The organism is Terrabacter sp. C0L_2 (assembly GCF_036352015.1).
GTDB lineage: Bacteria > Actinomycetota > Actinomycetes > Actinomycetales > Dermatophilaceae > Terrabacter > Terrabacter tumescens.
Genome location: NZ_CP143557.1, coordinates 4,260,681 through 4,375,732, shown reverse-complemented (window position 1 = coordinate 4,375,732; position 115,052 = coordinate 4,260,681). Strand labels below are relative to the sequence as shown.

104 protein-coding genes and 1 tRNA gene (2 of these 105 cut by a window edge) are annotated in these 115,052 nt (G+C 72.1%); 76 read left to right on the top strand and 29 right to left on the bottom strand.

Features of this window, described 5'->3' with window-relative positions; translation table 11 throughout:
- Nucleotides 1-399, bottom strand: partial view of a biotin transporter BioY gene (locus tag U5C87_RS20340; RefSeq protein WP_330474254.1) — the 5' portion only. It extends 309 nt beyond the left edge of the window; only the first 399 of its 708 coding nucleotides appear in the window; its start codon is at nt 397-399; its stop codon lies off the left edge, out of view.
- 52 nt (nt 400-451) lie between these two features.
- Here U5C87_RS20340 and U5C87_RS20335 point away from each other — a divergent pair, with 52 nt between their 5' ends.
- Complete coding sequence (locus U5C87_RS20335; RefSeq protein WP_330474253.1) at nt 452-1,423, top strand: zinc-binding dehydrogenase; 972 nt, start codon at nt 452-454, stop codon at nt 1,421-1,423.
- Nucleotides 1,424-1,473: 50 nt separating this feature from the next.
- On the opposite strand, the gene U5C87_RS20330 is transcribed toward U5C87_RS20335, so the two are convergent.
- Nucleotides 1,474-2,532, bottom strand: a complete 1,059-nt coding sequence (locus U5C87_RS20330) for a coenzyme F420-0:L-glutamate ligase (RefSeq protein ID WP_330474252.1) — start codon at nt 2,530-2,532, stop codon at nt 1,474-1,476.
- Entirely contained in the window at nt 2,529-3,524 is a 996-nt protein-coding gene (gene cofD, locus U5C87_RS20325) for a 2-phospho-L-lactate transferase (RefSeq protein WP_330474251.1), read from the bottom strand. The genes U5C87_RS20330 and cofD overlap by 4 nt, the downstream gene beginning before the upstream one ends.
- Before the next feature lie 245 nt (nt 3,525-3,769).
- Here cofD and U5C87_RS20320 point away from each other — a divergent pair, with 245 nt between their 5' ends.
- From U5C87_RS20320 to U5C87_RS20310, 3 genes are all read left to right on the top strand, one after another.
- On the top strand, nt 3,770-4,036 hold the full coding sequence (locus U5C87_RS20320) for a WhiB family transcriptional regulator (RefSeq protein WP_020143018.1): 267 nt from the start codon (nt 3,770-3,772) through the stop codon (nt 4,034-4,036).
- Nucleotides 4,037-4,151: 115 nt separating this feature from the next.
- Nucleotides 4,152-7,340, top strand: a complete 3,189-nt coding sequence (locus U5C87_RS20315; protein WP_330474250.1) for a glycosyltransferase family 2 protein — start codon at nt 4,152-4,154, stop codon at nt 7,338-7,340.
- Entirely contained in the window at nt 7,337-8,803 is a 1,467-nt protein-coding gene (locus U5C87_RS20310) for a DUF5719 family protein (RefSeq protein WP_330474249.1), read from the top strand. Before U5C87_RS20315 ends, U5C87_RS20310 begins: the two co-directional genes overlap by 4 nt.
- A gap of 16 nt (nt 8,804-8,819) precedes the next feature.
- On the opposite strand, the gene map is transcribed toward U5C87_RS20310, so the two are convergent.
- A complete protein-coding gene (gene map / locus U5C87_RS20305) occupies nt 8,820-9,602 on the bottom strand; it encodes a type I methionyl aminopeptidase (RefSeq protein WP_330474248.1) in 783 nt (260 codons plus the stop codon).
- Between the two features lie 63 nt (nt 9,603-9,665).
- Between map and U5C87_RS20300 the strand changes: the two genes are divergently transcribed.
- Nucleotides 9,666-9,968 (top strand): helix-turn-helix domain-containing protein, encoded by a 303-nt coding sequence (locus tag U5C87_RS20300; RefSeq protein WP_330474247.1) that lies wholly within the window; start codon nt 9,666-9,668, stop codon nt 9,966-9,968.
- Between the two features lie 63 nt (nt 9,969-10,031).
- On the opposite strand, the gene U5C87_RS20295 is transcribed toward U5C87_RS20300, so the two are convergent.
- The gene (locus tag U5C87_RS20295; protein ID WP_330474246.1) at nt 10,032-10,466 is read right to left on the bottom strand and encodes a metallopeptidase family protein; all 435 of its coding nucleotides are present in this window, start codon (nt 10,464-10,466) and stop codon (nt 10,032-10,034) included.
- A 127-nt stretch (nt 10,467-10,593) separates the two neighbouring features.
- Here U5C87_RS20295 and U5C87_RS20290 point away from each other — a divergent pair, with 127 nt between their 5' ends.
- The 8 genes from U5C87_RS20290 (at nt 10,594) to ahcY (ending at nt 19,176) form a co-directional block, all read left to right on the top strand.
- Entirely contained in the window at nt 10,594-10,986 is a 393-nt protein-coding gene (locus tag U5C87_RS20290; RefSeq protein WP_030194741.1) for a DUF3499 domain-containing protein, read from the top strand.
- An 8-nt stretch (nt 10,987-10,994) separates the two neighbouring features.
- Nucleotides 10,995-12,494 carry a phosphomannomutase/phosphoglucomutase gene (locus U5C87_RS20285; protein ID WP_330474245.1) on the top strand — a complete coding sequence of 500 codons (1,500 nt, stop codon included), beginning with the start codon at nt 10,995-10,997 and terminating at the stop codon, nt 12,492-12,494.
- A complete protein-coding gene (locus U5C87_RS20280) occupies nt 12,491-12,697 on the top strand; it encodes a Trm112 family protein (protein WP_188960116.1) in 207 nt (68 codons plus the stop codon). Before U5C87_RS20285 ends, U5C87_RS20280 begins: the two co-directional genes overlap by 4 nt.
- 5 nt (nt 12,698-12,702) lie before the next feature.
- Nucleotides 12,703-13,851, top strand: coding sequence for an SIS domain-containing protein (locus U5C87_RS20275; protein WP_330474244.1), 1,149 nt, complete (start codon nt 12,703-12,705; stop codon nt 13,849-13,851).
- 117 nt (nt 13,852-13,968) lie between these two features.
- Nucleotides 13,969-15,360, top strand: a complete 1,392-nt coding sequence (locus U5C87_RS20270; RefSeq protein ID WP_330474243.1) for a mycothione reductase — start codon at nt 13,969-13,971, stop codon at nt 15,358-15,360.
- Between the two features lie 42 nt (nt 15,361-15,402).
- Nucleotides 15,403-16,344 carry a DUF808 domain-containing protein gene (locus U5C87_RS20265; RefSeq protein WP_330474242.1) on the top strand — a complete coding sequence of 314 codons (942 nt, stop codon included), beginning with the start codon at nt 15,403-15,405 and terminating at the stop codon, nt 16,342-16,344.
- A gap of 189 nt (nt 16,345-16,533) precedes the next feature.
- Nucleotides 16,534-17,499, top strand: a complete 966-nt coding sequence (locus U5C87_RS20260) for a hypothetical protein (protein WP_330474241.1) — start codon at nt 16,534-16,536, stop codon at nt 17,497-17,499.
- 240 nt (nt 17,500-17,739) lie between these two features.
- A complete protein-coding gene (gene ahcY, locus U5C87_RS20255) occupies nt 17,740-19,176 on the top strand; it encodes an adenosylhomocysteinase (protein ID WP_330474240.1) in 1,437 nt (478 codons plus the stop codon).
- Nucleotides 19,177-19,301: 125 nt separating this feature from the next.
- On the opposite strand, the gene U5C87_RS20250 is transcribed toward ahcY, so the two are convergent.
- Nucleotides 19,302-20,768, bottom strand: a complete 1,467-nt coding sequence (locus tag U5C87_RS20250) for a hypothetical protein (protein ID WP_330474239.1) — start codon at nt 20,766-20,768, stop codon at nt 19,302-19,304.
- Nucleotides 20,769-20,937: 169 nt separating this feature from the next.
- On the opposite strand from U5C87_RS20250, the gene U5C87_RS20245 reads away from it, so the two are divergent.
- From U5C87_RS20245 to secA, 9 genes are all read left to right on the top strand, one after another.
- A complete protein-coding gene (locus U5C87_RS20245) occupies nt 20,938-21,486 on the top strand; it encodes a hypothetical protein (protein WP_330474238.1) in 549 nt (182 codons plus the stop codon).
- 261 nt (nt 21,487-21,747) lie between these two features.
- Entirely contained in the window at nt 21,748-22,425 is a 678-nt protein-coding gene (gene mtrA, locus U5C87_RS20240) for an MtrAB system response regulator MtrA (protein ID WP_330474237.1), read from the top strand.
- A gap of 1 nt (nt 22,426) precedes the next feature.
- Nucleotides 22,427-24,172, top strand: a complete 1,746-nt coding sequence (gene mtrB / locus U5C87_RS20235; protein WP_330474236.1) for an MtrAB system histidine kinase MtrB — start codon at nt 22,427-22,429, stop codon at nt 24,170-24,172.
- Nucleotides 24,169-25,962, top strand: a complete 1,794-nt coding sequence (locus tag U5C87_RS20230) for a GerMN domain-containing protein (RefSeq protein WP_330474235.1) — start codon at nt 24,169-24,171, stop codon at nt 25,960-25,962. Before mtrB ends, U5C87_RS20230 begins: the two co-directional genes overlap by 4 nt.
- Nucleotides 25,963-26,143: 181 nt before the next feature.
- Complete coding sequence (locus U5C87_RS20225; RefSeq protein ID WP_330474234.1) at nt 26,144-26,989, top strand: ComF family protein; 846 nt, start codon at nt 26,144-26,146, stop codon at nt 26,987-26,989.
- A gap of 282 nt (nt 26,990-27,271) precedes the next feature.
- Entirely contained in the window at nt 27,272-27,925 is a 654-nt protein-coding gene (gene hpf / locus U5C87_RS20220; RefSeq protein ID WP_330474233.1) for a ribosome hibernation-promoting factor, HPF/YfiA family, read from the top strand.
- A gap of 182 nt (nt 27,926-28,107) precedes the next feature.
- The gene (locus tag U5C87_RS20215; RefSeq protein ID WP_330474232.1) at nt 28,108-28,797 is read left to right on the top strand and encodes a response regulator transcription factor; all 690 of its coding nucleotides are present in this window, start codon (nt 28,108-28,110) and stop codon (nt 28,795-28,797) included.
- Nucleotides 28,794-30,035: a winged helix-turn-helix domain-containing protein gene (locus tag U5C87_RS20210; protein ID WP_330474231.1), complete on the top strand. Its 1,242-nt coding sequence runs from the start codon at nt 28,794-28,796 to the stop codon at nt 30,033-30,035. Before U5C87_RS20215 ends, U5C87_RS20210 begins: the two co-directional genes overlap by 4 nt.
- A gap of 201 nt (nt 30,036-30,236) precedes the next feature.
- A complete protein-coding gene (gene secA, locus U5C87_RS20205) occupies nt 30,237-33,068 on the top strand; it encodes a preprotein translocase subunit SecA (RefSeq protein WP_330474230.1) in 2,832 nt (943 codons plus the stop codon).
- 166 nt (nt 33,069-33,234) lie between these two features.
- On the opposite strand, the gene U5C87_RS20200 is transcribed toward secA, so the two are convergent.
- Both U5C87_RS20200 and U5C87_RS20195 read right to left on the bottom strand, forming a co-directional pair.
- Nucleotides 33,235-33,816: an Rv3235 family protein gene (locus U5C87_RS20200; protein WP_330474229.1), complete on the bottom strand. Its 582-nt coding sequence runs from the start codon at nt 33,814-33,816 to the stop codon at nt 33,235-33,237.
- Nucleotides 33,816-34,763, bottom strand: coding sequence for a LysM peptidoglycan-binding domain-containing protein (locus U5C87_RS20195; protein WP_330474228.1), 948 nt, complete (start codon nt 34,761-34,763; stop codon nt 33,816-33,818). The genes U5C87_RS20200 and U5C87_RS20195 overlap by 1 nt, the downstream gene beginning before the upstream one ends.
- 283 nt (nt 34,764-35,046) lie before the next feature.
- Here U5C87_RS20195 and U5C87_RS20190 point away from each other — a divergent pair, with 283 nt between their 5' ends.
- A complete protein-coding gene (locus tag U5C87_RS20190) occupies nt 35,047-35,598 on the top strand; it encodes a hypothetical protein (protein WP_330474227.1) in 552 nt (183 codons plus the stop codon).
- Between the two features lie 114 nt (nt 35,599-35,712).
- Here U5C87_RS20190 and U5C87_RS20185 read toward each other — a convergent pair whose 3' ends face one another.
- Nucleotides 35,713-35,940 carry a helix-turn-helix domain-containing protein gene (locus tag U5C87_RS20185; RefSeq protein WP_330474226.1) on the bottom strand — a complete coding sequence of 76 codons (228 nt, stop codon included), beginning with the start codon at nt 35,938-35,940 and terminating at the stop codon, nt 35,713-35,715.
- Between the two features lie 285 nt (nt 35,941-36,225).
- On the opposite strand from U5C87_RS20185, the gene U5C87_RS20180 reads away from it, so the two are divergent.
- Complete coding sequence (locus tag U5C87_RS20180; RefSeq protein WP_330474225.1) at nt 36,226-36,888, top strand: hypothetical protein; 663 nt, start codon at nt 36,226-36,228, stop codon at nt 36,886-36,888.
- Nucleotides 36,885-38,405 carry an AAA family ATPase gene (locus U5C87_RS20175; RefSeq protein ID WP_330474224.1) on the top strand — a complete coding sequence of 507 codons (1,521 nt, stop codon included), beginning with the start codon at nt 36,885-36,887 and terminating at the stop codon, nt 38,403-38,405. Before U5C87_RS20180 ends, U5C87_RS20175 begins: the two co-directional genes overlap by 4 nt.
- Nucleotides 38,406-38,477: 72 nt before the next feature.
- On the opposite strand, the gene U5C87_RS20170 is transcribed toward U5C87_RS20175, so the two are convergent.
- Together U5C87_RS20170 and U5C87_RS20165 are read right to left on the bottom strand one after the other, a co-directional pair.
- Complete coding sequence (locus tag U5C87_RS20170) at nt 38,478-39,815, bottom strand: hypothetical protein (RefSeq protein ID WP_330474223.1); 1,338 nt, start codon at nt 39,813-39,815, stop codon at nt 38,478-38,480.
- A 23-nt stretch (nt 39,816-39,838) separates the two neighbouring features.
- Nucleotides 39,839-40,225, bottom strand: a complete 387-nt coding sequence (locus U5C87_RS20165) for a hypothetical protein (RefSeq protein ID WP_330474222.1) — start codon at nt 40,223-40,225, stop codon at nt 39,839-39,841.
- 40 nt (nt 40,226-40,265) lie between these two features.
- Between U5C87_RS20165 and U5C87_RS20160 the strand changes: the two genes are divergently transcribed.
- From U5C87_RS20160 to pruA, 8 genes are all read left to right on the top strand, one after another.
- Nucleotides 40,266-41,687, top strand: a complete 1,422-nt coding sequence (locus U5C87_RS20160) for a WS/DGAT/MGAT family O-acyltransferase (RefSeq protein ID WP_330474221.1) — start codon at nt 40,266-40,268, stop codon at nt 41,685-41,687.
- Nucleotides 41,687-42,130, top strand: coding sequence for a DUF6912 family protein (locus U5C87_RS20155; protein ID WP_330474220.1), 444 nt, complete (start codon nt 41,687-41,689; stop codon nt 42,128-42,130). The genes U5C87_RS20160 and U5C87_RS20155 overlap by 1 nt, the downstream gene beginning before the upstream one ends.
- A gap of 11 nt (nt 42,131-42,141) precedes the next feature.
- Entirely contained in the window at nt 42,142-42,657 is a 516-nt protein-coding gene (locus U5C87_RS20150) for an NUDIX hydrolase (RefSeq protein WP_330474219.1), read from the top strand.
- A gap of 70 nt (nt 42,658-42,727) precedes the next feature.
- On the top strand, nt 42,728-43,330 hold the full coding sequence (locus U5C87_RS20145; protein WP_330474218.1) for a TetR/AcrR family transcriptional regulator: 603 nt from the start codon (nt 42,728-42,730) through the stop codon (nt 43,328-43,330).
- Nucleotides 43,331-43,545: 215 nt separating this feature from the next.
- A complete protein-coding gene (locus U5C87_RS20140; RefSeq protein WP_330474217.1) occupies nt 43,546-44,397 on the top strand; it encodes an alpha/beta fold hydrolase in 852 nt (283 codons plus the stop codon).
- A gap of 60 nt (nt 44,398-44,457) precedes the next feature.
- On the top strand, nt 44,458-45,171 hold the full coding sequence (locus U5C87_RS20135) for an SGNH/GDSL hydrolase family protein (RefSeq protein ID WP_330474216.1): 714 nt from the start codon (nt 44,458-44,460) through the stop codon (nt 45,169-45,171).
- Nucleotides 45,172-45,328: 157 nt separating this feature from the next.
- Complete coding sequence (locus tag U5C87_RS20130) at nt 45,329-45,730, top strand: DUF4870 domain-containing protein (RefSeq protein ID WP_030194823.1); 402 nt, start codon at nt 45,329-45,331, stop codon at nt 45,728-45,730.
- A 105-nt stretch (nt 45,731-45,835) separates the two neighbouring features.
- Nucleotides 45,836-47,464, top strand: a complete 1,629-nt coding sequence (pruA, locus tag U5C87_RS20125) for an L-glutamate gamma-semialdehyde dehydrogenase (RefSeq protein ID WP_330474215.1) — start codon at nt 45,836-45,838, stop codon at nt 47,462-47,464.
- Nucleotides 47,465-47,557: 93 nt separating this feature from the next.
- On the opposite strand, the gene U5C87_RS20120 is transcribed toward pruA, so the two are convergent.
- From U5C87_RS20120 to U5C87_RS20110, 3 genes are all read right to left on the bottom strand, one after another.
- Nucleotides 47,558-48,055, bottom strand: coding sequence for a DUF2505 domain-containing protein (locus U5C87_RS20120; protein WP_330474214.1), 498 nt, complete (start codon nt 48,053-48,055; stop codon nt 47,558-47,560).
- 111 nt (nt 48,056-48,166) lie between these two features.
- On the bottom strand, nt 48,167-48,658 hold the full coding sequence (locus U5C87_RS20115; protein ID WP_330474213.1) for a hypothetical protein: 492 nt from the start codon (nt 48,656-48,658) through the stop codon (nt 48,167-48,169).
- Nucleotides 48,655-48,966: a hypothetical protein gene (locus U5C87_RS20110; RefSeq protein ID WP_330474212.1), complete on the bottom strand. Its 312-nt coding sequence runs from the start codon at nt 48,964-48,966 to the stop codon at nt 48,655-48,657. Before U5C87_RS20110 ends, U5C87_RS20115 begins: the two co-directional genes overlap by 4 nt.
- Before the next feature lie 198 nt (nt 48,967-49,164).
- On the opposite strand from U5C87_RS20110, the gene U5C87_RS20105 reads away from it, so the two are divergent.
- Together U5C87_RS20105 and U5C87_RS20100 are read left to right on the top strand one after the other, a co-directional pair.
- Nucleotides 49,165-54,318: an NAD-glutamate dehydrogenase gene (locus U5C87_RS20105; RefSeq protein ID WP_330474211.1), complete on the top strand. Its 5,154-nt coding sequence runs from the start codon at nt 49,165-49,167 to the stop codon at nt 54,316-54,318.
- A gap of 116 nt (nt 54,319-54,434) precedes the next feature.
- The gene (locus tag U5C87_RS20100; protein WP_330474210.1) at nt 54,435-55,922 is read left to right on the top strand and encodes a sensor histidine kinase; all 1,488 of its coding nucleotides are present in this window, start codon (nt 54,435-54,437) and stop codon (nt 55,920-55,922) included.
- A gap of 208 nt (nt 55,923-56,130) precedes the next feature.
- Here the strand turns inward: U5C87_RS20100 and U5C87_RS20095 are convergent, their stop codons facing one another.
- Nucleotides 56,131-56,379 carry a WhiB family transcriptional regulator gene (locus tag U5C87_RS20095; protein ID WP_030194844.1) on the bottom strand — a complete coding sequence of 83 codons (249 nt, stop codon included), beginning with the start codon at nt 56,377-56,379 and terminating at the stop codon, nt 56,131-56,133.
- A 359-nt stretch (nt 56,380-56,738) separates the two neighbouring features.
- Here U5C87_RS20095 and U5C87_RS20090 point away from each other — a divergent pair, with 359 nt between their 5' ends.
- Complete coding sequence (locus U5C87_RS20090) at nt 56,739-57,182, top strand: hypothetical protein (RefSeq protein ID WP_330474209.1); 444 nt, start codon at nt 56,739-56,741, stop codon at nt 57,180-57,182.
- On the opposite strand, the gene U5C87_RS20085 is transcribed toward U5C87_RS20090, so the two are convergent.
- The 5 genes from U5C87_RS20085 to U5C87_RS20065 form a co-directional block, all read right to left on the bottom strand.
- On the bottom strand, nt 57,175-58,026 hold the full coding sequence (locus U5C87_RS20085; protein WP_330474208.1) for a GDSL-type esterase/lipase family protein: 852 nt from the start codon (nt 58,024-58,026) through the stop codon (nt 57,175-57,177). The two genes, U5C87_RS20090 and U5C87_RS20085, sit on opposite strands and share 8 nt — an antisense overlap.
- Before the next feature lie 4 nt (nt 58,027-58,030).
- Nucleotides 58,031-58,207 (bottom strand): DUF6104 family protein, encoded by a 177-nt coding sequence (locus U5C87_RS20080; protein ID WP_142184561.1) that lies wholly within the window; start codon nt 58,205-58,207, stop codon nt 58,031-58,033.
- Nucleotides 58,208-58,390: 183 nt separating this feature from the next.
- Nucleotides 58,391-62,287 carry a multifunctional oxoglutarate decarboxylase/oxoglutarate dehydrogenase thiamine pyrophosphate-binding subunit/dihydrolipoyllysine-residue succinyltransferase subunit gene (locus U5C87_RS20075; RefSeq protein ID WP_330474207.1) on the bottom strand — a complete coding sequence of 1,299 codons (3,897 nt, stop codon included), beginning with the start codon at nt 62,285-62,287 and terminating at the stop codon, nt 58,391-58,393.
- 157 nt (nt 62,288-62,444) lie between these two features.
- Nucleotides 62,445-63,248, bottom strand: coding sequence for an ABC transporter permease (locus U5C87_RS20070; RefSeq protein WP_330474206.1), 804 nt, complete (start codon nt 63,246-63,248; stop codon nt 62,445-62,447).
- Nucleotides 63,245-64,327 carry an ABC transporter ATP-binding protein gene (locus U5C87_RS20065; RefSeq protein WP_330474205.1) on the bottom strand — a complete coding sequence of 361 codons (1,083 nt, stop codon included), beginning with the start codon at nt 64,325-64,327 and terminating at the stop codon, nt 63,245-63,247. Before U5C87_RS20065 ends, U5C87_RS20070 begins: the two co-directional genes overlap by 4 nt.
- Before the next feature lie 195 nt (nt 64,328-64,522).
- Here U5C87_RS20065 and U5C87_RS20060 point away from each other — a divergent pair, with 195 nt between their 5' ends.
- A complete protein-coding gene (locus tag U5C87_RS20060) occupies nt 64,523-65,917 on the top strand; it encodes a hemolysin family protein (RefSeq protein WP_330474204.1) in 1,395 nt (464 codons plus the stop codon).
- On the top strand, nt 65,914-66,951 hold the full coding sequence (locus tag U5C87_RS20055) for a hemolysin family protein (protein ID WP_330474203.1): 1,038 nt from the start codon (nt 65,914-65,916) through the stop codon (nt 66,949-66,951). The genes U5C87_RS20060 and U5C87_RS20055 overlap by 4 nt, the downstream gene beginning before the upstream one ends.
- Before the next feature lie 38 nt (nt 66,952-66,989).
- Here the strand turns inward: U5C87_RS20055 and U5C87_RS20050 are convergent, their stop codons facing one another.
- On the bottom strand, nt 66,990-67,604 hold the full coding sequence (locus U5C87_RS20050) for an ASCH domain-containing protein (RefSeq protein ID WP_330474202.1): 615 nt from the start codon (nt 67,602-67,604) through the stop codon (nt 66,990-66,992).
- A gap of 210 nt (nt 67,605-67,814) precedes the next feature.
- A tRNA-Arg gene (locus U5C87_RS20045) sits at nt 67,815-67,886 on the bottom strand.
- Nucleotides 67,887-68,034: 148 nt separating this feature from the next.
- Between U5C87_RS20045 and U5C87_RS20040 the strand changes: the two genes are divergently transcribed.
- From U5C87_RS20040 to U5C87_RS19910, 27 genes are all read left to right on the top strand, one after another.
- Nucleotides 68,035-68,829, top strand: coding sequence for a DALR anticodon-binding domain-containing protein (locus U5C87_RS20040; RefSeq protein ID WP_330474201.1), 795 nt, complete (start codon nt 68,035-68,037; stop codon nt 68,827-68,829).
- 2 nt (nt 68,830-68,831) lie between these two features.
- A complete protein-coding gene (lysA, locus tag U5C87_RS20035; protein WP_330474200.1) occupies nt 68,832-70,250 on the top strand; it encodes a diaminopimelate decarboxylase in 1,419 nt (472 codons plus the stop codon).
- Nucleotides 70,251-70,344: 94 nt separating this feature from the next.
- Entirely contained in the window at nt 70,345-71,661 is a 1,317-nt protein-coding gene (locus tag U5C87_RS20030) for a homoserine dehydrogenase (protein WP_030194878.1), read from the top strand.
- Nucleotides 71,661-72,755 carry a threonine synthase gene (thrC, locus tag U5C87_RS20025; protein WP_330474199.1) on the top strand — a complete coding sequence of 365 codons (1,095 nt, stop codon included), beginning with the start codon at nt 71,661-71,663 and terminating at the stop codon, nt 72,753-72,755. The genes U5C87_RS20030 and thrC overlap by 1 nt, the downstream gene beginning before the upstream one ends.
- 4 nt (nt 72,756-72,759) lie before the next feature.
- Complete coding sequence (thrB, locus tag U5C87_RS20020) at nt 72,760-73,737, top strand: homoserine kinase (RefSeq protein WP_330474198.1); 978 nt, start codon at nt 72,760-72,762, stop codon at nt 73,735-73,737.
- A gap of 272 nt (nt 73,738-74,009) precedes the next feature.
- Nucleotides 74,010-76,220 (top strand): transcription termination factor Rho, encoded by a 2,211-nt coding sequence (gene rho / locus U5C87_RS20015; RefSeq protein WP_443082145.1) that lies wholly within the window; start codon nt 74,010-74,012, stop codon nt 76,218-76,220.
- A 140-nt stretch (nt 76,221-76,360) separates the two neighbouring features.
- Nucleotides 76,361-76,762 (top strand): response regulator transcription factor, encoded by a 402-nt coding sequence (locus U5C87_RS20010; protein WP_052358347.1) that lies wholly within the window; start codon nt 76,361-76,363, stop codon nt 76,760-76,762.
- 16 nt (nt 76,763-76,778) lie between these two features.
- On the top strand, nt 76,779-77,834 hold the full coding sequence (locus tag U5C87_RS20005) for a HEAT repeat domain-containing protein (RefSeq protein WP_330474196.1): 1,056 nt from the start codon (nt 76,779-76,781) through the stop codon (nt 77,832-77,834).
- Complete coding sequence (locus U5C87_RS20000; protein WP_330474195.1) at nt 77,831-79,279, top strand: glycosyltransferase family 2 protein; 1,449 nt, start codon at nt 77,831-77,833, stop codon at nt 79,277-79,279. Before U5C87_RS20005 ends, U5C87_RS20000 begins: the two co-directional genes overlap by 4 nt.
- A complete protein-coding gene (locus U5C87_RS19995) occupies nt 79,276-81,357 on the top strand; it encodes a sensor histidine kinase (protein ID WP_330474194.1) in 2,082 nt (693 codons plus the stop codon). Before U5C87_RS20000 ends, U5C87_RS19995 begins: the two co-directional genes overlap by 4 nt.
- Before the next feature lie 147 nt (nt 81,358-81,504).
- Nucleotides 81,505-81,720 carry a 50S ribosomal protein L31 gene (gene rpmE, locus U5C87_RS19990; protein WP_330476724.1) on the top strand — a complete coding sequence of 72 codons (216 nt, stop codon included), beginning with the start codon at nt 81,505-81,507 and terminating at the stop codon, nt 81,718-81,720.
- A gap of 122 nt (nt 81,721-81,842) precedes the next feature.
- Nucleotides 81,843-82,928, top strand: coding sequence for a peptide chain release factor 1 (prfA, locus tag U5C87_RS19985; RefSeq protein ID WP_330474193.1), 1,086 nt, complete (start codon nt 81,843-81,845; stop codon nt 82,926-82,928).
- Entirely contained in the window at nt 82,928-83,812 is an 885-nt protein-coding gene (prmC, locus tag U5C87_RS19980; protein WP_330474192.1) for a peptide chain release factor N(5)-glutamine methyltransferase, read from the top strand. Before prfA ends, prmC begins: the two co-directional genes overlap by 1 nt.
- A gap of 161 nt (nt 83,813-83,973) precedes the next feature.
- Nucleotides 83,974-84,759, top strand: coding sequence for an L-threonylcarbamoyladenylate synthase (locus U5C87_RS19975; protein ID WP_330474191.1), 786 nt, complete (start codon nt 83,974-83,976; stop codon nt 84,757-84,759).
- Between the two features lie 48 nt (nt 84,760-84,807).
- Nucleotides 84,808-86,085: a serine hydroxymethyltransferase gene (gene glyA / locus U5C87_RS19970; RefSeq protein WP_330474190.1), complete on the top strand. Its 1,278-nt coding sequence runs from the start codon at nt 84,808-84,810 to the stop codon at nt 86,083-86,085.
- Between the two features lie 44 nt (nt 86,086-86,129).
- A complete protein-coding gene (locus U5C87_RS19965) occupies nt 86,130-87,227 on the top strand; it encodes a glycosyltransferase family 4 protein (RefSeq protein ID WP_030194923.1) in 1,098 nt (365 codons plus the stop codon).
- A 144-nt stretch (nt 87,228-87,371) separates the two neighbouring features.
- Entirely contained in the window at nt 87,372-87,845 is a 474-nt protein-coding gene (locus U5C87_RS19960; RefSeq protein ID WP_330474189.1) for a hypothetical protein, read from the top strand.
- A gap of 14 nt (nt 87,846-87,859) precedes the next feature.
- Nucleotides 87,860-88,126 (top strand): AtpZ/AtpI family protein, encoded by a 267-nt coding sequence (locus U5C87_RS19955; RefSeq protein WP_229674903.1) that lies wholly within the window; start codon nt 87,860-87,862, stop codon nt 88,124-88,126.
- A 160-nt stretch (nt 88,127-88,286) separates the two neighbouring features.
- Nucleotides 88,287-89,066 carry a F0F1 ATP synthase subunit A gene (atpB, locus tag U5C87_RS19950; protein WP_030194930.1) on the top strand — a complete coding sequence of 260 codons (780 nt, stop codon included), beginning with the start codon at nt 88,287-88,289 and terminating at the stop codon, nt 89,064-89,066.
- 148 nt (nt 89,067-89,214) lie between these two features.
- A complete protein-coding gene (gene atpE, locus U5C87_RS19945; RefSeq protein ID WP_020142944.1) occupies nt 89,215-89,424 on the top strand; it encodes an ATP synthase F0 subunit C in 210 nt (69 codons plus the stop codon).
- Nucleotides 89,425-89,480: 56 nt separating this feature from the next.
- Nucleotides 89,481-90,080 (top strand): F0F1 ATP synthase subunit B, encoded by a 600-nt coding sequence (locus U5C87_RS19940; RefSeq protein ID WP_330474188.1) that lies wholly within the window; start codon nt 89,481-89,483, stop codon nt 90,078-90,080.
- Entirely contained in the window at nt 90,080-90,892 is an 813-nt protein-coding gene (locus tag U5C87_RS19935; protein WP_330474187.1) for a F0F1 ATP synthase subunit delta, read from the top strand. The genes U5C87_RS19940 and U5C87_RS19935 overlap by 1 nt, the downstream gene beginning before the upstream one ends.
- Before the next feature lie 69 nt (nt 90,893-90,961).
- A complete protein-coding gene (gene atpA / locus U5C87_RS19930; protein WP_030194937.1) occupies nt 90,962-92,593 on the top strand; it encodes a F0F1 ATP synthase subunit alpha in 1,632 nt (543 codons plus the stop codon).
- A 105-nt stretch (nt 92,594-92,698) separates the two neighbouring features.
- Nucleotides 92,699-93,637: a F0F1 ATP synthase subunit gamma gene (locus tag U5C87_RS19925; protein WP_330474186.1), complete on the top strand. Its 939-nt coding sequence runs from the start codon at nt 92,699-92,701 to the stop codon at nt 93,635-93,637.
- Between the two features lie 27 nt (nt 93,638-93,664).
- Nucleotides 93,665-95,125, top strand: a complete 1,461-nt coding sequence (gene atpD, locus U5C87_RS19920; RefSeq protein ID WP_330474185.1) for a F0F1 ATP synthase subunit beta — start codon at nt 93,665-93,667, stop codon at nt 95,123-95,125.
- Between the two features lie 102 nt (nt 95,126-95,227).
- The gene (locus U5C87_RS19915; RefSeq protein ID WP_330474184.1) at nt 95,228-96,913 is read left to right on the top strand and encodes a hypothetical protein; all 1,686 of its coding nucleotides are present in this window, start codon (nt 95,228-95,230) and stop codon (nt 96,911-96,913) included.
- Between the two features lie 148 nt (nt 96,914-97,061).
- Nucleotides 97,062-98,561, top strand: coding sequence for an NAD(P)/FAD-dependent oxidoreductase (locus tag U5C87_RS19910; RefSeq protein WP_330474183.1), 1,500 nt, complete (start codon nt 97,062-97,064; stop codon nt 98,559-98,561).
- Between the two features lie 89 nt (nt 98,562-98,650).
- Here the strand turns inward: U5C87_RS19910 and U5C87_RS19905 are convergent, their stop codons facing one another.
- Nucleotides 98,651-99,088: a DUF6918 family protein gene (locus tag U5C87_RS19905; protein ID WP_030194944.1), complete on the bottom strand. Its 438-nt coding sequence runs from the start codon at nt 99,086-99,088 to the stop codon at nt 98,651-98,653.
- A gap of 118 nt (nt 99,089-99,206) precedes the next feature.
- Between U5C87_RS19905 and U5C87_RS19900 the strand changes: the two genes are divergently transcribed.
- A complete protein-coding gene (locus tag U5C87_RS19900) occupies nt 99,207-99,482 on the top strand; it encodes a F0F1 ATP synthase subunit epsilon (RefSeq protein WP_030194945.1) in 276 nt (91 codons plus the stop codon).
- Nucleotides 99,483-99,490: 8 nt separating this feature from the next.
- Nucleotides 99,491-99,928 (top strand): DUF2550 domain-containing protein, encoded by a 438-nt coding sequence (locus tag U5C87_RS19895; RefSeq protein ID WP_330474182.1) that lies wholly within the window; start codon nt 99,491-99,493, stop codon nt 99,926-99,928.
- A 100-nt stretch (nt 99,929-100,028) separates the two neighbouring features.
- On the opposite strand, the gene U5C87_RS19890 is transcribed toward U5C87_RS19895, so the two are convergent.
- Nucleotides 100,029-101,054, bottom strand: coding sequence for a hypothetical protein (locus U5C87_RS19890; protein ID WP_330474181.1), 1,026 nt, complete (start codon nt 101,052-101,054; stop codon nt 100,029-100,031).
- A gap of 250 nt (nt 101,055-101,304) precedes the next feature.
- Nucleotides 101,305-101,946, bottom strand: a complete 642-nt coding sequence (locus U5C87_RS19885; RefSeq protein ID WP_330474180.1) for a cob(I)yrinic acid a,c-diamide adenosyltransferase — start codon at nt 101,944-101,946, stop codon at nt 101,305-101,307.
- Nucleotides 101,947-102,012: 66 nt separating this feature from the next.
- Here U5C87_RS19885 and murA point away from each other — a divergent pair, with 66 nt between their 5' ends.
- The 5 genes from murA to U5C87_RS19860 all read left to right on the top strand — a co-directional run bounded on the left by murA (nt 102,013) and on the right by U5C87_RS19860 (nt 107,045).
- Entirely contained in the window at nt 102,013-103,299 is a 1,287-nt protein-coding gene (gene murA, locus U5C87_RS19880; protein WP_330474179.1) for a UDP-N-acetylglucosamine 1-carboxyvinyltransferase, read from the top strand.
- A 186-nt stretch (nt 103,300-103,485) separates the two neighbouring features.
- Nucleotides 103,486-103,866, top strand: coding sequence for an STAS domain-containing protein (locus tag U5C87_RS19875; protein WP_330474178.1), 381 nt, complete (start codon nt 103,486-103,488; stop codon nt 103,864-103,866).
- Nucleotides 103,867-103,969: 103 nt separating this feature from the next.
- Nucleotides 103,970-105,988 (top strand): protein meaA, encoded by a 2,019-nt coding sequence (locus U5C87_RS19870; RefSeq protein WP_330476723.1) that lies wholly within the window; start codon nt 103,970-103,972, stop codon nt 105,986-105,988.
- Nucleotides 105,989-106,008: 20 nt separating this feature from the next.
- Nucleotides 106,009-106,356, top strand: a complete 348-nt coding sequence (locus tag U5C87_RS19865; protein WP_330474177.1) for a hypothetical protein — start codon at nt 106,009-106,011, stop codon at nt 106,354-106,356.
- Between the two features lie 26 nt (nt 106,357-106,382).
- Nucleotides 106,383-107,045: a DNA alkylation repair protein gene (locus U5C87_RS19860; RefSeq protein WP_330474176.1), complete on the top strand. Its 663-nt coding sequence runs from the start codon at nt 106,383-106,385 to the stop codon at nt 107,043-107,045.
- Nucleotides 107,046-107,108: 63 nt separating this feature from the next.
- Here the strand turns inward: U5C87_RS19860 and nucS are convergent, their stop codons facing one another.
- Nucleotides 107,109-107,804, bottom strand: a complete 696-nt coding sequence (gene nucS, locus U5C87_RS19855; RefSeq protein WP_330474175.1) for an endonuclease NucS — start codon at nt 107,802-107,804, stop codon at nt 107,109-107,111.
- Nucleotides 107,805-107,889: 85 nt separating this feature from the next.
- Between nucS and U5C87_RS19850 the strand changes: the two genes are divergently transcribed.
- Together U5C87_RS19850 and U5C87_RS19845 are read left to right on the top strand one after the other, a co-directional pair.
- Nucleotides 107,890-109,668: a 3-hydroxyacyl-CoA dehydrogenase family protein gene (locus U5C87_RS19850; RefSeq protein WP_330474174.1), complete on the top strand. Its 1,779-nt coding sequence runs from the start codon at nt 107,890-107,892 to the stop codon at nt 109,666-109,668.
- 16 nt (nt 109,669-109,684) lie between these two features.
- Complete coding sequence (locus tag U5C87_RS19845) at nt 109,685-109,993, top strand: hypothetical protein (RefSeq protein WP_330474173.1); 309 nt, start codon at nt 109,685-109,687, stop codon at nt 109,991-109,993.
- Nucleotides 109,994-110,035: 42 nt separating this feature from the next.
- Here U5C87_RS19845 and U5C87_RS19840 read toward each other — a convergent pair whose 3' ends face one another.
- Nucleotides 110,036-110,614, bottom strand: coding sequence for a TetR/AcrR family transcriptional regulator (locus tag U5C87_RS19840; protein WP_330474172.1), 579 nt, complete (start codon nt 110,612-110,614; stop codon nt 110,036-110,038).
- 103 nt (nt 110,615-110,717) lie between these two features.
- On the opposite strand from U5C87_RS19840, the gene U5C87_RS19835 reads away from it, so the two are divergent.
- On the top strand, nt 110,718-111,665 hold the full coding sequence (locus tag U5C87_RS19835) for an NAD(P)-dependent oxidoreductase (RefSeq protein WP_330474171.1): 948 nt from the start codon (nt 110,718-110,720) through the stop codon (nt 111,663-111,665).
- Between the two features lie 9 nt (nt 111,666-111,674).
- Here the strand turns inward: U5C87_RS19835 and U5C87_RS19830 are convergent, their stop codons facing one another.
- Complete coding sequence (locus tag U5C87_RS19830; RefSeq protein ID WP_330474170.1) at nt 111,675-113,108, bottom strand: AI-2E family transporter; 1,434 nt, start codon at nt 113,106-113,108, stop codon at nt 111,675-111,677.
- 222 nt (nt 113,109-113,330) lie between these two features.
- Here U5C87_RS19830 and U5C87_RS19825 point away from each other — a divergent pair, with 222 nt between their 5' ends.
- Nucleotides 113,331-113,762, top strand: coding sequence for an SRPBCC family protein (locus tag U5C87_RS19825; protein WP_330474169.1), 432 nt, complete (start codon nt 113,331-113,333; stop codon nt 113,760-113,762).
- Between the two features lie 105 nt (nt 113,763-113,867).
- Here U5C87_RS19825 and ccrA read toward each other — a convergent pair whose 3' ends face one another.
- On the bottom strand, nt 113,868-115,052 hold the 3' portion of the coding sequence (ccrA, locus tag U5C87_RS19820; protein ID WP_330474168.1) for a crotonyl-CoA carboxylase/reductase. The gene runs 156 nt beyond the window's last position; only the last 1,185 of its 1,341 coding nucleotides appear in the window; the start codon falls outside the window, past its right edge; its stop codon occupies nt 113,868-113,870.

Genomic DNA, 115,052 nt, shown 5'->3' with positions numbered 1-115,052 from the left:
GGCCGTCGGGCCGCTCAGCACCTGCAGCCCGGACTGCCCGCGGCTGAAGACGGGCAGCCCGACGAAGCCCAGCAGCAGGTAGAGCAGGACGGCGAGGCCACCGCGGACCGGACCGAGCACCAGACCCGTGAGCATGACGGCGAGGGTCTGCAGCGTGATCGGCACACCGAGGCCACCGACCGGGATGCCGGGCACGACGGCGGCCGCCACGAGGAGGGCCGTGAAGACGGCCACGAGGGCGACGGACTGCGCGTCGACACCGCGGGGAGCCGTGCGGCCGGGATGACCGCCGTGGCTCGGCGAGGATTCGCGACGGGTGTCGGAGCCGGTCGCAAAGGTCTTCAGGGACGCCGACGGCGCCGGCTGGGGCGCGCTGCGCACGGGCGTGTTGTCGGTCACGGGCAGGACCCTACCGGGGCGCAGGACCCCGGCTGGTCACTAAGGTGCTGGGATGCTCGCTGCCTACGCCGTCAGTCAGTCCGCGTCCGACCCGCTCTCCGGCCTCGTCGTCGGTGAGCGCCCGGATCCCGAGGCCAGGCCGGGTTGGACCGTGGTCGACCTGCGGGCCGCCGCGCTCAACCACCACGACGTGTGGTCGCTCCGCGGCGTGGGGCTGTCGCCGGACCGCCTGCCCATGGTCCTCGGGTGCGACGGCGCCGGCGTCGACGCGGACGGCAACGAGGTCATCGTCCACGCCGTCGTCCCCTCCGACGGCTGGCGTGGGGACGAGACCCTCGACCCGCGGCGCACCCTCCTGTCGGAGCTGCACGACGGCACGCTCGCCGAGAAGGTGCTCGTGCCCAACGGCAACGTCGTGCCCAAGCCCGAGTCGATGTCGTGGCAGACCGCGGCGTGCCTCTCGACGGCGTGGCTCACGGCCTACCGCATGCTCTTCACCAACTCCGGCGTGCAGCCCGGGGGCACCGTGCTCGTCCAGGGCGCCGGGGGCGGCGTGGCCACGGCCCTCATCCAGCTCGGCTCGGCCGCGGGCTACCGGATGTGGGCCACCTCGCGCGACGAGGCGCGGGGACAGCGTGCGCTCGAGATCGGCGCCGACCGCGTCTTCGGCTCGGGGGAGCGGCTCCCGGACCGCGTCGACGCCGTGATGGAGACCGTCGGCGCCGCCACGTGGTCGCACTCGGTCAACTCCTTGCGCCCCGGCGGCACCATCGTCATCTCCGGCGCGACGTCGGGCGATGCCCCGGCCAAGGCGGAGCTGACGAAGATCTTCTTCAAGCAGCTGCGCGTCGTCGGCTCGACGATGGGCACCCGTGAGGAGCTGGCACACCTCGCTCGCCTCGTCGAGCAGCGCGGCATCGAGCCGGTCGTCGACTCGGTGATGCCGCTGGCCGACGCCCTGGACGGCTTCGCCCGGATGGTCGACGGCGACGTCTTCGGCAAGGTCGTCTTCACCGTCGGCTGACGAGCGGCAGTGCCATCGGTGCGCCCCGTCGGTGCACCGGCGGGGCGCCGTCAGGTCGTGGGGGCTCCGGTCACGTGGACGACCGCCGAGAGGCCGTCCGCCGACGGGGGACCCGCGTCGCCGACGAGCCACTCGCACCACAGCGCGGTCGTCAGGCGCGAGACCAGGCGGCCCAGCTCGTAGGGGGTGTCGGCGCCGAGGGTCACCGAGAGGCGGCCCACGTCGGCGGTGCCGGACCCGACCCCGTGCAGCGCGGCGCGCACGGCGCGCGAGACCGCGTCGAGGCGCGTGTCGCCGGCCACCGGGGCGACGCCGACGGCGGCGGCCTCCGGGCTGCCGGGCTCGATGCCGAGCGCCGCTCGGACCGCCTCCACGCGCCCGTGGCCGAACCAGTCGCCAGGCCCGGTGCGCACGAGGTCGCGTCCGCGGGGGTGTGCCTCGAGCGGCTCGTCCACGAGGATGCCGGGCAGTCCGCGGAGCACGGCAGCGGGGACGGCGGCGACCTTGCCCTTGACGAGGTCGGCCGCCGCCGCGATCTCGTCGGCGACGGCGCGGGTGGTCACCTCGAGAGGCTTGCCGTCCGCGTCGGTGCCCCCACGCAGGTCGTCGAGGACGCGGAGCCCGTGGGCGCCGAGCGCGAAGTCGACCTGGCCCACGCGCCAGGCGCGACCGGCGGTGTCGCTGAGCACGACCCCCACCCGCACGCCGTGCCGCGCCACGAGGGCGTCGTGGACCTGCTCGCAGACGCCGTCGGGGTCGTGGGGCAGCAGCAGCCAGCCGCCGCGCTCGCCGGTGTTGGAGCCGTCGACGCCCGCCGCCGCCATGACCGGCCCCGCCTTGGCGCGCACGATGCGCGTGACGCGGTCACCGACGGCGCGCTCGGCGACGACGTGCTCGGTCTCGCCGCGCACGACGCGGTCCTTGTCGGGGTCGTGCGTGACGAGGCCGAGCGCCTTGCTCGCGACCTTGCTCGAGATGACGACGACGTCCCCGTCGGCCAGCCGCACGCCCGCGTGGTCGAGGCCGACCTGGACGACGTCGGCGAGGTCGTCGCCCTCGCACACCTCGGGTATGCCGGTGAGCGGCGTAACCGTGACGGGCGCGGTCACGCCGGGGCTCGCTCCGCGCGCAGCCGCAGACCGAGGTGGAGGGCCGCGCCCGCCATCTCGGCCGCCGCGTCCACCGAGCTCATGAGCAGCGGGCGTCGCTGGACCTCGAGGCCGCGGCGGTCGGGCATCGGGTCCTCCTCGTCGACGAGCCAGCCGTCGAGGAAGTCGGAGTAGAGGCCCGCCACGCCGGCGCTGGACTCCTCCACACCGATCGTGCGCAGGCAGACGTCGGCGTGCCCGCGCACCGGCCGGCCGCCGACGAGTGGGGAGACCCCGACGACGGGGGCCCGGGTGCCGCGCAGCGCGTCCCGCACGCCCGGCACCCCCAGGATGATGCCGATCGAGACGACCGGGTTGCTCGGGGGGAGGAGGACGACGTCGGCCTCGCGGATCGCGTCGAGCACGCCCGGCGCCGGGGTCGCCTTGTCGAGTCCGGCGACGACGAACCGCTCGGCGGGCAGCTCGGCACGGTGGCGCACCCACCACTCCTGGAAGTGGATGGCGCGCTGCTGCCCGTCCTCCTCGACGACGACGTGGGTCTCGACCGGGGTGTCGGTCATGGGCAGCAGCCGGACCCCGAGCTCGCCCAGCCCCCAGCGGGCGGAGAGGCGGTCGACGACCGCGCTGAGCGGCATACCTTGTCCGAGCAGCTGCGAGCGGTAGACGTGGGTGCCGAAGTCCTTGTCGCCCAGGGTGAACCACTGCGGCTCGGCGCCGAGGGCGGCAAGCTCGCCGGCGACGCTGTGCGTCTCGTCCGCGCGTCCCCAGCCCTGCCCCTCGTGGATGCCGCCGCCCAGCGTGTACAGCAGCGTGTCGATGTCGGGACACACCCGCAGCCCGAAGAGCGTGATGTCGTCACCAGTGTTGCCGATGACGGTCAGCTCGAGTGGATCGGAATCCGGTGTCAGGGGGTAGGTGTGTCGGGCGTGGTGGAGCAGGCCCCGGAGGAACCGGGCGCCGCCGACTCCTCCGGCCAGAGCGGTGATGCGCATGCGCCGATCCTCTCAGCAGGCCGTCCCCGGCCGGTCGTGCGGGGTGGGCCCCGGCATCTGGATCCTGCGAATATCACCAACGGGCTTGACGTGGGGCGTATGACACGCATGTAATTTCATTGTTGTATTCGGTCGGGGCCGTGCTTCTGGAACGAATGGACCTTTTTGTCCAGAACCTCCGGAGAACGAACTCGCTCGGTGCGACAGTGCATCCACACAGTGCACGTCAGGGTCGAGGAGGGGTCATGCACGAGTTGATGGTGGTTTGGTCGGACACGGGTGAGCAGGAGGGTGAGCTCTCCTGGCAGGAGCGCTCGCTCTGCGCCCAGACCGACCCGGAGGCGTTCTTCCCGGAGAAGGGCGGCTCCACGCGCGAGGCCAAGAAGGTCTGCGTGGGTTGCGAGGTGCGTTCCGAGTGCCTCGAGTACGCCCTGTCCAATGACGAGAGGTTCGGCATCTGGGGCGGACTGTCCGAGCGAGAGCGCCGCAAGCTGAAGAAGCGCGCGGTCTGATCGTGAGGTCCGAACCCGGTACCCCGCAGGTGTCCGGGTGAAGGTCGCCGCTGTGCCCGAAGAGCTCGCCGAAGTCCCAGGTGCCCCCGCAGCCGCGGGGGGTTCGTCCGCGTCGTTGTCTGCCCCTCCCTCCACCGGGCAACGACCGGACGTCACCGTCGAGGCGATCGTCGTCGTGCACAACGGAGCCACGTGGCTGGCGGAGTGTCTCGACGGCCTGGCCGCCCAGACGCTGCCGCCGGCCCGGCTCGTCATCGTCGACATCGCGAGCAGCGACACGTCGGTCGCCATCGCGCACGCCCACTCCCGGGTGCGCCGGGCGATCGGGTCCGTCGAGGTCGTACGCCTCGACGCTCGCGTCCCGATCGGGCGTGCCGTCGAGCGTGGCATCGAGGCGCTCCCCGTCCCGGCCGACCCCGCGTCGAGCTGGGTCTGGGTGCTGCACGACGACTCCGTTCCACGGGCCAACGCCCTGGCCCAGCTGCTCCAGGCCGGCCTGCGCTCGAAGTCCGTCGGGGTCGCCGGGCCCAAGCTCGTCAGCTGGGACGACCCGCGACGCCTCGTCGAGATGGGCATCCAGATCACCCGCACGGGACGCCGCCTCGGTTCACCGGTGCGCGGCGAGGCCGACCAGGGCCAGTACGACCACCGCGCCGACGTCCTCGCGGTGAGCACGAGCGGCATGCTCGTGCGGCGCTCCGTCCACGACGACCTCGGCGGTTTCGACCCCGCGTTCCTCGACCACGGAGCCGACCTCGACTTCGGCTGGCGGGCCCAACTCGCCGGGCACCGCGTCATCGTCGTGCCGGCAGCGGTCGTCCGCGACGCCTCGGCGAGCCTCGACGGCGCCCGCCCCGGCGGTCCCACCCCGCGCGAGCTCGAACGCCGCGGCCGACGCGCCGCGCGCCAGGTCACGCTCGCCCGCTGCTCGCCCTTCGCCGCCCCGTTCCTCGCCATCTGGATGGCGCTCTCCGCGGTGCTCGCCTCGCTCACCCTGCTCGTGGCCAAGCGCCCGAGGCAGGCCTGGCGTGAGCTGACGGACGTCACCGCGCTGATGCACCCGTTCGCGACGCTCGGCGCCCGCTGGCGCGGGCGCCGCACCAAGCGCCTGCGCCGCGACCACCTCGGCACCCTCTTCGTGGCCCCGGCCGTCGCCGCCCGCACCACCGTCGACCACATCCAGGACGCCATCACGCCCGAGCGCGCCCGCGCCCGGCGCGAGGCGGCCGCGACGACCGAGACCGGCCCCGTGGCCGACGACTCCGAGTCGCTCGACCACCTCCCCGCGTCGCTGCCCCGCAGGGTCGTGACCCACCCCGGCTTCCTCGCCGTCGTCGCCGTGCTCGTCGCCACGGTCGCGGCCTGGCGCGACACGATCCGCGCCGGCGCGCTGTCCGCGACGAACGCCGGCGTCGCCGGCGGCGAGCTGCGTCCCGTGACCACCGACTCCTCGGGCCTCTGGCACGCCTTCCGCGACGCCTGGCACGGCGCCGGACTGGGCACCGGGGCCGAGTCCGGACCTCACCTCGCCGTCCTCTCCGCGCTGACCTGGCTGGCCGAGCGCGTGCCCGGTGTCGCCGAGAGCCGTTCGAGCGCGGGCGTCACCATCGCCTGGCTGCTGTTCCTGACCCCGGTCCTCGCCGCGTGGTCCACCTACCTCGCAGCGCGCGTCGTCACCTCCTCGCGCGTCGCCCGCGCCCTGGCCGCCCTGGCGTGGGGCACGGCCGGCGTCGCCGCGACCGGGCTCGCCCAGGGCCGCGTCGGGGTGGCCGTCGTGCACGTGCTGCTGCCCTTCGTGCTCGCCGGCTTCTGCCTGGCCGCCCGGCGCGACGGCACCTTCACCGCCACCTTCGCCACCGCGCTGGCGACCGCGGTCCTCGGCGCGTTCGCGCCGCCGCTGCTCGCTGTCGCCGCGCTCGCGGCTCTCCTGCTCCTCGTCCTGGGGCCGGGGCTGCGGCGGGCCCGGGCGCTCGTGCTCCTCGTCGTCCCGGCCGCCCTCCTCGGCCCGTGGACGGCTCGTTTCGTCGAGGACCCGCGCCTGCTCCTGTCGGGGCCCGGCCTCGTCGCGACGTCGTCCGACCGCAGCACATGGGGCGTGCTCACGCACGTCCTCGGCGGGACGAGCGCGACCACGTGGGTCGCCTGGCTCGCGGCCCCGCTCGTCGTGCTCGGCGTCGTCGGGCTCGCCACGCGCGGCCGCACCCGTGCCGAGTCCGTCGGCCTCGTCGTCGGCGCCGTGCTGGCCGTGCTCGGGCTCGCCGTCGCGCTCGGCTCGGAGCACGTCGTCCTCGGCTCGGCCGAGACCGGCGTCGGCCGGTCGGCCCCGGCCCACCTCTGGGCGGGGCTCGGGGTCCAGCTCTGGTGGGCGGGCCTGCTCGTCGGGGTGCTGGCCGGCAGCCGCCCGGTGCTCGCCTCGCTCGGTCGACCGGGTCGACGCTGGGGCTTCGTCGCCGCCGTCGGCGCCGCGGCCCTCGCGGTCGTGCCCGTCCTCGCCGCCGCCACTGTCTGGGGCGTGCAGGGCGTCGGCCGCACGCTGTCCGTCGGCCAGGCCACACTGCCCGCCATCGCGACCGAGCAGGGCGGCGGCCCCCTCGGCAACCGGCTGCTGCTGCTCCGCCCGTCCGACGACGTCGTGGACTTCGTCCTCGCCGGCCAGGAGCCGGGTGAGCTGCTGCGCGACCTCGACCGCGCCCCCGACGCCGACGACGCCGCCCTCGTCGACGCCGTCGCCAACATCGTCGGCGGCCGCGGCGCCGACTCGCTCGACTCCAGGGCGCTCGCCCGTCTCGGCATCGGTTTCGTCCAGGTGCGGGCGACGGCCGACTCCGGCCTCGCCCGGCGACTGGACTCCTCGCAAGGCCTGAGCCGCCTCGGTTCGAGCGAGCGAGGCATCCTCTGGAAGGTGCAGCCGCTCCCGGCCGCCGCCGGCGCCGAGGCCGGCACGGCACCGTCCCGCGCACGGCTCGTCGACGCGGACGGTGCGGTGCTGCAGGTCGTGCCCACCGTCGGCCCGCACGCAGCGGTCGACACGACCCTGCCGGCCGGCACCGGCTCACGCTTCGTCGTGCTCGCCGAGCCCACCGAGTGGTCGCGCCAGGCGGTCGTCACCTTCGACGGCGCGCAGCTGCAGCCCGTCGCGGGTGCTGCACAGCCGACGTATGCCGTGCCACCCACCGCGGGCACGCTCGAGGTCGACCTCGCCGCCGCCCAGCCGTGGTGGCGCCTCGGCCAGGCCGTGCTCCTCGCCTTCGTCGTCTTCATGGCCGTGCCCTTCGGCAACCGTCGCTCGAGGAGGCGCTCATGAGGAACGTGTCCGGGATCGTCCGGGCGGGAGCGGTGGCGCTCGTCGCGGCCGGTCTCGCCGTGGGGGCGACCCGTGTCAGCGGCTCCGTGCAGCTCGCCACCGCAGGCGAGCGCGTGGGGCTGCCCGAGTCGTCCAGCGTGCTCGTCGACGCCGCGTCGCTCGTCTGCCCCGGCCAGCAGCGTCTCGGCGCCACCGGACTGCGCGACGTGGCGGGCACCGTCACAGTTGCCGCAGCATCGCCCGACGCCGGTGTCGTGACGGGAGCACCGACCGGGGGCACCGGAGGAGTCCAGCTGCTCGGCGGGACGGCCTCGACCGGTCTGGCCCGGACCGGCGACCGCGGCGCGGTCGCCTCGGCCGGAGTCCGGGGCCCCGACGTGGTCGTCGCCACGGCGAACGGCGCGCTCGCTCCGGGGCTCGTGGCCACGCAGGTCTGGCGCCACACCGGCGACGACGACCGCGGTCTCGCCGTGACGCCGTGCCAGCCGCCGTCGTCAGACGTGTGGCTCGTCGGTGGCGGCGCCGGCCCGTCGCGGACCGAACGCGTCATCGTCAGCAACCCCGGAGCCAATGCCGTCTCGGTGTCGTTCGAGGTCCTCGGGACCTCGGGACGCATCGACGCGGCGGCCGACCGCAGCGTCTCGATCCCGCCGCTCTCGCGTGAGGTCGTCTCGCTCGACGCCATCGCGCCCGCCGAGACGGCCCCCGTCGTCCACGTCACCGCCACGGGCGGCGTCATCTCGGCGGTGCTCGACGACCAGTGGATCCTCGGCGCCACCGGCCGCGGCATCGACGACGCGACCCGCGCCGCCTCGCCGGGCACCGACCTCGTCGTCCCCGGCGTCGAGACCGGCGGCGCCACGTCGTTGCGGCTCGCGAACCCCGGCGACTCCGAGGCCCTGGCCCAGGTGCGGCTCCTCACCGACAAGGGCCCGGTGCAGCCCGACGACCTCCGGGCCGTCCGGGTCCCCGCCGACTCGACGCTCGACGTCCCGCTGCCGGCCAACGCTGCAGCGCTGGGACTCGGCATCCGCTCCGACCAGCCCCTCGTCGCTGCGGCCTGGGCCGAGCGACGCGCGACCACCGCGGACCAGATGGGCGACTTCGCGTGGACGCCCGCGACGCCTGCGCTGCGGGGTGTGGCCGGTGTGCTCCTGCCGGGCCTCGACGGCACGACGAAACGCCTTCTCCTGACGGCTGGTCCGGCTGCTGCCACCGTCGAGGCCCGCCTCGGCACCGGCGACGGTGCCAAGGTCTCGACCGTCGACGTGCCGGCGGAGTCGACCGTGGCCGTGGCCGTGGGTGACGCCGACAGCGTGTGGGTCGTCCCGACGACCGGGGCGGTGCGCGCCGCGGTCTCGGTCGCCGGTGTCGACGGGGGCGTGCCGTTCTTCTCGGTGGCCTCGCTCACCGACGCGCCGGTCCGGGCCCTGTCGGTCCCGGTGCGTCAGGTGCGCAACTGACGGCGGCCTGACGCCGTCAGCGGGCCGCCTCGGTCGGCAGGGTCATGATCTCGGCACCGTCGTCGGTGATGGCGACGGTGTGCTCGCTGTGCGCAGTCCGGCAGCCGGTCGCGCTGCGCAGCGTCCACCCGTCCGCGTCCGTGACGAGCTCTGCGGTGTCCGCCATGACCCAGGGCTCGAGGGCGAGCAGCAGGCCCGGTCGCAGCCGGTAGCCGCGGCCGGGACGGCCCGTGTTGGACACGTGCGGGTCCTGGTGCATGGTCGAGCCGACTCCGTGACCGCCGAACTCGGTGTTGATGGCGTAGCCGGCCGCGGAGAGGACCTCACCGATCGCGTGCGAGACGTCCCCGAGGTGGGCGCCCGGCCCGGCGGCGGCGATCCCGGCCGCGAGCGCCCGCTCCGTCGCGTCGATCAGCTCGGTGCTCCCCGGAGGGCGCGACTCGCCGACGACGAAGCTGATGGCGGAGTCCGCGACGACGCCGCCGTGCGAGACCGCGAGGTCGAGCGAGAGCAGGTCGCCGTCGGCCAGGGCGTAGTCACGGGGGAGGCCGTGGAGCACGGCGTCGTTGACGGACGTGCAGACGTAGTGGCCGAACGGCCCACGGCCGAAGGAGGGCGCGTAGTCGACGTAGCAGGACTGGGCCCCGGCGTCCTCGATCATCTCCCTGGCCCACCGGTCGATCTCGAGCAGGCTCGTCCCGACCGTGCTGCGGCTGCGCAGCGTCTGCAGGGTGTCCGCGACGACGGCGCCGGCCCGGCGGGCCCGGTCCAGCTCGGCCCGGGTCAGGATCTCGATCATGCGTGCCTCTCTCGTCCAATAACTATCCCGGCAATGTTATCCCGGTCGGCTAGGATTCGGTGCATGGTCAGGCTTCCGCTCACCCCTGCCGAGCTCGCGCGCGGACAGCGTCTCGGCGCCCTGCTGCGCCGTGCCCGGGGGGAGCGCTCGATGCTCGAGACGGCCCTCGACGCGCGTGTCTCGCCCGAGACCCTCCGCAAGATCGAGTCGGGCCGCGTCGCCACGCCGGCGTTCCCGACCATCGCGGCGATCGCCGACGTCCTCGGCCTGTCCCTCGACGCCGTCTGGGCCGAGGTCAACCAGCCGGCCACGGGCGCCGGGGCCGACGGCCCGGGCGTGTCGCGCGTCAGCGACCTCGCCTCGTAGGTCGGTCCGGCGGCTCGTCCGACCGGCCGGTCAGCCGTGCTCAGGCGCGGCCGGCCGCTCGCGTCACTCCCCGAAACCGGGGTCCAGCTCCTCGGGGGCGACGCCGAGCAGTCCCGCCACCTGCTCCGTCACGATGTCGGCGACGAGCGCGGCGACGTCACGACGGTCGCTGACGCGCGTCTCGACGGGACGCCGGTAGACGACGATCCGCGCCGGACGGGCGCTCGTGGCGGGGAAGAGGCGTCCGAGCGGCACCTCCCGGTGGTCCCAGGGGGCGGGTCCGCGAGGCACGTCCTCGACCGCGAACTCCACTGCGGGAAAAGCCCGGCCGCACGTCGCCTCGAGACGGGCAGCCGCGTCGAGGACGAAGTCGTCGAACTCGTCGCGGCGCGAGACCATCGCCGGCACCGGAGGCCAGGCCAGGGGGCCGCGACGTCCGCGACCACGCCGGTCGCGTCGTCGGCGGCGCCCGGGAGTGCGGGGCGAGGCGGTGTCCACGACCCCACTCTAGATCGACGGCCACCGCTCACGGCGACGCGCCGGACGGCATACGACCGCAGTGATCTCGCGCCGCGACGGCGTGGTGATTCGTCCTGCCCGGGAGGTCGGGCTAGAGTCCCGGTTCGTGGGTCTGACACGTGGTTGCTCGAAGACGGGATGTGCCCGTCCTGCTGTGGCGACGCTGACCTACGCGTATGCCGACCGTGCCGTCGTCGTCGGTCCGCTCGCGACCTACGCCGAGCCGCACACCTACGACCTGTGCCTCGAGCACGCCGAGCGCATGACGGCCCCCCGTGGCTGGGAGGTCGTGCGCGTGGGCGGCGAGTTCCCCGAGCCCGCGCTGGCCGCCGACGACCTGCTCGCCCTCGCCGACGCCGTCCGTGAGGCCGGCCGTCCGCGCACGAGCCGCCCGGCCGAGCCGCGCACGACCTCGCGCGGGCAGGCCAACGCCGAGGCCGACTCGGGCGCCGTCGAGTCCGGCCGGCGCGGACACCTGCGCATCCTCAAGGACTCCTGACCACTAGGGTGTTCGGCGTGCCCCACCTCGCAGACTTCGTCAAGGCCTACGACGTGCGCGGACTCGTGCCGGAGCAGCTCTCGCCCGAGGTGGCCCACGCCATCGGCGCGGCGTTCGCCGAGGTCGTCGCCGTCCCCGACGGGTCCGAGGGCGTCGTCATCGGCCACGACATGCGACCCAGCTCGCCCGAGCTCTCCGCAGCCTTCGCTGCGGGGGTGACGTCGCGCGGCGTCGACGTCACCATGATCGGGCTCTGCTCGACCGACGGGCTCTACTACGCCAGCGGCGCGCTCGACCTGCCCGGCGCGATGTTCACCGCGAGCCACAACCCGGCCCGCTACAACGGGATCAAGCTGTGCCGCTCCGCCGCGCGTCCCGTCGGCCAGGACTCCGGTCTCGCAGAGATCCGGGACCTCGCGCAGTGGATGCTCGGCGGCGGCACGGGCCTCGCCCTCCCGGCCGGAGGACCTGGGTCGGTGACCACCCGCGACCTCCTCGGTGACTACGCCGCCTTCCTGCGCGGACTCGTCGACCTCTCCGGCTCGCGCCCGCTCAAGGTCGTCGTCGACGCAGGCAACGGCATGGGCGGCCACACGGTCCCCGCGGTGCTCGGGACCGCGGCCGGTCTGCCGGAGCTGCCCCTCGAGATCGTCCCGCTCTACTTCGAGCTCGACGGCACCTTCCCCAACCACGAGGCCAACCCGCTCGACCCGGCCAACCTCGTCGACCTGCAGGCCGCCGTCCGCGAGCACGGGGCCGACCTCGGCCTTGCCTTCGACGGCGACGCCGACCGCTGCTTCGTCGTCGACGCCGACGGCGAGCCGGTCTCGCCGAGCGCGGTCACCGGTCTCGTCGCGGTCCGGGAGATCGAGCGGGCCCGCGCCGGCGGCGACACGTCGGTGTCGATCGTGCACAACGTCATCACGAGCGCCGCGGTCCGCGAGATCGTGCTCGAGGCCGGCGCGACGCCGGTGCGCACCCGGGTCGGGCACTCGTTCATCAAGGCCGAGATGGCCCGTGCCGGAGCGGTGTTCGGCGGCGAGCACTCGGCGCACTACTACTTCCGCGACTTCTGGTTCGCCGACACCGGCATGCTCGCGGCCATGCACGTGCTCGCCGCGCTCGGCGAGCAGGACGCGCCGCTGTCCGAGCTCTGCGCCGAGTACGAACGCTACGTCGCCTCGGGCGAGATCAACTCGACCGTGAGCGACCAGGCCGCCGTCGTCGACCAGGTCAGGGCCTGGGCGCAGGTGCGCGGAGCCACGACCGACGTGCTGGACGGGCTCACCGTCAGCAGCCCCGAGGGCCAGACGCCGATGTGGTGGTTCAACGTGCGGGCCTCCAACACCGAGCCGCTGCTGCGGCTCAACGTCGAGGCGGCCGACCGTGAGACGATGCAGGACGTGCGTGACGAGCTGCTGAGCCTCATCCGGTCGGGCGCCGACGCAGCACACGCACCCGACGAGGGCGGGTCGACCCCCGCCCAGGACGCAGGAGACGCTTCGTGAACCAGAGCCAGCAGACCATCGAGCCGTGGCTGCGCGGGATCATCCGCTGCCCGCAGTGCAAGGGTGAGGTCGTCGACAGCGTCGACCCGACCGGCGGCGCTGACGTGACCGAGCTGCGCTGCGACACCTGCCACCTCGCCTACCCCGTCGAGGGCGGCGTCCCCGTCCTCCTCGTCGACCTCGCCCGCCGCACCGACGGCTGACCCCCGTGGGCGCCGTGTTCGACGAAGCCCGCCTCGACGACGAGGGCGCCTTGGCGTCCCTCGACTCCAGCGACTCGCTGCGCGCCCTCGCCGGAGCCGGCGCCCAGGTGCGGCGCACCATGGCGGCCGCCGGGGAGGCCGGTCTCGACCGGCTGCGTGACGTCGAGCCGCGTGGCGTCGTCGTCGCGGCCGCCGGCGGCTCGGTCGCGGTGGCCGACCTCTTCGAGGCCGTGAGCCGCGGCGCGGCCGCCCTTCCGGTCCAGAGCTGCACGTCGGGCTCCCTGCCGGGCTGGGTGGGCGCGCTCGACGTCGTCCTCGCCGTGTCGCAGTCCGGACGGGCGGCTGGCACGCTCGCCCTCGCCGCCGAGGCCGCCCGCCGCGGGGCCTTCCTCGTCACCGTGGGTGCCGCGGACTCCCCGCTGGCCGACGTGTGCGCCCGCGCCCACGGGGTGCACGTGCCGATCGCCGTCGGCGGCTCGTCGTCGCGCACGTCGGTGTGGGCGCAGGCCACCCCGGCCCTGCTCGCAGCCGATGCCCTGGGCATCGCCTCCGTCAGCCACGAGACGCTCGGCGAGCTCGCCGACCTGCTCGACCGCACCGCCACGGATGCGCGCCCGTCGTCCGAGTCGTTCGTCAACCCGGCCAAGATCCTCGCGACCGAGCTCGCCGAGTCGACGCCGATCGTCCTGGGGGAGGGGCCGTTCGGGGACGTCACCGCTCGCCGGGCCGCGGCGATGTTCGGTCGTACCGGACGCGTCCCCGTGGCCCACGGCTGCCTGCCCGATGCCGCGAGCCAGATCGTCGCGTGCTTCGACGGACCGCTCGCCCCGGGCCAGTCCGGTGGCGGCGGCAGCGACGACATCTTCGCCGACCCGTTCCTCGACGGTCCGAGCCGGGCGCCGCTGCGCCTCATCATGATGCGTGACACCTCCGCCGGCGACGGGCACGGCCTGGCCGACACCGTCGTCTCCGTCGCCGAGGACGCCGGCGTGCGGGTCTCGCTCGTCGACGCCCCCGCCGCCGACCCGCTGCTGCGCCTCGCCCACCACGTCTCTCTCACCGACTTCGCCGCGACCTACCTCGCGCTCGGCTTCGGCTTCGACCCGGCCACGTCGCCGCACGTCCGCCTGCTGCGGGGCTCCCGCGAGGTGTGATCCCCGGGTGGTCCCGCGGCCCTCCCGTGGGCGGACCGATGGCGTATGCCGTCAGCGGCCTCACGTCAGGAGCGGCCCGTCCCGGGTCGGCCGGGTTGCTCCACGTAGGCTGCGACAGTGACCCAGCACTTCGACCTGGCCATCATCGGCAGCGGCTCGGGCAACTCGCTCGTGACGCCCGACTTCGACGACAAGCGCGTTGCGATCATCGAGGGCGGGACGTTCGGCGGCACGTGCCTCAACGTCGGCTGCATCCCGACGAAGATGTTCGTCTACGCCGCCGACCGGGCCCGCGAGGTGCGCGAGGCCGGGCGCTACGGCGTCGACGCCACGCTCGACGGCGTGCGCTGGAGCGACGTGCGCGACCGCGTCTTCGGGCGCATCGACCCCATCTCGGACGGCGGCCGGCGCTACCGCGTCGACGGGCCCAACACGACGGCCTTCCTCGGTCACGCCCGTTTCACCGGCGAGCGCACCCTCACGGTCGACCTCCACGACGGCGGCACCGAGACCCTGACCGCCGACCAGGTGGTCGTCGCCGCGGGGGCCCACCCCGTCGTGCCCGACGTCGTCACCGAGTCCGGCGTGCCGTTCCACACCTCCGACACGGTGATGCGGATCGACGCCCTGCCCGAGCGGCTCGCGATCATCGGCGGTGGGTTCATCGCCTGCGAGATGGCTCACGTCTTCGCCTCGTTCGGCGTGCACGTGACCGTCGTGGCCCGGTCCTCGATGCTGCTGCGCCACCTCGACACCGACATCGCGCAGCGCTTCACCGACCTGGCCCGGGAGCAGTGGGACGTGCGCACCGGCGCCAACGTCGTCCGTGTCGAGATCGGCGCCGGGGGCGAGGGCGTGCGGCTGCACCTCGACAGCACGGCCGTCGTCGACGCCGACCTGCTGCTCGTGGCGACCGGCCGAGAGCCCAACACGGCCCACCTCGGCGCCGACGTCGGCGGCCTGCGCTTGCTCGACGACGGTCGCATCGAGGTCGACGAGCACGGTCGCACCAGCGCGCCCGGGGTCTGGGCCCTCGGTGACGTCAGCGCCCCCTACCAGCTCAAGCACGTCGCCAACGCCGAGGCGCGCACCATCGCGCACAACCTCGTGCACCCGGACGACCTGCGCCGGCTGCCCCTCGAGCACGTGCCCTCCGGCGTCTTCAGCCACCCGCAGATCGCGACCGTCGGGCTCACCGAGCAGGAGTGCGTCGAGCAGGGACGCGCCCACGTGAGCTACGTCCAGGCGTTCGGCGACACGGCATACGGCTGGGCGATGGAGGACACGACGAGCGTCTGCAAGCTCATCGCGGACCCGGCGACGGGCCTCCTGCTCGGCGCCCACCTCATGGGACCCCAGGCGACCTCGCTCATCCAGCCGCTGATCCAGGGGATGGCGTTCGGCACGACGGTCCACGCCATGGCGCGCGGGCAGTACTGGATCCACCCGGCGCTCGCCGAGGTCGTCGAGAACGCCTTGCTCGGGCTCCAGCTCGACGCACCCGCCTGAGCGCGTTCCCAGCCGACTCCCAGACCACCCTAGGATGACGCCATGGCAGGCGGACTCGTAGCGCTCCTCGACGACATCGCGGCACTCGTGAAGCTCGCGGCGGCGTCCGTCGACGACGTGGGCGCGGCCGCGGCCAAGGCGAGCGTCAAGGCGACCGGTGTCGTCGTCGACGACACCGCCGTCACGCCGCGCTACGTCGAGGGCCTGGCCCCCGAGCGCGAGCTGCCGATCATCAAGAGGATCGCGCTCGGCTCCCTGCGCAACAAGCTGCTCATCATCCTGCCGGTCATCATGGTGCTCAGCCAGTTCGTCCCGTGGGCGCTGACGCCGATCCTCATGGTCGGTGGCGCCTACCTCGCCTACGAGGGGGCCGAGAAGGTCTGGGAGATCCTCTCGGGCCACCGTGAGGAGAAGGCCGAGGCCGGCGAGGTCGACGAGGACGCCGTCGTGTCCGGCGCCATCCGCACCGACTTCATCCTCTCGGCCGAGATCATGGTCATCGCCCTCAACGAGGTCGACACCGAGCCCTTCCTCTCGCGCCTCATCATCCTCGTCATCGTCGCGCTGCTCATCACGGCGCTCGTCTACGGCGTCGTCGGGCTCATCGTCAAGATGGACGACGTCGGCCTCCACCTCGCCAAGCGCGAATCCGGCACCTCGCAGCGCGTCGGCCGAGGCCTCGTCAAGGGCATGCCGAAGCTGCTGTCGGTGCTCTCGACCGTCGGCATCGCTGCCATGCTCTGGGTCGGTGGCCACATCCTGCTCGTCGGCGTCGACGAGCTCGGCTGGCACGCGCTCTACGACCTCGTCCACCACCTCGAGGAGGGCGTGGCCGGGGTCGCGGGCATCGGGGGCCTGCTCGCGTGGGTCGTCAACACGCTCGCGTCGGCGCTCATCGGCCTCGTCGTCGGTGGGGTCATCGTCGCCGTGCTCCACGTCATCCCGCGCCGCACCAAGCACGACGAGGCCGCGACCTCGCACTGACGGGCGTGGCCGAGCTGCACACTTCGGGGCCGACCACACCGCGTATGCCGTGTGCTGACCTCCCAGAGGTGTGTCCCGGGGTCATGGGGCGGGACACCGCTGTCCACACCCGGTGCGGGGCACCTGCCACCGTCCACAGCGGGCTCAGGGCCGCCAGCCCGGCAAGCTCGGAGCGGGCACCCTGACGGCATGAACCTCGTGTCGGACCTCGTGCCCCACTGCGACGACCACGTCGTCGATGCCAGCCGCCTGCACGACGTCGGCCTGACGTCGCACGACATCGAGCGGCTCTGCCGAGATGGGCGCCTGCACCGTCTCGTCCGAGGCTGGTTCGCCACCCGTGCGCCCGAGGACGCCGTCGACCGGCACCTGCTCAGCCTGCGGGCGTTGTTGCGCCACTTCGAGGGCCGGGTCGCGGCCAGCCACCACACGCGCCTGCTCCAGGCTGGGATCCCCGTGTGGCGCGCAGACCTCTCCGAAGTGCACCTCACACGGGTGCGCGACCGCGGGTCGAGGTCGCGCCAGGGCTACCGGGTGCATCCAGGCCTCCCGGGGGTGCGGGTCCGCGAGACGAGCACGGGACCCGCGCTGCCGATCGCCGTCGCGGTGGTGCAGAGCGGCATCCTCAACGGCCCGATGGACGCACTCATCGCCGCAGACGCAGCGCTGCACGCCGAGCTCATCACGAAGGAGGGCGTCGACGCAGCGCTCCGGGTCTTCGCAGGCCGGAACGGGGTCGCGCCGGTCCGAGCTGCACTCGCCCACGCGGACGGCCGGCACGAGTCACCGGGCGAGACCCGGCTCGCTGCGGTGCTGCGCGAGCTGGAGATCCGCGCGACGCCGCAGGTGTGGATCCGGACGAGGCAGGGAGCCAAGCGGGTCGACGCGCTGCTCGACGAGCACCCCGTCGTCCTCGAGTTCGACGGTGCGGTGAAGTACCGCCCTCCCGTGGACGGTGCCGGTGTGACGGGAGGCGGCCGGATGACCGGTCCAACCGCCGACAACCCGCTCTTCGCGGAGAAGATCCGCGAGGACGCGATCCGCGACGAGGACTACGAGGCCGTCCGCGTCGTGTGGTCGCAGCTCGGGGACCCGGGCGGCATCCGACGCCGGATCGAGTCCGCCGCCCGTCGGGCCGCGCGGAGAGCGGCCTGACCCGTCCGACCGCGCACCTGCACATCTCGGAGCCAGCGCCACACCGCCTGCAGCGGGTGACCGGCCCGAAAGTGTGCGGGTGGCTCGGGCCAGGGGAGCGCGCAGGGCTCGACAGGCGATTCGAGGCCGACCGTGCCCGCCGCTAGACTGGGCGACTGCCGGCGTGGGTGATGACCCGCCAGATGAGCCCAGAGGGGCGCGCCGGGTCTGCACACCGACGATCAAAGGAAACGATCACTCATGTCCTTCGACTACAAGGTTGCCGACCTGAGCCTCGCCGAGGCCGGCCGACACCAGCTCCGACTCGCCGAGCACGAGATGCCCGGCCTCATGGCGATCCGCGAGGAGTATGCCGCGGCCCAGCCCCTCAAGGGCGCCCGCATCGCCGGCTCGCTGCACATGACCGTGCAGACCGCCGTGCTCATCGAGACCCTCACCGCGCTCGGCGCCGAGGTCCGCTGGGCGTCGTGCAACATCTACTCGACGCAGGACGAGGCCGCCGCGGCCGTCGTCGTGGGCCCCGAGGGCAGCGCCGACGACCTCCAGGGCGTGCCCGTCTTCGCCTGGAAGGGCGAGACGCTCCCCGAGTACTGGTGGTGCACCGACCAGATCCTCACCTGGCCCGGCGGCGAGGGCCCGAACATGATCCTCGACGACGGTGGCGACGCCACGATGCTCGTCCACAAGGGCCGCGAGTGGGAGCAGGCCGGCCAGGTGCCGCCCACCACCGACGAGGACTCCGAGGAGTTCGGCGTCTTCAAGGAGCTCGTGCGCCAGACCCTGGCCACCGACCCGCAGAAGTGGACCACGGTCGCCGCCGGCATCAAGGGCGTCACCGAGGAGACCACGACCGGTGTCCACCGTCTCTACCAGCTGGCCGAGGCCGGCGAGCTGCTCTTCCCGGCCATCAACGTCAACGACGCGGTGACCAAGAGCAAGTTCGACAACACCTACGGCTGCCGCCACTCGCTCATCGACGGCCTCAACCGCGCCACCGACGTCCTCATCGGCGGCAAGGTCGCCGTCGTCGCCGGCTACGGCGACGTGGGCAAGGGCTGCGCCGAGTCGCTCCGCGGCCAGGGCGCCCGCGTCATCGTCACCGAGATCGACCCGATCTGCGCGCTGCAGGCCGCGATGGAGGGCTTCCAGGTCGCGCGCCTCGAGGACGTCGTCGAGACCGCCGACATCTTCATCACGACGACCGGCTGCTACGACGTCATCACCGCCGAGCACATGACGAAGATGAAGAACAAGGCCATCGTCGCCAACATCGGCCACTTCGACAACGAGATCGACATGGCCGGCCTCGCCCGCGTCCCCGGCATCCAGAAGACCGAGATCAAGCCGCAGGTCCACGAGTGGACGTTCACGTCGGGCAGCTCGATCATCGTGCTCTCCGAGGGTCGCCTGATGAACCTCGGCAACGCGACCGGTCACCCGAGCTTCGTCATGAGCAACAGCTTCAGCAACCAGACGATCGCCCAGATCGAGCTTTTCACCAAGACCGGTGACTACGCCAAGCAGGTCTACACCCTGCCGAAGCACCTCGACGAGAAGGTCGCCCGCCTGCACCTCGACGCCCTCGGCGTCCGGCTCACCGAGCTGACCAAGGGCCAGGCCGAGTACCTCGGCGTCGACGTCGCCGGCCCGTACAAGCCGGAGCACTACCGCTACTGAGCCCTGTCGCAAGCAGGCTCGCGGCCGGCCGCCGGCCGAACGAGAACGTATGCCGTCCCCCTCGCGAGGGGGACGGCATACGTCCGTTGTGGGCTGGTGCGCGTAGCTGGTGCGCGTCGACCGGCTCAGCGCGGGGCGCGGAGCAGGACGTAGTCGGAGCCACGCGCGGACACGGTCCAGCGGTCCTGACGGACGAGGGAGTCCGACACGGACAGGCTCGCGGGGAGCAGGGCCCAGCGGCAGCCAGTCCGCTGGGGGATCGCCTCCCACCCGGGGGCCGCGCCCTGGAAGCGCATGTACGCCTCGACGTAGGGCACGGCATAGACCTCCGTTCGGCCGTCGATGGCGGGACGGACGTTCGGGTGCTTCCAGATGAGCCAGCCGCCGCTGTCGTAGTCGTTGCACAGCACGGTCCCCACCGGCAGCGCGGCGATCTGGCGGTCGAGGTCGTTGGGGCCGTAGTCGGGCCGGGCGCCGCGGGCGGGTGCGAGCAGGCCGGCGACGGCGAGGGCCGCGGCAGCGAGCCCGAGGGTCAGCGCGACCTCGCGGTGCGCGACGGGCTCCCGCGGGAGCCGGGCGACGCGGGCGATGGTCAGGGCGGCCACCGGGGTGGCGATCGCGGCACCGACGGCGATGGTGCGCACGTAGAGCAGGGCGAAGCCGATCGCGAGCCCGACGAGGAGGATCTCCGTCCACGGCGTGCGTCGGCGCTCGCGTGACCAGATGAGCAGGGTCGCGGCGGCGCAGGCGAGGAAGGCGACGAAGGGGACGTCGGTCAGCGACGGCGAGCGCCACTCGGTGACGAACTGGGCGTAGTCCCGCACGGCGAAGGGCGCCGTCAGCAGCTCGGGGCCGACCGGGGTCAGCGCAGCGGCGACGAGCGATGCGAGCGGCACGAGGGCGAGGCGCAGCGCGGCGCGCCCACGGCAGACGCCGTCGAGGCGCAGCCCGACCACGGCCACGAGCCCGATGGCGACGCCGACGAACCACATGCCGTGGCTGCACGCCCAGACCCAGGTCAGCGGAACGAGCCACCAGCGCACCCGGCCGTCGCGGCCCGTGGCCAGCCAGGCACCGGTCGTCACGACGGCCCCGGCGAACGAGACGAGGTGCGGTCGCAGCGAGAGGCTGCCGCTCATCGCGACGAGCGCGACGACGAGCACGACCGTCGTCACGAGCAGGGGGGCCTCGCGGCGCAGGACCACCCACAGGCAGAGCGCGATCGCCGCGACGCCGAGAGGCAGCAGCCACGAGACGCCGGCCAGCCCGAAGGCCTGCTGGGTCACGCTCATGAGCAGCTCCGGCAGCCACTCGTGCAGGCGCCACGGCTGCGTCGACATCGTGCTGAACGGGTCGGCGCCCGCGAACGACCACGTCCCACGCAGGTGGTCGCCGGCCGCGAGGTGCCAGAAGGTGTCCGGGTCGCGCACCGGCTGGATCGTGCGCAGGACGGCGAGGAGGACGACGAGCCCGGGCAGCGCCTGCCGGAGCAGCAGCGGCAGCCCCGAGGCCCGCCCGGTCGCCGGTGCCGCGGCGGTCGAGGCCGACCGAGAGGTCGACTCCGGTGCGGCGTTGCGCGTGTCGCTCGTCACCGGGCGATCATCCCCGGTGCGTGGGGGAGCCGGGGGCTTTTGGGCCGATTGGCGCGCCCCACCACCCCGCGCCGGCGCACGCTGTGGGTCCGTCTCTCGACCTGAACCGCGGGGCCTGCCGTGGGAGGATCGAAGGACTCACCGACCACCCGTCTGGCAGGGACCCTCCATGAAGAAGCTCCTGACCGGTGCACTCGCACTGGCGCTGTCCGTCTCGCTCGCAGCCTGCTCGAAGTCCGTCGACCAGACGGCCACCGCGAGCACCCCGGCCGGCTCGAGCTCGAGCGCGACCACCCCGACCGACACGATGTCGTCCGCGACGACCGACGACACGGGCACCGACGCCACCGATGGCGCCACCGGGGCCACGGCCGGACCCGTCGACCAGTCGACCCCCGAGGCCGCCATGACCTCGTGGCTGGGGGCCATGGTCGCCGGCGACGGCAACACCGTGTGCTCGCTCATGGCCACGAGCGGCAAGGCGATCTCGAGCATCCCGAACGCCGCCGCGGCCTGCGGCAAGACGATCACCCCGATGCTCGACCAGATCAAGGAGCTCGGCGCGGCGTTCAAGGGCCTCAAGATCAGCGGCGCCACCGTGAGCGGCAACACGGCCACCTTCGAGAGCGTCACGACCGAGCCGGCCCTGGCCGCCGACGTGGTCGCGAGCTTCAAGGCCGTCAAGATCGGCGGCAAGTGGTACGTCACGCAGGGGTGACCCCCCGCTGACCGGTCGCGCCCCCGGTTCTCGCAGGCCGTCCTCGCACCCTTCGGGTGGCGTTGTTGACCGAGCACGTATGCCGTGTGCACCCGTCCCGGGGACGTGTGCACACGGCATACCTGCTCCGTCCTCGCTCGGAAGGGACGACGCCGCGCACCTTACGGGGACCGATGAGCGTCAGTAGTCGGTCAGGCGTGTGTGATGATTTGGTCAGGACATACGGGGCGCGTGATCCGCGGTCCCGGGAAGGAGCCTGTCGTGAAGGGTCGGGTACTGGTCGTCGACGACGACCTCGCACTCGCCGAGATGCTGGGGATCGTGCTGCGCAACGAGGGGCTCGAGGTCACGCACGTGGCCGACGGCGCCGAGGCGGTGGGCGCGTTCCGCGAGTCGCGGCCCGACCTCGTTCTGCTCGACGTCATGCTCCCGGGCCTCGACGGCATGGAGGTGTGCCGCCGCATCCGTGCCGAGAGCGGCGTGCCCATCGTCATGCTCACGGCACGCACCGACACCGTCGACGTCGTCGTCGGGCTCGAGTCCGGCGCCGACGACTACGTCGTCAAGCCGTTCAAGCCGCAGGAGCTCATCGCGCGCGTCCGCGCCCGGCTCCGTCGCGGTGACGAGCCCGCTCCCGAGCGCCTTGCCATCGGAGACCTCGAGATCGACGTGGCCGGCCACTCCGTCAAGCGGGCGGGGGAGTCCCTGTCGCTGACGCCGCTCGAGTTCGACCTGCTCGTCGCCCTCGCGCGCAAGCCGTGGCAGGTCTTCACCCGCGAGGTGCTGCTCGAGCAGGTCTGGGGCTACCGCCACGCCGGTGACACCCGCCTCGTCAACGTCCACGTGCAGCGGCTGCGCTCGAAGATCGAGCACGACCCCGAGCGGCCCGAGATCGTCGTGACCGTGCGTGGGGTCGGCTACAAGGCGGGCCCGTCCTGACATGACGCAGCGCGCGGCCCGGAGCGGACCCGCGGGGCTGGCCTCGCGGGTCGGATCGGTGCTGCGCCGCGCGTGGCAGCGCGTGCTGCACCTCTGGCGTGCCTCGCTCGGCTTCCGCGTCGTCATCGTGACGATGCTGCTCGGCATCCTCGTGCTCACGGCGGTCGGCACCTATCTCTACGGCTCGATCGCCCAGGGCCTCGTCGACAGCCGGCAGCGCATCGCGTCCGAGGACAGCCTGCGTGACGCCACGGATGCGCAGGGGCAGTTCGACTCGACCGACCAGACCGACACCCAGGCCAAGCTCACCCAGTTCGCGACCACCCTCATCAAGTCCTACCGGCGCGACGCGGGCAACGAGACGCGCTACGTCGTGCTGACCCGCTTCGACGACAACACCTCGCCCTTCATCGTCGGCCCCATCGAGAGCGGCAGCGTCGGCGTGCGCTTCATCCCCGACGAGCTGCGCAAGCAGGTCGCCGCCCAGCCCGACCGTCAGCACCTGCAGGTGGCCACCATCGACGAGGGCGGCGACAGCATCTCGGCCGTCATCGTCGGGCAGAAGGTCGAGCTTCCGGTCGCCGGCTTCTACGGCCTCTACTTCATCTACCCGATGGACCGCGAGCGGGAGATCATCAGCTTCATCGGGCAGACCTTCCTCTTCGGCGGGGCAGCGCTCATCCTGCTCATCGGCGCCATCGCCTTCGTCGTGACCCGACTCGTCGCCGACCCGGTGCGGCGCGCCGCGGCCGTGGCCGAGCGCTTCGCCGAGGGCAACCTCAACGAGCGCATGCGCGCCAAGGGCGAGGACGACCTGGCCCGCCTCGGCACGTCCTTCAACGGCATGGCAGCCTCGATCCAGCAACAGATCGCCCAGCTCGAGAACCTCTCCCGCGTGCAGCAGCGGTTCGTCTCCGACGTCTCGCACGAGCTGCGCACGCCGCTGACGACGATCCGCATGGCGGGCGACCTCATCCACGACTCGCGCGGCGACTTCGAGCCCACGGTCGCGCGGTCGGCCGAGCTGCTCCGCGGCGAGCTCGACCGCTTCGAGTCCCTCCTCAGCGACCTGCTCGAGATCTCCCGCTTCGACGCCGGCGCCGCGGTGCTCGAGGTCGAGGCGAGCGACCTGCGGGCCTGCGTCGAGCGAGCGGTCGACGCCCACCGCACCCTGGCAGCGCGCAAGGGCACCCAGCTCGTCGTCAACGCACCGTCGAGCCCCGTGGTCGCCGACATGGACTCTCGTCGGATCGAGCGGATCCTGCGCAACCTCGTCGCCAACGCCATCGAGCACGGGGAGGGCAAGCCCGTCGAGGTGACGATCGGGTCCAACGACTCGGCGGTCGCCGTCACGGTGCGCGACCACGGCGTGGGCCTCAGGCCCGGCGAGGCGGCCCTCGTCTTCACCCGCTTCTGGCGCGCCGACCCGGCTCGTGCCCGGACCACCGGCGGGACCGGCCTCGGGCTCGCCATCGCCCTGGAGGACGCGCGCCTGCACGCCGGGCGTCTCGAGGCCTGGGGCGCCCGCGGCGAGGGGTCCTGCTTCCGCCTCACCCTGCCGCGCCGCGCCGACGCGACGATCACGAGCTCGCCGCTGCCGCTCAGCCCGCTCGCAGCCGAGGCAGCCCGTCTCCGGGCGTCCGGGGACGACCCGTCGTCCGGGTCGTCCGGGTCGTCCGGGTCGTCCGGGCCGGCCGACGACGACACGCTGCGCCTGCGCCGCATCGTCGTGGAGCGCTCGCCGTGAGGGCACGCCGTCTGGCCTGCCTGCTCCTCGCCGCGTCGACGCTCCTGGCGGCGTGCGGCGGCCTGCCGAGCACCGGCCCGGTCGTCGAGGGACGTGCCCTCGGTGAGGTCCTGAGCGAGCCCGTACGCGTCGTCGCCGTCGGTCCCGTGGACGGCGCCAGCCAGGAAGCCATCGTCCGCGGCTTCCTCCGCGCCGGCGAGGACACCGACGAGACCCATGCGACCGGACGCTCGTTCCTCGCGCCCCAGTCGATCGACCTCTGGCGCTGGTCGAGCGAGGACGTCGTCGTCTACGACGGTGACCTGACGGTCAAGAAGGTGTCCGACGACACCGTCGAGGTCAGCGCGGCGGGGATGGCGCGCCTGACACCCGACGGCCGTTACATCGAGCAACCGGTGGGCACGCGGGTCAAGGTCACCCTCGGGCTGACCAAGGTGGGCGGGGAGTGGCGCGTCGAGCTGCCGTCGAGTGGCTTCGGGCTGTGGCTCGACAACGACCAGTTCAACCGCGTCTACGTCAAGAGGTTCATCCACTACGTCAGCCGCAACGGCCGTGACCTCATCCCGGACCCTCGATGGTTCCCCATCGGCACCCGGCTCGCGACGACCCTGGCGCGCGCGCAGCTGAGCGCCGTACCCGCCTACCTCGCCGGCGCCGTCTCCACCGGCGTGCCACCCGGCACCCGGCTCGCGGTCAACGCCGTCCCCGTCACGGCCGGCAAGGCCCTGGTGAACCTGAGCAGCGAGGCGCTGTCCGCCGACCCGGCAGCCCGCGCGGCGATGTGGGCGCAGCTGACCAAGACCCTGAGCCAGGTCGCCTCGGTGGGCTCGGTGTCCCTCGCCGTCGACAACACCAAGCTCGAGCTGCCCGGTGGGGTGACGTCGGTGGCGTCGGCAGCAGAGCTCGGCTACGACACCGTCAACCAGACGATCTTCGACACCGCGCTGCTGCGCACCGGCGACACGATCCGCCGCTTCGACCCGCGCTACGTCCCGGACACGCAGGCCTCCAAGCGCCCGGACCTCAAGCCCAAGGACGGCGACATCGCCCGCATCCCCGACACGTGGCAGAGCCTGGCCCTGTCGGCCGACAACAAGCAGGTCGCCGCCGTCTCCGGCGACCGGACCGAGCTGTCGATCTGGCGGGCCACGGCGCAGACGCGGACCGTCGCGGCGTTCGCCACCTCGCTGACGCGCCCGGTCTACGACGCGAACGGCTACCTCTGGGTCGCCGGCAGCGACGACCAGGGCGACGACCGCGTCTTCGTGCTCGACTCGGTGTCGAGCGACCCGAACGCCACGGCCAACCCGGTCAGCACGCCGTGGCTCGGCAAGCGGCGCGTCACGGCGATGGCCGTCTCGGCCGATGCCGCGCGGGTGCTGATCGTCACGACCGACCGCTCCGGCGGTGACGCGCAGCTCGGGGTCAGCGGGATCGTCCGCGCGACCAACGGCGAGCCGCAGGCGCTCGCGAAGCCGCTCCAGCAGGCGCAGTCGCTGACCCGCATCCAGGACGTCACGTGGCTCGACCCCACCAACTACGCGGTGCTCGGCCAGGTTGGGGCGAGCGACCCGATGCGCCCGTGGCTCGCCACGATCGGCGCCGGCGTCGACGGCACGCGTGAGGGGATCGGACGGCTCAACGCGGTGCCCGGCGCGGTCACCATCATGACCGTCGGCGGACCCCGCGGCATCCTCATCGTCACGAGCGACAAGCGGGTGCTGGCCCGGGCCGGGTCCAACTGGCCGCTGCTCGAGCGCGGCAGCGACGTGCTCGTCCCCGGCGGCTGACGCGAGCTCACGCGCCGGCTCGGCCGGGCCCAGGTGTTGCTCCCGCGGGCCGGCCTCCGGGGTCGGTCCCGGGCCGACCGCTCGGCGGGCTGCGTCCACATCCCCTCGGCGCGCGGCTCCGTCGTCCCCAGATCCGGTCGACGCCCTCGCGGCGCCGTCCGGGGTGCGCTGTGCTGGGCCGGTGGCAGGGCGTGGCGCGGAGCGACATACCGGGCCGCGGGCACGCCCGGGGCCGGCACGTGCGGTCGGGCGCGCCCTGTCGCTGCTGCGGGACAGCGACCTCGTCGACCTCGTCCTGCCCCGGGAGTGCGGCGGGTGCCTGCGCCCCGGCTCCGACTGGTGCGCCCGGTGCGACCGGGCGCTCCTCGCGCTGGCCTTCGAGGCGCCGGGCACGGGCAGGGAGAGGGCGCCGGCCACACCCGGTGACCACGGCGGTGGCCCCTGGGTGGTGCCGCACCCCGTCCCGGAGGGGATGCCGCCGGTGCACGCGTGGGGCGTCTACGCCGATCCCCTCCGGGCCGCCGTGTCCGCGTGGAAGGACGTCGGCCGCCGCGATCTCGTGACCGTGCTGGCGCCCCTGCTCGCCGCGTCCGTCGACGGTGCGCTGCGGGGTGCCGGCTGGGACGACGGCGTCGTGCTCGTCGTCCCAGCGCCCTCGTCGCGACGCTCCGTGCATGAGCGGGGCGACACGCCGCTGACCGCACTGTGTCTGGCCGCCGTGTCGCACCTCACGCGCCTGTCGCAGCCGTCCGGCCCGACGCTGCGGGTGGCCCCGGCCCTGCGCCACGTGCGCCGCGTGGAGGACCAGTCGGGGCTCGGCACGGTCGAGCGTCGTGGCAACCTCGCGAGCGCGCTTGCCGTGATGCCGTTGTGGCGCAACGTGATCGGCGGACGTCGCGTCCTGTTGGTCGACGACGTCGTGACCACGGGTGCCACGCTCGCCGAGGCCGCCAGGGCGTTGCGGACGGCCGGTTGCAGCGCCGTCGTCGGCGCGTCGATGGCGGCCACCCAGCGCACCCGTGGGTGATCTCAGGACCCTCTGTGGACCCTCTGTGGCAGCCGACCGGGCGTCCGACGCGCCCGGGGTGAGGGGGATCTCCCACATGCCTTCCGGTGGGGACGCGGCCCAAGTAGGGTCGAGTCATGGACCCCGTCCCACGGGGAGACGGCCCCTCGGTCGCGCCCCGGGACGTGATCGACAGGAAGGGGTGGTGCCCCGTTGACCGGCGGGCCAGTCCAAGGTGACCAGAGGCCCGGAACCACTCTCACTGCACCGCACGAAGAAGACGTGCGTGATCAAGGAGGAACCGTGGAGATCGTCGTCACTGGACGCCACGTCCAGATCCCCGACCGATTCCGTGAGCAGCTCGACGAGCGACTGGCCAAGGTGTCAGCACTCGCGCCCAAGGTGCATCGCATCGACGTCGTCGTCACCCACGAGCGGGTTGCCCGCGGGTCCGAGAAGGTCGAGATCACCTGCCACGCCAAGGGCCCCGTGATCCGGGCGGAGGCGTGTCTCGACGACAAGTACGCCGCCCTCGACGCGGCCGTGGACAAGCTCATGGAGCGCCTGAGGCGCGTGCACGACAAGCGCCGGGTCAGTCGCGGACGACGGATCCCCGAGTCGGTCGCGCAGGCGACGGCTCGCATCGACTCCTCGCCCAACGGGTCGATCCCGCCCGGCGCCGAGCCCACCGAGTCCGGTGACGGCCGGGTCGACGACCTCGAGCGCTTCGGTGCGCTCGGCAACTCGCCCATCGAGGTCCGCGAGAAGGTCCACACGGCAGCGCCCATGTCCCTCGAGGACGCCGTCAACGAGATGGAGCTCGTCGGACACGACTTCTTCCTCTTCCACGACGCTGACACCGACCGCCCGAGCGTGGTCTACCGGCGTCGCGGCTGGAGCTACGGGGTGCTGCACCTCGAGACCGACGCGGACGCCGACGTCGCCGCCACGGGTTGACCCCTGCTACCCGACCGGTGACGTCGTCGGGGCGCTCCCTCTACGAGGGGGCGCCCCGACGGGCGTCGGCGCCCGGCTCCCGCAGGCGTCCGCGGCCTGGCTCGACCGCGCCGTCGCGGGTGCGCCGCGCGGCCGGAGCGCCCTTGGGCTGCGGTTTCCGGGGTGTGCGCCAAGATGGGGGCGTGAACCCGCCGTCCCCGGATGTCATCCGCGTCCTCATCGTCGACGACCACGCGCTCTACCGTCGGGGCCTGCAGATGGTCCTCGCCGTCGAGGACGGCATCGAGATCGTCGGCGAGGCCGCCGACGGGGTCGAGGCGGTCGACCAGGCGGAGGAGATCCTCCCCGACGTCATCGTCATGGACGTCGGCATGCCTAAGCGTGGCGGCATCGACGCCTGCCGCGTCATCAAGCAGCGGGTGCCGTCGGCCCGCATCATCATGCTGACGAGCTCCGACGAGGAGGCCAACCTCTTCGAGGCGGTCCGCGCTGGCGCCAACGGCTACCTGCTGAAGGACGTGCCGCCCGAGGAGGTCGCGGCAGGCATCCGTGCCGTGTTCCACGGGCAGTCGCTGCTCTCGCCGCTCATGGCGTCCAAGCTGCTCGAGGAGTTCAAGCAGATCAGCCAGCGCGAGCCGGTGCCCGCACCGATCTCGGGGCTCGAGCTGCCGCGCCTGACCGAGCGTGAGCTCGAGATCCTCAGGCTCGTCGCCCGGGGCCGCCTCAACCGCGAGATCGCGCTCGAGCTGTTCATCTCCGAGAACACCGTGCGCAACCACATCCGCAACATCCTCGACAAGCTCCAGATGCACTCGCGCATGGAGGCGGCGATGTACGCCGTGCGACAGCGCCTCATCGACCCCGGCGAATGAGCGCGGCCACCCGCACCCTGACGCGCAGCCAGGCGCGCCGGGTCGCCATCGCTGCGCAGGGTTTCCTCGACCCCCGACCGGAGCCCTTCGCCGCGACGATGCGCCACATCCAGCGCGTCGTCGACCGGGTCGGCGTCGTGCAGATCGACAGCGTCAACGTGCTCGCCCGCAGCCAGTACCTCCCCTTCTTCTCCCGCCTCGGGCCCTACGACACCGCGTTGCTCGACCGTGCCCGCGACCGTGCCCCGCGCCGGCTCGTCGAGTACTGGGCGCACGAGGCGAGCCTCGTGCCGCCGTCGACGTGGCCCCTGCTCGACTTCCGCATGCGCGCGGCGGCCGAGAAGGCGTGGGGCGGCATGCGGCGGATCCTCGAGGAGCGCCCCGACTACGTCGACCTTGTGCGGGCCGAGGTCGAGGCCAGGGGGCCGATGACGGCGCGCGAGGCCGAGGTCGCGCTCGCCCACGACCAGCCACGCCGCACCGACCACTGGGGCTGGAACTGGTCCGAGGTCAAGCAGGCCCTCGAGTACCTCTTCTGGGCCGGGCAGATCAGCTCCGTCGGGCGCACCTCGCAGTTCGAGCGCCGGTATGCCGCCCTCGCCGCCACCGCGCCCCCGCCTCTTCGCGCCGCCTGGACCGACCGGCCCGGACCCGAGGCCGACCCGGAGCGCTACGTCGAGCTCGTGCGCATCGCGGCGCGCGCACACGGCGTGGGCACCGAGCTGTGCCTGGCCGACTACTTCCGGATCCGGCGCGAGGACGCTCGGCCCGCCATCGCCCGGCTCGTCGCCGACGGTGAGCTCGTCCCGGTCACGGTGCCGGGCTGGAAGCCGGCCTGGCTGCACGCCGAGGCCCGGCTGCCGCGGCGGGTCCACGCCGAGGCCCTCCTCAGCCCCTTCGACTCCCTCGTCTGGCAGCGCGAGCGCATCCACGCCCTCTGGGACTTCCACTACCGCATCGAGATCTACACCCCCGCCGAGAAGCGCGTCCACGGCTACTACGTGCTGCCGTTCCTCCACGGCGACGCCCTCGTGGCGCGCTGCGACCTCAAGGCCGACCGCACGGCAGGGGTGCTCCGCTGCTACCGGATCACCTGGGAGCCGGGCGCTCCGCCCGAGGCACGAGCGGCGCTCGTGGCCAACCTCGAGTCGATGGCGGGCTGGCTCGGCCTCGGCCGCGTCGACCTCCCCGTCGGCGACGCCGCTGGTGTCCCCGGCGAGGCGGCAGCGAGCGGCTGAGCGCCGCCCGAGCACACGGCATACGCCCTCGGTCCCGGCCGGTACCCGCGCCGCAACCGGATTGGAACCGGGCCGCGCGCCGGTGCGTTGGTCGTTGTGTCCGGAAGGCGGCTAGCCTAGGCGGGTCCCGTGACCCATCACGGGCGATGGAGCCCGCCCACCGGGCGCGTCCACACGTTCAGTCGGGAGTGAGATCACCAGATGGCCGTCATCGAGAAGCTGCTTCGCGCCGGCGAAGGCCGGACCCTGAAGAAGCTCCAGGGCATCGCCAAGCAGGTCAACGCCCTCGAGGCCGACTTCGAGAAGCTCACCGACGAGGAGCTGCGCGACGAGACGAAGGGCTTCCGCGAGCGCCTCGACAACGGCGAGACGCTCGACATGCTGCTGCCCGAGGCCTTCGCCGCCGTCCGCGAGGCGAGCAAGCGCACCCTCGGCAAACGGCACTTCGACGTGCAGATCATGGGCGGCGCCGCGCTGCACATGGGCAACGTCGCCGAGATGAAGACCGGTGAGGGCAAGACCCTCGTCGCGACCCTCCCGAGCTACCTCAACGCGCTGTCCGGCAAGGGCGTGCACGTCATCACGGTCAACGACTTCCTCGCCGAGTACCAGTCCGAGCTGATGGGCCGCGTGCACCGCGCGCTCGGCATGGAGACCGGCTGCATCCTCAGCGCCATGACGCCCGAGCAGCGTCGCGCCGAGTACGCCAAGGACATCACCTACGGCACGAACAACGAGTTCGGCTTCGACTACCTCCGCGACAACATGGCGTGGGACCCGTCCGAGCTCGTCCAGCGCGGCCACAACTTCTGCATCGTCGACGAGGTCGACTCCATCCTCATCGACGAGGCCCGCACGCCGCTCATCATCTCCGGTCCGGCCGACCTCGCGACCAAGTGGTACGTCGAGTTCGCCCGCATCGCAGCACGCCTCAACCGCGGCGAGGACGGCCGCGGCGACTACGAGGTCGACGAGAAGAAGCGCACCGTCGGCGTGCTCGAGTCGGGCATCGCGCGCGTCGAGGACCTGCTCGGCATCGACAACCTCTACGACACGGTCAACACGCCGCTCATCGGCTACCTCAACAACTCCATCAAGGCCAAGGAGCTGTTCAAGAAGGACAAGGACTACGTCGTCATGAACGGCGAGATCCTCATCGTCGACGAGCACACGGGCCGCATGCTGCCGGGCCGCCGCTACAACGAGGGCATGCACCAGGCCATCGAGGCGAAGGAGGGCGTCGAGATCAAGAACGAGAACCAGACGCTCGCCACGATCACCCTGCAGAACTACTTCCGAATGTACGACAAGCTCTCGGGCATGACGGGCACGGCCCAGACCGAGGCGGCCGAGCTGAACTCGATCTACAAGCTCGGCGTCATCCCGATCCCGACGAACCGCCCGATGATCCGCAAGGACCAGGCCGACCTCGTCTACCGCACCGAGGTCGCCAAGTACGACGCCGTCGTCGACGACATCGCCGAGAAGCACGCCGTCGGCCAGCCCGTCCTCGTCGGCACGGTCTCCGTCGAGAAGAGCGAGTACCTCTCCCAGCAGCTGAAGAAGCGCGGCATCCGGCACGAGGTCCTCAACGCCAAGCAGCACGAGCGCGAGGCCGCCATCGTCGCCGACGCCGGTCGCAAGGGCGCCGTCACCGTCGCGACCAACATGGCCGGGCGAGGCACCGACATCATGCTCGGCGGCAACTCCGAGTTCCGGGCCGTCGCGGAGCTGAAGCGCCGTGGGCTCGACCCGCACGAGACGCCGGAGGAGTACGAAGCCGCCTGGGACGAGGCGCTTGCCAAGGCCGAGCGCGACGTGGCGGCCGAGCACGAGGAGGTCACCGAGCTCGGCGGCCTCTACGTCCTCGGCACCGAGCGGCACGAGTCGCGCCGCATCGACAACCAGCTGCGAGGCCGCTCCGGCCGCCAGGGTGACCCGGGGGAGTCGCGCTTCTACCTCTCGCTCAACGACGACCTCATGCGCCTGTTCAACGCCGGTCTCGTCGACCGCTTCATGCAGACCGCCGGCATGGAGGACAACGTGCCGATCGAGTCCAAGATGGTCACGAACTCGATCCAGAAGGCGCAGGGCTCGGTCGAGGCCCAGAACTACGAGATCCGCAAGAACGTCCTCAAGTACGACGACGTCATGAACCGTCAGCGCCAGGTCATCTACGACGAGCGCCGCGCCGTGCTCATGGGCGAGGACCTCCACGAGCAGCTGCGCCTCTTCGTCAACGACGTCGTGAACTCCTACGTCGACGCGGCGACGTCCGAGGGCTTCGCCGCCGACTGGGACCTCGAGAAGCTCTGGGACGCGATGCGCCAGGTCTTCCCCGTCTCGCTCACCATCGAGGAGCTCGAGGACATGGCCGGCGGCCGTCAGGCCATCACCTCCGAGCTCCTGCGCGAGCAGCTGATGTCCGACGCGCACCACGCGTACGACCAGCGCGAGGAGACCCTCGGCTCGGACACGATGCGCGAGGTCGAGCGTCGGGTCGTCCTGTCGGTCCTCGACCGCAAGTGGCGCGAGCACCTCTACGAGATGGACTACCTCCAGGAGGGCATCGGCCTGCGGGCCATGGCCCAGCGCGACCCGCTCATCGAGTACCAGCGCGAGGGCTTCCAGCTGTTCGAGGCGATGATGGAGGCGATCAAGGAGGAGTCGGTCAGCCACCTCTTCTCCGTCGAGGTGCAGGTGCCGGAGCCCGCTGCGGCTCCCGTCGGCGCCGCCCCCATGTCGGTCGGTGACCTCGTGGGCGGCCTCGCCGACCACACCCACGTCGCCGACGACGCGACGGGCGCCGCGGCAGGCAACGAGGAGGACGAGGCCGTCTCGGCCGGGCGTCGACCGTTCGGGTCGGGCGTCCGCGTGTCCGGCGTGGACCTCGAGACCGACGGCCAGCGCTCCGGCGGGCTGCGCTACACCGCACCCGGCGAGGACGGTCGCGCGGTCGAGACCAGTGGCCAGCAGACGGTCGAGCGCAAGGCCGACCGCCGTGGCAAGAAGGTCAAGCGCAAGCGCCGCTGACCCGGCGCAGCACGCGTGACGGCCCGGACACCCTGTGGTGTCCGGGCCGTTCGCGTGCCCTCGGGATGTCGTATGCCGGGTGGCCGCCGACGTCGAGGGCGTCCTGTCCGCGTCCTGTCTGCGTCGTGTCGCCAGTGGTCGCGAGGTGGTCGTGGTCCGGGTCGGGTCAGCCGATCGTCAGGGCCGTGACGAGCCAGCGACCGTCGAGTCCCTCGAGCCTGAGAGCGAGCGCCCGGACCCTGCCGTGCGACACGACGACCGCACACGCCTCGATGATCCCGTCGGCGGGCTCGCACACCCGCACGCGGCGCACGATCGCCGGCCGTCGTGGCCCTGGCTCGCGGCGGCGACCCGCCACCATGGCCTGACGGGCGATGACGGAGTAGATGGTCGGTGCGGTGTGCCGGATGAGCTGCGGGGCCGGGCGCTGGCCGGAGACGACCTCCATGATCGCCTGGGCGAGCTGGCCCACGAGCGGTGCAGGGTCGGGGAGCTGGCTCGTGCGGGTGGGCTGGCGGCCGAACTCCTCGTCGTCGCGGGCCCCGAAGAAGTCGAGGGCGAGCGCGTCCTGGGCGTAGGGCTGCTCGCCGTGCCAGGCCTCGTCGGCGCTGATGATCCGGGGAGCGGTCTGCGGGATGCGGCGCACGGTGAAGCCGTCGCGTGCGGCGGACGCCGCGGGGGAGGCCGCGGGTGAGGCTGTGGGGGAGGTGGACGAGGTGGACGAGGTGTTCGTCGGCGTTCGCGTCATCACTGGACTCCTTGCGGTGCAGGGGCGCTCGTGGCGCCGGCCTCGGGGGCGGAGGGGTGAAGGGTCGAACGGTGGGAGGTGGGAGCTGACGTGGAGGGCGGCGGTCGGAGCAGCTGCCCGGGAACGAGCAGGTCCGGGTCGTCACCCACGACGGCGCGGTTGGCGGCGTACCACCGGGGCCACTCCCACGCGATCTCGGCGTCGCTGGTGCCCGGTCCCAGGTGCCGAGCCGCGATGGACCAGAGCGAGTCGCCGCGGCGGACGGTGACGAGGTCGTGGGCCGCGGTCGTGCGGCGCGGGGTCGGTGCCAGCAGCCGCGGGCGCTCGGCGTCATGGACCGGCGGTGGCATCGTCGGGACGTAGCCGGGACCGGGGGTGGTTCTGGCCGGGGCGCCGGTGCTGCCGGCGCGAGAGCCACGGGAGGAGCCGGCCTCGGCCGAGTCGGGGTACGTGTCCGTCGGGGCGTAGCCAGGCCCGGCCGGAGCGCCAGGGACCGCCGCGGGTCGCGACGCGGAGGACGCGGAGGCACCGCCGGCGCGCGCATCGTCCGAGGTCGGGATGAAGCCGGGGGTCGCCTCGGTCGGGGTGAAGCCGGGAGCCAGCCGGTTCGACGCGGCCGCGTCGATGCGTGGGGCAGAGCCGTCGGTGGTGCGCGTGACTGGACCTGAGCCGGCGACGGAGACGAGGGTCGGGGGGAGGGCCAGCGAGCCGACGGAGGCTCCGAGTGCGAGGGCCAGCACCTTGCGCACCGCCACGGGGGTGACGCGCTCCGCGACGGCCGCCGCCGTCCTCCCGGCCGCGCCGGGCAACAGGGCCGCCACGGCGAGGAGGGATCCGAGTGCGAGCCAGCCCGCCAGCAGCAGACCCACCCAGCCGAGGAGGGCGAGCAGGATGTCGTCGGGCCGGCTCGCCCCGGACAGTGCGGGTGCCTGGCGGACGACGGTCACGAAGAGGGCGAGGGCGGCGGTGGCGACGCCGAGACCGACGAGCGCGACCCCGACCTCGCGAACCGGTCGACTGGACCTCGGAATGCGTCCGCTGCTTCCGGCTTCGCTGCCTCGCCGAGGTCGAGACCGTGCTGGCCGGGACGGTTCGTCGCGCCTGTGCTGTAGCTGTGATCCCCTGTGCATGACCTCATTTAATGCAGTTTGCATTTGTTTGGTCAAGTATGGTTTTGGTCAAGACGGGTTCCGGGTGGCCGTCGTCGTCCACCCGAGGAAGGCTGGGCACATGAGGTGGGACCGACTCTTCGACGATCTCGAGGCGCAGCTCGTCCTGGACGAGGTGCGCGAGCTCGAGTCCGAGGTGGCCGACCGCACGCGCCGCGAGCGAGCGCTTCTCGATGTGCACACCCGGTTGCTCGCCAACGTGGACTCCTCGCAGGTGGCGCTGCGTCTGCCGGGACGGGTCGTCTCGGGCCGGCTCGTGGACGTGGGCCCGGACTGGGCGCTCGTCGAGCCCGCGCCGGAGCGACCCGTGCTCGTGGCGCTTCCCGCGGTCCGGTCCGTCTCCGGGCTCGGGCCCGGTGCGCGCACGCCGTCCGTCGTCGCCAAACGGTTCGGGCTGGGTGCGGCCCTGCGTGCGGTCAGCCGCGACAGGGCGGTGGTCGAGCTCGTCGACGTCGACGGCCACGCGGCCACCGGGACGATCGACCTCGTGGGCGCCGACCACCTGGAGCTCGCCGAGCACGCCTCCGACGAGAGCCGGCGCACGGCCAACGTCACGGGCCGGCTGCTCGTGCCGTTCTGGTCCCTCGGTTCGGTCCGCCGTCTCCAGGGGTGAACCCCTGGGTCATCGGGTCATCGGGTCATCGGGTCATCGGGTCATCGCGGTCATCACCGTGACCCGACCGTGAGCCGGATCGCGGACCTGTCCCGACCCGTCAGGCGCTGCGGGTCACTCGTCGCCGGCCCCGCCGAAGGGATGGGCCTGCACGAACGACTTCGTCTCGGCATACATCCGCTGGATGTAGCTCTCGAGCTCGGTGGCCTCGACCCGCCACTGGCCCCGACCGCCGATCTTGATGGCGGGCAGCTCGCCCGACCGCACGAGGGCGTAGGCCTGCGCCGAGGAGATGTTGAGGATCTCCGACACCTCGGCGAGCTGCAGGAACCGCTGGGCCACGTTGAACTCCTCCTCTGGCACCGCCGGTCGACGGTCTTGATCTCACCCGTACCCCCGCGCGGGAGGTACGGGCACCTGCTCCCGGAAGACGTGTCGCCGTGCGCTCAGGGGGACAGTCCGGGGGACGACCTCATCCTAGAGATTCCCGGAGGCGTCCTCGTCCGTCGTCCCCACCTGTGCGCCTCGAGGGGCGCTCCGTCCCCGGGTGATGCAAGATGATGCCGCGCCTGCCGGTGACCGAACCGGTGTCGCCCGGACATCCATCGACGGACCACAGGGGGTCCCATGACCGAGCTGGCCTCTCCCAGCGCCAAACGCCTGCAGCGCCCGTCGTGGCGTGACAGCCGCCTCGTCGTGGGCGTGCTCCTCGTCGTCGTCGCCGCGACGCTCGGGGCCAAGGCGGTCGCCAGCGCCGACGACAGGGTGCCGGTCTGGGTGGCCGCGAGCAACCTCGTGGCCGGTGACGAGGTCGAGGAGACCTCCTTCGTGCGTGCCGACGTGCGCCTCGCGGACGGGATGACCGGCTACCTCCCGGCGGATGCGCCGGCGCCGACCGGGGCGTTCATGCTGCGCGACGTGCGCGCAGGGGAGCTGGTGCCCGTCTCTGCCGTCGGCGCCGCCGACGCCATCGACGTCCAGCGGGTGACGGTGCGCGCGGACGCCATGTCGACCACGGGCCTGACCCGGGGCAGCCGCGTCGACGTCTTCGTGACGCCGAAGGCCTCGAGCACGAGCGACGCCGCCACGACCCCGACGAAGAAGGTCCTCGAGTCCGCTGCCGTGGCAGCCGTCCTGACGAACAGTGGCAGCTTCGGCTCCGGCTCGATGACGTCGGTGCAGATCTACGTGCCCTCCGACAAGGTGCAGCCGCTCGTCGAGGCGGTGGACGGCGAGGCGAAGCTGACCCTGGTGCCGTCCGTCGGTGCCGCGACCGGCAGCGGAGCATGACCGAGGTCCTGACCGCCCTGAGCCACCAGTGGGAGGCGGCGGTCGCCACGACGCTCGAGGGTGTGCGCGGCGTGACCGTGAGCCGTCGCTGCGCCGATGTCCCCGAGCTGCTCTCGGTCGCCGAGGCGGGCCTCGGCGACACGGCCGTCATCTCCTCCGACCTGCGGGGGCTCGACCTCGAAGTCGTGAACCGCCTGCGTGCCAACCGGATCCGCGTCGTCGGGGTCCACCCCGCGGACGACGAGGCCGGCGAGCGCCGACTCCGGCAGCTCACCGTGTCGGTCACGCTCCCTGTCGACGCGGACGCCGAACGCTGGACCACCTCCCTCGAGACAGGTCCCAGTGGGGTCGACGAGCTCGAGGCCTCGCTGCGTGCGTCCGGGCCATCCGGGCCATCCGGATCAGCCGGCTCCGCCGCACCGTCAGGGCAGGGCGAGCCGTTCGACCCGTCCGGTGCCCTGCCGGCGACCGGAGCCGGCGACACCCGCGATCCCGCCGGTGTTGCCGCCGGTGGAGATCCCGGTGATGTGGACCCGGGGTGGCGGCCGGCCGGCGCCGAGGACCACACGGATCAGGCTGCGCACGGGCCCGACGGCGACGAGCTCCCCACCACCGCTCGGCGTGGCCCGGACCGTGCCCCGGTCGTGGCGGTCTGGGGGCCCACCGGCGCGCCCGGGCGCACGACGATCGCGACCACGCTGGCTGCCGAGATCGCCGGCCGCGGCGTCGAGGTGCTCCTCGTCGACGCCGACACCTACGGCGGGTGCGTGGCGCAGACCCTCGGCCTGCTCGACGAGGCTCCGGGGATCGCGGCGGCCTGTCGCGCGGCCGACCAGGGGCTGCTCGACCTGCCCGCCCTCGCGCGCATCGCGCCCACAGTGGTGCCGGGCCTGCGTGTGCTGACCGGCCTGCCCAAGGCGGAGCGCTGGCCGGAGGTGCGGGCAGCCGCCCTCGAGCGGGTGCTCGAGCTGAGCCGGACCCTCGTGCAGGTGGTCGTCGTCGACTGCGGCTTCTGCCTCGAGGACGACGAGGAGCTGAGCTACGACACCGTCGCGCCACGCCGCAACGAGGCGACGCTGACCTCTCTCGCGGCCTCCGACGTCGTCGTGGCCGTCGGTGGCGCCGACCCCGTGGCGCTGCAACGCTTCGTCCGCGGCCTCCAGGAGCTCGGCACCGTCCCCTCCGGTGAGCCGGTCCCGGTGGTCAACCGCGTCCGGAGCGGCGCCGTGGGCTCGCGCCCGGAGTCGCGCATCGCCGACTCGCTCCTGCGTTTCGCCGGGCTGACGTCGGTGCGCTTCGTCCCCGACGACCCCGGTGCGCTGGACGGGGCGTTGCTCGCCGGGCGCTCGCTCGTCGAGCACGCACCCGACTCGCCGGCGCGCACCGCCGTGGCCGACCTCGCCACCGCAGTGCTCCCGTGGACCTCGCCGGCCGAGGCGCGCCCTGACCGCCGTGACCGCCGTGACCGGCGGCGTGGGAGCGCACGCCGCGGGGCGTCGGCAGCCGTCGGAGCCTGACGGTCCTCCCACGCCCTCACGGGGACCGTCAGGCTCCAGGTCCGGCCGAGGCCCGGTGGACGAGGTCCGGGGTCAGGGAGCGAAGAGGATGGTCAGGCCGCCCAGGGTGTAGAAGATCATGACGACCATGAGCGGCACCTGGCCGACCACGGCCGAGCGGCGGTCGAGCACCGTGATGGCGCGCTCGTGGGCGGCCAGGACGCCAAGCAGGTGCCCGACGACGATGCTCACGGCCTGGATCGTCGCGACGAGCGTCGGCTGGATGAGCAGGTCGTTCGGGGTCAGGTCGGCGGTGCCGAGCAGGTCGGCTCCGGTCCCGAGCGGGTCGGTGAGCAGGCGCCAGGCGTACTGCCCCTGGTAGACCCAGAGCGACCAGTAGTGCGCGATGACGTAGCCGCCGGCGATCGGGATGAGGGACGGCGCGATGTCGCTGACGAACGAGAACGAGTGCGTGAACGGCTCGCCGGCGAGGCGCACCGACACCACCGACGCCAGCCAGATCGTCACGGCCACGAGACCGAAGAACGCCAGCAGCGTCGCCGTCCGCAGCAGCGAGGACGGGACCGGCGAGGTCTGCACGAAGGTCGCCCACGACAGGTTCGCCGAGAAGCCGTCGTAGGCCGTGCCGCCGAGCATGACGGCGACCGTGGGCACGAGTCCCCGCTGGCCTCGCAGGCCGTTGACCCCGTGCAGGGGAGTGCGCAGCACCCAGCGTCCGTCAGGGTGCCGGCCGAGCGGGGAGAGCAGGCCGAGCAGCCGGGACCACGCCTCGAAGGGATCCGCGTGGTCGAACCACGTGCGGCCGAAGACGGCGGCGCCGAGCAACGACACGGAGATGAAGCCGGCAACGAGCAGCCGCAGGAAGCCGAGCGAGGTGTTGTCCTCGGCGACGAGCTCGACCCACGTGAACGTGCCGAGGCCGATGGCCGCCGGCCAGAGGCCCCACCGGTACGGCAGGGCGGCGAGGTCCGGCGACACCCGCGCGAGACGGAGCAGCCCCGCGTGCAGCCACCGGAGCGGGTTGATGACCCGCCACACCGGCCCGAGGAGCATGGAGGCGAAGGCGAGGCCGACCCACAGCCAGACGTAGACGACGTGTGGCACGGGGTTGCGCGCCGAGTCGGGGCCGAGGACGAGGGCGGTCAGGGTCCACAGCGACAGGAGCGCCGCGAGGACCCGGGCGACGACGCGCAGCCACCTGGAGTCGAGCAGCGCGGCGAGCGGACCCGGCAGGAGCATGCCGTCGGTGTCGCGCAGGCAGGGCTCGCGCCACAGGGTGCCGATGGCGACGAACGAGATGACGAGCGCGGCGACGGCCGCGGTGACGAGCGCCGTGAACGGCAGCGGCAGGTCGCCGCGGCTGCCGACCCCGTGGGCCGGAGCGAGCGCAGGAGCCAGCGCAGGGACCACCAGGGGAGCGAGGAGCGCCACGGTCAGCGGACGGCGACGGTGAGCAGCGTCAGGGCAGGGTCGTGCGTCTCGACCTCGTAGGCGCCGGACTCGGTGGCGGTGAGCCGCAGCGTCGTCGGCGTGCCCGCCTTGAGCTTGGCCTCGACGTCGAAGCCGTGGGCGTGCAGCTCGTCGTCGTGGTCGCTCGTCACGACGAGCTCGAGGGTCGAGCCGATCGGCAGGTCGACCTGCGCCGGCGCCGGCGTCACGGTGGTCCCGCTGATCGTCACCGCGAGGCGCTTGACGCTGCCGGTCGACACGACGCCGGTGACCCCGCCTGCCCCGGGCTCGGGGCTGGCGGAGGAGCAGGCGCCTGCGCCGGCGAGGACGAGGACGCACACGGCATACGGAAGGGCTCGAAACGCTCGCATGGCCACGATCCTAGGCAGGGCGGTCTGGCAGAGTGTGACCATGTCTGACCGCCTGACCTCGCTCGACGCGTCGTTCCTCTACCTCGAGGAGTCCACCACGTCGATGCACGTCGGGTCGGTCATGGTCTTCCAGCCCCCGCGCCAGGGCTTCGACTACGACCAGCTCGTGCGGATCATCGAGAGCCGCATCGGCGCGATCCCGCGCTTCCGCCAGAAGGTCCTCGACGTCCCGGGACGCATCGCCAACCCGGTGTGGGTCGACGACGAGGCGTTCGACATGGGCTACCACGTGCGCCGCGCGGGCCTGCCGCGGCCGGGCAGCGACCGCCAGCTGCAGGACTTTGTCGCCCGCGTCCAGCCGCGCAAGCTCGACCGCACCCGCCCCCTGTGGGAGGTCTACCTCGTCGAGGGGCTGCACGACGGCCGGTTCGCCATCGTCACCAAGACCCACCACGCCCTCATCGACGGCGTCAACGCGCTCGACATCGCCCACGTCATCGTCGACTCCGTCAAGGGCGAGGACGAGGACGAGCTCGTCGTGCCGTGGGAGCCGAGCCGACCTCCCTCGTCGGTCGAGCTCGTGACCGGAGCGGTCATCGACGCGGTGCGCCGACCGACCCAGGTCGTCGACCTCGTCCGCGGCGGCCTCAACGACGCCCTCAACGTCGGGATGCGTGCCGTCGAGTCCGCGGGGCAGGTGCTCTCGACCGTCGCGCGCACGGCGGCGCGTCCGGCCCCCGACTCACCGCTCAACGCCGAGATCGGCTCGGCCCGCCGGTGGGTTATGATCGCCACCGACCTCGAGGACTACCGCCTCGTGCGCAAGCGGCTCGCGCGCGGTGCCTACGCCGAGGACGTGACGATCAACGACGTCGTGCTCGCCACGATCGCGGGCGGCTTCCGCGCCTGGCTGCTCGGCCGGGGCGAGGCTGTCAGCCCCCACACGTCGGTGCGCGCCATGGTGCCGGTCAGCATCTACGGCGACGACCCCGCCGGGATGTACGCCAACCAGGTGATGGCGTGCGTCGTCAACCTTCCGGTGGGGGAGCCCGGCGCCTCGATGCGGCTGCACCAGATCGCGTTCGCGATGCGCCAGCAGATGGAGGGCGGCCAGGCCGTCGGGGCCACCTCGCTCGCCAACCTCGCCGGCTTCGCGCCGCCCACGCTGCACGCGCTCGGTGCGCGCCTCGGCTCGGCGATGTCGCGCCGGCTCTACAACGTCATGATCACCAACGTGCCGGGCCCGCAGAGCCCGCTCTACGCCGGCGACGCCGAGATGCTCTCGACCTACCCGGTCACGCCGCTTGCCAAGGGCCAGGCACTGTCCATCGGCGTCACGTCCTACAACGGCGGCGTCTACTTCGGCCTCAACGCCGACCGCGACGCCATGCCCGACGTCGACGTGCTCGGCCAGTCCATCGTCGAGTCGCTCGCCGAGCTGACGAGCGGGAGGGAGTCCTGATGCCCGTCGTGCGCATCTACGTGCCGCTGGGTCGCGCGGGTCTCGAGGAGCTCGCGTCGACGGGCGCGCTCGCGGCCGGGCCGGGCACCCCGCGGACGGCGTATGCCGTGACCTCGGGTCTCGAGGCGGCCGCGCCGGGTCTCGACGTGGAGGACCTCGAGTACGCCGCCTTCAGCGACGCCGTCGAGGCCGCGGCCGGACTGCGGTCCTCGCGCGCGGAGCGCAGGGTCGTGGCGGCCGCCGACGCCGACCCGGCCTGGGTGTCACCGCGTGACGGTGCGCCCGTGTCGAAGGTCGTGATCACGGCGCCCGTCCCGTTGTCGCGGGTCGCGTCCTTCCACGTCGACGACGAGGTCACGGTCGGCGTCGACGAGGAGGCCGACGAGCTGCTCTGGTACGACGTCACCGAGCTCGACGACGTGCGCTCGTTCTTTCCCGGCTGAGAGCGGGGGACATGGCCGACGAGGTGGTCGCGCTCTACGACGATGCCGGCGAGGTCGTCGGGTCGGCGCCGCGCTCGGTGATGCGGGCGCGCAACCTGCGCCACGCGGCATCCTCCATCGTCGTGCGCGACCCGATCGGTCGGGTCTACCTGCACCGGCGCACCACGACGAAGGACGTCTACCCCGGCCTGCTCGACTTCGCGGCCGGCGGGGTCGTCCTGGCGGGGGAGGATCCGGGCCTCGGCGCGGTCCGTGAGGTCGAGGAGGAGCTCGGGGTCACCGGGGTGCGGCTCGAGGCCCTCGGTGTCGCGGACTACGCCGACGAGCACACCCGCTACCGGGCCTTCCGGTTCGTGGCGACGTGGGACGGTCCCATCCGGTGGCAGCCGGAGGAGGTGTCGTGGGGTGAGTGGGTCACGGTCGCGGAGCTCGTGCGGCGCCTCGACGACGACGCCGGGAGCATCGTGCCCGACAGCGTCGCGGTCTGGGCGACGATCGTGCGCTCCTGGCTCGTCGACGCCGGCTGACCGGACCGACCTCGGACGGAGCTCATCGACACCCTTGTCGGGGACGAACGATCGTGCTTTTATGGACCGCATGGGCAAGGGTGAGAGCACGAAGGCCGCCGTCCTCGAGGAGGCGACCGAGCTGGCCTCGCTCGTCGGGTTGGGCGGCCTCACCATCGGCACCCTCGCCGCGGCGACCCGGTTGAGCAAGAGCGGGCTCTATGCCCACTTCGCCTCGAAGGAGGCGCTGCAGGTCCAGGTGCTCCAGCATGCCCGGGACCGCTTCACCGAAGTCGTCCTGCGACCGACGGTCGCCGCGCCGCGCGGAGAGCCGCGCGTGCGGGAGTTCTTCGACCGGTGGATCACCTGGCAGTCCACCGCTTTCGACGGCGGGTGCATCTTCGTCGACGCCGCAAGCGAGTTCGACGACCAGGAGGGTCCCGTCCGGGACGAGCTCGTGCGCGCAGAGCGCGACAAGCTTGAGTCCCTGACCCTCATCGTCGGCACGGCCGTGAGCGAGGGGCACTTCCGCGACGACGTGGACCCCGAGCAGTTCGCCTACGAGCTCGAGGGCATCGTCCTGGCCCACCACCACGCCCGTCGGCTCATGCGCGACGGCCGGGCCGAGGAGCGCGCGCGCCGCGCCTTCGACCGCCTGGTCCTCAGCTGCCGCGCCGCCGCCCGGACGGCCTGACCTCGGCCACTCCCTTCCGTCCGCCCGTCACGCACCACACCCCGCCGATTCCGTCAGGAGCAGTCATGACTTTTCCCTCGGTCCAGAAAAGCACGATCGTTCGGTCTATTATGCGACGAACCTGTCGCGTCCTCGAATCCACGGCGCCCGGTCTCGCGGCGCGGCTGGCGGAGGACGTGTGGTTCCGGCTCCCGGCGTCACGCCCGCCGGCACCGGTGACAAGCCCCGGACTGACGGTCCCGGAGCTGCTCGCGGCCCCCTTCGAGGTGCGCCTGCGCGGTCGGGCGGTCCGGGGGTGTGTCTGGGGCGAGGGCCCGGTCGTCTACCTCGTGCACGGCTGGGGCGGGAGTCTCGAGCAGCTGGTGCCGCTCGTGGCGCCGCTGCTCGACCGCGGCCTGCAGGTCGTCGCCTTCGACGGCCTCAGCCACGGCCGCTCCGACGCCGGCGTCCACGGCGGCTCGTCGAGCGACGCCGTCGAGCTCGGTCGCTCCCTCGATGCCGTCGCCGCGCGCTTCGGCCCGGCCCGGGCCGTGGTCGCCCACTCGATGGGAGCCCTCAGCTCGCTGCTCGCCATCCGCGACGGCTGGCTCGCCGCGGAGCGTCTCGTGCTGCTCGCCCAGCCGAGCGGCATACCCGACCTGCTCACGGTGCTGCGGGCCGAGCTGGGCCTCGGGGAGCGGACGACCCACAGACTCGTCGACCGCGTGCGGCTGCGCACCGGCTACGGGCCGGACGAGCTCGACCTCGTCACGATCTCCGACGGCCTCCCGGCGGCCGGGCGACCCGAGCTGCTCGTCGTCCACGACCTGCTCGACCGAGAGGTGCCGCACGAGGCGTCGACCCGTCTCGTGCGGTCCTGGCCCGACGCTCAGCTGCTCTCGACGGCGGGGCTCGGCCACCGACGCCTGCTCGCGGACGCCGCGGTCGGGGGAGCGGTGGCCCGGTTCGTCGACCGGCTGCCGGTCGAGGCCAGCCTGCACGGTGAGGACCGGCCGCAGCCCCTGACACCGGCGGCGGAGACCGAGGCCGCGAACGCCGTCGGCCACCGTCGTGCCGGGGCCGCATGACCGTCCCACGTGCTGGTCCGGGGGAGTCGCGGGCGCGCGATCCCTTGTTACCTTGCGCGGATGGACTTCACCGCTGACGAGTACGCCCGCCGCGATGCCGACCGACTGCGCGAGATCCTCTCCGGGCCACCCGTGACCTGGGTGTTCCTCGGCGACAGCATCACCCAGGGCGTCACGCACACGCACGGGCGGCGCGGCTACGTCGAGCACTTCGCCGAGCGGGTTCGCGGTGAGCTCGGTCGGCGCGGTGACGCGGTCATCAACTCCGGCGTGTCCGGCGCCACGACCGAGGACCTGCTGCCCGAGTTCCACTGGCGGGCAGGGCGGTTCGCGCCCGACGTCGTCTTCGTCATGTTCGGGACCAACGACATCCTCGCGGGCGAGGACGGCGTGCGCGGGTTCCGCTACCGCCTCGACCAGATCGTCCAGCGCTCCCGCGACGTCGGCGCCACCGTCGTGCTGCAGACGCCCCCTCCCGTGCTCGAGGACGGCGGCCGGGGGCCCGGCCTCATCGCCCTCTACTCCGAGGCGGTGCGCGAGGTGGCGCGTGACCTCGGGGTGCTCGTCGTCGACCACGCCGGTGCCTGGGCGGCCGCTGCGGCCGACGCCGGCGACGACGTCGCACCGGAGGGATGGCTCGACGACACGTTCCACCCCGGTGCGCGCGGGCACCACGAGCTGACGCTCACGCTCCTCACGACCATCGGCATCTCCGACCCGGCCAGCACCGTCTGCTCGCTCGACGTCGAGGACACCGTGGGCGCCTCCGCCTGACCACACGGCATACGAGACCGGAGGCGCAGCGGCCAACAGCCCGGCGACACCCCCGACGGCACCCCGATCGGCACAGGGCGGGGTCGGGGACCGCTCAGGGTCGGCTCAGGGCTCTCCCCAGCAGCGGAACCGGCCCTGCTCGCGCGACGATGGGGTCATGACACATCCGATCCCGAACCCGTCGTCCGGCCAGTCGCTCACGCCGACGAGCGAGGAGCGCACGTGGGCCGTCCTCGGCCACCTCGCCGCACTCGTCGCCGCCGTCATCTCCGTGGGCTGGCTCAGCTTCGTCGGACCCCTCGTCATCTGGGCCATCTACAAGGACCGCAGCGCCTTCGTGCGCCAGGCGGCAGCCGGGTCCTTCAACTTCAACCTCGCCGTATGGGTCGCGATCATCGCCGGCTGGGTCATGTTCTTCACCGTGATCCTCATCCCGGTCGCGATCATCGTCTGGATCGTCGCCGTCCTCGCCGGCATCTGGTACCACGTGCGCGCCGCGATGGCCGCCAACCGCGGTGAGTCCTTCCGCTACCCGTGGAGCATCCCCGTCCTGCACTGACGGCCGCTGCGGCAGGCATGGAACGATGGGGTGGCCCGCCCACGAGGCGGGCCACCCCGCTCGCCCTGACCGGCGAGACCCCGTGCCGACCCGCAGGAGAACTTGATGGACGCCGTGACCCACGTGCCCGCACCGGCCAACGAGCCGGTGCTCGACTACGCACCGGGCTCGCCCGAGCGAGCCGCGCTCGAGGTGGCCCTCGCCGAGCTGGGGTCGACCCAGACCGAGCTGCCCCACACGATCAACGGTGAGCGCGTGGTCGGCACGGGCCGCAAGATCGCCGCGCGCCAGCCGCACGCGCACCGCAAGGTGCTCGGCACGCTGCGCAACGCTACCGTCAAGGAGGGCCAGGCAGCCGTCGACGCCGCCAAGGCCGCCGCCCCGATGTGGCGCGAGCTGTCCTTCGACGACCGGGCGGCCATCCTGCTCAAGGCCGCCGAGCTGCTCTCCGGCCCGTGGCGAGCGCGGCTCAACGCCGCGACGATGCTCGGCCAGAGCAAGACGGCCTACCAGGCCGAGATCGACGCGGCGTGCGAGCTCATCGACTTCTGGCGCATCAACGTCCACTTCGCCCGGCAGATCCTGGAGCAGCAGCCGCCCCTCAACGCCAAGGGCATCTGGAACCGCTCGGACTACCGCTCCCTCGAGGGCTTCGTCTACGCCATCACGCCGTTCAACTTCACGGCCATCGCCGGCAACCTGCCGACCGCGCCGGCGCTCATGGGCAACACCGTCGTGTGGAAGCCGAGCCCGACGCAGCAGCTCGCGGCCCAGCTGACGATGGAGCTGCTCGAGGAGGCCGGCATGCCGCCCGGCGTCATCAACATGGTGACCGGCGACGGCATCAACGTCAGCAAGGCCGCCCTCGCCGACGAGGACCTCGCCGGCATCCACTTCACCGGCTCGACGCCGACGTTCAAGCACCTGTGGCACGAGGTCGGCACCAACCTCGACCGCTACCGCACCTACCCCCGGCTCGTCGGCGAGACCGGCGGCAAGGACTTCATCCTCGCCCACCCGAGCGCCGACCCGGCCGTGCTGCGCACCGCGATGATCCGCGGCGCCTTCGAGTTCCAGGGCCAGAAGTGCTCGGCCGCCTCGCGCGCCTACGTCCCGGCCTCCGTCTGGAAGCAGATCAAGGGCGACCTCGTCGACATCACCAACGGCCTGACCCAGGGCGACGTCACCGACCTGTCCAACTTCATGGGCGCCGTCATCGACGACCGGGCCTTCGCCAAGCACAAGGACGCCATCGACCGCGCCCACGCCACCAAGGGCATCGACGTCGTCGCGGGCGGCACGTACGACGACTCGGTCGGCTACTTCGTGCGCCCGACGGTCCTCGAGATCAAGGACTCGGCCGACGAGTCGTTCCGCACCGAGTACTTCGGCCCGATCCTGTCGGTGAACGTCTTCCCCGACGCGCAGTACGACACGGTCCTCGACCAGATGGAGCGCTTCGCGCCCTACGGCCTGACCGGCTCGATCATCGCCCAGGACCGCCGCGTCATCGCCGACGCCACGAAGCGCCTGCGCTTCGCCGCGGGCAACTTCTACGTCAACGACAAGCCGACCGGCGCCGTCGTCGGCCAGCAGCCGTTCGGCGGCGGCCGCGCCTCGGGCACCAACGACAAGGCGGGCGCCGCGCAGAACCTGCTGCGCTGGACGAGCGTCCGCTCGATCAAGGAGACGTTCGTCCCGCCGACGAACCACGCCTACCCGCACATGGGGTGAGCTGCGGCGCACCACCGCAGCACGTAGGCCGCTGGGCCCGTCTCCGTCAGGAGGCGGGCCCAGCGGTGTGTGCGGGGTGTGGAAGCGCGGTGGTCAGGCGCGCTCGGCGAGCCAGGCCGTGCCGGTCCGCTGCTCGCTGTGGATGGCGTCGATGACGGCCGGCGCCGCGGCCTTCTCGACCTTGCCGCCGAAGAGCGGGATCGAGGCCTTGAGGTCGCCCTCGATGGTGATCTGCGTGCCGCCGCCCGACGGGAGCAGCCGCACGTTCGAGCGCAGGGCGACCGGCGCGCCGGCGACCTCGACGGTCAGGGTGCCCGAGCGCGAGCCGTCGGCCGCGGCGCCGCCCCACTCGTAGGTCTCCGTCACCGACAGGGTCGGCCCGACGATGGACTTCGCGAAGTCGGGGAGGTCGTCGGCCGGCAGGTCGCGCTTGGTGACGACGCGGGCGCCGTCGCCGGCCGGGCTCACGGCGGCCTCGTGCCGCTGCGCGTGGGCCTCGACGCACTTGCGCTCCTGGAAGGCCGGGTCGGTGACCATGGCGTAGACGGTCTCGGGCGGCGCGGCATACGTGATCGTCTCGGAGATCTTCATGGCCGACACGCTATTGCACGGCGCCCTGCGCCCCGAGGACGTATGCCGTGGGCCCGGCTCCGCGTCGCCGGTGCCGTCCGCGGCCCGCGACGTCCGCAGCGTCGCCGACGGTCACGAGCCCGAACGGGCCCGGTCGGACAGGGCGGCGAGGGTCGTGACCGAGGTCTCGAGGTCGCGGCGCAGGCGGGCCTGCTCGCGCGAGCGCACGGCCGTCACGCGGTTGAGCAGCTCCTGCAGGCGCTCGCGCTCGGCCAGCCGCTCGGCGGGCTCGACCCTGCTGGGTCCCGAGCGTTCGACGACGAGGTGCCCGTCGATGACGAGGTCGCAGCGCGTCAGCGCCGGCTCGAGGGCGCGCACCCGCGCGGCCGACTCGACGGCGGTCGTGGTCCACGACTGGAGCAGTCCGCCCACCCGGTCGAGCTCGGTGGCGGTCCGGGTGACGAGGTCGCGCTCCCGACCGGTCACGTCCGGTGAGCCGGTGCGCCCGGACCGTCGCGCGGCCGCATCGAGGTCGACGACGAGGTCGGCCAACCGCCCGGCCTGCGTCCGCAGGGCGCCACCCAGGGCCGAGGTGGAGCCGGGGTCACCGGTGGAGAGGCTCATCGAGGGCCACCGTCCCACGGTGCGGATCCCGTGGTGCGCGAGAGCGGTCCGCTGTCCGGCACCTCGGTGCCGACCCGCGCCGAGCCGAGGTCGAGCAGCCGCTCCTCCAACGCCTCCGACAGGGCCCGGAGGGTGTCGGCGGCCTGCTCGACCCACCCGTCGAGGGCGCGTTGCGTCGGCAGGTCGCCGAGGTCGGGCAGGTGCGTCAGCAGCTCGTCGGACATCGCCCGCGTCGCGGAGCGGCCGGTCGTGAGGGCACGGAGGACGGCTGGGTCCGCAGCACCCGCCCCCGGGCTCCCGTCGGTCATGGCACCACTCTAGGGACTGCCGAGCGAGCGGCCCCGGAGTTCTCCACCGGCGCCGCGGGATGGTCGCCCGATGTCTCGACGTGCGTCCGGCGGGCCGGTTCGGGCGCGCGCCCGGACGGGGATAGGCTCACATGGTGAGATGCGCGGCACAACGACGTGTCGCCGCAACGGCCGCACGGTGAGGAATCCGACAACCGCATGTCAGCGTCACTCGAACAGTCTCGAATCGACGTCATCAAGGCCGCTGCCGCGGCCGTGGCGCCCGTCCCTCGCCGGGGGCGAGGCCGCTCCGGTGGGGCCGCTCCGGGCGACCTCGAGGAGTTCCTCCGCGCCTACTACCGCCTCGTGGCGACCGAGGACCTGCTCGCCCGCCCGGCGCGTGAGCTGGCGACCATCGCCACCGAGCACCGCGCCTTCGCCCAGCAGCGCGCGGTCGGCACCTTCAACGTGCGGGCCTTCAACCCGTCGGCCGAGGACGAGGGGTGGTCGACGAGCCACTCCGTCGTGCAGATCGTCGTCGACGACATGCCCTTCCTCGTCGACTCCGTCGTCGCAGCCCTCGGCGGCTTCGACCGCGGCGTGCACCTGATCGTCCACCCGCAGATGACGGTGTCGCGCGACATCACCGGCGAGCTCAAGTCGGTCGTCACCGACGGGTCCACGACGGTCCGCTCGACCTCGGAGGGCCTCGTCCGCGAGTCGTGGATGCACCTCGAGATCGACCGGCTGCCGGCCGACGCGCTGCCCGACGTCGAGGCCCGGCTGCGCCACGTCCTCGAGAACGTCCGCGACTCCGTCGAGGACTGGCCGAAGATGCGCGCTCACGCGCTCACCATCGCGAGCGAGCTCCGCTCGGCGACGCCGCCCGGCACCGACCCGCACCACGCGCGCGAGGCCGGCCGCTTCCTCGAGTGGCTCGCGCACAACAACTTCACCTTCCTCGGCTACCGCGAGTACTCCCTCGCGCACGAGAACGGCAAGGACGTCTCGCGCCAGGTCCCGGGCACGGGTCTGGGCCTGCTGCGCTACGACCGGCCCTCTGCCGGAGAGGGACTCGTGCTGACACCGGCCGCAAGCAGGGCCGCCCGCGACTCGAGCATCCTCATCATCACCAAGGCCAACTCCCGCGCGACGGTCCACCGCGACGTCTACCTGGACTACATCTCGATCAAGCGCTTCGACGCCCGCGGCGAGTGCGTCGGCGAGCAGCGCTTCCTCGGCCTCTACGCGTCGGCCGCCTACAACGACACGATCCACGACATCCCGCTGCTCGACGTGCGGGCGCAGGAGGTGCTGCGCCTGACCGGCCTCAGCGCCGACAGCCACTCCGGCAAGGACATCCTGCAGATCCTCGAGACCTACCCGCGGGACGAGCTCTTCCAGACGAGCCCGTCGCAGCTGGCCGAGATCGCGACGAGCGTGCTGCACCTGCAGGAGCGACGCAAGACCAAGCTCTTCCTGCGCCGCGACGAGTTCGGGCGCTTCGTCTCCTGCCTCGTCTACCTGCCGCGCGACCGCTACAACACGACGGTGCGCCTGCGCATCGAGTCGATCCTGCTCGAGGCCTTCGGCGGCGCGAACATCGACAACACGACGCGCGTCAGCGAGTCCACCCTTGCGCGCCTGCACTTCGTCGTGCGCATGCCGTCGGGCACCGACATCCCCGACGTCGACGAGGCGGCCCTCGAGCAGCGCGTCATCGACGCGACCCGCACCTGGGACGAGGACCTCGCCGAGGCGCTCGGCGAGGCCCGCGGGCTCGAGGGTGCGGCGCGCACGATGGCGGCCTACGCCAAGGCGCTGCCCGAGGCGTACAAGGAGGACTTCGACGTCGCCACGGCCGTCGACGACCTCGACCGCATCGACGCGCTCGGAGACGGCGACCGCACGACCGGGCTGCACCTCTACGACGACCCCGCGTCCGACGACCCGCGCGAGCGGCGCTTCAAGCTCTACCGGCGCGCCGACCTCTCACTGACCCAGGTGCTGCCGCTCTTCACGCACCTCGGTGTCGAGGTCACCGACGAGCGGCCCTACGAGGTGCCGGGCCCCGACGGCCGCACGCTCCACATCTTCGACTTCGGCCTGTGCGCCGACGCCCGCACGTGGGGCTCGGGCGACGCTGCCCTCGCGAGCGACGTCCGCGAGCGCTTCGAGGAGGCCTTCCGGGCGGTGTGGGACGGCCGGGCCGAGTCCGACGGCTTCAACGCGCTCGTGCTGGCCGCCGGGCTGACGTGGCGCCAGGTCGTCATCCTGCGCACCGTCGCGAAGTACCTCCGCCAGACCGGCTCGACGTTCTCGCAGGACTACGTCGAGTCGGCCCTGGCCGCCAACACCGGCATCGCGCGCAGCCTCGTCGAGCTCTTCGAGGCACGGTTCGACCCCGACGCCTTCCCCGACACCGAGGCCGGCCGCGACAAGCGCGCCTCGCGCCAGAAGCACGTCGTGGCGGGCATCAAGGAGGCCCTCGACGACGTCGCGAGCCTCGACCACGACCGCATCGTCCGCGCCCTGCTCGGGGTCATCCAGGCGAGCCTGCGCACCAACTTCTACCAGCCCGACGAGACCGGCCGCGACAAGTCCTACGTCTCGCTCAAGCTCAACCCCAAGAAGGTCCCCGACCTGCCGGCGCCCCGGCCGATGTTCGAGATCTGGGTCTACAGCCCGCGCGTCGAGGGCGTGCACCTGCGCTTCGGCAAGGTCGCCCGCGGAGGCCTGCGTTGGTCCGACCGGCGCGAGGACTTCCGCACCGAGGTGCTCGGCCTCGTCAAGGCCCAGATGGTCAAGAACGCCGTCATCGTGCCGACCGGCAGCAAGGGCGGGTTCTACGCCAAGCAGCTGCCCGACCCGGCGGTCGACCGCGCCGCCTGGATGGACGAGGGCATCTCGTCCTACAAGCTCTTCATCTCCGGGCTGCTCGACCTCACCGACAACCTCGTGTCGGGCCAGGCCGTGCCGCCGCACCGCGTCGTGCGCCACGACGAGGACGACACCTACCTCGTCGTCGCGGCCGACAAGGGCACGGCGAAGTTCTCCGACATCGCCAACGGGCTCTCGGCCGACTACGGCTTCTGGCTCGACGACGCCTTCGCCTCCGGCGGGTCGGCGGGCTACGACCACAAGGGCATGGGCATCACCGCGCGCGGCGCGTGGGAGTCGGTCAAGCGCCACTTCCGCGAGCTCGGCGTCGACACCCAGACGCAGGAGTTCACCGTCGTCGGCGTCGGCGACATGAGCGGCGACGTCTTCGGCAACGGCATGCTCCTGTCGGAGCACATTCGCCTGCTGGCCGCCTTCGACCACCGGCACATCTTCGTCGACCCCGACCCCGACGCGGCGAGCTCCTACGCCGAGCGGCGGCGGATGTTCGACCTGCCGGGATCGTCGTGGGCGGACTACGACGAGAAGCTCATCAGCAAGGGCGGCGGCATCTTCCCGCGGTCGGCCAAGTCGGTGCCGGTCAGCCCGCAGATGGTGGCGGCGCTCGGCCTGCGTGCGGGCACCAAGAGCATGACGCCCGCCGAGCTGATGAAGGCGATCCTTCTCGCACCCGTCGACCTGCTGTGGAACGGCGGCATCGGCACCTACGTCAAGGCCACCTCCGAGAGCAACGGTGAGATCGGTGACCGCGCCAACGACGCCATCCGCGTCAACGGCGCCGACCTGCGCTGCAAGGTCGTCGGCGAGGGCGGCAACCTCGGGGCTAGCCAGCTCGGCCGCATCGAGGCGGCGCTCGCGGGCGTGCGCGTCAACACCGACGCCATCGACAACAGTGCGGGCGTCGACACCTCCGACCACGAGGTCAACATCAAGATCCTGCTCACCGAGCTGACCCGCTCGGGCGAGCTGACGACGAAGCGGCGCAACACCCTGCTCGCCTCGATGACCGACGAGGTCGCGGAGCAGGTGCTGCGCGACAACTACGAGCAGAACGTCCTGCTCGGCAACGCCCGGGCGCAGCAGCACGCGATGCTCGGCGTGCACGAGCGCCTCATCCAGTTCCTCGAGGCCGACGGCGACCTCGACCGCTCGCTCGAGTTCCTCCCGAGTGACGCGGCCATCGCGCGCCGCCAGAAGGACGGTCTCGGCCTGACGTCGCCGGAGTTCTCGGTGCTCGTCGCCTACGCCAAGCTCTACCTGAAGAACCAGCTCATCACCACCTCGCTGCCCGACGACCCCTGGTTCGAGTCGACCCTGGCCGAGTACTTCCCGAAGCCGTTGCGCGGCAAGTACGCCGAGCAGATCGCCGCCCACCCGCTGCGCCGCGAGATCATCACCAACTCCGTGGCCAACTCGATGGTCAACCGGGGCGGCATCACCTTCGCCTACCGTGCGGGCGAGGAGACCGGCGCGAGCCCCGAGCAGGTCGCCCGGGCCTACGTCGTCTGCCGCGAGATCTTCGACCTCGCGGGCTTCGTCCGCCAGGTCGAGGCCACGGACAACGTCGTCAGCACCGGCGCGCAGACGGCGCTCTACCTCGAGTTCCGCCGGCTCATCGACCGGTCCGTGCGGTGGTTCCTCACCTCGCGTCCCGCCTCGCTCGACATCGCGGCGGAGGTGGCGCGCTTCCGCCCCGGCATCGAGGCGTTCTCCGGCCGCATCGGTGAGCTGCTCCAGGGCAGCGAGCGCACCCGACTGCAGCGACGGGCCCGTGAGCTCGAGGGCAAGGGTGTCCCCGAGGACCTCGCCCTCGGCGCCGCCTCGCTGCTCGACCTCTACTCGCTGCTCGACTGCATCGAGATCGCCGAGGACACGGGCGAGAAGCTCGACGACGTCGTCGGTGTCTACTTCCTGACCTCCGAGACGTTCTCGATCGACGCCATGCTGACGCGGGTCACGATGCTGCCGCGCGACGACCGCTGGGACGCCATGGCCCGAGGCGCCCTGCGCGACGACCTCTACGCCGTGCTCGAGAGCCTGACGCGCTCGGTGCTCGACGTCAGCGATCCGCGGCACGAGGCCGCCACCCGGCTCGCCGAGTGGTCCGAGCTCAACGCCGACGCCCTGGGCCGGGCGCGGGCGGCGCTCGGCGGCATCGAGCGGATGAGCCACGCAGGGATCGCGGCCTTGTCGGTCGCCCTGCGCACCCTGCGCACGGTGATGAAGCCGGCCGCCTCCGGGCAGCCGACCCCCGTCGCCGTCGAGTCCGCCTCGTCGGCGCCGGCGAAGAAGGCCCCCGCGAAGCAGGTGACCGCGAAGCAGGCGACCGCCACGGAGGCGACCGCGAAGAAGGCGACGGCCAAGAAGGCCACGGCTCCGACCGCAGCCAAGAAGGCCACCCCGAGCAAGAAGGCAGCGAGCAAGAAGGCAGCGAGCAAGAAGGCTGCCGGCAAGAAGGCGGCCACGGCGTAGCAGCCCGCTCGAGTGGCCACGCAGCCCCACGCGTACCGGATCCGGTCAGGTGGGCTGCGGGGCCACTCGCGGGGAGCCGGGCCAGGGCTCTCCCTGAGGCTCACTAGGCTCGGGGTGTGGCAACCCTGAGCGAGCTCCTGCGCGGCCGGACGAACCTGCCCGACCACGACGTCGAGTGGCTGCAGCTGCTCGTCGGCGACTGGCAGCTCGTCGCCGACCTGTCGTTCGCCGACCTCGTGCTCTGGGTCCGGTCGACGAGCGAGCGCTGGGAGGCGGTGGCGCACGTGCGACCCACCACCGGCCAGCTCGTCTTCGTCGACGACCAGGTGGGCAGGGTCGCCGACCCCGGCCGCACCCGCGACCTGCTCGACGAGGCCGCCTCGGAGCAGCGCATCCTGCGCGTGCGCCACGTCGTCGTGCCGCACGAGCAGGGGCCGGACCAGTCGGTCCGCGAGGAGTACATCCCCGTCGTCCGCGGCGGTCACGTCGTCGCGGTGATGACCCGTCACACCAACCTCTGGACGACCCGCACCCCCAGCCGCCTCGAGCTGACCTACCTCGCCACGGCCGATGCGCTCTGCCGCATGGTCACCGGGGGAGAGTTCCCGCACAGCGGGGCACCCACCGGGCTGCGCCGCGGCGCGCCGCGCGTCGGCGACGGCGTCATCCGCCTCGACGTCGACGGCGTCGTCACCTACGCGAGCCCGAATGCCGTGTCGGCGCTTCACCGTCTGGGGCACCTCGGGGAGGTCGTGGGCGCGAGCCTGGCCCAGATCGTCACCGACAACGTGCGCGAGTCCTACCCCGTCGACGAGGGGCTGCCGCTCGTCGTCACCGGACGCCAGCCGTGGCGCACCGAGGTGGTCGCGGGCGGCACGACGGTGTCGATGCGGGCGATCCCGCTCACCGAGGCCGGACAGCGCTTCGGCGCCATCGTGCTGATGCGCGACGTCGGCGAGCTGCGGCGCCGCGAGCGCGAGCTGATGACCAAGGACGCGACGATCCGCGAGATCCACCACCGCGTCAAGAACAACCTCCAGTCCGTCGCCGCCCTGCTGCGGCTCCAGTCGCGCCGCCTGCCCGACGGCGAGGCCAAGATCGCGCTCGCCGAGGCCGAGCGTCGCGTCGGCACGATCGCCATGGTCCACGACCAGCTGAGCCAGGGCTTCGACGAGACGGTCGACTTCGACTCCATCGCGCAGCGTGGCCTCAACGCGGTGGTCGAGGTCTCGGCCAACGGCGTCCCGGTCCACACGGTCACCCAGGGCTCCTTCGGGCGCCTGCGGGCCGAGGACGCAACCTCCCTCGCGATGATCATGAGCGAGCTCGTCCAGAACGCCATCGAGCACGGTCTCGGCGACGCCGGGGGAGAGGTGCGCATCGGCATCGAGAGGCAGGACGACGAGCGCGGCCAGTCGACGGTCGTCGTCTCCATCGAGGACGACGGCAAGGGCATCGACCCGGCCCGACGGCCGGGCTCGGGTCTCGGCACGCAGATCGTCCAGTCCCTCGTGAGCGACCTCCAGGGCCGCATCACGTGGGAGCCGATCGTGCCGCACGGCACCCGCGCCCGCTTCACCGCGCGCCTGCGCCCGATCACCTGACCGACCGCACGACCGCACGACCGCACGACCGCACGACCGCACGAGCGCACGATGGCGCCGTACCGCCGGCCGGGCGCACGACCGGGCAGACGGCGAGGCCGAGGCACACGGCATACGGCATATGCCCGGAGGGCGGCGCGGGCAGCCAAAAGCCCGGCGACCTGACGGTCACCGGGCTCGCGGACGGTTGCAGAGGGTGGTGGGAGGTTCAGCCTGCTCGACGGGCCCGGGCGTTGCGACGCTTCAGGGCGCGGCGCTCGTCCTCGGAGAGGCCGCCCCACACGCCGGCGTCCTGGCCGGTCTCGAGGGCCCACTTGAGGCATGTGTCGATGACCGGACAGGTCCGGCACACAGCCTTCGCCTCCTCGATCTGCAGGATGGCCGGGCCGGTGTTCCCGATGGGGAAGAACAGCTCCGGATCGGCCTCCAGGCAGGCAGCGCGGTCGCGCCAATCCATGTGGATCGTGCTCCTTCATGTATGTCGGTTCGGCACCGACGCCGGGTGTCGGTCGCGGTGCATGTGCTCGGGGCGCCAGCGTCGTTGTCGGAGCCAAGTCATGGTGTCGTCGTGCCACGGGGGATGACCCCCTGACCAACGGAAACGCGCACGAAGTTGTTCCGTACGCGTCGAGGGCCATGATCCAGTGTGACCAGCAACCATGTCCGTGTTCAACGCCTAGGGGGCCGATCACACCAAGGATTGAGTCTATCGGCAGTCGGCTCCCAGTTCCATACCTCTGGACCACGAGCCGGGCCCGAAGGCCCTCAGGGCCGCTTCCCGGACGGCCGGCGCGACGGGATCGATAGGCTGGCGGCGTGACCGAATCACCGTCCCCGACGCGCGAGGTGCGCGGATCGCACCGTGCCGCAGGGCTGCTCACGCTCCTCGAGGCCGTCGCGGTCCTCGGCTTCGCCGGCTTCTACGTCTACGAGATGGTGACGGGCGCCACAGAGGATCTGACGCGGGCGGCGACCTCCGGGGCGCTCATCCTCGTGTTCGGCCTGGGTCTGCTGGCCCTGGCCCGGGGCTGGTCGCATGCCGCGGACTGGCCGCGTACCCCCACGGTGCTCTGGAACGCGCTCCTGCTGCCTGTCGCGTGGTCGCTGCACGAGTCCGGACGCACTCCTGTCGCGCTCGCCGTGGGCGTCGTGGCGGTCGCGAGCATCGCGGCCGCGGTATCGGCGCCCGGGCGCCGCGAGCGTGAGCCCGACGAGTCCGGCGAGTCCGATGCGAGCGACGGCCGGGGCGACGTCAGCTGAGCGAGAGCCAGTCGTTCCAGCCGTTGTGCAGCACGAGCCACGCGATGAGGCCGTAGCCGGCCTGACCCGGGTGCGCCCGGTCGGGGCTCGCGGCGAGGTCGGCCATCCACTGGTCGTGGGTGGCCAGCGGCCGGAAGCAGTCGACGTAGGTGATGCCGCGCCGCGAGCAGACGTCGGCCTGCGCCTCGGCGAGGGCCTCGATCTTGCGGTTCATCTCGTCGTCGAGAGTGGGGGCCAGGCCCACGACGAAGACGCCGATGCCGGCGTTGGTCGCCTCGTCGAGGATGTTGGCGAGGTTGAGCCGCGAGCGGGCCATCGTCATGCCGGACAGGACGTCTCCGGTGCCCACCGACAGCACGAGGCGCCGCTCCGAGCGGCCCTTCCAGCGCGGGTGGCACTCCGCGCCCCAGCGGGCCACGACGTCGGCGGAGGTGTTGCCGCGCACGCCGAGGTTGTAGGCCGTGAGGTCGAGGTCGGGGTGCTGCGTCCGTGCGACCACGCGGCCCACCCAGCCCAGGCCCTTCGGGTCGCCGTAGCCGGCCGTCATGGAGGCGCCGACGAAGACCATGCCGACGTCCCGCAAACCTTCGGCGACGGTGAACTCGGCGCTGGGTGCGTAGTACGGGTCCTCCGACGGGGCCGGCGCGGCCGACGGGGCCGGCGCGGCCGGTGAGGCAGCTGGGGCGGCACCGTCGGTGGCGGCGGCCTCGGGAGCGGACGCGGCGGCATACCGGCTCGGGGCGTCGGTGGTGAAGCGGGTGTGGGACGAGGGGTAGGCCGGGCCCACGCCGAAGGGCTCCCTCGGGGCGTCGTGGTGCTCGGCTCGGTCGCTGCGGTCGCTCACGTGCTCAGTCCTCGTCGTCGTCCAGTCGGGCGAGCCACGTCGCGAGTCGCTCGACCGGCACCTCGAACTCGGGGTTGAGGTCGACGAACGTGCGCAGCTGCTCGGCGAGCCACTCGAAGGTGACCTCCTCCTCGCCGCGCCGGGCCGCCAGCTCCTCGATGCCCCTGTCGGTGAAGTACACGAAGGGAGGTTATCGCGTGCCGGGGTGGGCCTTGCGGAGGCGGGCCGAGGAGGGCGGCCCGATCTGGGTCTCAGGGCCTCCCCGTAGCCCGGCGAAGGGCCCGATGGCGTATGCCGTGTCGCCAGGAGGTGCAGCGAGGGACCCCGCCGTCATGGCGGGGTCCCTCGCTGGCTGTCAGGTGGATCAGCGGCCGAAGGCGTGGTCCATCAGCTCGGCCTGCTCGACCGCGTGCTTCTTCGACGAGCCGGTCGCCGGGGACGCAGCGGCCTTGCGGGACACGACGCGCCACGGGCGGGTCTCGCCGAGCTCGCAGAGGTCCTCGTGCAGCCACTGGGCCATGAGCGGCCACGCACCCTGGTTGCGCGGCTCGTCCTGGACCCACACCAGCTCGGCACCGGGGTACCTCGCTGCGGCGTCGACGATCTCCTGCTCGGGGATCGGGTAGAGCTGCTCGACGCGGATGATCGCGGTCGAGGTGTCGCCGCGCTTCTCGCGCTCGGCGTCGAGCTCGTGGACGATCTTGCCGCTCGCGAAGAGCACGCGGGTGACGTCCTGGGTGGCGCCCTCGTGGTCGGCCAGGACGGGCTGGAAGCCGCCCGAGGTGAAGGCCTCGACGGAGCTCGCGGCCGCCTTGCTGCGCAGCATCGACTTCGGGGTGAAGACGACGAGCGGCGTGCGCGGCCGGGCGTAGGCCTGACGGCGCAGCAGGTGGAAGTAGCTCGCCGCGGTCGAGGGGTAGGCGACCGTCATGTTGTTCTCGGCGCACAGCTGCAGGTAGCGCTCGATGCGCGCCGAGCTGTGGTCCGGTCCCTGGCCCTCGTAGCCGTGGGGGAGGAGCAGCACGACCGAGCTGCGCTGGCCCCACTTCTGCTCCGAGCTGCTGATGAACTCGTCGACGATGGTCTGGGCGCCGTTGCCGAAGTCGCCGAACTGGGCCTCCCAGAGCACGAGGGCGTCGGGACGCTCGACGGAGTAGCCGTACTCGAAGCCCATGGCGGCGTACTCGGACAGCAGCGAGTCGTAGACCCAGAAGCGGGCCTGGCCCTCACCGAGGTAGAGCAGCGGCGTCCACTCCTCCGCGTTGTTCTTGTCGATGAGCACCGCGTGGCGCTGGACGAACGTGCCGCGCCGGCTGTCCTGCCCGGCGAGCCGGATCGGTGTGCCCTCCTTGAGCAGCGTGCCGAAGGCGAGCAGCTCGGCCATCGGCCAGTCGATGCCGCCCTCGTGGACCATCTGGGCGCGCTTGTCCATGAGCTGCTTGAGCTTCGGGTGGATCGTGAAGCCCTCGGGCGGGCTCGCGAACGTCTCGCCGATGTGGACGAGCTCGCTCGCCGGGACGCCCGTCTCGGTGGCCGAGCGCACCGGTGCCACGTCGTCCTGGACCTGAGCCGTCGGGCGCTCGAGACCGGCGTTGTCGGGAGCGTCGGAGTCGCGGTCGCCGGTCGGGGCCGAGGCGCCGGAGGCCTGGGCCTTCTTGGCCTCGCGCGTCTCGACGAAGACCCGCTCCAGCTGCTGCTGGTAGTCACGCAGCGCGGCCTCGGCGTCCTCGACGCTGATGTCACCGCGACCGATGAGCGACTCGGTGTAGAGCTTGCGGACCGAGCGCTTGGCCTCGATGAGGTTGTACATGAGCGGCTGCGTCATCGACGGGTCGTCGCCCTCGTTGTGGCCGCGGCGGCGGTAGCACACCATGTCGATGACGACGTCCTTGTTGAACTCCTGACGGAACTCGTAGGCCAGCTCGGCCACGCGGACGCAGGCCTCGGGGTCGTCGCCGTTGACGTGGAAGATCGGCGCCTGGATCATCCGCGCGACGTCGGTGGAGTACACCGAGGAGCGCGAGCTGCTCGGCGAGGTCGTGAAGCCGACCTGGTTGTTGATGACGACGTGGATCGTGCCGCCGGTGCGGTAGCCGCGCAGCTGCGAGAGGTTGAGCGTCTCGGCCACGACGCCCTGGCCGGCGAAGGCCGCGTCGCCGTGCATGAGCACCGGCAGGACGGTGAACGACTCGCCGGCGAGGTTGAGGCGGTCCTGCTTGGCGCGGACGATGCCCTCGAGCACGGGGTTGACGGCCTCGAGGTGGCTGGGGTTGGCGGCGAGGTAGACCTTGGTCTTGCTGCCGTCCTCGGAGACGAACTCGCCCTCGGTGCCGAGGTGGTACTTCACGTCGCCGGAGCCCTGGACCGACTTGGGGTCCTGGGTGCCCTCGAACTCGCGGAAGATCTGGCCGTAGGACTTGCCGGCGATGTTGGCCAGCACGTTGAGGCGGCCGCGGTGCGGCATGCCGATGCAGACCTCGTCGAGCTTCTCGCTCGCGGCGCGGCACAGGATGCGGTCGAGCAGCGCGATGACCGACTCGCCACCCTCGAGGGAGAAGCGCTTCTGCCCGACGAACTTCGTCTGGAGGAAGGTCTCGAAGGCCTCGGCGGCGTTGAGCCGGCGCATGATGCGCATCTGCTCGTCGCGGTTGGCCTTCTCGTAGGGACGCTCGACCTTGTTCTGGATCCACTTGCGCTGCTCGGGGTCCTGGATGTGCATGTACTCGATGCCGACGGTGCGGCAGTACGAGTCACGCAGGATGCCGAGGATCTTGCGCAGCTTGAGGAAGGGGTAGCCGCCGAACCCGCCGGTGGCGAAGGTGCGGTCGAGGTCCCACAGCGTCAGGCCGTGCGTCGTGACGTCGAGGTCGTGGTGGCGGCGCTGCTTGTACTCCAGCGGGTCGGTGTCGGCCATGAGGTGGCCGCGCACGCGGTAGGCGTGGATGAGCTCCTGGACGCGGGCGACCTTGTTGATGTCGTCGTCGTGGGAGGAGTCGATGTCCTGGATCCAGCGGACCGGCTCGTAGGGGATGCGCAGCGACTCGAAAATCTCGTCGTAGAAGCGGTTGTCGCCGAGGAGCAGCTGGTGGATGATCCGCAGGTAGTCGCCGCTCTGGGCGCCCTGGATGATCCGGTGGTCGTAGGTCGAGGTGAGCGTGAGGATCTTGCTCACGGCGTTCTTGTTGAGCGTCTCGTTGCTCGCGCCCTGCCACTCGGCGGGGTAGTCGAGGGCACCGACGCCGATGATGGCGCCCTGGCCCTTCATGAGGCGGGGGACCGAGTGCACGGTGCCGATGCCGCCGGGGTTGGTCAGCGAGATCGTCGTGCCCTGGAAGTCCTCGACCGTCAGCTTGTTGGCGCGGGCCTTGCGGACGATGTCCTCGTAGGCGGTCCAGAAGTGGACGAAGTCCATCTCCTCGGCCGACTTGATCGAGGGGACCACGAGGGTGCGGGTGCCGTCGTCCTTCTGCAGGTCGATGGCGAGGCCGAAGTTGACGTGGGCGGGCCGCACGAGGGCCGGCTTGCCGCCGACCTCGGTGAAGCCGTTGTTCATCTCCGGCATGAGGGCCAGGGCCTTGACCATGGCGTAGCCGATGAGGTGGGTGAAACTGACCTTGCCGCCGCGCGAGCGGGCGAGGTGGTTGTTGATGACGACGCGGTTGTCGATGAGCAGCTTGGCCGGGACGGCACGCACGCTCGTCGCGGTCGGGACGGTGAGCGAGACCTCCATGTTGGCCACGACGCGCGAGGGAGCTCCGCGCAGCGGGGTCACGACGTCCTCGTTGACCGGGCCGGTGCCCTTGACGGCGGGCATGTCGCGCGGCTTCGGGGCCTCGGCCGTGGGCTCGGGCTTGGGCTCGGCCTTCGGCTCGCTCTTCGGCTCGCTCTTCGGCTCGGCCTTGGTCTCGGGCGCCTTGGCGGCCGGTGCCTTCGCGGCGGGGGCGGCCTGCGGGGCCGGGGCTGCCGGAGCGGGAGCACTCGCCGGCGCGGGCCGCGTCGTGGCGGACCCGTTGCTGGCTCCGTTCGCCGACCCGTTGGCCGGCGCCGTCGCCGGCGGAGCCGCGTCCTGCTTGGTCGCGGTCGTCGTGCGGGCCGGGGCGCTCGCGTCGCCCTCGCCCGGTCGGTAGTCCTCGAAGAACCCCCACCAGGCCTTGTCCACCGACGTCCGGTCGGTCAGGAACTGCTGGTAGAGCTCGTCGACGAGCCATTCGTTCGGCCCGAACGCTGCAATCGGGTCACCGGACGTGGACTGATCGGACACGACGAATGCGCCTCTTTCATTTGGCTTGGGTGCGTCTTTGCCTATACAGGGGTCAAGCCTAGACCCGATGCCCCGGATACCCGCTCCGGGCGCGGTGGTCGAGACGGACCGTCGGCGAGGCGTTGGTCACGTCGGGACGGCTTGCCGCTCCGGTCGGTCAGCTGATGTCGGCGCGGAGCGTGCGCCACGTGCCGAGACCGGCCATCGCGGCGGCGTACCCGATGAGCACGAGCGCGCCGGCCCACCAGGAGAGCTGGGTGATGGGGCGGCCGTCGAAACCCCCGCTGGTGGACTCGAGCATCGCGCTCGTGGCGCGGCTCGGCAGGTAGGGGGAGATGCTCTTGCCCCAGTCGGTCAGGGCGAGGACGAGGCCGAGGAGCGGCTCGACGATCCAGGCGACGGCCACGGAGATGAGCAGGGCCGCGACCTGGTTGGGGATGAGGATGCCGGCCCCGAGCCCGATGAGGGCCCACAGGCCCAGGACGAGCAGGGACAGCGCGAGCGTGCGCCAGATCGAGGTGTCGGCGAACGGCGCGACGCCCTTGGAGGTCAGCGCGAGCGTTCCCGCGCCGACGGCGCCGGCGAGGGACAGCAGGCCGTAGAGGGCTCCCACGGCGAGCAGCGAGACGACCTTGGCCGCCATGACGCGGCCGCGCCGGGGGATCGCGAGGAAGGTCGCGGTGATGGTCTGGTGGCGGTACTCCGAGCCGATCGTCAGCACCCCGATCGACAGGGTGAGCAGGTAGCCGACCTGCAGGCCGCCGGTGAAGACGGCCTTGGCGAGGGCCGCGTCGGTGCGCGGCGCCGCAGCGGCCTGCGGGCCCCGGACCGCGTCGCTCGTGAAGACGAAGGCGAACAGCACGGCGAACGCGGCGCCGCTCAGCAGCACGGCGATCGCCATGCCCCACCAGAGGCGGGTCGTGAAGAGCTTGCGGAGCTCGGCCCGCACCGCAGCCGTCATCGGAGGTCTCCGTCGTGGTCGGGTGCGCCCGAGGGCCGGGCGGACTGGGCGGACTGGGCGCGCTGGTCGGCCTGCGCGGGCTCGGCGAGCAGAGCGGGGTCGATGGGTGGCCCGCTGGGCGGTGGCAGGTCGACGGGGGAGCCGCCCGGCGGACGGGCGAGGTTGCGGTTGCGGTGCTCCTCGCTCTCGGTGAGGTTGAAGAACAGCTCCTCGAGGTGGGTCTGCTCGCTGCGCAGCTCGTGGATCGCGACGTCGCTGGCGTGGGCCACGTCGCCGACGACCGCGAGGTCCTCGGTCGTGACCCGCAGCCCCCGCCCGCTCGGGGCGACGGCGAGACCACGGTCGCGCAGCGCCTGGCTGAGGCGGTCGGGGTCGGACGTGCGGACGTATGCCGTGGGCTCGCCGCGCAGCTCGGCGACGGTGCCCTGGGCGACCCGTTGGCCGTTGGCGATGATGACGACGTCGTCGACGGTCTGCTCGACCTCGGAGAGCATGTGGCTGGAGATGAGGAGCGTGCGGCCCTCGTCGGCGAGCTGGCGCAGGAAGCCGCGCAGCCAGCGGATGCCCTCGGGGTCGAGGCCGTTGGCGGGCTCGTCGAGGATGATGACGCGGGGGTCGCCGAGCAGGGCGGCGGCGAGGCCGAGCCGCTGGCGCATGCCCATCGAGTAGCCACCGGCGCGCTTGCGGGCGGCGGCGGGGATGCCGACGAGCTCGAGCAGCTCGTCGACACGCGTGTCCGGCACGCCGGCCACGGCGGCCTGCACCCGGAGGTGGTTGCGACCGGTGCGACCGGGGTGGAAGTTCGTCGCCTCGAGCGCTGACCCGACGACGGTGAGGGGGTTGGCGATGTCGGCGTAGCGGTGGCCGTCGATCGTCGCGGTGCCGTCGGTGGCGCGAACGAGACCGAGGAGCATGCGCAGGGTCGTCGTCTTGCCGCTGCCGTTGGGCCCGAGGAAGCCGGTGACGCGGCCCGGCTCGACGTCGAAGTCGAGGTGGTCGACGGCCGTGAACGAGCCGAAGCGCTTCGTCAGCCCCCGCACCTCGATGTGCCCGGTGAACTCCGGTCGTCCGTGCACCACCCGTGCTCCCTCCGTCGTCCGGCGCGCGAGTCGCGGGCCCCGCCGTGATGCGCCCAACTCAACCACACGGCATACGCCCTCCACGCGGAGGTGGGCCGAGCGGTCCGCGCGTCCCTGCGCGCCCTCTCCTCCATATAGTGGGCGCACCATGACCAAGCCTTGCGACCCGGTCCCGGCCCGACGGGCGGTCCCCGAGTGACCGAGTGGCTCCTCGTCCTCGGCGCCGTCCTGCTCACCGCGGGCACCGCGCTCTTCGTCGCCGCCGAGTTCTCCCTCGTGGCCATCGACCGGCCGACGGTCCAGCGCGCCATCGACGAGGGGGACTCGCGGGCGCGCGTCGTGCTGCAGTCGCTCAAGCAGCTCTCGACGCAGCTGTCCGCGGCCCAGGTCGGGATCACGATCACGACCCTCGTCGTCGGCTACCTCGCCCAGCCGTCCATCGGTGTCCTCGTGTCCGGGCCGCTCACCTCACTCGGGCTGGGGGCCGGCGCCGTCGAGGCGGTGTCGAGCGCGCTCGCCCTGCTGATCGCGACGGTCTTCTCGATGGTCTTCGGCGAGCTGCTCCCGCAGTTCCTCGGCATCTCCGCGCCGCTCGCGACGGCCAAAATCGTGGCGCTCCCGGTCCGCGTCTTCGCCGTGGTCGCCAAGCCGCTCATCGTCGTGCTCAACGGCTCGGCCAACGCCTTCCTGCGGGCGCTCGGCATCGAGCCGCAGGAGGAGCTGTCGGGCGCGCGCACGCCCCAGGAGCTCGCGAGCCTCGTCCAGCGCTCGGCCGAGGCCGGCACGCTCGACGTGACGACGGCGCGCATGCTGACCCGCTCGCTCGGGTTCGGCGAGCGCACCGCCGACGACGTCATGACGCCGCGCGTGCGCTGCACCGGCATCCACCGCGACGAGTCCGCCGACGACGTGCTGCGCCTGTCGCGACGCACCGGGCACTCGCGCTTCCCCGTCCTCGGCGAGGACTGGGACGACATCGACGGCGTCGTCCACGTCAAGAAGGCGATGGCGGTCCCGCACGATCGGCGCAAGGACGTGCCCGTCTCGGCGCTCATGTCCGACCGCCTCGTCGTGCCCGAGACGATCCGGCTCGACCCGCTGCTGCGCGAGCTGCGCGAAGGCGGCTTCCAGATGGCCGTCGTCGTCGACGAGTACGGCGGCACCTCGGGCATCGTCACGCTCGAGGACGTCGTGGAGGAGATCGTCGGCGAGGTGTCCGACGAGCACGACCGCAGCCGTCAGGGTGGTCGCGAGCTCATCGACGGCTCGTGGACGGTGCCCGGGCTGTGGCGCCCGGACGAGGTGCGCGACGCCTTCGGCGCCGACGTCCCCGACGGCTCGACCTACGAGACGATGGGCGGCTTCGTCATGACGAGCCTCGGGCGGGTGCCCGTCGTCGGCGACGTCGTGCGACTGCCGGGCTGGCGCATCAACGTCGTCGGCATGGAGGGCCGCCGGGTGGACCGGCTGCGCTTCGTGCCCGACCCGGAGTCGCTCCCGCAGGACGCGGACCACGCACCGGACGATCCGGCAGGAGACGGGCACGACGGGCGTATGCCGTCAGCCGGTCGATCGGGGGACGCGTCGTGAGCGGTCCCTGGGTCTACGTCGTCTCGGTCTTCCTCCTGCTCGGCAACGCCTTCTTCGTCGGCGCTGAGTTCGCGGCGATGGCGGTGCGCCGCTCGACGCTCGAGCCGCTGGCCGACGCCGGGAGCAAGCGCGCGCAGTCGTGCCTGCTCGCCCTCGAGCGGCTCGGGTCGATGCTCGCGACCGCGCAGCTCGGCATCACCGTGTGCTCGGTCGGACTGGGTGCGCTCGCCGAGGCCGCCCTGCACCACCTGCTCGAGCCGGTCTTCCACGCCTGGGGGCTGTCCGATGCGTGGGCGAGCGGGGTGGCGCTGGCGCTCGCGCTGCTCATCGTCTCCTACCTGCACGTCGTCGTCGGCGAGATGATCCCCAAGAACCTCGCCATCGCCGGCCCCGACCGGGCCGCTCTCGTGCTCGTGCCGCCGCTCTTCTTCATCGCGAGCGCCCTGCGGCCGATCATCCACGCGATGGAGACCGTCGCGAAGGCGCTCGTCCGGCTCTTCAAGGTCGAGCCCAAGGACGAGATCACCTCGGCGTTCACGGTCGAGGAGGTGGCCCACATCGTCGGCGAGTCCCGGCGCGAGGGCCTCATCGAGGAGGAGCGCCACGGCCTCGTCGCCAAGACGCTCGAGTTCTCCGACAAGCGGGCCCGCGAGGTAGCCGTCGACGTGAGCTCGCTGACGACCGTCGAGCTCGGCGCGACGCCGGCCGACATCGAGCGCCTCGTCGCCAAGCAGGGCTTCTCGCGCTACCCGGTGCGCGACGCCGCCGGTGAGATCGCCGGCTACCTGCACCTCAAGGACATCCTCTACGCCGACGACGAGCGGCACGAGCAGCCCATCCCGCCCAAGCGGGTCCGCCGTCTCGCCACGGTGCGCGAGGACGACGACATCGAGGACGTGCTGGCCACCATGCAGCTGACCGGCGCCCACCTCGCGCGCGTCATCGACGCCGACGCGGCCGTGTCCGGCGTCGTCTTCCTCGAGGACGTCCTCGAGGAGCTCGTCGGCGAGGTCACCGACACCACCCAGCGCTGAGCGCTGTGCTGGGGGAGCGGTGTGCCGCGTGGCCGGGGTCAGCCGGCGCGTTCGACCCAGCCGAGGTAGGCCGCGCCGCGGGGTGAGAGCTCGTAGCCGACGTCGTGGCTGATGGTCAGGCCGAGTGTCTTGAGCTTGCGGATGTCGACCTTCATCGGCAGCAGCTCCACCCCGCGCACAGCGGCGAGCTCCTTGGACACGACCCGCGGGTTGTCGCGGATCCACTCGAGGATCTCGCGCGTCCACGGCCCCGTCGGGCGGGCGTCGAGACGCGCGAGCCGGGCCGCGATGTCACGCAGCGCCTCGTCGTCGGGAAGGCTGTCGCGCAAGGCGATCCGCGGGTCCTCGCCGGCCCAGCTGAGCGTGATGCGATAGACCGTGTCGCCGCCGCGGCTACCGCGGGCCGACGGCTTGCGCTCGCGCGGTGCCAGGAACCTCTGCAGCGTCGCCAGGTCCTTGACGCCTGCCTTCCTCGCGTCGCGCTCGGTGAGGCGGTCGGGGTCACGCACCCTGCTGACGGCGTCGAAGCGCACGAGGCCGGCGGGAGTCAGCTGGAGGCCGCCGACCTTGACCCGCGGCACGTCCCACCGGCGGAAGGCCTGGGTGACGGTGCCGGCCCGGATGGCCTCGGCGACGGGCTTCGAGATGAGCACGCCGTCCACTGTGGCAGATCAGGCGCTGGTCGCGAGCCTGCTGCTGGTGCAACCGCTTCTGCGAGCCGAGGTCTCGGCCCTGGTGCCCCGGCAGGACTCCGATCGCGTCCTCGTCCTCGGACGCGATCTCCCCGAACCCCTCGGGGGAACGACGAACGAAGGCCGACCTGAAGGGCGCTTCGCGCCATCAGGTGGGCCTTCGTTCGTCTGTGCCCCCGGCAGGATTCGAACCTGCGCTCCCGCCTCCGGAGGGCGGTGCTCTATCCCCTGAGCTACGGGGGCGGCTCGCACTTTCGTGCGCCCGGTGAGATTAGCAGCACCGGGCGGCGAACGCTGAATGCGCCCCCGCCTTCGTGGAGCCCGTCCGGCACCAGGCGCCGTGAGAGCTCCACGAACAGGCGTGGGCGGCCCACCCTCGTAGACTCGCCGCATGACGCCGGAGCAGCTGCGCGCCCTCCTCGAGGAGGTCGCCGCGCAGGCGGCCCGCACCGGCGAGCTGCCCGACGAGGCCGAGGGGGGCCCACCGGCCGGCCCGATCTTCCGGCCCGCAGACACCCGCGCCGCCGGCGTCGTCGCCGACTGGGTGACACCTGTCTCGCAGCGCTGGGCGCCGGTCCTCGACCTCGCCCCCCGTGACCTGGCCCGCGTCCTCGCCCTGGGGCTGACGCGCCAGAAGCCCGTCGCCGCCGTCGAGGTCGCACCGAGCGGGCTCATCGCCCTGACCTTGGAGGACTCGGCGCGCTCCGCGATCGTCCCGCGTGTCATCGACGAGCAGGACCACTACGCCCTCGTCCCCGGCCGGCCGCGCGACGAGGTCGTCGAGGCCCCCGGCAGTCGGGGCCCTGACGACTCCCTGCGCCCCGCCCAGCTCGCGCACGCCCGTCTGTGCCGGATCATCCGCAATGCCGAGGCCGCCGGGGTGGAGCGACGGCCGTCGGCCCGGCTCGGCGAGCTGACCCACGTCGCCGAGCGGCAGCTGCTGGTGGCGCTCGCCGACCTGCCGCAGCGACTCGACCGGCACGTCGGCGACGAGGACCAGCAGCGGCGCGCCGTGACCGACCTCGCGGCACTGGCCGACGCGTGGGACCACCCCGTCCGGCCCATGACGGTGGGGGTCCACCCGGCCTCGATCCACGGCGCCCGGCTGCTGCTCGCCGACGCCGCGCGGATCGTCTTGCGCAATGGACTGAGCCGCCTCGGCGCGGCGGCCCCGGAGAGGATGTAGGCATGCGCGCACACGAAGCTGGAGCGCTGCACGCGGAGGGCTATCGCGGCCCCGCGTGGCTCCAGACCCCGGCCGACGTCAACGCCCTCGTCCCGTCCCTCTGGGCGACGTCCGTGGGCCGGGGGAGCGACGGCGTCCTCACGGTCGGTGGGGTGAGCGTGACCGAGCTGGCACGCGAGTTCGGCACACCGGCATACATCATCGACGAGGACGACTTCCGTTCGCGCGCAAGGGATTTCAAGCAGACGTACGCCGAGGTGTTCGACAGCGTGTCGGGCGGCGCGGACGTCTTCTACGCCGGCAAGGCCTTCCTCTGCACCGAAGTGGCCCGGTGGGTGCACGACGAGGGACTGCACCTCGACGTGTGCACCGGCGGTGAGCTCGCGGTGGCGAAGCGGGCCGGCGTGCCCGGCGAGCGCATCGGTCTGCACGGCAACAACAAGAGCGTCGCCGAGATCCGTGACGCGCTCGACTACGGCGTGAGCCGGATCGTCATCGACTCCTTCGACGAGATCGAGCGCGTCGCTGCGGTGGCGACCGAGCTCGGCGTCGTCGCACCGGTCCTCGTCCGCGTCACCGTCGGCGTCGAGGCCCACACCCACGAGTTCATCGCCACGGCCCACGAGGACCAGAAGTTCGGCCTCTCCCTGGCCGGCGGGCATGCCTTCGAAGCAGCACGGCGGATCCTCGGCAAGCCCGAGTCGCTGCGCCTGCTCGGCCTGCACAGCCACATCGGCTCGCAGATCTTCGACACGGCAGGCTTCGAGGTGTCGGCCCGGCGCATCGTCGGCCTCCACTCGCAGATCGCACGCGAGCTCGGCGCCGAGCTGCCCGAGCTCGACCTCGGCGGCGGGTTCGGCATCGCCTACACGACCGAGCACGACCCGCTGCCGCCGAAGAGCCTCGCGGCCGGCATGGCCGAGATCATCGAGCGCGAGTGCCGCGCCGACGGGATCGCCGTGCCCCGCATCTCCATCGAGCCGGGCCGCGCCATCGCCGGGCCCTCGACCTTCACCCTCTACGAGGTCGGCACCGTCAAGCCCGTCGACCTCGACGGCGGCGCCCAGCGCGTCTACGTCTCGGTCGACGGCGGCATGAGCGACAACGTGCGCACCGCCCTCTACGACGCCAACTACTCGTGCACCCTGGCCAGCCGCGCCTCGGACGCCGCGCCGGTCCTCGGGCGCGTCGTGGGGCGGCACTGCGAGAGCGGCGACATCGTCGTCAAGGACGAGTTCCTCCCCGGCGACATCGGTGCCGGTGACCTGCTCGCCGTCCCCGGCACGGGCGCCTACTGCCGGTCGCTGTCGAGCCAGTACAACCACACACCACGGCCGCCGGTCGTCGCGGTGCGCGACGGGGTCGCCCGCGTCATCGTGCGGCGCGAGACCATCGACGACCTGCTCGCCCTCGACGTCTGATGGGGGGCGATGTCGGTGCAGATCCTTCGCCGCGCATGTCCGGATCGCGAAACAATGACCGTCCAGCAGGCGGACAGGCGGCAGGATTGCCGCCGTGGACAGCGCCGTGAGTGACCCCAAGCCGTTGCGCGTCGCCCTGCTCGGGGCCGGCGTGGTGGGCGGAGCCGTGGCACGCCTGCTCACGGAGCACGCGGACGACATGGCCGCGCGCGTCGGCGCACCCCTCGAGATCGTCGGCATCGCGGTCCGCCGCGGCGGACGCGACCGCGCCGCGCTGGGCGTCGACCCTGCTCTGTTCACCACCGACGCCGAGGAGCTCGTGACCCGCGCCGACGTCGTCGTCGAGGTCATCGGGGGCATCGAGCCGGCCCGGTCCCTCATCCTGCGGGCCATGGAGCACGGGGCGTCCGTCGTCACGGCCAACAAGGCCCTGCTCGCGGAGGACGGTCCGGCCCTCTACGACGCGGCCGCCGCCTACGGCGTCGACCTCTACTACGAGGCCGCCGTCGCCGGGGCCATCCCGCTCCTGCGGCCGCTGCGCGAGTCGCTCGCCGGCGACGAGGTGCGCAAGGTCCTCGGCATCGTCAACGGCACGACCAACTACGTCCTCGACAAGATGGACACCACCGGCGCGGGCTTCGACGACGCCGTCGAGCAGGCCCAGGCTCTCGGCTACGCCGAGGCCGACCCGACCGCCGACGTCGAGGGGTTCGACGCCGCCGCAAAGGCGGCCATCCTCGCCTCCCTCGCCTTCCACACGCGCGTCTCGGGCGCCGACGTCTACCGCGAGGGGATCACGGAGGTGACGGCCACCGACGTCGCGGCCGCCCGTGAGATGGACGCCGTCGTCAAGCTCCTCGCGATCTGCGAGCGCAGCGACAAGGGCGTGAGCGTCCGCGTGCACCCGGCGATGATCCCGCGCTCCCACCCGCTGGCCGGAGTGCGCGAGGCCTTCAACGCCGTCTTCGTCGAGGCCGACGCCGCGGGCGAGCTGATGTTCTACGGCAAGGGCGCCGGCGGCGACCCGACGGCCTCGGCAGTCCTGGGCGACCTCGTCGCCGTCGCCCGTCACCGCGTCGGTGGGGGTCTCGGGCCGGGGGAGTCGAGCTACGCAGACCTGCCCGTGCTGACGATGGGCGACGCCCAGACGAGGTACCACATCAGCCTCGACGTCGAGGACCGCTCCGGCGTGCTCGCCCAGGTCGCGGCGGCCTTCGCCGACCACGACGTGTCGATCGAGACGGTGCGCCAGCAGCTCGTCCCCGCCGGCAACGGCGAGAGCGCCCGCGCCAACCTCATCATCGTCACGCACTCCGCGAGCGATGCCGCCCTGTCGTCCACGGTCGAGCGCCTGCGCACGCTCGACGTCGTCCGTGGAGTCAACTCCGTCATGCGCGTGGAAGGTTCGTGATGGCCCACCAGTGGCGCGGAGTGATCCGCGAGTACGCCGACCGCCTCCCGATGCTCGAGGGCGCGCCCGTCGTCACCCTCCACGAGGGCGGCACGCCGCTCATCCACGCCGAGAAGCTCTCCGCCCTCGTCGGCGCCGAGGTGCACCTCAAGTTCGAGGGGCTCAACCCGACGGGCTCCTTCAAGGACCGCGGCATGACGACGGCCATCAGCGTGGCCGCGCGCAAGGGTGCCAAGGCCGTCATCTGCGCGAGCACGGGCAACACGAGCGCGTCGGCCGCGGCCTATGCCACCAAGGCCGGAATGACGTGCGGCGTCCTCGTCCCCGACGGCAAGATCGCCATGGGCAAGCTGAGCCAGGCGATCGCGCACGGGGCGACGCTGCTGCAGGTCGACGGCAACTTCGACGACTGCCTCACGCTCGCCCGCAAGCTCGCCGAGGCCTACCCGGTCGAGCTCGTCAACTCGGTCAACCCGGCCCGCATCGAGGGTCAGAAGACCGCGAGCTTCGAGGTCGTCGACGCGCTCGGCGACGCCCCCGACATCCACTGCCTGCCGGTCGGCAACGCCGGCAACATCACGGCGTACTGGCGCGGCTACCGCGAGTACCTCGCCGAGCCGGTGACCGACGCCCCGGCCGGCCCGGCGACGCACCTGCCGCAGATGTGGGGATTCCAGGCGGCCGGCGCGGCGCCGATCGTCCTCGGGCACCCCGTCGACCACCCCGAGACGATCGCGACGGCCATCCGCATCGGCAACCCCGCGTCCTGGGAGCAGGCCATCGCGGCCCGCGACGAGTCGGGGGGCCGCATCGACGCCGTCACCGACGAGCAGATCCTCGACGCGCACCGCTATCTCTCGGCCAAGGAGGGCGTCTTCGTCGAGCCCGGCTCGGCGGCCTCCGTCGCGGGACTCCTCGCGAGCCACACGGCCGGTCTCGTGCCCTCCGGGGCACGCATCGTCTGCACCGTCACCGGCCACGGCCTCAAGGACCCCCAGTGGGCGCTGCGCACGGCCGACGGGGGAGAGGTCGTGCCGACCCGTGTGTCGGTCGACGCGTTCTCCGCGGCGCAGGCGCTCGGTCTCGAGGGCTGAGCGCGTGAGCCGGGTGCCTGCGGGCCGCTCCGTCGAGGTGCGGGTGCCCGCGAGCAGCGCCAACCTCGGCCCCGGTTTCGACTCGATCGGCCTGGCCCTGGGCCTCTGGGACCACTACGTCGTGACGACGTCTGACACTCCCGGGCTGCTCATCGAGGTCACCGGCGAGGGCGCCGTCGACGTGCCCACCGACGAGCGGCACCTCGTGCACGCGACGATGCAGCACACGTGGCGGGTTCTGGGTGTCGAGCCGCCGTCGGGCCTGCGTCTCGTGGCTGCCAACGGCGTCCCGCACGGCCGTGGTCTCGGGTCCTCGGCGACCGCCATCGTCGCGGGTGTCGTTGCCGCACAAGCCCTTTCGCTGGGTGTCGCCGAGGGCTCGTATGCCGCCTGGCCGGCCCCCGGAGAGGCCGTGCCCGTCGACCTGGGGCTGGCGACCGACGTGTCGAGCCGGCTCGAGGGTCATCCCGACAACGCCTCCGCCAGCGTGCTGGGGGGCCTCACCGTCAGCTGGATGCCCGACGGCACGGGTCTCGACCTCGGCGACCGCACGGTCACGGCACGCATCGACCTGCACCCGGACGTCGACGTCGTCGTCTTCGTCCCGGAGACGCAGCTCGCGACCCGGACGGCCCGCGCCGTGCTGCCCGAGAGGGTGCCGCTCGCGGCGGCCGCAGCCGGCGCCGGACGTGCAGCGCTCCTCGTCCACGCCCTGACCGCGGACCCCTCGCACCTGCACGCGGCCACCCGCGACTGGCTCCACCAGGAGGCTCGCCGACCGTCCTACCCCGCCACGATGGAGCTCGTGGACCTGCTCCGCTCGCAGGGGCGAGCGGCGGTCGTCTCGGGGGCGGGACCGAGCGTCCTCGTGCTCACGACCCGCGAGGCGGCGGCCGAGGTGCAGGCCGGCCACCTCGCATCGCACTGGGAGCGGCTCAGCCCGTCGGTCCCGCTGCACGGCGCGACCGTTCACGCCCGCTGAACCACGACACCTGCGGTCGTCACCGCCCGGTCGGAGGTCGCCGGGTGGTATCCTGACGCCGCACCACACGCCGCGACATCGCAGGCCGGTGCATCACCCCCACACTGAGGCGAATTCTTGTGCCTCTGGGCGCGTTCTGCGCCGAAGTGGATCTCAGACGGCCAGGTCACCTGGTCCAAGTCCGGCCCGCTGGAATCTCCCGGGCCGCAAACGAGGGGGAAGGATCCTTCGTGTCAGAAACAACCACCCGTCCGCTCTCCGGCCTGTCGGCCATGAAGCTGGACGAGCTCAAGGGCATTGCGTCGTCGATGGGCATCACCGGGACGACGAAGATGCGCAAGAGCGACCTCGTCGAGGCGATCAAGGCTCGACAGTCCGGCGGTTCGTCGGCTCCGGCGACCCCGGCGGCCTCGAGCGCCTCGGCCCCCGCGTCCGGTGCGGCCGACGCCGCCGCCCCTGCGCAGGCCGCCCCGGCTCGCGCCTCGCGCCGGGTCAGCCGTCCCGCCGGTTCGGCGACGACGACCGAGGCCCAGACCGAGGCGCCCGCCGAGGCTCCGTCCACCACGAGCGCCGAGAGCGCCGAGAGCGTCCCGACCGCCGAGCGTGCCGACGAGACGGCGCAGGAGCGGGCTCCCCGTTCCGAGCGCGCGACGCGCGGTTCGCGTGCGGCCCGCGCCGACGAGCAGGACACCTCCTCGCGCCAGCGCGCCGAGGGCGGCGACGAGTCGACGGGCGACTCGGGCGACGCGGGTGACCGCTCGAGCCGGCAGCGCGACCGTGCCCAGCAGGGCGGTCGCCAGCAGGGTGAGCGTCAGCAGGGCAACCGCGGCGACCGCCAGCAGAACGACCGTCAGGCCGACCGCGCCAACGACCGTCAGGCCGACCGCGGCAACGACCGTCAGGCCGACCGCGCCAACGACCGTCAGGCCGACCGCGGCAACGACCGTCAGGCCGACCGCGCCAACGACCGTCAGGCCGACCGCGCCAACGACCGCGGCCAGCAGCCCGAGCGCCACGCGGACCGCGACCAGCAGGGCAACCGCGGCGACCGCCAGCAGAACGACCGCCAGCAGAACGACCGCCAGCAGCCGCGACAGCAGGACCGCCAGCAGGACCGTCAGCAGGACCGTCAGCAGGACCGCCAGCAGGACCGCCAGCAGGGTGACGGCAACGACCAGAACCGCGGCCAGCAGTCGGGGTACGACGACGACGGCGGCAGCCGTCGCAGCCGCAACCGCCAGCGCAGCCGGGACCGCAAGCGCGGTCGTGGCCGCGAGGGCGGTCAGGACTGGAACGACCAGGACCTCCAGGTCGGTGACGACGACGTGCTCGTGCCCGTCGGCGGCATCCTCGACGTGCTCGACAACTACGCGTTCGTCCGCACGTCCGGCTACCTCGCCGGCCCGAACGACGTCTACGTGCCGCTCGGCATCGTCAAGAAGAACGGCCTGCGCAAGGGCGACGCCGTGACCGGTGCCGTCAAGGCGCTGCGGGACGGCGAGCAGCCCTCGGGCAGCGTGGGGCGCCAGAAGTTCAACGCGCTCGTCCGGCTCGACACTGTCAACGGGCAGACGCCTGAGGAGGCCGCCAAGCGCGTCGAGTTCGGCAAGCTGACGCCGCTCTACCCGCAGCAGCGCCTGCGGCTCGAGACCGAGCCCAACGTGCTGACGACGCGGATCATCGACCTCGTCGCCCCGATCGGCAAGGGCCAGCGCGGCCTCATCGTCGCCCCGGCCAAGGCCGGCAAGACGATGATCATGCAGACCCTCGCCAACGCGATCACGACGAACAACCCCGAGTGCCACCTCATGGTCGTCCTCGTCGACGAGCGCCCCGAGGAGGTCACCGACATGCAGCGCGCCGTCAAGGGCGAGGTCATCTCCTCGACCTTCGACCGGCCGGCCGAGGACCACACGACGGTCGCCGAGCTCGCCATCGAGCGGGCCAAGCGTCTCGTCGAGCTGGGTCACGACGTCGTCGTGCTGCTCGACTCGATCACCAAGCTCGGTCGTGCCTACAACCTCGCCGCCCCGGCGAGCGGGCGCATCCTCTCGGGCGGCGTCGACTCGGCCGCGCTCTACCCGCCGAAGAAGTTCTTCGGCGCGGCGCGCAACATCGAGAACGGTGGCTCGCTCACCATCCTCGCGACCGCCCTCGTCGAGACCGGCTCGAAGATGGACGAGGTGATCTTCGAGGAGTTCAAGGGCACCGGCAACATGGAGCTGCGCCTCAGCCGCGACCTGGCCAACCGTCGCATCTTCCCCGCCGTCGACATCAACAGCTCCGGCACGCGCCGCGAGGAGATCCTTCTCGCGAGCGAGGAACTGAAGATCATGTGGAAGCTGCGTCGGGTCCTTGGCGGCCTCGACGCGCAGCAGGCCATCGAGCTGCTCATCGACCGTCTCAAGAAGACGCGGACCAACTACGAGTTCCTCACGCAGGTGCAGGCGACGAGCAGCTCACGGCTCGACGACGAGTCCTGACCGACTCGCTCCTGGGCGGGGCCCACTCGTCCGGTAGGGGACGGCGCCAGCTGGCGTCGTCCCCTTTCGGCGTTTCACGGGGCAATGGTGTGAATTGTCCATAAAATGGGGGGACCACCCGATCCTCACCATGGAGTGACATGTCTGCGCCTGCCGGCGACCCCGATGCCAGCCCCGTCCGAGTCCTCGTGGCCGACGATGACGCAGACATCCGAGACCTCGTCGAGTTCAAGCTGACCCAGGCCGGATATGCCGTCGAGGCCGTTCCCGACGGCGTCAGTGCCTGGGAGGCCTTCGAGGCCAACCCTCCCCAGCTCGCGGTGCTCGACGTCATGATGCCGGGGCTCTCCGGCATCGACGTGCTGCGCAAGATCCGCGAGAGCGGGCACCCCTCGGTCCCGGTGCTCCTGCTCAGTGCCAAGTCGCGCGACTCCGACGTCGACACCGGCTTCGCCGTCGGCGCCGACGACTACGTCATCAAGCCGTTCAGCCCGCGGGAGCTGCTGCACCGCGTCAACGGCATGCTCGCCAGGGCGCGATGAGAGCCAGGGTCTCGTGATGGTCGGGGCGGCGCTCCTCGTCGGCGCCACCGTGGTCATCCTGGGCGCCTGCCTGCTCCTCGTCATCCTCGTCGTCGCCGTCCGGGCGCGGCGGCACAGCCGCAACCAGCGCGACGAGATGCTGCTGTCCCCGCTGCGCCCGCCCCTCATCACGGTGGCGTCGGGGGAGGACGACGACGGTGCCGCGACGGAGGAGCTGACCTGGGCGACCGGTGTGTCGCGGACCGTGCTCGACCGCAACATCGTCGAGATGCTGACCAAGATCCGCGGCGTTCCCGCCGACCAGCTGGTCCGGGTGCTCGAGGTGCACGGTGCCGTCGACGCCGCAGTGGCCGACCTGACGAGCCGCTCCACGGTCCGCCGGGCGCGTGCCGCCCAGCTGTTGGGCCTCGCCAAGGCCGAACACACCGTCCCGCTGCTCGTCACCGCCCTCGGGGACGAGGCGATGGAGGTCCGCAACAGCGCCGCCTACGCCCTCGGCCTCATCGGCGATCCCGTGGCCGCAGGACCGGTGCTCGCGGCCATCGGCGCGCCCGAGCGCGGGCTGCCGGCCGCCACCGCGGCCGAGGCCCTCCAGTCGATGGGTGTCGGCATCTCCGAGGTGCTGCGCGATGGCATGGGCGACCCCAACCCACGCACCCGGATGGTGGCCGCGCACCTCAGCGGAGAGCGCAGCTTCACCCGAGGCCTGCCGGAGCTGCGTCGTCTGCTCGACGACGACCCGGACGTCACGGTCCGCGAGACGAGTGCGACGGCCATCGGCCGGCTCGGCCGCGGCGAGGACGTCGCCATCCTCGTGCGCCACACGGTCGACTCGGAGCCGCTGGCGCTCCGGCGTGCCTGCGTCATCGCGCTGGGCGAGCTCGGCGACCCGGTTGCGGTCCCCGCCCTGGCCACGCTGCTGGCCGACGCCGACCCGCGCCTGGCCGAGCTGGCCGCGTCGGCGCTGCTGACGATGGGGCCCGACGGCAGCAGCGCGCTCCTCGGCCACGAGGACGACGCCGCGGTGCGCTCGGCGCGACTCATGGCGAGCCTGCAGCGGGCCAGCGCATGAGCTGGGACGGCGTCCTGGAGGGGCTGCGCTCCTTCGTCGTGTGGGCCATGGACGTCTCGAGCGTGCCGATCATCATCTACTTCCTGCTCATCAACACCTCGCTGCTCGTGCTCATCGGGCTCGCCTACCTCGAGTTCCGGGCCCAGCAGCGACGCCGCGCCACGGCTCTGACGTGGCAGGGCGCCGGCCTCGCGCCTGGGGTGTCCCTGCTCGTGCCGGCCTACAACGAGGAGGCCGGCATCGTCACCGCCGTCAAGTCCTTCCTCACCCTGCGCTACCCCCGGCACGAGGTCGTCGTCGTCGACGACGGCAGCAGCGACCAGACCTTCGCCCGCCTCGAGGAGGCCTTCGACCTCGTCCAGGTGCCGCGCGAGCTGCCGCACGAGGTCCCCGTCCGGGCCCGGGTCCTCGGGATCTGGGTGCCTCGCGACGGGCGCACCCGGCTCGTCGTGGTGCGCAAGGAGAACTCCGGTCGCTCCGAGGCGATCAACGTCGCCATCAACGCCGCCAGCGAGCCGCTCGTCGCGATGATCGACGGCGACTCCATCCTCGAGCCCGACGGACTGCTCCACGTCACGCGGCCCTTCGCCGACGACCCGACCCGCATGGTCGCGACCGGTGGCGCCATCCGCCCCGTCAACGGCAGCCGCGTCGTCTCGGGCCGCATCGTGCGCGTCGAGATGCCCCAGACGTGGATCCCGCGGATCCAGCTCGTCGAGTACCTCCGTGCCTTCCTGCTCGGCCGCACCGGCTGGTCGCGCCTCGGCGGGCTCATCCTCATCAGCGGCGCGTTCGGGCTCTTCCGGCGTGACGTCGTCGTCGAGGTCGGCGGTCTCGACCCCGACAGCATCGGCGAGGACTTCGAGCTCGTCATGCGCATCCACAAGCGCATGCGCGACGAGGGACGCGACTACAAGGTCGAGTTCGTGCCCGAGCCGGTGTCCTGGACCGAGGTCCCCGTGACCGCCACGGTGCTGCGCAACCAGCGCCGGCGCTGGCACCGCGGCCTGTGGGAGACGTTGTGGGCCTACCGCAGCATGCTCTTCCGGCCGAAGTACGGCCGCATCGGCTTCCTGGCCCTGCCGTACTACTGGCTCTTCGAGCTCATCGCGCCGCTCCTCGAGTTCTTCGGCATCCTCATCGTCCCGCTCGCCCTGCTCCTCGGCGTCGTCAACGTGCCCTTCGCGATCCTCTTCCTCGTGCTCGCCTACGGGTATGCCGTGCTCGTGACCCTCTCGGCGATGGTCGTCGACGAGTGGGCCTTCCACAAGCACGACCGGTGGCGCGCCATCTGGCAGACCATCGCCGCGTCGGTCCTCGAGAACATCGGCTACCGCCAGGCCACCGTGTGGTGGCGCCTCGAGGGGTGGTGGTCGAGCCTGCGCGGGAAGAAGCACGTCTGGGGAGTCATGACCCGCACCGGCTTCGACGAGGACCCCGCGTGACGAGTGGTCTGCCCGTGGTGTCCAGGCGGTCGGTCGGCAGCCAGATCCGCGTCCTCATCACGATCCTCGTCGTCCTCGTGCCGCTCGGCGCGATCATCTCGGTCGCCACGATCCACTCCCAGGGCGCGGCGGTCCGTGCCCTCACCCTGGCCCTGGGGCCGGCCCGCGAGGCCAACAGCGCGGTGCTGCTCGACATGACCCGTGCCGAGGCGGCCTGGCGCCAGCAGTCCGGTGGCCTGACGACGCCGGTCGACCCGCTGAGCCTGCGTCCGGCCGTCGACGCCGAGCTCGCCCGGGTCGCGACCGCGACGGCGAGCGACGAGCTGACACAGACCGACCGGGCGCGTTTCGCCGGGCAGGTGCGCCAGGAGCGCGAGGCCGTCGAGGCCTGGTTCACCGCGGCCGGCACCTCGCTGCAGGGGCTGGCACCCGGCCGCAGCGCGACCGCGGCCGACCGCGCCACGGCAGAGACGGCATACGCCCGCTTCCGTTCGGTCAACGAGACGCTCGGCGCGAGCATCCAGACCCGGCGCGACGCAGCGCGCATCGACTCGCGCGAGGCCACCGCCATCACGTCCGCCGTCATCATCGCCGTCGCCGCGGCCGTGGTGCTCGTCCTCGTCGCGGCGGGCTTCGGCATGCACCGTGCCGTCGGTCGCCCGCTCGCCCGGCTGCGCGAGGTGGTGCGCCGGCAGGCCGAGGAGGACGTCATCGCGATGGCGAACCAGGAGGAGGGCGCCCTCGAGGTGCGCATGCTCGCCCGCGACTTCAACGACCTCACCCGCGCCAACGCCCGCCTCGTCGACCAGCAGGCCGCCGTGCTCGAGATGCAGGAGCTCGTCCTCGACGTGGGCCGCACGGTCCGTTCGGCCGTCGACGTGCACGAGGCCCTCCAGCGGGTCACGACCAAGCTCGGTGCCGGTCTCGGCGCCGACCGGCTGCTGCTCTACACCCTGGGCGACGACGGGCAGACCATCGAGGACCGCCTCCAGTGGCACACCGACGACCTGCCGGACCTGCCGCCGCTGCCGCGCTCGCTCGCCCAGCAGGTCGGCGCCGTCAACGACGAGCTGCGCCGGGACGTTGGCTTCTTCGACCTCGGTGACCTGCTCGCCCACCAGGCCTACGACGACGAGCGGGCGCGTGCCTTCCACCGGGCCACGGGCGCGCGCTCGCTGCTCATGCTCCCGGTCGGCACGGGTGGGCGCGGCCTCGGCATCCTGTCGGTGATGATGGTCGGCGCGCCGCGGCGCTGGCACCGCCACGAGATCCAGGCGGCGCAGCAGTGCGCGGCCATCGCGGCCCAGTCGATCGTGGCCCTCCGGCTCTCGCAGATGCAGGACGAGCAGGTGCGACGGCTCACCGAGCTCGACCGGCAGAAGACCGACTTCATGGCGACGGTGAGCCACGAGCTGCGCACGCCGCTGACGTCGATCAGCGGCTACCTCGAGCTGCTCGTCGACGGCGACTTCGGGGAGGTGTCCGACGGCCAGCACGTCGCCCTCGACATCATCGGTCGCAACGCGACCCGGCTGCGCGGGCTCATCGAGGACCTCCTCGTCCTCAACAAGATCGAGATCAGCGGCCTGCAGGCGGTCTCCGAGGAGGTTGCCGTCAGGGACCTGCTGCGCACCGTCACCGAGACGATGGAGCCGGTCGCCGCCAACGGCGGGGTCGAGCTCGTCTGCACCGACGTGCCCGACGACCTCGTCGTCCGGGTCGACCGCGGCCAGGTGGAGCGGGCCCTGATCAACCTCGGGTCCAACGCCGTGAAGTTCACCCGGGAGGGCGGGCAGGTGCTGCTGTCGGCCGAGCGGTCAGGGGACTCGACGATCATCTCGGTGCACGACACCGGCATCGGCATCCCGGCCGCCGACCTGGCACGCCTGTCCGAACGCTTCTTCCGGGCCGGCAACGCCACGGCTGCGGCGATCCCCGGCACGGGGCTGGGTCTGGCCATCGTGCGCGCCATCGTCGAGGGCCACGGCGGGGAGCTCGTCATCGCCTCGGTCGAGGGGGAGGGGACGACGATGCAGGTCGTGCTGCCGGTCGCCCAGCCCGCCGTCGTGCCCGCCTGACGCGGGGAATGCGCCGGGGTCGTCGCGCGTTTGGGAGGAGGTGCGCCTTTCTGGCACACTCTTCCTTTGGACCGGTTCACGGCCGAGCGACCCACCACGGTGGCGAGCGACGACTCCGACCCGGCCGACTACCTCGAGGAGACAATCTTGAAGAAGGACCTTCACCCCGACTACGTGGACACCACGGTCACCTGCACCTGTGGCAACACGTTCACCACCCGCAGCACCGAGACGTCCGGCAAGATCAACGCTGACGTGTGCTCGCAGTGCCACCCGTTCTACACGGGCAAGCAGAAGATCCTCGACACCGGTGGCCGCGTGGCCCGGTTCGAGGCCCGTTACGGCAAGAAGGCCGCCAAGTAGGTCTCCCGCACGCCGGCTCCCACGACTTCGGTCGTCGGGGGCCGGCGTTCGTCGTATCCGCCCGTCCCCACGGACGTCTCCACGTACGTGTCCCTGCAAGTTCCTGAGCCGAAGGGCCTACCGTGCTCGAATCCGTCCAGTCGATCCTCGACGAGTACGCCGAGCTCGAGCAGCAGCTCGCCGACCCGGCCGTCCACGGCGACCAGGACCTCGTGCGCACGCTGAACAAGCGGTATGCCGCCCTGGCCCCCACCGTCGCCGCCGCGCGGGAGTGGACGGCGGCCGGTGACGACCTCGCCACCGCCCGTGAGCTCGCGGCCGACGACGAGTCCTTCGCCGCCGAGGTGCCCTCCCTCGAGGCCCGCCTCGCCGAGGCCGAGGAGCACCTGCGTCGGATGCTCGTGCCACGCGACCCCGACGACGACCGCGACGTCATCCTCGAGGTCAAGGCGGGTGAGGGCGGCGACGAGTCGGCGCTCTTCGCCGGCGACCTGCTGCGGATGTACCTCCGCTACGCCGAGCAGCGCGGCTGGCGCACCGCCATCGAGGACGCCACCGAGAGCGACCTCGGCGGCTACAAGGACGTGCGGGTCTCGGTGCGCGCCAAGGGGACTCCCGGTCTGGGCGAGGGGCCGTGGGCGCGCCTGAAGTACGAGGGCGGCGTGCACCGCGTGCAGCGAGTGCCCGTCACCGAGAGCCAGGGCCGCATCCACACCTCGGCCGCCGGCGTCCTCGTCATGCCCGAGGCCGAGGAGGTCGAGGTGACGATCGACCCCAACGACCTGCGCATCGACGTCTACCGCAGCAGCGGCCCCGGCGGACAGAGCGTCAACACGACCGACTCCGCCGTGCGCATCACGCACCTGCCGACCGGTCTCGTCGTCTCGTGCCAGAACGAGAAGTCGCAGCTGCAGAACAAGGAGGCCGCGATGCGCGTCCTCCGGGCCCGGCTGCACCAGCAGGCCCAGGACGAGGCCGACGCCGAGGCGAGCGCCGCGCGCCGGTCGCAGGTGCGCACCGTCGACCGCTCCGAGCGCATCCGCACCTACAACTTCCCGGAGAACCGCATCTCCGACCACCGCACGGGCTACAAGTCCTACAACCTCGACGCGGTCCTCGACGGCGACCTCGACCCGGTCGTCCAGTCGGCCCTCGACGCCGACGAGGCTGCGAAGCTCGCGGCCCTCGCCGCCGACGGGTCCGAGTGATGACGGCAGGCGTGACCGACCTGCGTGACGGCGTCCGGGCCGCCACCGCGCGCCTGCGCGAGGCGGGCGTGGTCTCCGCCGACGTCGACGCCGTCGAGCTCGCGGCCCACGTCCTCGGCGTGGACTCCTCCGAGGTGCGTCGCCTCATGGTCCTCGGCGGGCGCACGCTGCCGAGCACGTATGCCGTCCTCGTCGACGAGCGCGCCGCGCGGGTCCCGCTCCAGCACCTCACCGGACGAGCCCACTTCCGACGGTTGACCCTCGCGGTCGGGCCGGGAGTCTTCGTGCCCCGACCCGAGACCGAGGTGCTCGTCGACCTGGCCCTGGCCGAGGTCGACCGGGTGCACGCTCCCGAGCGGCCCGAGCCGGTGCGCGTCGTCGACCTCTGCTCCGGGTCCGGCGCGATCGCGTTGTCGGTCAAGGACGAGCGGCCCGAGGCCGAGGTGCGGGCGGTCGAGCTGTCACCCGACGCGTACGCCTGGGCCGTCGCCAACCGGGACCGGCTGGGCCTCGACGTGGACCTCGTGCAGGGCGACGCGACCTCGGCGTGCTTCGAGGACTGGACCGGCGGCGTCGACCTCGTGACCATCAACCCGCCCTACATCCCCGTCGGCGCCGTGCCCGTCGACCCCGAGGTCCGCGACCACGACCCCGACATCGCGCTCTACGGTGGCAGCGAGGACGGGCTGGCGATCCCGCTCGCGGTGGCCCGGGTGGCGGCTGGCCTGCTCCGTCCCGGAGGACTCGTGCTCATCGAGCACGCCGACTCGCAGGGCGAGAGCCTGCCGCGCCGGCTCGCGGGCACGGGGGAGTGGGTCGAGGTGCAGGACCACCGCGACCTCTCCGGTCGTCCCCGCGTGACGGCTGCGCGCCGCTCGCGCTGAGCCGCCTCACCCGCGCTCCCTCCCGCCGCCCGTCCCCGCCATCCGGGCCGAGCAGCCGTCGACAACGGCGCGAACGGCTCCAGCGGTGACGATCGACGGCTCGATCCGGCCGCTCCGACCTGGGCCGGGACCGTCCAGCGCTCCCCAGTAGGCTCTGTCGGGTGAGCGAGCGCTACGACTGCACCGACCCCGATGGGCGTGCCGAGGGCATTCCGGCCGCGGCATCGGCCGTCCGACGCGGCGACATCGTCGTCCTCCCGACCGACACGGTCTACGGCATCGGCTGCGACGCCTTCGACGCGACCGCCGTCGCCTCCGTCCTCGCGGCGAAGGGCCGCGGGCGCGACATGCCGCCACCGGTCCTCATCCCGACGGCGCGCACGGCCCAGGGCCTGGCGACGCAGGTGCCCGACTATGCGCAGCGCCTCATGGAGAAGTTCTGGCCCGGGCCGCTGACGCTCGTGCTCAAGGCCCAGACCTCGCTGCACTGGGACCTCGGCGAGACCAACGGCACCGTCGCCCTGCGCGTGCCCGACCACGAGATCACCCTCGAGCTGCTCGGCGACATCGGGCCGATGGCCGTCACGAGCGCCAACACCACCGGCGACCCCGCGGCGCGCACCGTCGACGAGGCCGTCGGCATGCTCGGTGAGTCGGTCGGCGTCTACCTCGACGGCGGGCCGGCCGGCGGGGGACAGCCCTCGACGATCGTCGACTGCACCGGTGAGACCCCCGTGACCCTGCGCGTCGGCGCGCTCTCGCAGGACGACATCGACGCGGCCCTCGAGCCGGAGCCCGAGCTCGAGGCGCCCGAGCCCGACCCGTCGGCCGGCACCTCGGACACCCTGGGTGAGTGGCACGACGTGTCGACCGATGCGTCATCCGACGAGGCGTCCGACGTGTCCACGGCCGACGGCCCGTCCGACGGCTCCGGCGCGACGCAATAGAGTTGGCTCGCGCTCGCGCCCCACTCCCGACCCACCCGGAGAACTCCCATGGCTGACGACACGTTCTACGGCTCCGACTTCGGCGCCCTGCAGTCCTTCGACCCCGACATCGCGGGGGTGCTGCTGTCCGAGCTCGACCGCATCCGCAGTGGCCTGCAGCTCATCGCGAGCGAGAACATCAGCTCGCCCGCGGTGCTGACCGCCCTCGGGTCGACGCTGTCGAACAAGTACGCCGAGGGCTACCCGGGTCGCCGCTACTACGGCGGCTGCTCCGAGGTCGACAAGGCCGAGACCATCGCCATCGAGCGGGCCAAGGCGCTCTTCGGCGCCGACCACGCCAACGTCCAGGCCCACTCCGGTGCGAGCGCCAACCAGGCGGTCTACGGCGCGTTCATGTCTCCCGGCGACACCATCCTCGCCATGGCGCTGCCGATGGGCGGCCACCTGACGCACGGCACCAAGGTCTCCTTCTCCGGCAAGTGGTTCAACGCCGTGCACTACGGCGTCGACGCCACCACCGAGGACATCGACTACGACCAGGTCGAGGCGCTCGCCAAGGAGCACCGCCCGAAGGTCATCTGCGCCGGCGGCTCCGCGATCCCGCGCCTCATCGACTTCGCGCGCTTCCGCGCGATCGCCGACGAGGTCGGCGCGATCCTCTGGGTCGACGCCGCCCACTTCATCGGCCTCGTCGCCGGCAAGGCCATCCCGTCGCCCGTGCCGTACGCCGACGTCGTCACCTTCACGACGCACAAGGTGCTGCGCGGCCCGCGCTCCGGTGCGCTCGTCTGCAAGGCCGAGCACGCAGCCGCCATGGACAAGGCGATCTTCCCGATGATGCAGGGCGGCCCGCAGATGCACACCATCGCGGCCAAGGCGGTCAACTTCAAGGAGGCCGCCACCCCGGAGTACGCCAAGTACGCCACGGACGTCATCGCCAACAGCCAGCAGCTCGCCGCGAGCCTGCTCGAGCTCGGCATCCGCCCCACGACCGGCGGCACCGACACCCACCTGTCGCTCCTCGACCTGCAGGGTGTCGGCGTCACGGGCAAGGAGGCCGAGGAGCGCGCCGACGCCGCCGGCATCGTGCTCAACAAGAACGCCATCCCGTTCGACCCGCAGAAGCCCAACATCGCCTCGGGCATCCGCGTGGGCACGCCCTCGGTGACGACGCAGGGCATGGGCCTGGAGGAGATGAAGCAGATCGCCTCGCTCATCCACCAGGCAGTGACGAAGGGCGACGCCGACCCCGACCACGCGGTCAGCAAGCAGGTGCGCGCCGAGGTGACCGACCTCGTGACGCGCTTCCCGGCATACCCTCGCTGAGTCAGCCCACTCGCCAGCGTCGGCGTCCGAGCGAAGGTCGGTAGGTGCACGAGTACGTCCTCGTCCTCATCGTGGCCGCTGCGGTCACGTACCTCGCCACACCCTTCGTCCGGAGCCTCGCCGTCGCGACGGGCGCCTTCACGGCGGTCCGTGAGCGGGACGTCCACAAGACGCCGATCCCACGGCTCGGGGGAGTGGGGATCTACATCGGGTTCGTCGCGGCCGCGCTCGTGGCGCGGGCGCTGCCCTACCTCGGCACGCTCTTCTCCGACCGGCGGATCCTCGGCGTCATCGCCGCCGGCGGCATCGTGTGCCTGCTCGGGGCGTTCGACGACATCCGCGAGCTCGACTGGCTCACCAAGCTGGCCGGCCAGATGCTCGCCGCCGGGCTGATGGCCTACACGGGCGTGCAGCTGCTCTCGCTCCCGATCTTCGGCACCACGATCCTGCCCACGCCGGTGCTCGTGCTGTTCACGGTGCTCGTCGTCATCGCGTCGACGAACGCCGTGAACTTCATCGACGGCCTCGACGGGCTCGCGGCCGGCGTCGTCGGCATCGCGGCCTTCGCCTTCTTCATCTACAGCTACCTCGTCTCGCGCTCCTTCGCCCCGGCCAACGTGTTCTCGACCGCCACCTTCATCAGCGCGGCCCTCGTCGGGTGCTGTGCCGGCTTCCTGCCCCACAACTTCCACCCGGCCCGGCTCTTCATGGGCGACTCGGGTGCGCTCACGCTGGGGCTGCTGCTGTCGGCGGCGACCATCACGCTGACCGGCAACGTCGACCCTGGGCAGGTCAGCGCCAACGAGGTGTCGGCGGCATTCCTGCCGATCCTCGTGCCCCTGGCCGTGCTGCTGCTGCCGTTCCTCGACATGGTCCTCGCCGTCGTCCGGCGCACCCGGGCGGGCCAGCGCCCGTGGCAGCCGGACGCGATGCACCTGCACCACCGCATGCTGCGCATCGGCCACGGCCACCGCCGTGCCGTGCTGATCCTCTACCTCTGGGCCGCCATCGTGGCCCTGGGTTCGGTGTCCTTCGTCATCTGGGACGGGCCCCGTCCGCTGGCGGTGGTGGGGGCCGCCGCCGCGATGGGTGTCGTCCTCACCGTCTGGCTTCCGCGGTGGAGGCCGTCGGAACGCTTGTGATAGCATTCACAAGCACCTGAGGGCAGTCTGAGAAGGCCGCCGAAGGAGCCCGATCCGCTTCTCCGCACGACCGATCCGAGGACGATCCGGATCAGCCCGAGCCCCGCCCGCACTACGCCTCTCGACGCACCAGGCAGGTTTTTCTTGAGCGCCACACCGGCCCGCGACGCATCACAGTCCGATGCTTTCGCGCAGCTCCTCCGGGGCTCCCTGCTGCCGACCGCCGTCGCCGGTCTCGTGTGCGTCGTCGTCGGGCTCTTCTCGAGTCCCAAGGCCGCCTGGTCGGCCGCGCTCGGCGCCGCCATCGTCATCTTCTTCTTCAGCCTGACGCTGCTCGTCATGAAGCGCACGGCCGACCTGCCGCCGACCACGACGATGATGATCGTCATGGCCACCTACACCTTCAAGGTGCTGGTGCTCGGCGTCGTCATGTTCGCGCTGCGCGACGTCACCTGGGCCTCCGGCTACGCGATCGGGCTGTCCGTCACGATCTGCGCGGTCGTCTGGCTCTTCTTCGAGATGCGCGCCTACAAGCGGCTGCGCATCTTCGCCTACGACCCGGACGGCGCGGCCTCCCTCGAGGCCCCGAGCGACCGGGAGCCGCGTGATGAGCAGTGACCACGGAGGTGCACATGTCCACGCCCTCACAGCCCGAGCCGACCTCACCCGACGAGCCGTCGGCCGAGGACAAGGCCGAGGAGCTGCGGTCGTTCAACATCCGCGAGCAGGACTCGGCCTGGAGGGCCGTCGCCTACCTGCTGACCGGACCCCTGATCTACGGCGGGCTCGGTGCCCTCGCGGACCACTGGCTGGGCACGTCGTGGCTCGTCGGAGCCGGGATCGTGGGTGGAATGGCCCTGTCGCTCTACCTCATCTGGTTCCGATACGGTACCCAGTGAGCCCGCAGACGAGCCCGACGGCCACCGTGCCGCCCGCCAGCGAGTCGCCTGCCGGCCCGCAGACCCGGGGCCCAGCCGGGAGTTCGCCCCCGAGCACCGCCCCTGCACCGCTGACGCCCTCCGTCAGCCGAAGCGCCCAGAACCTACGAAGGAGTAACCCGTGAGCATCGTGGCCGCCGCCCCGACGGACTACACCGCCCCCGGTGTCGAGGAGTTCTGGCAGCCCCTCATCGGAGACGGCGCATGGGCGATCACGCGCCCGATGTTCCTGATGGCCTTCTCGATCATCCTGATCACGTGGTGGCTGCTCGCCACCACGCGCAAGAAGGCCCTCGTCCCGAGCAAGGGCCAGATGGGCACCGAGGCCGTCTACGGCCTGGTCCGCAACGGGGTCGCCAAGGACCTCATCGGCAGCCACGAGTTCATGAAGTTCGTGCCGCTGCTCTTCTCGATGTTCGTGCTGATCCTCGTCAACAACCTCTTCGGCGTCATCCCGCCGATGAGCTACCCGACGATGAGCCGCATCGGCTTCCCGATCGCGCTGGCCCTCATCGTGTGGGTCGTCTTCCACGTCGTCGGCATGAAGAAGCACGGCTTCATCGGCTACTGGAAGTCGCTCGTCCCCTCGGGCCTGCCCAAGGGCATGATCGTCCCGATCTTCATCCTCGAGCTCATCACCGACCTCTTCACCCGCCCGGTCACGCTCGCCCTGCGACTCTTCGGCAACATGTTCGCCGGCCACATCCTCATGGTGCTGTTCATCACCGGTGGCTGGTACATGCTCACCTCCGGCGGCATCCTCGTCGTCGCCGGTGGCGTCACCTGGATCTTCGCCTTCGTCATGACGCTCTTCGAGCTGCTGGTCGAGTTCCTGCAGGCCTACGTCTTCACGCTGCTCGCCGCGCTCTACATCGCGGGCGCCGTGGCCGACGAGCACTGACCGTCCCACCGGGCTTCACCACCGAGCTCCACCCCGCGCGTCCGACGCGCACCGCAAACTGCACCACCGCACGAGCACCACGAACCAGCTTCGCCCCAGCCCGTCTGGTAACCGCCAGCCGGACAAGACAAGAAGGAATGGAACAAACATGACTGGCAACATCGCCATCCTCGGTTACGGCCTCTCCGCCATCGGCCCCGGTATCGGTGTCGGTCTGATCTTCGCCGCCTACATCAACGGCGTCGCCCGTCAGCCCGAGGCCCGCGGCATGCTCCAGCCGATCGCCTTCCTCGGCATGGCCATCACCGAGGCGCTCGCCATCTTCGGTATCGCGCTCGCGTTCGTCTTCAAGGGCTGACGCCCCCTCCAGGGGCAGCTCGAAGCACCGACCGTCTTTCTCTCTAGGAGAAGCTCATGCAAGCAGTGACCGTGTCCGCCGAAGGCGGCGAGGGCTTCTGGGCCACCGCGGCACCGATCATCCCGCACCCGCTGGAGTTCTTCTTCGGCCTGGTGTGCTTCGCGATCCTCTACGTCGTGGTGTCCAAGAAGGTCGTGCCGCGCCTCGAGCAGATCTACGCCGAGCGCACGGCTGCCATCGAGGGCGGCATGAACAAGGCGGAGGAGGCCCAGGCCCAGGCCCAGGCCGCGCTCGAGCAGTACCAGGCGCAGCTCGTCGAGGCTCGCTCCGAGGCCGCTCGCATCCGCGAGGACGCGAAGGCCCAGGGTGCGCAGATCATCGCCGAGATGCGCGAGCACGCCGCGTCCGAGGCGTCCCGGATCACCGAGACGGCGCACAAGCAGATCGAGGCCGAGCGCCAGCAGGCGGTCGTCTCGCTCCGTAGTGACGTCGGCCGCATCTCGACCGACCTCGCGAGCCGTATCGTCGGCGAGTCCCTCCACGAGGAGACCCGCCAGAAGGGCATCGTCGAGCGTTTCCTCGCCGAGCTCGAGTCCGGCGACGTCGTGCGCGAGAAGGTCGGCGGCGCCGCCGGCAGCCAGGGCGGAGACGCCTGATGCAGGGACCCTCACGCGCAGCAGCGGCGGCGAGCCGCGAGGCGTTCACCGGCGTCCTTGCTGCCGGCGCCGACCGCGCGCGGTTGGCCGAGGAGCTCTTCGCGGTCGTCGGCGTCATCGACGGCAGCGCGACCCTGCGCCGCGCCGTGGCCGACCCCTCCCGCGAGGGGGCGGAGAAGGCCCAGCTCGCCGAGCGCCTCTTCGCGGGCAAGGTCAGCGCCGAGGCGCTCGTCGTGCTCAAGGGCGCCTTCGGGCAGCGCTGGAGCTCCGAGCGTGACCTCACCGACGCCATCGAGGCGTATGCCATCGAGTCGGTCATCGCGCACGCCGAGGCCGACGACCGTGCCGACCGGGTCGAGGACGAGCTGTTCCGGTTCGAGCGGATCGTCGCGGCCGACCCGGCCCTGCGTGCGGCGCTGACCGACACGCAGGCCCCCGCCGACAAGCGCGCCGACCTCGTGTCGTCGCTCCTGCGGGACAAGGTCGCCCCGGAGACCCTCGTGCTGGCCCGTCAGGCCGTCGTCGCCCCGCGCGGCCGCCGGTTCGACCGGGTCGTCGAGCACTACCTCGAGACGGCCTCGAGCCGCCGCGAGCAGCAGACGGCCACCGTCACCTCGGCCGTCCCGCTCACCGACGAGGACCGGGCCCGCCTCGCCGCGGGCCTGGCCGCCATCTACGGCGGCACGGTCCACGTCAACACCGTCGTCGACCCTCGGGTCATGGGCGGGATCAGGGTCGAGATCGGTGACGAGCTCATCGACGGCACCGTCATCCGCAAGCTCGACGCGGCCCGCCGGGCCATGGGCGCCTGAGGCGCCCACCACCAGCTGTGAACAACCATTGGCCCGTCCTGCGGGTCGAGACCGAGGAGAAGATCTGACATGACGGAGCTTTCGATCCGTCCGGAGGAGATCCGGGACGCTCTGGACTCGTTCGTCCAGTCCTACGAGCCCGGCGCGGCCTCCCGCGAAGAGGTCGGCCGCGTCACCGACGCCGGTGACGGCATCGCTCACGTCGAGGGTCTTCCCTCGGCCATGACCAACGAGCTGCTCCAGTTCGAGGACGGCACGCTCGGCCTCGCCCTGAACCTCGACGTCCACGAGATCGGTGTCGTCGTCCTCGGTGACTTTGCCGGCATCGAGGAGGGCCAGACCGTCAAGCGCACGGGAGAGGTCCTCTCCGTCCCGGTCGGCGACGACTTCCTCGGCCGTGTCGTCGACCCGCTCGGCAACCCGATCGACGGTCTCGGCGACATCAAGTCCGAGGAGCGTCGCGCCCTCGAGCTGCAGGCCCCCAACGTCGTGCAGCGCAAGTCGGTGCACGAGCCGCTCCAGACCGGCATCAAGTCGATCGACGCCATGACGCCGATCGGCCGCGGCCAGCGCCAGCTGATCATCGGCGACCGCCAGACCGGCAAGACCACGGTCGCGATCGACACGATCATCAACCAGAAGCGCAACTGGGAGTCCGGCGACCCCGACGCCCAGGTCCGCTGCATCTACGTCGCCATCGGCCAGAAGGGCTCGACCATCGCGTCGGTCCGCGGCACCCTCGAGGAGGCCGGCGCGCTCGAGTACACCACGATCGTGGCGGCCCCCGCGTCGGACTCGGCGGGCTTCAAGTACCTCGCGCCCTACACCGGCTCGGCCATCGGCCAGCACTGGATGTACCAGGGCAAGCACGTCCTCATCGTCTTCGACGACCTGAGCAAGCAGGCCGAGGCCTACCGCGCCGTGTCGCTGCTGCTGCGCCGTCCGCCGGGCCGCGAGGCCTACCCGGGCGACGTGTTCTACCTGCACAGCCGGCTCCTCGAGCGTTGCGCCAAGCTGTCCGACGAGCTCGGCCACGGCTCGATGACCGGCCTGCCGATCATCGAGACCAAGGCCGGTGACGTCTCGGCGTACATCCCGACCAACGTCATCTCGATCACGGACGGCCAGATCTACCTGCAGGCCGACCTCTTCAACGCCAACGTGCGTCCGGCGATCGACGTGGGTGTCTCGGTCTCGCGAGTCGGTGGTGCTGCGCAGATCAAGGCGATGAAGTCCGTCGCCGGTCGACTCAAGCTCGACCTCGCGCAGTTCCGTGCCATGGAGGCCTTCGCGATGTTCGCCTCCGACCTCGATCCCGCCTCGCGAGCCCAGCTCGCCCGTGGTGCGCGACTCGTCGAGCTGCTCAAGCAGCCGCAGAGCTCGCCGTACCCCGTCGAGGAGCAGGTCGTCTCGATCTGGACCGGTACGACCGGCAAGCTCGACGACATCGCGGTCGAGGACGTGCGGAACTTCGAGTCCGAGCTGCTCGAGGCGCTGCGTCGCGACGGCAAGATCCTCCAGACGATCCGCGAGACCCTCAAGCTCGACGAGGACACCGAGACGGCTCTGTCCAAGGTCGTGGACGAGGTCAAGTTCACCTTCCGGGGCACCGGCAAGGACGGCCTCGAGGCCGGCAACGAGCAGTTCGACGAGATCGCCGACGACCAGATCACCCAGGCGCAGATCGTCAAGCAGAAGTGACCAGTCCCGTGTGCCGCCCGGCCTCGCCGGGCGGCACACGGGAACGGGCGTGAGCCCACCCTGCCGGCAACCACAGACTTTTAGAGACCAAGAGAGGCGGAGCACATGGGAGCGCAGATGCGGATCTACCGCCAGCGCATCAAGTCCGTCAACTCCATCAAGAAGATCACCAACGCGATGGAGCTGATCGCGGCCGCACGCGTCGTCAAGGCTCGCCAGCGGGCGACCGAGGCGATGCCGTACACGACCGCGCTGACGCGCGCCGTGTCGGCGGTGGCGACCAACACGAACGAGGACCACCCGTTGACGACGGCGAAGGAGACCGCCAAGCGGGCCGGTGTCGTCATCATCACGGCGGACCGCGGACTTGCCGGTGCCTACTCCGTCGCGGCGATCAAGGAGAGCGCGGAGCTCATCTCCCGGCTGACCGCCGAGGGCAAGGAGGTCGTGCCCTACCTCGTGGGTCGCAAGGCCGTGAGCTACTACAAGTTCCGCAAGCGCGAGTACGCCGCCGAGTGGACCGGCTTCTCGGACGCTCCGACGTTCGAGCACGCCAAGGAGATCGCCGACCGCATCACGGCCGACTTCCTCAAGGACACCGAGGAGGGCGGCCACGACGAGATCCACATCGTCTTCACCCGCTTCCGCTCGATGGTCCGCCAGGACCCGCACGTGCTGCGCCTGCTGCCCCTCGAGGTCGTCGAGGCCGACGAGGCCCGCGACGACGAGAGCCTGGACCTCAGCGTGCACCACTACGAGGAGGGCCAGATCGCGCCGGAGTACTCCTTCGAGCCGAACGCCTCCGAGGTGCTCGACCTGCTCCTGCCGAAGTACGTCCGCAACCGCATCTTCACCGCGCTGCTCAGCTCGGCGGCCTCCGAGCTCGCCGCGCGCCAGCGGGCGATGAAGTCGGCCACCGACAACGCGACGGAGCTGATCAAGACCTACCAGCGCCTCGCCAACCAGGCCCGTCAGGCCGGCATCACCCAAGAGATCAGCGAAATCGTGGGCGGCGCCAACGCCCTCGCGGACGCCCAGAAGTAACGCCCACAGGTAAGGAAGCAGACCACCATGACTGCAACTGTCAGCGACACCACGTGGACGGCCCCGCCCGCGGGCGGCGTCGGACGCATCTCCCGCATCATCGGCCCGGTCGTCGACGTGGAGTTCCCCGTCGACGCGATGCCCGAGCAGTACAACCTGCTCACGACCGATGTCACCCTCGCCGGTGAGACGAAGAACCTCAACCTCGAGGTCGCCCAGCACATTGGCGACAACATGGTCCGTGCGATCTCGCTCCAGCCGACCGACGGCCTCGTGCGCGGCTCGTCCGTGCAGGACACCGGCGGCCCGATCACCGTCCCCGTCGGTGACGTGACGCTGGGCCACGTGTTCAACACGACCGGTGAGTGCATGAACCTCGCCGAGGGCGAGACGCTCGAGGTCAAGGAGCGCTGGGGCATCCACCGCAAGGCCCCGGCCTTCGACCAGCTCGAGTCCAAGACCACGATGTTCGAGACGGGCATCAAGGTCATCGACCTGCTGACCCCGTACGTCCAGGGTGGCAAGATCGGCCTCTTCGGCGGTGCCGGCGTCGGCAAGACGGTGCTCATCCAGGAGATGATCGCCCGTGTCGCCCGTGACCACGGTGGTGTGTCGGTGTTCGCCGGTGTCGGCGAGCGCACCCGTGAGGGCAACGACCTCATGGTCGAGATGGAGGAGGCGGGCGTCCTCGGACAGACCGCGCTCGTCTTCGGCCAGATGGACGAGCCGCCGGGCACGCGTCTTCGCGTGGCCCTGTCGGCGCTGACGATGGCGGAGTACTTCCGCGACGTCCAGAAGCAGGACGTGCTTCTCTTCATCGACAACATCTTCCGCTTCACGCAGGCCGGCTCGGAGGTCTCGACCCTCCTCGGTCGTATGCCGTCCGCCGTGGGCTACCAGCCCAACCTCGCCGACGAGATGGGCACGCTCCAGGAGCGCATCACCTCGACGCGTGGTCACTCGATCACCTCGATGCAGGCGATCTACGTGCCGGCCGACGACTACACCGACCCGGCCCCGGCCACGACGTTCGCGCACCTCGACGCGACGACCGAGCTCTCCCGTGACATCGCGTCGATGGGTATCTACCCCGCCGTCGACCCGCTGACCTCGACCTCGCGAATCCTCGACCCGCGCTACGTGACGCAGGAGCACTACAGCACCGCGGTGCGCATCCGCTCGATCCTGCAGCGCAACAAGGAGCTGCAGGACATCATCGCGATCCTCGGTATCGACGAGCTCTCCGAAGAGGACAAGATCCTCGTCAACCGGGCCCGCCGCATCCAGCGCTTCCTGTCGCAGAACACCTACGTGGCCAAGCAGTTCACCGGCATCGAGGGCTCGACCGTGCCGCTGTCCGACACGATCGAGGCGTTCACGAAGATCGCCGACGGCGAGTACGACCACGTCGCCGAGCAGGCCTTCTTCATGTGTGGTGGCCTCGACGACGTCGAGCGCCAGTGGGCGGACATCCAGAAGAACCTCTGAGACCACGCAGCAACCGGAGTGACCGGTCTCACCCGACGACGGGGAGGTGCCCTTGCGGCCCTCCCCGTTCGTCGTCTCGCGGCGCCCCTGCTCATGCTGGCGGTGGGAATCGCCCTCGGTGCGCGAGCCCGTCTGGGGCTCGACCTCGGTGACGGCACGCACGCCGTCGAGCTGGCCCTGCGGCTGGCCCGGGGTGACCTGCCGTTCCGCGACGAGATGAACCTGCAGGTGCTCGGCGCCTGGCCCGCGGTGCCGTTCGTCTGGGTCTGGTCGCACACCGTTGGTCTCGACGGCATCGTCCTCGCGTCCCGGCTCTACTTCGTCGCGCTGTCGATCGGGGTCGCCGCCCTCGCCTGGTGGGCCGTCCGGGGCTTCACCGGTCGGGTGGTGGCGGGCTTCGCGGCCGTCACGGCCGTCGTGCCGACGGCGTACAACCTGCAGCTCGTCGGCTACAACACGACGCCGGCGCTGCTCTACCTCGTGGGCGCGAGCAGCGCGGCGGGTGCCATCGCCCGCGGCTCGCTCGGCTGGGCGGTGCTCGGCGGGTCCGCCGCGGCGCTCGGGGCCGTCAGCCACCCGGTGACGACACCGGCCGCGGCCGCCCTGCTGCTCGTCGGCCTCGCCTGCGCCAGGGGACGCGTGCGCGCGGGGCTCCTTGCGGGGGCCGCCGGGGCCGCGGCGGTCGTCGTCGGCCTCGCGGTGGCGGTCTGGGGCATCGACCACGTGCGGGAGACCCTTGCCTTCACCAGCGACTACCAGGGCGGCGGCGTCGGCCGCCTCGGCCGTCTGCGAGCGTGGCTGGCCTACCTCGGGGGAGAGCTGGCCCAGCCCGCCGTCGCGGTCGCCCTCGTCCTCGCGGTCGTCGCGGCCGTGGCACTCGCCCGCCGCCGTCGCCTCGCCACGCCCCTGCTGCTGGCCGCGGTGGTCCTCACGGTCGGGCAGGGCCTGACGCGCGACGCGGTGACGGCGACCTACTCCATCGGGTCGTGGCTGAGCCCGGTCCTCGCCCTCGTGCTGTGCCTCGTCCTGCTGCCCAGCGCAGTCGTCACGGCCGTCCGCCTGCGGGGAATGCCCGCGCGGCTGCTCGTGATCGGTCTGGCACCCGCGCTCGTCGGGGCGCCGACCGTCGCGGCCTTCACCGCCTCGTCACCGCGGTGGGGCGCGGTCGGGGCGTGTCTCGCACCGGCCGTGCTCGCCGTGACGGCCTGCGCGCTCCTCGGCCTGGTCCGACCGCACTCCCTGGACCGGCATCCAGACTCTCCCGAGCCTGCGCCCACGCCGCGACGACCGTTCGCGGCGGCCATGGCAGGTGCGGTCGGGGTGCTCGTGCTCGGCTCCCTCGTCACCGCCCACACGGCCACGAGCTTCCGGGACGCACCTCTGGCCCGCCTCGACGTGGCGGCGCCGGCGGGCGCGTATGCCGGCCTGCTCACCAGCCAGCGAAGGGCTGACGAGGTCGCGAGCGCCCAGGCCGCGCTCCGGACCTGCGCGCGACCCGGGTCGAGCGTGCTCGCGATCGGCTACCCCGCGGCATACCTCCTCGGTGACGTGCACGTCGCGAGCCCGGTGACCTGGCTCGGGGACTTCGGCCCCAGCACCTCGCACGTCGTGCGGTGGCTCGACACCCGGGACGTGACCCCCGACTGCGTGGTCCACCCGACCCGGTGGTGGGGCCCCGAACCTGCCGGGGGAGCGGCTGCGGACCCGCTGCGGGCCAGGGTCGAGGCGGGCTACCACCCGGTCGGCTCGACGCCGCAGCTCGTGGTCCTGCGCAGGAACGCCGGATGACGACCGTCCCTGCCAGACTGGCAGAGGTGTGCGCCAGCACACGCCCGGAGCCGGGCATCGTGGGCATGTGCCGACGACTCCCGGTGTTGCACCCAATGAGAGACGTCAGCGCCGACGAGCCAGCACCCACCGCAGCACGAGGAGAATCGTGAGCAGCTCCACCCCGCAGGCCACGCGCCACCGGGTCGTCGTCATCGGATCGGGCTTCGGCGGTCTGTTCAGCACGCAGAAGCTGAAGCGCGCCGACGTCGACGTCACCCTCATCGCGCGCACGACCCACCACCTCTTCCAGCCCCTCCTCTACCAAGTCGCCACCGGCATCCTGTCCGAGGGCGAGATCGCGCCGTCGACGCGCGAGGTGCTGCACCGTCAGGACAACGCCAAGGTGCTGCTCGGCGACGTGACCGCCATCGACCTCGAGGCGCGCACGGTGACCCACACGGCCGTCGGGCGCGAGACCGTCACCCCCTACGACTCGCTCATCGTCGCTGCCGGCGCGGGCCAGTCCTGGTTCGGCAACGACCAGTTCGCCCGGCACGCCCCCGGCATGAAGTCCATCGACGACGCGCTCGAGCTGCGTGGCCGCATCTTCGGCTCGTTCGAGCTCGCCGAGCTCGCGACCACGCCGGCCGAGATCGACCGGCTCATGACGTTCGTCGTCGTCGGCGCCGGCCCGACCGGCGTCGAGATGGCCGGACAGATCTCCGAGCTCGCCCGACGCACCCTCAAGCGCGACTTCCGGCGCATCGACCCCACCAAGGCCAGGGTCATCCTGCTCGACGCCGCCCCGGCGGTGCTCGGCTCCTTCGGCGAGAAGCTCGGTGACCGCGCCGTCAACCGCCTCACGGAGATGGGGGTCGAGGTGCGCCTCGGCGCCAAGGTCGTCGACGTCGACTCGACCGGGATCGAGGTCGAGCACGGCGACGGCAGCCGCGAGCGCATCGAGTCGGTCTGCAAGGTCTGGGCGGCCGGCGTCAGCGCCTCACCGCTCGGGCGCCAGCTCGCCGACCAGACCGGCGCGTCGCTCGACCGGGCCGGCCGCATCGAGGTCCAGGACGACCTCACGCTGCCCGGCCACCCCGAGGTCTTCGTCGTCGGCGACATGATGGCCCTGAAGAACCTGCCCGGCGTGGCCCAGGTCGCGATCCAGGGCGGGCGCTACGCGGCGGAGCAGATCATGCGCCGGCTCGCGGGCCAGGAGCCCAAGGGGCCCTTCGAGTACTTCGACAAGGGGTCGATGGCCACGATCTCGCGCTTCTCGGCCGTCGCGTCGGTGGGCAAGGCGCAGTTCAGCGGGTTCTTCGCCTGGCTGCTGTGGCTCGCCGTCCACCTCGTCTACATCATCGGCTTCAAGCACCGCATCACGACGCTGCTGCACTGGGTCGTCACCTTCATCGGTCGTGGCCGGTCCGAGCGGGTGGTGACCGAGCAGCAGGTGTTCGCCAGGCAGGCCATCTCCGACCTCGGGTCGGAGTTCAGTCCCGAGCTGCCGCGCGTCGCCGAGGACCGCCCGCACGAGGCTCAGCACGAGGCCAAGCACGAGGGCCAGAACCAGGCCCAGAACGAGGCCCCGCACGAGGCCACGCCCGACGCTCTGCGCGAAGCGCCGTCCGACGGCCGGGCCGCCACGGACGCGCGGGTCGACTGACCCACCGGCGGACGCACGAAGGGCCGGCTCCCCATGGGAGCCGGCCCGACGGCATACCTGCTCGGTGAACCGCCGCAGCGGGAGCCGCGTCAGGGGACGAGGCGCTCCACCGCCGCGCCGAGGCGCGGGAGGGCGGCGACGACGTGCTCCTTGGCCTTGCCGCGCAGCGAACCGTAGACCTTGGCCGCAGAGCCGTGCGAGGTCGTCGCGGCCTTGGCGTCGGTCACGGCCAGCAGGGCGTCCGCGGCGGCATCCGGCTGCGCCGCGAGGTGCGCACCGAAGGGCTGCTCGCCCTTCGTGGCCCAGAACGGGTCGAGCGCGGTCGCGAACTGGGGGAGCAGGCGGTCGGTGGCGCTCGTGACGAAGTTGCCGCCGAGCTTCTTGGCGGCGGCGTAGCCGGCCTTGACGGCAGCGCCGCCGAAGCCGGACTTGTCGGCCACCTCGGCGTCGATGACGTCGGTCAGGGTGGCGACGGCCACGGGTCGGCGGGCCGGCTCGAGAAGGGCGTCGGACACGGCGGTGCTCATGGACAGGACTCCTGTGGAGGGTTGGGGATCGGAGCGGGCGGCCTGCGCCACCTCGCGTACGGAGCATCCTCGCAGAGGCACTAAACTGCAGATCACACCCCCACGATCCGGAGGAAACGTGAGTTCGCTCAAGGTAGAGATGGTTGCCGCCGACCGGAAGGTCTGGGAGGGCGAGGCCAAGTTCGTACGCGCTCGGTCCATCTCGGGCGAGCTGGGCATCCTGCCGGGCCACACCCCGTTGCTCGGTGTCCTCGTCGAGGGCGAGGTGGCCATCGAGTCCCTCGAGGGCGAGCGCCGCACCGTGATGGTCGACGGCGGGTTCCTCTCCGTCGACTCCGACGTGGTGACGATCGTCGCCGAGCACGTCGACGCCTCGTCGCTGCAGACGAACTGAGGCCGCGCGTGCCGTCCGTTCTCGTCTCCACCGAGATCGTGATCGGCACGCTGCTGGTGATCGCCGTGGTCGTCCTCGCGACGACCTTCCTGCGCCGCCGCTACATCGCCAAGGGACTGCCGCTGACGCTGTGCGGCATGCGTCGGTCGTCGTCCGACCGCTGGCGCCTGGGCCTGATCAGGTTCGGCGACAACGCCCTCGAGTGGTACACCCTCGGGGGCGTCTCCGTGCGCCCGAGGCACCGCTGGCTGCGCCAGCGACTGCTGCTCGACGTGCCGGAGCTGCTCCGGGGCAGCGACTCGATCCCGCTGCTGCCGGGCGCGAGCCGGGTGCCGTGCAGTGACGGCGACAGCGACTTCGAGCTGGCGCTCCAGGGACCTGCCTACACCGCGCTGCGGTCGTGGCAGGAGGCCGCGCCGCCCGGCTACAACGTCAACGTCGCCTGACGCCTCGACGCCTCGACGGGGCGCCTCAGCCTCGAGATCGGGCGCGAGATCGCGCCGCCGGTGCGCCCAGGCGACAGTGCCTGCGCGACGAGCCGCACGATCAGGATCCCGTTCGGGCCCGGTCGGCGCTGGGCACCGGGCCGGGTAGCAGGAGCCGCCCGTTCTGCCACGGGTCCCGCGGTGTCGCGACCACGTCCGCGCGCACGCCCGCCGACCTCGCACGAAGGTATGCCGTCTCGACGCGTTCCAGCACCCAGCGGGGTCGGGCGCGGATCGAGTGGGGAGTCACCCCGACGACGACGACGCGTGCGGCTTGCAGGTCGGTGTCGTGCTCGACCGTCGACTCCCACTCGCGCTCGCCCGCGTGCCACTTCCGGCTGTGCACCATGACCGCCATCGCCACGTCGTCGACCCAGACGTCCGGGGTGGTGAGCCGGCGCCCCCCGCCGTCGCGCAGCTCGGGGTTGGCCAGCAGCGGCGGCAGGACGCTCGAGGTGGACAGCAGCGCGAGCAGCTCGGCCTCGGGCAGCGACCAGGCGCCCGTGGCCGCCAGGGACAGGCCCGCGTGGAGGCGGTGCGAGCCGACCTGGCCGCGGGCGAGCACCCAGTGCAGCAGGTCGCCCATCCGCGCGGTTCGTGAGCGCGCCGCCGAGACGAGGACGGCCCGGGCCAGCTCGTCGGACGGGGCTGCTGCCGCGGCGTCGACGGCGGCGCGGGCCGGGCAGGAGAGCCGTAGCGGTCCGCGCCGGTGCAGCGGCTCATCGAGAAGGGTCGTGTTGCGCACGACGACCCAGGCGTGGGTGCGCGACCGGAGCGGTACCGGGACCAGCACGTGGACGGGGTTGGTGACCGTGAGGTCACCGATGCCGTGCAGCGCTGCCGCGGTGGGACCTGCGAGCCAGCTGCGTGGTCCCGCGAAGAGCTGGGCAGCCATGAGCCGTTGCTGCTCGTTCGGCGCGCCGTTGGAGAGCAGGACGACGCCGCGCAGGACGAGCCGCCACTCCCGGCCGAGGCGGGTGCGCAGCTGTGCCGGCGTGACGCCCCCGTCGAGCAGCTGGCGCCGCGTCAGGACGCCGTGCTGGTGCTGCGCCACGTCGCGCAGCAACGGGGAGAGGGTGCGGTCCATGCGGCCAGATTGCGCACCACTCGCGCCCACGACCAGCGGCTGCGCCACCGCTGTGGACCACCCGCGTCCGTGCGGAGGGGGTGTGGATGCGCGAGAGCCGGCGTCTGGTCGTGCGCGAGATCCGACGTCTGGTCGTGCGCGAGATCGCGCCGGTGCTGCGCTCTGGCGACACGAGCTGCGCGATCTCGCGCCCGATCAGGCGCTGACCTAGGCCGTAGGCCGTATGCCGCGTGGGCGGGTCCCGCGCGGGTCAGTGCCGCTTGCGCTCGGGCTTCTCGACCCTGCCGCCGCCGGGCTGCCACAGCACGTCGCCGCCGATGGGCTTGTTGGCGATGCGGGCCAGGATGAAGAGCAGGTCGGAGAGGCGGTTGAGGTACTTCGCCGTCAGCACGTTGACACCGCCGACACCGCGGGCTTCGGTGCCTTCGGCGGCCGGCTCGGTGCCGTGCTGGTCGACGGCCGCCCACGCGGACCGCTCGGCCCGCCGCACGATCGTCGTCGCGAGGTGGAGGTACGCAGAGCCGGGCGTGCCACCGGGCAGGATGAACGAGCGCAGCTTCTCGACCTGCTCGAGGTAGTGGTCGCAGTCCTTCTCGAGGTCGTCGACCCACGGCTGCTCGACGCGTAGGGGCGGGTAGTCGTAGCGCTCGCGCAGCGGCGTCGACAGGTCGGCGCCGACGTCGAACAGCTCGTTCTGCACGCGCTGCAGGGTGGCCTTCACCTCGTCGGTCAGCCCGCCGCACGCGACCGCGATGCCGATCGCCGCGTTGGCCTCGTTGGAGTCGGCGTAGGCGTGCAGCCGGGCGTCGTTCTTGCTGACCCGCGAGAAGTCGCCGAGGCTCGTCGTGCCGTCGTCGCCGGTGCGCGTGTAGATCCGCGTCAGGTTGACCATGGGGCCACTCTCTCACCCGGCCGGCGGCGTCCGGCGGCCGCCCACGTCCCCGCTAGGGTTCGGTGGGTGAGAGAGCGATTCCGCGTCGTCGGTGGCGCACACCTCGTGGGTGAGGTGTCCGTCGTGGGCGCCAAGAACAGCGCCCTCAAGCTGATGGCCGTGGCCCTGCTGGGGGTCGGCCGCAGCACCCTGACGAACGTCCCGGCGATCGCCGACGTCACGATCATGGCCGAGCTGCTGCGGCGCCTCGGGGTCGGCGTCGACTACGACGCGCCGGCCGGCGTCGTCGTGCTCGACGTGCCCGAGCGCATCGGTCACCGCGCCGACTACGAGCTCGTCCGCGCCCTGCGGGCCTCGATCTCGGTGCTCGGCCCGCTCGTGGCCCGCGTGGGGGAGGCCGACGTCGCCGTCCCCGGCGGGGACGCGATCGGCTCCCGCGGGCTCGACCTGCACGCGGCGGGGCTCGAGGCGCTCGGCGCCGAGGTCCACGTGACCCACGGCTACCTCGTCGCCACCGCACCGCGGGGGCTGACGGGCGCCGACATCCGACTGGACTTCCCGAGCGTCGGCGCGACCGAGAACATCCTCACCGCAGCGGTGCTCGCTCGCGGCACGACGACGATCGACAACGTGGCCAAGGAGCCCGAGATCGTCGACATCGCCGAGATGCTCGTCTCGATGGGCGCCCGCGTCGAGGGTGCCGGCACGTCCCGCATCACGGTGCACGGTGTCGAGTCGCTGCAGCCGACCGAGCACGCGGTCGTCTCCGACCGCATCGCGGCCGGCACGTGGGCCTTCGCGGCGGCGACGACCCGTGGCGACATCGAGGTGGTCGGTGGGGTCGCGGACCACCTGCGCGCTCCGCTCGGAGCCCTCGAGGCGGCAGGCTGCCACGTCGAGACGACCGACCGCGGCTTCCGGGTCTCGGCGCGCGAGCGGCGCCCCCGTGCCTTCGATGTCGCGACGCTGCCCTACCCCGGCTTCCCGACCGACCTGCAGCCCTTCGCCCTGACCTACAACGCCGTCGCCGACGGCTCGGCCATGGTGACGGAGAACCTCTTCGAGGCGCGCTTCCGCACCGTCCAGGAGCTCGCCCGCCTCGGCGCCGACGCCCAGGTCGACGGCCACCACGTCATGACGCACGGCGTCCCGATCCTCTCGGGCGCCCCCGTCGAGAGCAGCGACATCCGGTCGGGCGCCGCCCTCGTCATCGCGGGCCTCGTGGCCGAGGGCGAGACCCTCGTCAGCGGCGTCCACCACATCGACCGCGGCTACCCGCGGTTCGAGCAGGCGCTGCGTGCCCTCGGGGCGGACGTCACCCGCGAGCCCGACGACGAGCCGACGTTCGACTAGGGCGCCGGCGCCACCTCGCCGACGGTTCGTCCGGCTTTGTCGGATGTGCTCTCACCGGTTCATGGTGCCGCGTCACGTCGTTGGCCCCGAGGTCGTATTTCTTGACCACTTCTTGACTCCTAGGGGCAACGTTTTCGTCGGCTGAGGCGTCATCATGGTGACGGCACAGCGTTGAGAGGGGTCTACATGACGCTGAACACCCACCGCAGGGGTCCGGTCCGAGTGCTCGACGCGCCTGACGGCCACGATGTCATCATCGAGGGCCGTCTCGACGTCCACACGGTCCCGGACATCCGCGATGCGATCCACGCGGTCATCAACGAGGGGCCGGGCGAGCTGCGCCTGCACCTCGGCAGCGCCGAGATCGGTGACGCCACCGGTCTCGGGGTGATCGTCCACCTCCACCGACGGGCCACCCGCGCCGAGCGCCGGCTGCTGCTCGTCGACGCGAGCGACCGCACGACGCGGCTGCTGCGCGGGTGCCGGCTCGAGCGCATCCTCGCCCCGCGGCACAGCTCCGGAGGGCCCACGCCGGTCGGCGTGACTGTGGCGCCTCTCACCGCCTGAGCGGCTGCCCACCGCGCGACCCCGCCGCTACCGTCGAGCCATGTCTTCGACGGAGAGCACACCGCACCCGGCGGCCCGGGTGACGCCCGACCGCCCGTGGGTCATGCGCACGTATGCCGGCCACTCGAGTGCCGCTGCGAGCAACGCGCTCTACCGCCGCAACCTCGCGAAGGGCCAGACGGGCCTGTCCGTCGCCTTCGACCTGCCGACCCAGACGGGCTACGACCCGGACCACGTGCTGGCGCGCGGCGAGGTCGGCAAGGTCGGCGTCCCGATCAGCCACATCGGCGACATGGCGGCGCTCTTCGCCGACATCCCGCTGCGCGAGATGAACACCTCGATGACGATCAACGCGACTGCGATGTGGCTGCTCGCGCTCTACCAGGTCGCGGCCGAGCGCCAGGCGGAGACCGCGGGGGAGGACCCTGCCGAGTGGGTGCACGCCCTGGCGGGGACGACGCAGAACGACATCATCAAGGAGTACCTCTCGCGCGGGACCTACGTCTTCCCGCCCGGCCCGTCGCTGCGGCTCATCACCGACCTCGTGGCCTACACGGTCCGTGAGATCCCGAAGTGGAACCCCATCAACATCTGCAGCTACCACCTGCAGGAGGCCGGGGCCACGCCGGTGCAGGAGATCGCGTACGCCATGTCGACCGCGGTCGCGGTGCTCGACGCAGTGCGCGACTCGGGGCAGGTGCCCGCCGAGGAGTTCGCCAGCGTCGTCGCCCGGATCTCCTTCTTCGTCAACGCCGGCGTGCGGTTCGTCGAGGAGATGTGCAAGATGCGCGCCTTCGTCGAGCTCTGGGACGAGCTGACCCGCGAGCGCTACGGCGTCACCGACGCCAAGGCGCGCCGCTTCCGCTACGGCGTCCAGGTCAACAGCCTCGGCCTGACCGAGGCCCAGCCGGAGAACAACGTCCAGCGCATCGTCCTCGAGATGCTCGGGGTGACCCTGTCCAAGGACGCCCGGGCGCGGGCCATCCAGCTGCCGGCCTGGAACGAGGCGCTCGGCCTGCCGCGGCCCTGGGACCAGCAGTGGAGCCTGCGCATGCAGCAGGTGCTCGCCTACGAGTCCGACCTGCTGGAGTACGACGACCTCTTCACCGGCTCCGTCGTCGTCGAGGCCAAGGTCGCCGACCTCGTCGCCGGCGCCAAGGCCGAGATGGCGCGCGTCGAGGAGATGGGCGGGGCCGTGGCCGCCGTCGAGTCCGGCTACATGAAGTCCGCGCTCGTCGCCTCCCACGCCGAGCGCCGCCGCCGCATCGAGGCGGGCGAGTCCGTCGTCGTCGGCCTCAACAAGTTCGGGACGACCGAGCCCAACCCGCTGACGGCCGACCTCGACGCGGCCATCCAGACCGTCGATGCCGACGTCGAGCGCCACGCGTCCGAGGCCGTGCGCGAGTGGCGCGAGAGCCGTGACGCCGACCCCGCGCGCCGAGCCCGGGCAGCGGCCGCCATGGAGCGGCTGCGCGCCGATGCCGCGTCGGGAGCCAACCTCATGCCGGCCTCTCTCGAGTGCGCTCGAGCCGAGGTCACGACGGGGGAGTGGTCAGCGGCGCTGCGCGAGCAGTTCGGCGAGTACCGCGCTCCCACAGGGGTGTCCGGTTCGGTGGGTGTCTCCTCGAGCGAGCCGGGGGACGCCCTGTCCCGCGTGCGCGACCTCGTCGCCCGCACCGGCGAGGAGCTCGGCGAGAAGCTGCGCATCCTCGTGGGCAAGCCGGGACTCGACGGGCACAGCAACGGCGCCGAGCAGGTGGCGGTCCGGGCCCGCGACGCCGGCTTCGAGGTCGTCTACCAGGGCATCCGCCTGACGCCCGACCAGATCGTCGCGGCCGCCGTGGCCGAGGACGTGCACCTCGTCGGCATCTCGATCCTCAGCGGCTCGCACATGGAGCTCGTCCCCGAGGTGCTGCGCGGCCTGCGCGAGGCCGGGGCCGGTGACGTGCCGGTCGTCGTCGGTGGGATCATCCCCGAGTCCGACGCCGCCGCGCTGCGCGAGGCCGGGGTCGCCATGGTCTTCACGCCGAAGGACTTCGGGCTCAACGACATCATGGGCGAGATGGTCGGTGTGATCCGTGCCGCACGCGGTCTCGCGCCCCTCGAGTCCGCGCCGGTCTGAGCAGGCGTAGCGTCGCAGCTATGAGCGACCTGCAGTGCGCCGCGCGCATCATCGTCGTCAACCCGCCAGGGCTGGCGGACGTCCCGTGGCTGGCGTCGGCCGTCCACCTCGAGAAGGTCCAGGCGGTGTATGCCGCCGACGACGTCCCCGACACCGGCCCCGTCGAGTCCCTGGCCGACGACCTCGGGGTCCCGTCGCACCTCGGCCACGGTGACCTGCACGACGGGTCGTCGGGTCTCGAGGAGCTCGTCGACCGGCACCGGGGCGAGACGGTCGTCGTCGTGCGGGGTGGCGACGCCACGGAGCCGGTGCTGCTCCTCATCGACGCCGACGGCACCACGCGGGGGCCGCTCGAGGGACTGTCCTGAGTCCCGCGCCGACGTCCGCCGACGCGGTGGTCGCCGAGCTCGAGTCGGAGCGCAGTGACGAGGCCCTCGCCTCGGTGCGCCGGCGGCTGGCCCCGGACGAGGAGGCGATCGGGGTGCGGATGGGAACGCTCTTCGCCATCGCGAAGCGGCACACGCGCCTACCGCTCTCGGAGGTCGAGCGGCTCTTCGCGCACCCGGCCTACGAGCCCCGGCTGGCGGCCCTCTGCATCCTCGACTTCAAGGCACGCCGCAAGCGCATCGACGGCCACGGGCGAGGCACGCTCGCCCGCACCTACCTCGCCCACCACCACCGCATCACGACGTGGGACATGGTCGACCGTGCGGCGCCTCGGGTCATCGGGCTGTGGCTGGTCGGTCGCGACAAGCAGGTCCTGCGTGACCTCGCCGGCTCGCGCGAGCCGTTGCGTCGACGGACCGCCATGACGGCCCCGCTCGGGCTGCTCGACACCCCCGACGTCGAGGTCGGCTGGGAGCTGGCCGGACTGCTGGCGGCCGACCGGGATCCGTTGGTGCACAAGCCTGTCGGCATCTTCCTCAAGCACGCGGGAGTCCGGGACGAGGACCGTCTGGTGGCGTTCCTCGACGAGCACGTCGCCGACATGTCGCGACCGGCGGTCCGGCTGGCCGTCGAGAAGCTGGCGCCCGAGGTGCGGTCCCGCTGGGTGTGACCCTGCGAAGCTGCGACCCCGCGGTCGCGCGAAGCCGGCCACACGGCATACGCCGTCGGTCGGTCAGAAGAGACGCGACTCCGCGTCGTCGATGCCCTTGAGGGCGTCGTAGTCGAGCACGACGCAACGGATGCCGCGGTCCTCGGCGAGCGTGCGCGCCTGCGGCTTGATCTGCTGCGCGGCAAAGACGCCGGTGACGGGCGCGAGGTGCGGGTCGCGGTTCATCAGCTCGAGGTAGCGGGTCAGCTGCTCGACGCCGTCGATCTCGCCGCGCCGCTTGATCTCGACGGCGACGCTCGTGCCGGTCGAGTCCTTGGCGAGGATGTCGACGGGTCCGATGGCCGTCATGTACTCGCGGCGCACGAGCGACCAGCCGTGGCCGAGGGTGTGGATGTGCTCGGCGAGCAGCTTCTGCAGGTGCGCCTCGACGCCGTCCTTGACGAGGCCGGGGTCGACGCCGAGCTCGTGGTCGGAGTCGTGCAGCACCTCGTGGATGAGGACGGTGAGGCGGTCCTCGCTCTTGGCGTGCTGGACGCGCCACACGGCGACGACGCCCTCGCCCGTCTGTCCCTCGTCGGGGTCGACCTCGGCCATCGTGCAGGGCGGCGACATCCAGTTGAGCGGCTTGTAGGAGCCGCCGTCGCTGTGGACGAGGACCGAGCCGTCGGCCTTGACGACGAGCAGCCGGGTCGCGAGCGGGAGGTGGGCGGTGAGACGGCCGTCGTAGTCGACGCTGCACCGGGCTATGACGAGACGCACCGGACCACCCTAAGGGAGGGCGCGTGGGAAGCGTCACGCCCCGGACGGGTGTGGCCGGGGCGGCCCCTCTGCGAGACTCTCGCCCATGGCTCGTGAGTTCACCAAGGTCGGCGTCATCGGACTCGGCACCATGGGTGCCGGCATCGTGGAGGTCTTCGCCCGCAACGGCATCGACGTCGTCGCGGTCGAGGTCACCGACGAGGCGGTCGAGAAGGGCAGGGGAGTCCTGCAGCACTCGACCGACCGCGCCGTGTCGCGCGGCAAGCTGAGCGAGCAGGACCAGGCAGCGCTGCACGCCCGGGTGCAGTTCACGAGCGACATGGCCGACCTCAAGGAGTGCCAGCTCGTCGTCGAGGCCGTGCCCGAGCACCTCGACCTCAAGAAGGACATCTTCGCCAAGCTCGACGCCATCGTCTCCGACGACGCGATCCTCGCGACCAACACGAGCTCGCTGCCCGTCACCGAGATCGCCGTCGCGACGATCAACCCCAAGCGCGTCGTCGGCATGCACTTCTTCAACCCCGCCCCGGTGCTCCAGTTCGTCGAGGTCATCAAGACCGTCATCACGAGCGACGAGATCTTCGAGGACGTCAAGGCGCTCGCCGAGCGACTGGGCAAGAAGCCCGTCATCGTCGGCGATAAGGCCGGCTTCATCGCCAACGCGCTCCTCTTCGGCTACCTCAACCACGCCGTCGCGATGTTCGAGAGCAAGTACGCCACGCGCGAGGACATCGACGCGGCGATGAAGCTCGGCTGCGGCTACCCGATGGGTCCGCTCGCCCTCATGGACCTCATCGGCCTCGACACGGCCTACGAGATCCTCGACACGATGTACAAGCAGGGGCGCGACCGCCTGCACGCCCCCAGCCCGATCATCAAGCAGATGGTCAGCGCCGGGCTCAAGGGTCGCAAGAGCGGCCGCGGCTTCTACACGTATGCCGCCCCGGGCAGCTCGCAGGTCGTCGAGGACTCCCTGACGCCCCAGGGTGTCGACGGCACGGCCGCGGGCACCCGTCCCGTGCGGACCGTCGGCGTCGTCGGCTCGGGCACCATGGCGACCGGCATGGTCGAGGTCTTCGCCAAGGCCGGACTCGACGTGACCTTCGTGGCGCGCAGCGACGCCAAGGTCGAGGCGGTGCGCGCCGCCCTGGCCAAGAGTCTCGAGAAGGCCGTCCAGCGCGGCAAGGCCACGGAGCACGAGCGCGTCGCGGCGCTCGCCCTCGTCCGCGGCACGACGCGGCTCGAGGACCTCGCCCAGGTCGACCTCGTCGTCGAGGCCGTCGTCGAGGACCTCTCGGTCAAGCGCGCCCTCTTCGAGAACCTCGACGAGATCTGCCGGCCCGGTGCCATCCTCGCCACGACGACGAGCTCGCTGCCCGTCGTCGAGTGCGCGGCTGCCACCAAGCGCCCGCAGGACGTCATCGGCATGCACTTCTTCAACCCCGCCCAGGTGATGAAGCTCGTCGAGGTCGTGCACACCGTCTCGACCGCCGACGACGTCGTGGCCACCGTCCAGGCGCTCTGCGCGACGGTCGGCAAGCACGCCGTCACGTGCGGCGACCGCGCCGGCTTCATCGTCAACGCGCTGCTCTTCCCCTACCTCAACGACGCCGTGAAGATGCTCGAGGCCAACTACTCGACGGCCGACGACATCGACACCGCGATGAAGACCGGCTGCGGCCTGCCGATGGGCCCGTTCGAGCTGCTCGACGTCGTCGGCCTCGACGTGTCGCTCGCCATCGAGCGCGAGCTCTACCTCGAGTTCCGCGAGCGCGGCTACGCGCCCGCGCCGCTGCTCGAGCACCTCGTGACGGCCGGCTACCTCGGGCGCAAGACGGGGCGCGGCTTCCGCACCTACGCCTGACACCTACGCTGGATCCATGCCCTCGCGCCGTCGTCCCAGCAAGCACGCGCGCGAGCACGTGCCGCTGGACGTGACGCGGATCCAGGGCGGACCGACCCGCGAGGAGTCGTATGCCGGCACGCGCTGGACCGTGCGCTCCGTGAGCGGGGCGTCCGCCACCCGCGACTACCTCTGCCCCGGCTGCCAGCAGGACATCCCGCCCGGCGTGCCGCACGTCGTCGTGTGGCCGGCCGAGGGCGTCGGCGGCCTCGGCGACCGGCGGCACTGGCACACCGGGTGCTGGCAGCGACGTGACGCCCGGCCGCCCGGCAACTCCTACCGCTGACGACTTGCTCGACCCGGAGCCGGTGCGGCCGGGTCGACGCGGTCAGGCGTCGAGGACCGGTGCGAGCTCCCGGGCCACGAGGCGCAGGGGGGCCGTGTCGCGCTGGGCGCGCGCCAGCACGATGGCGCCCTCGAGCGCGCACAGCATGAGGGTCGACAGCGCCTCGGCCCGGCGGCGAGGGCGTCCCATCGCCAGCAGAGCAGCGGTGATGGGGCTGCGCCACGTCTCCAGAGCCGACGCGGCAGCGTGGCGCACCGCTGGGGTGGTGTCGGCGCAGTCGACGACCGCCGCTGCGACGGGGCAGCCGCGTGCGTGGTCCCGGGCCTCGAGGTCGCGCGCCCAGTCCTCGGTCATCGCCGTGAAGAGCCGCGCGGGCGTCGGACGCCTCATCCGGGCGACGTGCTCCTCGACCCGCTGCGCCGCCCACGTGCCGGCCCAGTCGAGTGCTTCGCCGACCAACTGGTCCTTGCCGCCCGGGAAGTAGTGCTGGAGCGAGCCGCGCGGCGCCCCGGCATCGGCGACCACCTGCCTGAGGCCCGTGCCCCCGACCCCGGACCGCCGCAGGTGCTGGGCGGTCTCGTAGACGATGCGCTCGCGGTGCCCGCGGCTGCTGGCTGCCATCCTGCCCTCCGGTACTCGATGCTGGTCCGACTATGACACCTGTCATGACTTCGGCGCTACTATGACGACCGTCATAGTGAGTCGGGCTCGGGTGGAGGTCGTCGTGGACGTCAGGGTCGGATTCATCGGTCTGGGCATCATGGGCCGCCCCATGGCCTCGAACCTCCGTCGCTCGGGCACGCCTCTGTCCGTGTGGAACCGGTCGCCGGAGGCGGTTGAGGCGCTCGTGGCGCTCGGGGCAACGGCGCAGCCCTCGCCGGCCGACGTCCTCGCGTCGAGCGACGTCGTGTTCCTCATGCTGGCCCACGAGGCTGCGATCGACGCGGTCCTCGAGCGCGGCACCGACGCCTTCGACGCCATGGTCTCGGGTCGCACGGTCGTGCACCTCGGCACGACGTCGCCGGGCTACTCGGCCGGGCTCGGGCGCGACGTCGAGGCGGCCGGCGGTGACTACGTCGAGGCGCCGGTCTCGGGCTCGCGGATCCCCGCCGAGCGCGGCGAGCTCGTCGCGCTCATGGCCGGCCGGCAGGCCGTGCTGGACCGGGTCGAGCCCCTGCTCGCGCCGATGTGTCGCGAGGTCCTGCGCTGCGGCGCCGTGCCCGCCGGGACCGGCACCAAGCTGGCGGTCAACCTTTACCTCTGCACCATGGTCGCCGGGCTCGCCGAGGCGTACCACCTCGCCGACCGACTGGGCCTCGACCTCGAGCTGTTCCGACGCGCGCTCGACGCCGGGCCCATGGCCAGCGCGGTGTCCTCCGTGAAGCTGGCCAAGCTCGTGGCCCGCGACTTCGAGCCTCAGGCCGCGGTGAAGGACGTCCACACCAACACCCGCCTCATCGCCGGGGCCGCCCGTGGCGTCGGGGCCGCGAGCCCCCTGCTCGACGCGACCCGGGAGCTGTTCCGTGCCACGGAGGCTGCCGGGCTGGGAGGCCTCGACATGGCCGCCGTCGTGAGCGCGCTGGAGCAGCGCGACCCGGCCCCGTCCGCCACGGCACCGGCCGTGCCCTCGCCGACCACACGGCATACGTCCTCGGTGGACGCGGACGCCTGAGCCCGGCCGCTAGTGCCGGCGCTGGCGCGGCACGAGGACCTCCTCGTAGAGCAGCAGCGCGCCCGCAGCGAAGGGGATCGCCAGCAGCGCGCCGAGGATGCCGAGCAGCGCGCCGCCGGCTAGCGCGGCGACGACGGTCACGGCCCCCGGCACCGCCACGGTCCGCTGCATGATGCGCGGCATGACGGCGTAGTTCTCGATCTGCTGATAGACGATGAAGTAGATGATGACGATGAGCGCCTTCTTGGGCTCGTCGAAGAACGCGACGATGGCCACGACCGACGCGCCGAGCGTGGCGCCGATCATCGGCACGAGGCCGAGGAAGCCGACCGCCACGGCGAGCACGGCCGCGAACTTCAGGCCGATGAGGCTCATCATGATCCAGGCGAAGAACGCGTTGATCGCGGCGACCGCCACCTGGCCGATGGCGTAGGACCCGACGCGCCGCATGACCTCCTCGGCCAGCGACACGGTGCGCGGCCGGCGACTGGCCGGGACGAGGGCGTAGGCCGCCTGCTTGACCGCCGGGAGCGAGGCCAGGAAGTAGAGGGTGAGGACGAGGACGGTCAGGCCGCTGAAGACGCCCGACGCGATGACCTTGCCGGCGTCGAGGACCCCGCCGAAGACGCCCGCCCACAGGTTGCCGTCGGCGACCCGCTTGTTGACCTCCTGCTGGATGCGCTGGACGAGCTGGTAGCGGTGGTCGACGTCCTGCACCCACGGGTTGGCGAGCAGGTTGTCGAACATCCGCGGCGCGTTGGTCGCGAGCTCGCTGCCCTGCTGGGCGACCGGTGGGATGACGACCCACCCGACGAGCGTGAAGACCGCCAGGACACCGAGGAAGACGATGGTCACGGCCCAGCCGCGACGCACGCTGCGGCGGGTCAGCGCCTCGACGAGCGGGTTGAGCGCCAGCGTCAGGAAGAAGGAGATGACGAGCAGCGTGATGACGGTCCCGAGGCGTCCGACGGCCTGCACGACGGCGTAGGCCGTGAGCACGCCGATGGCGCCCACGAAGCCGATGTAGAAGGGCGACTGCCGGTTGAAGGGCGTGCCGCTCTGGCCGAAGTCCTTGCGCGGTCCCTTGCCCCGCTTGCCGTCGCCGGGTGCGTCGGACGGTTTGGGCGGGGTGGGCGAGGCGGCCACGCCCGGCGGCGTCGGCTCGGCGCCGGAGTCGGGGGTACTGGCGCCGCTGTCGGCGCCCGTGCTGTCGGCGCCCATGGTGTCGAGGGGGAGCGCGCCGGCCAGGAGGTCAGGCTCGGGCGACCGCGCCGCCGACGGACGGGTGCCGGGCTGTGCGTCCTGTGGGTCTCCCGGCGCCGCGGGGGCGCCGTAGGCCGCCTTCGAGGCGTGCTCGTCGAAGCCGAGGTCGCGGGCTCGGAACTCGTCCATGCGGGCGCGCTGGGCGCGGCGGTAGCGCGTCCACCGTCCCCAGATGCTCACGGTCGCGAGCCTACGTCAGCCTCCTCCCGCGGGCCCGGGATGACCGAGGCGTGTCAGCCCGGTTCCGGACGGCTCCGGACCCCGCCACGGCGCGGCCGCGCCGAGGCGGCGATCCGAGGCACCCGGCATACGGGTACGGCAGGGGTGAACGAGAACCAGGCGACGCCCCGCGACGGGGCGCCACCGGACCGCCACGCACCCCGACCACCACGAGGAGCCCCCATGCCCAGCGTCACCCGCACCTTCACCGTCCGACCCGCACCGGCTGCCGTCATCGACTACCTCAAGGACTTCGCGAACGCCGAGGAGTGGGACCCGGGCACCGAGTCGTGCACCCGTGTCGGGGACGGACCCGTCGCGGTCGGCTCGCGGTGGCACAACGTCTCCAAGATCGCCGGCGTGACGACCGAGCTTGACTACGAGCTGACCGAGCTCACCGACTCGCGGGTCGTGCTCGTCGGCAGCAACGACAGCGCCACCTCGACCGACACGATCACCGTCCTGCCGTCCGGCGAGGGCAGCGAGATCACCTACAACGCGGATCTCGACATGCACGGCCTCGCCAACCTCGCGGCGCCCGCGATGAAGCTCGTCTTCGAGAAGCTCGCGAACGACACCGAGGAGCAGCTGACGCGCGTGCTCGACGCGCGCTGACGCCACTGGTCGCCACGACAAGAGCACGCGGCGAGGGCCGGGCCACCGTGACGGTGGGCCGGCCCTCGTCGTGACGGGTCGCTCGGGTCGCTCGGGTCGCTCGGCCTACTGGTCGGCGAACCGGTTGATCGCCGCCGCGAAGCCTGCGCGCTTGTCCGGGTCGGTGACGCCGAGGCCCGGCTCGGGGGAGAGCGTCAGCACGCCGACCTTGCCCTGGTGGGCGTTGCGGTGGACGTCGAGCGCCGCCTGGCCGACCTCGTCGAGCGTGTAGGTCTTGCTCAGCGTCGGGTGGATGAGGCCGCGGTTGATCAGCTCGTTGGCCTCCCACGCCTCGCGGTAGTTGGCGAAGTGTGAGCTGACGATCCGCTTGAGGTTCATCCAGAGGTAGCGGTTGTCGTACTCGTGCATGTAGCCCGACGTCGAGGCGCACGTGACGATGGTGCCGCCCTTGCGTGCGACGTAGACGCTGGCGCCGAAGGTCTCGCGGCCCGGGTGCTCGAAGACGATGTCGACGTCGTAGCCGCCGGTGAGCTCGCGGATCTTCTTGCCGAGCCGCTGCCACTCGCGCGGGTCCTGCTCGGTGCCCTCGTCGTTCCAGAAGCGGTAGCCCTCGGCGTTGCGGTCGATGATGAGCTCGGCGCCCATGGAGCGGCAGATCTCGGCCTTCTCGGGGGAGGAGACGACGCAGATCGGGGTGGCGCCGCCGGCGAGGGCCATCTGGGTGGCGTAGGAGCCGAGGCCGCCCGATGCGCCCCAGATGAGGACCCGGTCGCCGAGCTTCATCGCGGCGCCGTTCTTGGAGACGAGCTGGCGGTAGGCGGTGCTGTTGACGAGCCCGGGCGAGGCCGCCTCCTCCCACGACAGGTGGGCCGGCTTGGGCATCAGCTGGTTGGCCTTGACGACCGCGAGCTCGGCGAGGCCGCCGAAGTTCGTCTCGAAGCCCCAGATCCGCTGCTGCGGGTCCATCATCGTGTCGTTGTGGCCCTCGGCGTCCTCGAGCTCGACCGACAGGCAGTGCGCGACGACCTCGGTGCCCGGCTTCCACTTGGTGACGCCGGGTCCGGTGCGCAGGATGACACCCGCGAGGTCGGAGCCGACGACGTGGTACGGCAGGTCGTGGCGCTTGGAGAACTCCGACATGCGGCCGTAGCGCTCGAGGAAGCCGAACGTCGAGACCGGCTCGAAGATCGAGGTCCACACGGTGTTGTAGTTGATGGCGCTCGCCATCACGGCGACGAGCGCCTCGCCCGGCGCGAGCTCGGGGACGGGTACCTCGTCGATGTGCAGGGA

Excerpts from the sequence above, each read along its gene's own strand:
- U5C87_RS20335 (WP_330474253.1), top strand. The coding sequence starts at position 452 with ATGCTCGCTGCCTACGCCGTCAGTCAGTCCGCGTCCGACCCGCTCTCC.
- cofD (WP_330474251.1), bottom strand. The coding sequence starts at position 3,524 with ATGCGCATCACCGCTCTGGCCGGAGGAGTCGGCGGCGCCCGGTTCCTC.
- U5C87_RS20320 (WP_020143018.1), top strand. The coding sequence starts at position 3,770 with ATGCACGAGTTGATGGTGGTTTGGTCGGACACGGGTGAGCAGGAGGGT.
- U5C87_RS20310 (WP_330474249.1), top strand. The coding sequence starts at position 7,337 with ATGAGGAACGTGTCCGGGATCGTCCGGGCGGGAGCGGTGGCGCTCGTC.
- map (WP_330474248.1), bottom strand. The coding sequence starts at position 9,602 with ATGATCGAGATCCTGACCCGGGCCGAGCTGGACCGGGCCCGCCGGGCC.
- U5C87_RS20300 (WP_330474247.1), top strand. The coding sequence starts at position 9,666 with ATGGTCAGGCTTCCGCTCACCCCTGCCGAGCTCGCGCGCGGACAGCGT.
- U5C87_RS20265 (WP_330474242.1), top strand. The coding sequence starts at position 15,403 with ATGGCAGGCGGACTCGTAGCGCTCCTCGACGACATCGCGGCACTCGTG.
- U5C87_RS20260 (WP_330474241.1), top strand. The coding sequence starts at position 16,534 with ATGAACCTCGTGTCGGACCTCGTGCCCCACTGCGACGACCACGTCGTC.
- ahcY (WP_330474240.1), top strand. The coding sequence starts at position 17,740 with ATGTCCTTCGACTACAAGGTTGCCGACCTGAGCCTCGCCGAGGCCGGC.
- U5C87_RS20245 (WP_330474238.1), top strand. The coding sequence starts at position 20,938 with ATGAAGAAGCTCCTGACCGGTGCACTCGCACTGGCGCTGTCCGTCTCG.
- mtrB (WP_330474236.1), top strand. The coding sequence starts at position 22,427 with ATGACGCAGCGCGCGGCCCGGAGCGGACCCGCGGGGCTGGCCTCGCGG.
- U5C87_RS20210 (WP_330474231.1), top strand. The coding sequence starts at position 28,794 with ATGAGCGCGGCCACCCGCACCCTGACGCGCAGCCAGGCGCGCCGGGTC.
- secA (WP_330474230.1), top strand. The coding sequence starts at position 30,237 with ATGGCCGTCATCGAGAAGCTGCTTCGCGCCGGCGAAGGCCGGACCCTG.
- U5C87_RS20200 (WP_330474229.1), bottom strand. The coding sequence starts at position 33,816 with ATGACGCGAACGCCGACGAACACCTCGTCCACCTCGTCCACCTCCCCC.
- U5C87_RS20190 (WP_330474227.1), top strand. The coding sequence starts at position 35,047 with ATGAGGTGGGACCGACTCTTCGACGATCTCGAGGCGCAGCTCGTCCTG.
- U5C87_RS20180 (WP_330474225.1), top strand. The coding sequence starts at position 36,226 with ATGACCGAGCTGGCCTCTCCCAGCGCCAAACGCCTGCAGCGCCCGTCG.
- U5C87_RS20175 (WP_330474224.1), top strand. The coding sequence starts at position 36,885 with ATGACCGAGGTCCTGACCGCCCTGAGCCACCAGTGGGAGGCGGCGGTC.
- U5C87_RS20165 (WP_330474222.1), bottom strand. The coding sequence starts at position 40,225 with ATGCGAGCGTTTCGAGCCCTTCCGTATGCCGTGTGCGTCCTCGTCCTC.
- U5C87_RS20160 (WP_330474221.1), top strand. The coding sequence starts at position 40,266 with ATGTCTGACCGCCTGACCTCGCTCGACGCGTCGTTCCTCTACCTCGAG.
- U5C87_RS20155 (WP_330474220.1), top strand. The coding sequence starts at position 41,687 with ATGCCCGTCGTGCGCATCTACGTGCCGCTGGGTCGCGCGGGTCTCGAG.
- U5C87_RS20150 (WP_330474219.1), top strand. The coding sequence starts at position 42,142 with ATGGCCGACGAGGTGGTCGCGCTCTACGACGATGCCGGCGAGGTCGTC.
- U5C87_RS20145 (WP_330474218.1), top strand. The coding sequence starts at position 42,728 with ATGGGCAAGGGTGAGAGCACGAAGGCCGCCGTCCTCGAGGAGGCGACC.
- U5C87_RS20135 (WP_330474216.1), top strand. The coding sequence starts at position 44,458 with ATGGACTTCACCGCTGACGAGTACGCCCGCCGCGATGCCGACCGACTG.
- U5C87_RS20130 (WP_030194823.1), top strand. The coding sequence starts at position 45,329 with ATGACACATCCGATCCCGAACCCGTCGTCCGGCCAGTCGCTCACGCCG.
- pruA (WP_330474215.1), top strand. The coding sequence starts at position 45,836 with ATGGACGCCGTGACCCACGTGCCCGCACCGGCCAACGAGCCGGTGCTC.
- U5C87_RS20120 (WP_330474214.1), bottom strand. The coding sequence starts at position 48,055 with ATGAAGATCTCCGAGACGATCACGTATGCCGCGCCGCCCGAGACCGTC.
- U5C87_RS20115 (WP_330474213.1), bottom strand. The coding sequence starts at position 48,658 with ATGAGCCTCTCCACCGGTGACCCCGGCTCCACCTCGGCCCTGGGTGGC.
- U5C87_RS20110 (WP_330474212.1), bottom strand. The coding sequence starts at position 48,966 with ATGACCGACGGGAGCCCGGGGGCGGGTGCTGCGGACCCAGCCGTCCTC.
- U5C87_RS20105 (WP_330474211.1), top strand. The coding sequence starts at position 49,165 with ATGTCAGCGTCACTCGAACAGTCTCGAATCGACGTCATCAAGGCCGCT.
- U5C87_RS20095 (WP_030194844.1), bottom strand. The coding sequence starts at position 56,379 with ATGGATTGGCGCGACCGCGCTGCCTGCCTGGAGGCCGATCCGGAGCTG.
- U5C87_RS20070 (WP_330474206.1), bottom strand. The coding sequence starts at position 63,248 with ATGACGGCTGCGGTGCGGGCCGAGCTCCGCAAGCTCTTCACGACCCGC.
- U5C87_RS20040 (WP_330474201.1), top strand. The coding sequence starts at position 68,035 with ATGACGCCGGAGCAGCTGCGCGCCCTCCTCGAGGAGGTCGCCGCGCAG.
- lysA (WP_330474200.1), top strand. The coding sequence starts at position 68,832 with ATGCGCGCACACGAAGCTGGAGCGCTGCACGCGGAGGGCTATCGCGGC.
- thrC (WP_330474199.1), top strand. The coding sequence starts at position 71,661 with ATGGCCCACCAGTGGCGCGGAGTGATCCGCGAGTACGCCGACCGCCTC.
- rho (WP_443082145.1), top strand. The coding sequence starts at position 74,010 with ATGAAGCTGGACGAGCTCAAGGGCATTGCGTCGTCGATGGGCATCACC.
- U5C87_RS20010 (WP_052358347.1), top strand. The coding sequence starts at position 76,361 with ATGTCTGCGCCTGCCGGCGACCCCGATGCCAGCCCCGTCCGAGTCCTC.
- U5C87_RS20005 (WP_330474196.1), top strand. The coding sequence starts at position 76,779 with ATGGTCGGGGCGGCGCTCCTCGTCGGCGCCACCGTGGTCATCCTGGGC.
- U5C87_RS20000 (WP_330474195.1), top strand. The coding sequence starts at position 77,831 with ATGAGCTGGGACGGCGTCCTGGAGGGGCTGCGCTCCTTCGTCGTGTGG.
- prmC (WP_330474192.1), top strand. The coding sequence starts at position 82,928 with ATGACGGCAGGCGTGACCGACCTGCGTGACGGCGTCCGGGCCGCCACC.
- glyA (WP_330474190.1), top strand. The coding sequence starts at position 84,808 with ATGGCTGACGACACGTTCTACGGCTCCGACTTCGGCGCCCTGCAGTCC.
- U5C87_RS19955 (WP_229674903.1), top strand. The coding sequence starts at position 87,860 with ATGTCCACGCCCTCACAGCCCGAGCCGACCTCACCCGACGAGCCGTCG.
- atpE (WP_020142944.1), top strand. The coding sequence starts at position 89,215 with ATGACTGGCAACATCGCCATCCTCGGTTACGGCCTCTCCGCCATCGGC.
- U5C87_RS19940 (WP_330474188.1), top strand. The coding sequence starts at position 89,481 with ATGCAAGCAGTGACCGTGTCCGCCGAAGGCGGCGAGGGCTTCTGGGCC.
- U5C87_RS19935 (WP_330474187.1), top strand. The coding sequence starts at position 90,080 with ATGCAGGGACCCTCACGCGCAGCAGCGGCGGCGAGCCGCGAGGCGTTC.
- atpA (WP_030194937.1), top strand. The coding sequence starts at position 90,962 with ATGACGGAGCTTTCGATCCGTCCGGAGGAGATCCGGGACGCTCTGGAC.
- U5C87_RS19925 (WP_330474186.1), top strand. The coding sequence starts at position 92,699 with ATGGGAGCGCAGATGCGGATCTACCGCCAGCGCATCAAGTCCGTCAAC.
- atpD (WP_330474185.1), top strand. The coding sequence starts at position 93,665 with ATGACTGCAACTGTCAGCGACACCACGTGGACGGCCCCGCCCGCGGGC.
- U5C87_RS19905 (WP_030194944.1), bottom strand. The coding sequence starts at position 99,088 with ATGAGCACCGCCGTGTCCGACGCCCTTCTCGAGCCGGCCCGCCGACCC.
- U5C87_RS19890 (WP_330474181.1), bottom strand. The coding sequence starts at position 101,054 with ATGGACCGCACCCTCTCCCCGTTGCTGCGCGACGTGGCGCAGCACCAG.
- U5C87_RS19885 (WP_330474180.1), bottom strand. The coding sequence starts at position 101,946 with ATGGTCAACCTGACGCGGATCTACACGCGCACCGGCGACGACGGCACG.
- U5C87_RS19875 (WP_330474178.1), top strand. The coding sequence starts at position 103,486 with ATGACGCTGAACACCCACCGCAGGGGTCCGGTCCGAGTGCTCGACGCG.
- U5C87_RS19870 (WP_330476723.1), top strand. The coding sequence starts at position 103,970 with ATGCGCACGTATGCCGGCCACTCGAGTGCCGCTGCGAGCAACGCGCTC.
- U5C87_RS19865 (WP_330474177.1), top strand. The coding sequence starts at position 106,009 with ATGAGCGACCTGCAGTGCGCCGCGCGCATCATCGTCGTCAACCCGCCA.
- U5C87_RS19850 (WP_330474174.1), top strand. The coding sequence starts at position 107,890 with ATGGCTCGTGAGTTCACCAAGGTCGGCGTCATCGGACTCGGCACCATG.
- U5C87_RS19845 (WP_330474173.1), top strand. The coding sequence starts at position 109,685 with ATGCCCTCGCGCCGTCGTCCCAGCAAGCACGCGCGCGAGCACGTGCCG.
- U5C87_RS19840 (WP_330474172.1), bottom strand. The coding sequence starts at position 110,614 with ATGGCAGCCAGCAGCCGCGGGCACCGCGAGCGCATCGTCTACGAGACC.
- U5C87_RS19825 (WP_330474169.1), top strand. The coding sequence starts at position 113,331 with ATGCCCAGCGTCACCCGCACCTTCACCGTCCGACCCGCACCGGCTGCC.